Raw genomic sequence first — 115,343 nt, forward strand, 5'->3', positions numbered from 1 at the left:
CGAGAAGGAGGACCTTCGGCTCATTTACAATGGCCCGGGCGATGGCAATCCGCTGCTGCTGGCCGCCGCTTAAGGAATCTGGCGTACGGTCCTCGAAGCCTTCCAGATTGACAAGCTTGAGGGCATAGCGGATCTTGTCATTGATATAAGACTTGGTCTTACCTTTGATTTTCAGTCCAAAAGCGATATTTTCTGCAATCGTCATATTTGTAAAGAGGGCATATTTCTGAAAGACCGTATTCAGCTGACGCTTGTTTGGCGCAAGGTCTGTAATATCTTTCCCGTCAAAGATTACCTTTCCTGTATCAGGAGTCTCGAATCCTCCGATAATCCTCAAAAGAGTAGTCTTACCACAGCCGCTCGGGCCGAGCAGCGTTAAAAATTCGTTTTCCCTTATATAAAGGTTCAAGTCATCGAGCACAAGATTATCCCCGAAAGATTTAGAGACATTTACAATATCGATTAATTTGTTAGACATAGCTTCCTCCTGATTCGCATATTTAAAAACTAGGCGGGGTACTCACCCATATGACGGCTGCCCCTGTCGTTTTATTTCCTTCTATATAGTGTTCAGAGTGGGGCGTAAAATAAAAGGCTTCGCCTTTCCTGGCACTGTATATCTTCTTGCCGATATGAATCTTGATGCTTCCCTTGAGCACATAGCCGAACTCTTCCCCTTCATGGGGGACGTCAAGGCAAGTGGAGCCGCCCGGCTCAAGCGTCAGCCGGATCGGTTCCATCATATTCTTCTGAGCGTTCGGAATAATCCATTCCGTCTTGTTCTTAAGCCCTGTATCAATCTTCTCAAAGTAATCCTCATCGTGGAAGACGATCTGTTCCTCCGTTTCTTCGCTGAAAAAATCATTGATTGTCGTCCCCAGCACTTGCAGCAGGTCCACGAGCGTGGCGATGGAAGGTGAGGTGAGGTCTCTCTCGAGCTGTGAGATGAACCCTTTGGAAAGTTCGGCACGGTCCGCCAGCTCTTCCTGTGTCAGGTCCTTGGCGATACGCAGTTCCTTCAGTTTTTTTCCGATATCCATGAACGTCCTCCGTTAATGTATGGTTGTAAAAGTAAAAATAAACATAAAGTTTAGTATTTCTTAACTGGCGTGCAAGATCTATTATACTATATCCGTCAGAAAGTTCAACATTTTTTGAGAAATTTCTTATCAAGCATATGCAAATATTACTGCAAGCGATGTGATTGAGGCATATGTGGGAGCAAGACAGGCTGAGGACGGGGAGGAGGGAGCCCACTTTACTTCCCCCTATTGCAGTAGAAGCGCTCCAGCCATTCCATCCGTGCAGACATGTTGGCCATCAGCAGATCTGCCAGCGTGACCGCTACCATAGATTCAATGACTACGACCGCCCGGGGAACGATAACGGGATCATGACGGCCTGTGATGGTGATTTCAGTATTGCTGCCTGACCTGTCGACGGTTTCCTGTGGACGGGCGATGGAAGGGGTAGGTTTTACGGCCGCCCGCAGCAGGATAGTACTGCCGTCGCTCATGCCGCCGAGGATACCTCCCGAGTGGTTGGTTTTTTTCGTTACCTGCCCGTCTGCGGCCTGGAAGGCGTCATTGTTCGTACTGCCCGTAGCAACGGCGGCACGAAAGCCATCGCCTATTTCTACACCTTTTACGGCGCCGACGGACATGACTGCTTTGGCCAGGCCGGCGTCCAGCTTGTCAAAGACGGTCTCGCCAATGCCTGCGGGCATCCCTGTTACAGCACATTCGATGATGCCGCCGGAGGAATCCAGATTTTTGATGCACTGTTCCAGATATGCGGCCGCCTTGGCTGCATACTCGTTATTCGGCATATAGAGGTCATTTTCATGGATGCAGTCATAATTATACGCAGAACGGGGTACAGTAATAGCACCGATTGCCGCCGTATAGGCCGTGACACGTATGCCGACAGAGGCGAGCAGGCGGGAAGCGACCGCACCGGCGGCCACCCTGCCGATCGTCTCTCGTCCGGAGGAACGTCCGCCTCCCCGGTAATCCCGGATACCATATTTGCAGTCAAATGTATAATCCGCATGTCCGGGACGGTAGCAGTCCTTTATCTTACCGTAGTCCCGGGAGCGCTGGTCCTGGTTCTTTATGAGGATCGAGATGGGCGTGCCGGTCGTCCTGCCCTCAAATACGCCGGATAATATCTCTGCCTGATCGGATTCCTTCCGTGCAGTGGTATACCGGCTCTGGCCCGGCCTGCGGCGGTCCAGGTACTCCTGGATATCTGTATCGGTAAGCGGGAGCCCTGCCGGACAGCCGTCGACTACTACACCGACAGCCGGGCCGTGGGACTCTCCCCAGGTTGTGATTTTAAATAAGGTTCCGTATGTTGATCCTGCCATGCTTTGTCTCCTTTGCTGTGTGATACATAATCCTATTATACCCGTAATCACTAAATCTTCAAGAATTCTTCAGCAATTTTTCACGAATTTGCACTGTACTTTTGACAGGCATCATATTATAATAGATGCGTGTGAATATTTTAATGAGGAGTAGACGACTATGTCAGATATGCAGAAGAGACCAGAAGATATCGACAGAGAATCCGAAGAAATCATAGAAGAGACTATGAAGGAGATTTTTGACGATATCAACAACTCGGACGAATTTAAAGAAATGGATGATAGTTATGACGAATCCAAAGAGGCAGAAGAAGAATCTGGTCAGAAAGATAAAACAGAAGAGGAAAACGGCAGATCGGATAGTGAAGATACTGACACCTGTGGCATATCTTCTGATGACAGTAATATTGAAGCAGCCGGACGAATAGACGGCGTGGAAGAATCTGGCAATATCGGAGTTCCCGATGAGGACGGTCCAGGCTTTGCTATGGATGGAGATTACGCTGAGGATTCTGCCTTTGAGGAAGAAGAGTATGACTCCGAGGAAGATGATTTTGAATTCGAGGACGACGATTTTGAAACAGAGGAAGAAGATTACGAATCCGAGGACGATGACGGCGAGGAAGAGGAGACTGAGGCTGAAAAGGAGTTAAAGAGGCACAGGAGGAGAAAGAAGACAGGAGTCATCGCTGCCTCGATTCTTGGCGCGCTTATACTTATCTATCTCGGGTTCGCCTTATATTTCAACAGTCATTTTATGTTTTTTACAGAGATTAACGGACAGGACTTTTCGATGAAGAGTGTCAGCCAGGTGGAAGAGTATATGAAGAAGCAGGTTGCCGACTATGTACTTACGCTGGAAGAATCGGACGGAGGCACGGAGACGGTCAAAGGTTCAGACATTTCGCTGGAATATGTCCAAGGCAGGGAATTGAAGGAGCTTGTCAATAAACAGAAAAATCTTTTCTGGATAGAGTCGCTGTGGAAACACCCTGAGATTACTGCAGAAGTGGGCGTCAAATATGATGAGAATGCCCTGAAAAGCATAATAGAGAATTTGAATTGCCTGAAGCCGGAGAACCAGACAGCGTCTGTGGACGCGCATCCGGAGTTCAAGGATACGGAATTTGTCATCGTGCCGGAAGTGATCGGTACGCAGATTGATACGGAGAAATTCAATGAGGCTGTGGCTGCTGCGATCAACGGATTTGCGTCAACGGTGAACCTGTCGGATGCCGGATGCTATATCAGGCCCAGATTCGTCTCTGATTCCAAAGAAGTGATCGCGGCTAAGGACGCTATGAACAGCTACCTTGGCACAAGCGTTACTTATGATTTCAGCCCAAGCACAGAAGTCGTGGATGCCTCGGTAATCTCCCAGTGGGTGAAGGCAGACGGCGACATGAACGTGACCTTCGACGAAGAGGCGGTGAAAGCTTATATCCAGACGCTGGCCGATAAGTATAATACGAAAGGCAAGACGAGGACATTTACCACGGCGAGTGGCAACAGCGTCACCGTGGAAGGCGGAAGCTATGGCTGGAGGATTGACCAGGAGGCAGAATATAACGCGCTGACCGCGAACATCAAGAACGGAGAGACGGTGACGAGAGAGCCCGAGTATTCGAGCCGCGCAGCGAGCCATGATACGAATGACTTCGGTAACACGTATGCCGAAGTCGACCTTACGAACCAGCAGATGTATTTTATCCAGAACGGGCAGGTCGTTCTTCAGAGCGGAATCGTAACCGGGAATCCGAACAAAGGGCACGCGACCCCGCAGGGAACGTATTCGCTGGCTTACAAGGCGCTTGACCAGGTGCTCAGGGGAAAGAAGCTTCCGGACGGGACATATGAGTACGAATCCCCGGTCAAGTTCTGGATGCCGTTCAACGGGGGCATCGGATTCCATGATGCTACATGGCAGCCGACATTCGGAGGAGCCAGATACCAGACGAACGGCTCGCATGGCTGCGTGAACATGCCTTATGACAAAGCGTCTCAGCTGTACGATCTGATATCAGCCGGAACGCCGGTTATTCTGCATTACTGATAATTATAAAAACAAGAGGTAGAGATCATGTATAAAGTGTTGGCACGAGATGGTCTTGCCAAAAGAGGAAGGCTGCAGACAGTACACGGGGTCATCGAGACCCCTGTATTTATGAATGTAGGGACCGCTGCGGCGATTAAGGGCGCGGTTTCTACAGATGATCTGCAGGGAATAAAGACACAGGTGGAGCTTTCCAATACATATCATCTGCATGTGCGTCCTGGTGACGATGTGGTGAAAAAACTTGGCGGGCTCCATAAATTTATGGTCTGGGACAAGCCGATTCTTACCGATTCGGGCGGGTTCCAGGTCTTTTCTCTGGCAGGGCTTAGAAGAATCAAAGAAGAAGGCGTGTATTTCAATTCCCATATTGACGGCAGGAAGATATTCATGGGGCCGGAAGAGAGCATGCAGATACAGTCCAATCTGGCTTCTACCATCGCCATGGCATTTGACGAATGTCCGTCCAGCGTGGCAGACCGGCCTTATATGGAAAAGTCTGTGGAGCGCACGACAAGGTGGCTCGGAAGGTGCAAAGAGGAGATGCGGCGCCTGAACGGCCTGAAGGATACTATCAATCCGCGGCAGATGCTCTTTGGCATCAACCAGGGCGGAATCTATGAGGATATCCGCATACGGCACGCAAAAGAGATTGCGGCTATGGATTTGGACGGTTATGCGATAGGTGGCCTGGCGGTGGGAGAGTCTCATGAGGATATGTACCGCATACTGGATGCCGTCGTACCGCATCTGCCTGCTGACAGGCCGACCTACCTGATGGGAGTCGGGACACCGGCAAATATATTGGAGGCAGTAGACAGAGGGGTTGATTTCTTCGACTGCGTGTATCCGAGCAGAAACGGCCGGCACGGCCATGTGTATACGAACCACGGCAAGCTTAACCTGTTCAATGCCAGATACGAGCTGGACGGCAGGCCGATAGAGGAAGGCTGTGGCTGTCCTGCGTGCAGGACCTATACTCGGGCATATATCAGACATCTGCTGAAAGCAAAAGAAATGCTTGGGATGAGGCTCTGTGTCCTGCACAATCTCTATTTTTACAATACGATGATGGAAGAGATCAGAGAGGCGGTCGAAAGGGGCTGCTACATGGAGTATAAGGCAGAAAAACTTGCACGCATGACAGGATGTGAAGTATAAAATTTCCATGAAATATGGAAAAGCACTTGATGAAAAAAGCATTTTTGTGTATGATAGCAATAGTGTTTAAAGATATTAGGAGGAATAAGATATGTACGCATTAGCAGCACAGTCCGGGAGTAACTGGATGTTACTCATCTTAGTATATGTATTGATATTCGGAGGCTTCTGGTTTGTATTCATGAGACCGCAGAAAAAGGAGCAGAAGAGACTGCAGGCTATGATTGCAGATATGGCAGTGGGAGATACAGTACTTACGACCAGTGGATTTTACGGCGTAATCATTGATATTACTGATGATGACGTAATCGTAGAGTTCGGCAGCAACAAGAACTGCCGCATCCCTATGCAGAAGGCGGCAATCGCTCAGGTTGAAAAAGCAAGCGCAGAATAAGTACAGAAGATGAGAGGAATCCTTTAAGGGGTTCTTCTTTTTATGTTTGACAAGGTGTACATGCGAAGCAGGTTATATTTTGGAGGAAAACTGGAATACTTAAGGATAGAAAGCATCGTTGACAAATGCCGGAATACAGATTATGGTAATATATGGTTATTGGACTGCTTACGTTCAATTGCCATATGCTACCGATGCAATTTGATTGAATGAAGGAGACGGTTATGGAATTAAGCAGACTGGAAACAATAGTTAAGGAAAAATATGGCAGGGAGATGAGAGATCTGAGCGATGCAGAAGTCTATTATGCTCTGCTTGCATTTACAAAAGATATGTTGAAAGATACGCCGGACAATAAAGGCAGTAAGAAGTTATATTATATTTCGGCAGAATTTCTCATAGGGAAGCTTCTGTCTAACAACCTGATCAACCTGGGCATCTATGACGATGTGGCAGAGCTGCTTGCAAAAAACGGCAAGGATATTGCGAAGATTGAAGAGGTTGAGCCGGAACCTTCTCTCGGCAACGGAGGGCTCGGGAGGCTTGCGGCCTGTTTTCTGGATTCCGTGGCTACGCTTGGACTGGAAGGTGACGGTATCGGGCTCAATTACCATCTTGGACTGTTCCGCCAGGTATTTGAGGGCCATAAGCAGAAGGAGCTTCCGAATCCGTGGATAGGGGAGGAGAGCTGGCTTACGGACACGGGATTGAGCTTCCAGGTGCCTTTCAGGGATTTCACGCTTACTTCCCGCCTGTATGACATGGATGTATCAGGATATGGAAACGGCAAGAACAAGCTGCACCTATTTGATGTGGATGGTGTGGACGAACATATCGTCGGGGAGGGCATCTCTTTCGATAAGGATGATATCCGCCGCAACCTTACGCTGTTCCTCTACCCGGACGACAGCGACAAGGCAGGTAATCTGCTCAGGATTTACCAGCAGTATTTCATGGTGTCTTGCGGTGCCCAGCTCATTTTAAAAGAATGCGAAGATAATGGTTACGAGCTTCGCAGGCTGCATGAGCATGTTGCGATACAGATCAACGACACCCATCCGTCCATGGTCATACCTGAGCTGATCCGCCTGCTCGTACAGAAGAATATCGATTTCAACGAGGCGGTTGAGATTGTGCAGAAGACATGTGCTTACACGAACCACACGATTCTGGCGGAGGCGCTGGAAACGTGGCCGCTGGAGTATCTTGAGCAGGTCGCGCCTCAGATCGTACCTGTCATTCAAGAGCTGGATCTGCGGATCAAAGGGAAATATGCGGATGAGAAAGTGCATATCATCGACAGGCAGAACCGGGTGCATATGGCTCATATGGATATCCACTACGGGCACAGCGTCAACGGTGTTGCTGCACTCCATACCGACATACTTAAACATACAGAGCTGAAGCCGTTCTATGATATCTATCCGGAGCGGTTCAACAATAAGACGAACGGGATTACATTCCGACGCTGGCTCCTCCACTGCAACAAAGAGCTTGTCCGGTGGATCAGCGGCTATGTGGAAGAAGATTTCCGAAGAGATGCCAACAAGCTGGAGAAGCTGATGCGCCATATCGAGAGCGACATCGCACTGGAGAAGCTCCTCGATGTGAAGCATGAGAAGAAGGTGCAGCTTGCCCGTTATCTGGAAGAATCGCAGGGAATCAAGCTGAATCCGGACTCTATCTTCGATATCCAGGTGAAACGGCTTCACGAGTATAAGCGGCAGCAGATGAACGCGCTGTTTGTCATCTATAAGTATCTGGAGATAAAAGCAGGAAAGATACCGTCCACGCCGATTACGGTAATCTTTGGGGCTAAGGCGGCTCCGGCGTATAAGATAGCAAAAGATATCATCCACCTTATCCTCTGCCTGCAGGAGCTGGTCGACAATGACCCTGATGTGTCGCCGTATCTCCAGGTAGTGATGGTGGAGAATTACAATGTTACGATGGCGGAGCATCTCATACCGGCCTGCGACATATCAGAACAGATATCGCTGGCGTCCAAGGAGGCTTCCGGCACCGGAAATATGAAGTTCATGTTGAACGGGGCAGTCACCCTCGGTACGGAAGACGGGGCGAATGTAGAGATACACGAACTGGTAGGGGACGACAGCATCTATATCTTCGGGCAGTCCAGCGCCCAGGTAATCGAGCATTATGCAAAAGGAGACTACCGCGCCGTGGACTACTATATCAATGACGAACAGATACGCTCCCTCATCAATTTCATCATCAGCCCTGAGATGATGAAGATAGGAGATCCGTATCACCTGCTGCAGATACACGCAGAACTGATCTATAAGGACTGGTTCATGACACTGCTGGATCTGAAAGAATATATAGCGGCCAGGAACCGGGCATATGAAGATTATGCAGACCGCAAGGCATGGAGCAGGAAAATGCTCACAAATATTGCAAAAGCAGGTTATTTTTCAACAGACAGAACAATTGCAGAATATAATAAAGATATCTGGCATCTTCAATAATTTTGAAAGGGGTCAGCCCCCTGCAGCTGCAGGGGCTGACCCCTTTCAAATTATATATCTATTGACTTGATTTGTGGATTTTTTTTAACAGTGTGAATATTTCATTTATATCGTAAGATTCGGGGAATTTTACATACAGCTTGATTTCCAGTGTCGTACCGTCTATCCGTTTGGCATTGATGTTGGATATCTTTATCTTGCTGGATGAGAAGATGCCGCCCAGCAGATCTTTTATCTCTTCTTTTGAATCGACCTGTATCGTAATCTGCTCCATGATGGCGTTCCTGCCGTACAGGAACCTTGTGTGGAACAGAAACTGAAGGAATACGATAAACAGGGAAGAAGCGATGCTCAATGCGTACATCCCCGCGCCGAATGCCATGCCGATGCCCACGGTAGCCCATATGCCGGCGGCAGTCGTTATGCCTACCACATTCATCTTCCGGTTGAATATGACGCCTGCGCCGAGGAACCCTACTGCGGTGACGACACCGGCGGCGATACGAGACGGGTCAAGACCGATATGCTCTCTGGCCAGGATGTCATAAAAACCATATTTTGACAGGACCATCATGAGCGATGAGGCGAGGGCCACGATGGCGTGCGTCCGGATGCCGGCGGACTTCATGTGGCTTTCGCGTTCATAGCCGATAACCGCGCCGCAGGCGGCAGCTCCAAGCACACGTAGAAAATATTCCAATTGCATAAGAACGGCGGCTGACATATCCATACCTCCTTTTCCTATATATAAGTATATATGATGCACCGGGAAAAAACCATACAATTGTCAGGAAAGACTGGTTTATCAAGGGACAGAATGATATGATATAGGAAGGAAAAGAAAGGGGATGTGCACATGATCAACTATTCAGAGGACAAGGACAGACAATATCATATACAGGTTGCCAAAGGGGAAGTTGGCAGGTATGTAATCCTTCCGGGCGACCCAAAGAGGTGTGAAAAGATTGCCGCACATTTTGAAGATGCCAGGCTGGTTGCCGACAGCAGGGAATATGTCACATATACAGGCTGTCTGGACGGTGAGAAAGTTAGCGTGACTTCCACCGGTATCGGAGGGCCGTCTGCGGCGATTGCCATGGAAGAGCTCGTCAGGACAGGCGCGGATACTTTCATCCGTGTCGGTACGAGCGGAGGGATGGCAGAAGAAGTTGAAAGCGGGGATATCGTGATTGCGACAGGAGCCATACGTATGGAAGGCACGAGCAAAGAGTATGCGCCCATAGAGTATCCGGCCGTTGCGGATATCGCTGTTGTCAATGCCCTGATGGAGGCCGCCGCCAATCTGGATTTCAACTATCATACGGGGGTGGTGCAGTGCAAGGATTCCTTCTACGGGCAGCACTCGCCGGATACGAAGCCGGTCGGCTATGAGCTCATGGAGAAATGGAACGCATGGGTCAAATGTGGCTGCCTTGCCTCTGAGATGGAGTCGGCAGCGCTGTATATCGTCGGCAGCTGCCTGCGTGCCAGGGTCGGTTCTGTCATGCTCGTCATGGCGAACCAGGAGCGGGCCAGAAAAGGACTTCCGAACCCGGTAGTACACGATACGGAAGCGCCGATTCAGGCAGCAGTTGAAGCAATCCGTATTCTGATAAAAAAGGACAGACTAAAGAAGGAGAAATAAGATTGAAAATGAAAAGTAGAGGGTATCCATTCCCTTAATCGTATGACAAATAAGCCATCTTTCGGTGGCTGCTTTGAAAATTGAATATCGAGTATGTTGAGGTTATGCAGTTGCTGACTTAATCCTATAACCTTGATTCCTTGCTATGATAAGAGCCTGTTCTACCGTGATTTCTCGATCTACGGGTGGTAACTATGATTTTTGGTAAAGTTCCGCATTATAGTTTTCTCCGTTCTTCAACATGTGATATAATGCAGTCAGAAGCATTCTTGCTATGGCAATGATTGCTTTCTTGTGACCGCGACGCTTTTTGAGACGGAGATAGCGGTTACGAATTTCAGGATGCTTTTTGCTGGTAACAACCGCATTGGCACACTGCACAAGTAGTGGTTTGATATAGCATCCGGCCTTGGAAACCCGGACAGATTTTTTCTTCCCTGCACTTTCATTGTTGGTTGGTGTAAGCCCAGCCCATGAGCATAAGTGTTTCGCCGAAGGAAAGGCCTCCATGTTGGTACCGATTTCGGAAATGATTCCAATCGCAGTGAAATCACTGCTGATACCAGGAGCGGTTTGAAGAATGGCAAGTTCTTGCTGATAGGGAGTGGCGAGCGCAAGAATGAGTTCTTCAAGCTCTGCTTTCCGGGATTCCAGGTTTTCGTAATGAGCTTTAATTACCTTTAGTTTACCAGCCTGTTCCGGTGTGATATACCCATCAATAGCGTCTTCTGCAAACGATTCTTTTCGCTTGATTTAAAGCAGGTCAGTTTGAAACGGTAGCGCATAAGGTCACGGAGCTGACGGATGTCAGCGGGTGGCATAAAGCTTCCGGCAACAAGATCATGCTTGAACAGGTCAGCAATCCATTTGGCATCTTTCTTGTCAGTTTTCTTTCCACGGATAGCCTTAACATATTTAGGATGGGCAAGGACAATGGAACATTTTCTTTCCAGAATGTTATAAACAGGAATCCAATATTTACCTGTAGATTCCATACAAACGTCTTTGCAATTGTGTCCGAGCAGCCAGTGTAACAAATTTTTCAAACCTTTCGTGTAGGTTGAAAAACGTTGGCACTCATAGGTGGTCACGCCTTTGCTGTCAGTAGAAGCAATGCAGGCCACTACAAAAGTCTTGTGGACATCACGGCAAGTCGGACAGCCCACTCGCCTCCCCGTGATTTGTAGTATACCGAGTTCCCTACAAGAAGAATTATAAAGAAAAAATAAGCTCAGGAAAACATTTTCATTACGTTTTGTGCCTGAGCGAAGCGAAAGGAATGGATATAATTATGAAAATAGAGGAAATACTAAAGCACGTAGACCATACCTTGCTTGCCCAGACTGCCACGTGGGAAGAGATACGCGGCATCTGTGACGACGGCATTGCATACCATACTGCTTCCGTGTGCATACCGCCGTCCTATGTCAGGCAGGCGAAGGAATATGTGGGTGAGAAGCTGGCCGTGTGTACGGTCATCGGGTTTCCGAACGGGTATAATACGACAGCGGTCAAAGTGGCCGAGACAAAGGACGCTGTAGAAAACGGAGCCGATGAGATAGACATGGTCATCAACCTCGGATGGGTCAAGGACAAAAAGTATGACTGCGTAGAGGCAGAGATACGGCAGATAAAAAAGGCGGCGGACGGAAAGCTGCTTAAGGTGATAATCGAGACGTGCCTTCTCAGCGAAGAAGAGAAAGTGAAGATGTGCGAGATTGTCACGGCAGCAGGGGCCGATTATATCAAGACATCGACAGGGTTTTCATCAGAAGGGGCGACATTTGGCGATGTGAGGCTCTTCGCAGAGCATGTAGGTGCGGATGTGAAGATTAAGGCGGCGGGAGGTATCCGCTCCATCCAGGACGCGGAAGACTTCCTGGAGCTTGGGGCAGGAAGGCTTGGAACGAGCCGGATTGTCAAAATAGCGAAGAGCAAAGGAAAGAACATAAAGTAAGAGGGAGTGTTGGGGATGGAAAAAGAAAAAGTACCGGTGCGGCTCATGATACAGCGAGCGAAGGAAGCGCTTGGCTTTTCCTACGCGCCTTATTCTGATTTTAGGGTTGCGGCGTCGCTGCTTACAACAGGCGGTACTGTATATACCGGCTGCAATATAGAAAATGCCGCTTACTCTCCGGGCAACTGTGCGGAGCGTACGGCAATTTTCAAAGCGGTAAGCGAAGGAGAACGGGATTTTGCAGCCATCTGCATCGTAAACGAGGACCAGAAGGGCGGGCACGGCCTATGCCCCCCATGCGGCATGTGCCGCCAGGTCATGATGGAGTTCTGCCGGCCGGAAGAGTTTTTTATCATCCTTGCGGCTGATGAGGATCATTATGAGATATACACGCTTGAAGAATTGTTCCCCCTGGGCTTCGGCTCAGGCAATCTGAAGGAATGAGTCTGTTAAAAGCATGTTAATAGAAAGGGGTCTGTCATATGGAGAGATTTCACAGGATATTTGTCATAGTACTGGATTCGCTTGGTATCGGAGCGATGGAAGATGCGGCGCTGTTCGGAGATGAGGGAGCTGACACGCTCGGGCATATCGCAGAAACAGTTCCTGAACTTACACTCCCTAATCTTGCCAAGCTCGGCATATGGAATGTACATCCGTCCGCGGATGGATCTGCCCCAGAGCAGCCGGCAGGGTACTACGGGGTGCTGAAGGAGAGAAGCAGCGGAAAGGATACGATGACCGGGCACTGGGAGATGATGGGAATCTACACGACAAAGCCCTTCAAGACATTTACAGAGACAGGTTTTCCGGACGATTTGATAAAAGAGCTGGAAGAAAGAACAGGGCATAAGATTATCGGCAATAAAAGTGCAAGCGGCACGGAGATTCTCGAAGAGCTCGGGGAAGAAGAGATAGCGACCGGCCATATGATCGTCTACACTTCTGCGGATTCCGTGCTCCAGATCTGCGGCAACGAGGAGACGTTCGGTCTTGAAGAGCTGTACCGCTGCTGCGAGATTGCAAGAGAGCTGACAATGAAAGAGGAGTGGAAAGTCGGGCGGGTTATCGCAAGGCCGTATGTGGGGAGGAAGAAAGGCGAGTTCGTCCGTACGAGCAACCGGCACGACTATGCCGTAAAACCTTCCGGCCCCACGGTGCTTGACGCTTTGAAGCATGCAGGATATGACGTGATTTCTATCGGCAAGATCAAAGACATATTTGCAGGGGAAGGCATCACGAAAGCATACAAATCCCAAAGCTCTGTCCATGGCATGGAACAGGCGGCAGAAGTAGCGGAGAGAGACTTTCATGGCCTCTGCTTTGTAAATCTGGTGGACTTTGACGCGCTGTGGGGACACAGGCGGAACCCGGAAGGCTATGCGGCGGAGCTGGAACATTTTGACAAAAAGCTCGGACGGCTGCTGGATGTCCTGCGGGAAGACGATCTGCTGATGATAACGGCAGATCACGGAAATGACCCGACCTATAAGGGGACAGACCACACGAGGGAAAAAGTACCGCTGCTCGTGTACTCCCAATCCTTGGAGGGCTCAGGCAGCCTGGGAGAGCAGGATACATTTGCCGTGATAGGGGCCACGATAGCTGAGAACTTCCATGTGGAGATGCCGGAAGGTACGATAGGACATTCATTGATAAGCTTCATTGAGTAATTTAGCGAATTAAAGTCTTGAAACAAACATTAAAATAGGATATGATTAATTCTATAGATTTTTTTACTGAATTTTTATACAGGAAGGATGAGAGCATATGAACCTGAACATCGGGGTGATAAAAGGAGACGGAATCGGTCCGGAGATTGTAACCGAAGCGATGAAAGTGCTGGATAAGGTTGCAGAAGTATACGGACATACGTGTAAATATACACAGCTGTTAATGGGAGGCGCATCGATAGATGTCCATGGCGTTCCGCTTACGGATGAGACGGTAGCGGCGGCAAAGGCATGTGATGCCGTGCTCATGGGATCCATCGGAGGAGATGCCGGGACATCTCCGTGGTATCGGCTTGAGCCATCCAAACGGCCGGAGGCCGGGCTGCTTAAGATACGCAAGGAGCTGAACCTGTTTGCCAACTTAAGGCCGGCGGTGCTGTATGACGAACTGAAAGGCGCATGTCCGCTGAAGGAAGAGATTACGGAAGGCGGCTTTGACATGGTCATCATGCGGGAACTGACCGGCGGGCTGTACTTCGGAGAACGGAGTACCGGGGAGATAAACGGCGTGCTTACGGCACGTGACTCGCTTACATACAATGAGAATGAAATCAGGCGGATTGCAAAGCGCGGCTTTGACATTGCCGCGAAGAGAAGGAAGAAAGTGACGAGCGTAGACAAGGCAAATGTGCTCGATACGTCCAGGCTGTGGCGGAACGTCGTGGAAGAGGTTGCAGCAGGCTATCCGGAAGTGACACTGGAGCATATGCTGGTAGATAACTGTGCCATGCAGCTTGTAAAAGATCCGAAGCAGTTTGACGTCATCCTGACAGAGAATATGTTCGGAGATATCCTCTCCGACGAGGCAAGCATGGTGACCGGATCGATTGGCATGCTTGCAAGCGCAAGCCTGAACGAGACAAAGTTCGGCCTGTATGAGCCAAGCGGCGGTTCAGCGCCAGATATAGCAGGAAAAGGAATCGCCAATCCGATAGCGACGATACTTTCCATGGCCATGATGCTCAGATACAGCTTCGACCTTGACAAGGAAGCTGACGCGGTAGAGGCAGCAGTTGCAAAAGTATTGGAAAAGGGCTGCCGCACCATCGACATCATGTCAGAAGGAAAGACACAGATAGGAACAGAAGAAATGGGAAACCTGATAGCAGAATCCATTTAGGTACAGGGCAAAATCCATTTAGGTACACCATAAAGTTTAATTTGGGACGTAACCCTTTTCAAAAAGATCACGTCCTGAATTAGTTAGCCAGGAGGGATAATATGAGAAGTGATACAGTAACGAAGGGGATGCAGCAGGCACCCCACAGGTCTTTATTCAATGCGCTTGGATATACGAAGGAGGAGCTGGAACGGCCGCTTGTCGGTATAGTGAGCTCACATAATGAGATTGTTCCGGGTCATATGAACCTGGATAAGATTGTTGAAGCCGTTAAGATGGGCGTTGCCATGGCGGGAGGAACCCCGATCGTGTTCCCGGCCATCGCGGTATGTGACGGAATCGCCATGGGACATATCGGGATGAAGTATTCTCTTGTGACAAGAGACCTGATTGCGGATTCTACGGAAGCTATGGCGCTGGCGCACCAGTTTGACGCGCTCGTCATGGTGCCAAACTGTGACAAGAACGTGCCCGGGCTTCTGATGGCGGCTGCAAGAATCAACGTGCCGACCATATTCGTCAGCGGAGGCCCCATGCTTGCAGGTCATGTAAAGGGGAAGAAGCGGAGCCTTTCCAGCATGTTCGAGGCAGTCGGCTCTTATACGGCGGGAACGATGACGGAAGAAGATGTATGTGAGTTCGAGAATAAAGTATGTCCGACGTGCGGGTCATGCTCCGGCATGTATACCGCCAACAGCATGAACTGCCTGACAGAGGTGCTTGGCATGGGACTGTCCGGCAACGGCACGGTTCCGGCGGTGTATTCGGAGCGGATCCGTCTGGCGAAGCATGCAGGCATGCAGGTGATGGAACTGTGGAGACAGGATATCCGTCCAAGAGACATCATGACCGAAGATGCGATATTGAATGCGCTGACGGTCGATATGGCACTCGGCTGCTCGACCAACAGCATGCTCCATCTCCCGGCAATTGCCCATGAGATCGGGATGGACTTTGAGATAGACTTTGCCAACGGAATCAGCGAGAAGACGCCGAACCTGTGTCATCTGGCACCGGCTGGGCCTACATATATGGAAGATCTGAATGAAGCGGGCGGCGTGTATGCCGTCATGGCAGAGCTGAACAAGAAAGGGCTTCTGCATACGGACTGCCTGACAGTTACAGGAAAGACCGTCGGCGAAAATATAGCAGGAGCGGTCAATAAAGACCCCGAGGTTATAAGAACAATCGACAATCCATATAGTACAACAGGGGGAATCGCGGTACTGAAAGGAAATCTCGCACCGGACGGCAGCGTCGTGAAGCGTTCTGCAGTTGCAGAAGAGATGCTCGTACACGAAGGACCTGCCAGAGTATTCGACTGCGAGGAAGACGCCATTGAAGCCATCAAGGGAGGCAGGATCGCAGCCGGAGATGTCGTCGTAATCCGTTATGTAGGGCCAAAGGGCGGACCGGGTATGCCGGAGATGCTCAACCCGACCTCCGCAATAGCAGGCATGGGCCTCGGCTCCTCCGTCGCCCTTATCACGGACGGACGGTTCAGCGGAGCATCCAGAGGAGCTTCCATCGGCCACGTGTCTCCGGAAGCCGCCGTCGGCGGACCGGTTGCACTCATTGAAGAGGGGGATATCATCAAGATTGATATACCGGGGCTGAAACTCGAACTGGACGTGCCGGAGGAAGAGATGGAAAAGAGAAAGAAGGCATGGGAACCGAGACAGCCACGCATTACGACAGGATATCTGGCAAGATATGCGTCCATGGTTACATCAGGCAACAGGGGAGCCATCCTGGAAGTGCCGAAGAATAAATAGATAGGAGATACGAAGGTATGCAATTGACAGGAGCAGAAATCGTCATAGAGTGTCTGAAGGAGCAGGGGGTAGATACCGTATTCGGCTATCCCGGCGGCTCGATACTGAATGTATATGACGAATTATATAAGCACAGTGATGAGATAACACATATCCTGACATCACATGAACAGGGGGCTGCACATGCAGCCGACGGATATGCGAGAGCAACCGGAAAGGTCGGCGTGTGCTTTGCGACGAGCGGTCCGGGGGCTACAAATCTGGTAACCGGAATCGCGACAGCATGCATGGATTCCATACCGATCGTGGCGATTACGTGCAACGTCGGAGTCTCTCTGCTTGGGAAGGACAGCTTCCAGGAGATAGATATCACGGGCATCACGATGCCGATAACGAAGCATAATTATATCGTCAAAGATGTAAAAGACCTGGCTGACACGATCAGGAAGGCATTTGTGATAGCCAAAAAAGGCCGGCCCGGCCCGGTGCTGGTCGACATCCCCAAGGATGTGACAGCCAACAAGACAGAATATAAGAAACAGGAGATCGCTCCCGTGACAGTTTCGCAGGCCATCTGTGAAGAAGAGATCGAGAGCGCACTTAAGATCATCTCAAAATCAAAGAAACCATACATATTTGTTGGCGGAGGAGCGGTGCTTGCAGACGCGAGCAAGGAGCTGTATGAATTTGTGAAAAAGGTGGATGCGCCTGTCACAGATACCCTCATGGGAAAAGGCGCTTTTCCGGGGACGGATACTCTGTACACCGGAATGCTTGGCATGCATGGGACGAAGACTGCCAATTACGGGGTAAGCGAATGCGACCTGCTGATCGTAATAGGCGCAAGGTTCAGCGACCGCGTGACGGGAAATGCAAAGAAATTTGCCAGAAATGCCAGAATCCTGCAGTTTGATGTGGATGCCGCTGAAATGAATAAAAACGTACTCATTACCGACGGTGTGGTAGGTGATATCAAAGTGGCGCTCGGCATCATGAACGACAGGCTCGAGAATCAGAGCCATACTGAGTGGATAGAGAAGATCATGTCCTATAAGGAACAGTACCCGCTCAAGTACCATGAGGATACGCTGACCGGTCCCTTCGTGGTCGAAGAGATATACCGTCAGACGAAAGGAGATGCCGTCATCGTAACGGAAGTAGGGCAGCATCAGATGTGGGCCGCCCAGTTCTACAAGTTTACGAAGCCGAGAACCTTTCTTACGTCAGGAGGCCTCGGAACGATGGGCTACGGCCTCGGTGCGTCTCTTGGCGCGAAGACCGGCATGCCAGACAAGACAGTCGTCAATATAGCCGGGGACGGCTGTTTCCGCATGAACATGAATGAGATTGCGACTGCGGCCCGTTATAATATCCCGATTATCCAGGTCGTAGTAAACAACCACGTGCTCGGCATGGTGAGACAATGGCAGAACCTGTTTTACGGAGAACGCTATTCGGCCACGGTACTGAACGACAATGTGGATTTCGTAAAACTGGCGGAGGCGCTCGGCGCTGCCGGAGTCCGGGCTGAGACGAGGGAAGAGTTCAAAGAGGCATTCGCATCTGCGCTTAAGTTGGGAAGGCCGGTCGTCATCGACTGCCAGATTGATTCTGATGAAAAGGTGTGGCCGATGGTGGCGCCTGGCGCGGCAATCAGCGAAGCCTTTGACGAAAAAGACCTGGAAGAAAGAAGCAGATAATTATTACTGAATAAGAAAGTGGAGGAATGTATTGTGAGCAGAGTGTATAATTTTTCAGCAGGACCGGCTGTATTGCCGGAGGAAGTGTTAACGGAAGCGGCGGCAGAAATGCTTGACTACAACGGGAACGGCATGTCCGTGATGGAAATGAGCCACCGTTCAAAAGCGTTCCAGGAGATTATAGGCTCGGCAGAGGCAGATCTTAGAGAGCTGCTGGGCATTCCTGGCAATTATAAAGTATTGTTCCTGCAGGGAGGAGCGTCCCAGCAGTTTGCGATGATTCCGATGAACCTGATGAAGAACCGGGTCGCAGACTATATCGTCACAGGGCAGTGGTCTAAAAAGGCTTATGCTGAAGCGGCAAAATACGGGACAGCTAATAAAATCGCTTCTTCCGAAGATAAGACATATTCTTATATTCCGGACTGTACAGACCTGCCTGTGTCAGATGACGCAGACTATGTATATATCTGTGAGAACAATACGATTTACGGAACAAAATTCAAACAGCTCCCGGACACGAAGGGAAAGACGCTCGTGGCTGACGTGTCATCCTGCTTTCTGTCTGAACCCGTGGATGTGACCAAGTACGGTGTCATATATGGCGGCGTGCAGAAGAATGTGGGACCGGCCGGAGTTGTCATCGTCATTATAAGAGAAGATCTCATAACAGACGACGTACTGCCGGGAACACCGACCATGCTCCAGTATAAGACACATGCGGATGCAGGTTCCCTCTACAATACGCCCCCGGCTTATGGCATATACATATGCGGCAAGGTGTTCCGCTGGCTGAAGCGGCAGGGAGGCCTCGCCGCCATGAAGAAGCGCAATGAGAAGAAGGCGAAGATACTATACGATTATCTGGACGCAAGCAGGATGTTCAGCGGAACGGTAGAAGCAAAGGACAGGTCTCTGATGAATGTCCCGTTTATAACGGGCATCCCAGAGCTGGACGCCAAATTCGTGGAAGAGGCTAAGGCCGCCGGATTTGAGAACCTGAAAGGGCACCGCAGCGTGGGCGGCATGCGCGCCAGCATCTACAATGCCATGCCAGAAGAAGGCGTGGAAGCTCTTGTTGCGTTTATGAAAAAGTTTGAAGAGGAGAATTTGTAATCATGTATAAATATCATTGCTTAAATCCAATCTCCGGCGTAGGGTTGGAACAGTTTACAGAAGACTACGTCCCGGTAAGTGATGCAAAAGCTGCAGATGCGGTGCTCGTCAGAAGCACATCCATGCATGAGATGGAACTCGGCCCTGACCTTAAGGCAATCGGAAGGGCCGGGGCAGGCGTGAACAATATACCGCTTGAGCGCTGCTCTGAGAACGGTGTCGTAGTATTCAATACGCCTGGGGCTAACGCCAACGGCGTAAAAGAGCTTGTGATTGCGGGCATGCTCCTTGCATCCCGGGATATCATCGGCGGAATCAACTGGGTGCAGGAAAATGAGGAGGACGGCAATATAGCCAAAGACGCCGAGAAGGCCAAGAAAGCCTTCGCCGGCTGTGAACTGGACGGCAAGAAGCTGGGTGTCATCGGCCTTGGAGCCATCGGCGTGCTCGTGGCAAATGCCGCCACGCATCTCGGAATGGAAGTATACGGGTATGACCCATACGTGTCCGTGGACTCGGCATGGAGGCTTTCCAGAAGCATCCGGCATGCAAAGACCGTGGATGAGATATACAAGGATTGCGACTATATCACGATTCATGTACCTGCCCTCGACAGTACCAAAGGGATGATTGATGCCGATGCGCTCAACCTCATGAAGAAAGGGATTGTCGTGCTGAACTTTGCGAGGGATGTGCTCGTAGATGAGGAAGCTATGATCGATGCCCTGCTGTCAGGCCATGTGAAGCACTATGTCACAGACTTTCCGACGCCGGCTATGGCCGGAGTGAAGGGCGCGATCGTCATACCACATCTCGGAGCGTCCACGGAAGAGTCGGAAGATAACTGTGCCAAGATGGCCGTGAAACAGATCCGGAATTATTTGGAACACGGGAACATAACGAATGCCGTGAACTTCCCGGATTGCGACATGGGATATAAAGGTGACAATGCCAGGATCGTTCTGCTTCACCATAACATCCCGAACATGCTCGGCCAGTTTACAAGAGTGCTGGCGGAAGAAAACCTTAATATCGCGGACCTGGCCAATAAAAGCAAAGGCGAATTCGCTTACACGATGATTGATATCGATTCAGAGGTACCGGAAGGCGTGACAGACGAACTGCTGAAAATCGAAGGGGTAAGGCGTGTAAGAATCATTGAATAATAGCCGGAAAGGCTGTATACTAAAAAAGAACAGGGGAGAAGGCTGATCATTACAGGGGAGAAAAACGAATGAAAAGAAGAGTACGCATGAGAAAGAGAACAAATATAAGACATGAAGGAAGGGCCGGGATCTGTTTCAGGATCCTTGCTCTTTTTGTAGTCTGCCTCATGCCGTTCCTTTTATTCCGGACAGCGGCTGCGGCAGAACAGGAAGAGCAGATTGTCATCATGGCCACATCCGGCGAGATACTACAAGGAGAAGAGCTTCCCCAGGCCGGAGTCCGGATATATGGGGATGGCGATGGCCGGGCGGTCCTGGACAGGAAGTCCGGCTATACGGTCAGAGACCTGCTGGATGACTTGAACGGCAAAAAAGGCTATACCCTCAGATGTGAGGCGGACGCTTCAGCAGAAGGCGACTATCCGGTACAGGTAATATTGGACGAGGGGTACCAGCTTGTTACGGTGTCCGAGCTTGCCGGGGCGAAAGGGAACACGCTGCATAATGGCGGGGTGTATACGGATTTCTGACATTGTTAATAAATGCACAAAAACAACCTGCATAAATATACAAAGTTTGTTAAAAATATATCTTTACAATACTTCCTGCAAGTGTTAATCTTTTAACGGAAAGAAAAATAAGAGATTGATATAAAAGGAAGTGAGATTCGATGAAGAATTTAGTTTCTGCTTTAAAGAAATACTTTACAGAGAAGACTGCTCTTACGACATACATGGAGAAGCACTGATTATAAAGTATTGAGAGGAAAAAAGAAGCCGGACCCGAGAGGGGTCAGGCTTCTTTTTTGCTGAAGGGATTCCCGTATCCCCTACTTTTTAGAGTTGTGTCTTTCAAGCAATGCATGAATCTTGTCTGTCGGATTTAAAACAGACCCGATTGTAATGTCATGGTTCAGAGAGTCTATGATCAGCGCGATGAACTTGCTTAAGTCAGCGACGACAAAGTACGGCTTTTCGTAGGCAGCCGGCGGAAGGTACGTAAGATTCGTCGTGATGACCCTGTCGATATATCCATTTTCATAATAGTCGTCAAACTTGTCAAAACCTTCCGTGAACAGACCGAACGTAGTACATACGAATACCCGTCCCGCGCCTCGTTCCTTCAGCTGCTTCGCCACGTCCAGCATACTCTCCCCGGAAGAAATCATATCATCCACGATGATTACATTTTTCCCTTTGATGTCATCACCGAGGAACTCGTGGGCCACGATAGGATTCTTGCCGCCTACCACGGTGGAATAATCACGGCGCTTGTAGAACATGCCCATGTTTACCCCGAGTACGTTGGAGAAATATACCGCCCGGTGCATAGCACCTTCGTCGGGGCTTACTACCATCAGATGGTCTTTGTCCACCGAAAGGTCCGGTTCGGCCCGAAGCAGCGCCTTCATGAATTGATAGGGCGGGTTGAAGTTATCAAAGCCCTGGAGCGGAATCGCATTCTGGACGCGCGGGTCATGGGCATCAAAGGTGATGATATCGCTAACGCCCATCTCCATAAGCTCCTCCAGCGCAAGGGCGCAGTCAAGAGATTCCCTCTTCGTCCTTTTGTGCTGCCTGCTCTCATACAAGAATGGCATGATAACATTGATGCGGTGCGCTTTGCCGGTGGCGGCAGAGATGATTCGTTTCAGATCCTGGTAGTGGTCATCCGGGGACATATGGTTCAGGTGGCCGTTCACCGTGTAAGTGAGGCTGTAATTGCATACATCTACCATAAGGAACAGATCTTTGCCTCGTATGGATTCTCCGATAATTCCTTTCGCTTCGCCTGTGCCGAAACGCGGACATTTACATTCAATCAGATAATTTTCAAGCTGGTAGCTGGAAAAGAGGGGGGAATCGAGCGATTCTCTCAAGGTATCCTGGCGGAACCGTACGATGTAATCATTTACTTTCTGCCCAAGCTCCCTGCAGCTCTCCAGAGCCGCGATTTTAAGTGGCGCTACCGGAAGGGCTTCTTCCATAAGTTTAATATTTGGCATGATATTCTCCTGTATCTTAACAATATTTTGCACTTGCTGATTGCCAGCAGTCCAATATGTATACACATTCGTACAACTTATTTATATCACCTTTTCCATGAGATGGTCAACACCCTTTTGCCTTCGGGTAGACTAATTTCAGAAGGTGGGGTATAATAATAAGGCTAAGATAAAATAGAACTGAGGAGCTTATGTATGAGACACGAACATGTCATTAAGGAAATCGTCCCGGGAAGCATCGCGCAGGAGATGGGAATCGAGCCCGGAGACAGGCTGCTGTCCATTAATGATACTATAATAGAAGATGTATTTGACTATCATTACTGTGTAAATGAAGAGAATCTCGTCGTATTGATAGAGAAGCCGGACGGGGAGGAGTGGGAGCTTGAGATTGAAAAAGATTATGATGAAGATCTCGGAATCGAATTCGAACAGGGTCTGATGGACGAGTACCGCTCCTGCCGCAATAAGTGTATGTTCTGTTTCATCGACCAGATGCCGGCAGGAATGAGGGAGACGCTGTATTTTAAGGATGACGATTCCCGCCTGTCCTTCCTGCAGGGCAATTATATCACGCTTACAAATATGAACGACCATGATATCGAGCGCATCATAACCTACCATCTGGAGCCGATCAATATATCCTTCCATACGACGAACCCGGAGCTTCGCTGCAAGATGCTGCACAACCGGTTCGCGGGAGATGCGCTTAGGAAAGTAGACAGGCTGTACGAGGGCGACATCACGATGAACGGCCAGATTGTGCTGTGCAAGGGCATCAACGACGGAGAAGAGCTGGAGCGGAGCATCCGCGACATGTCCCGCTACCTGCCGCACCTGCAGAGCGTGTCGGTAGTGCCGGTTGGGCTGACGAGATACAGGGACGGCCTCTATCCTCTGGAACCGTTTACAAAAGAGGATGCCCGGGAAGTGCTTGAGACGATACATCGCTGGCAGGACAGGCTGTACGAAGAATACGGGCTGCACTTCATACATGCCGGGGACGAATGGTATGTCCTGGCAGGGCAGGACATGCCGGAAGAGGAGCGGTATGACGGCTATCTTCAGCTTGAGAACGGCGTCGGCATGCTGCGCCTTCTTGAAGATGAGTTTGAAGAGGCTTATGCGGAGCTTGAAGGTGATGGACAGGAGCGGGAAGTTTCTATCGCGACAGGTTATCTGGCGGAGCCGTACATCAGGAAGATGGCAGAGCGGCTTAAGGAGAAATATCCGGGCACGACGGTACGTGTATATCCGATACGGAATGATTACTTCGGGGAGCTCATCACGGTATCCGGCCTCATTACCGGACAGGATCTGATGAGCCAGCTAAAAGGGAAGGAGCTCGGCGGACGCCTTCTGCTTCCGTGCAATATGTTCCGGAGCGAAGAAGAAGTATTTCTCGACGACGTGACGCTTGACGAGCTGAAAGAGACTTTACAAGTCCAGGCAGATATTGTAAAATCAAGCGGACGAGATTTTATAGAAGCAATCATAAGACAGGAATGGACTGAATATAGAGTAGGAGTAAAAATATGAGTAAACCAGTTGTAGCTATCGTGGGGAGGCCCAATGTAGGCAAGTCCACACTTTTTAATGTACTGGCGGGCGAGATGATATCAATAGTAAAGGACACTCCGGGAGTGACAAGAGACCGGATCTATGCGGAGGTCAGCTGGCTTGACAAAGAGTTTACGCTCATCGATACAGGGGGAATCGAGCCGGAGAGCAAGGATGTTATCCTGTCCCAGATGAGAGAACAGGCACAGATTGCGATTGACACGGCAGATGTCATCGTTTTCATTACAGATGTGAGGCAGGGGCTTGTAGATTCCGATTCAAAAGTGGCGGATATGCTCCGCAGGTCCGGGAAGCCGGTAGTGCTCGTCGTAAATAAAGTCGATAGTTTTGACAAGTTCATGCCGGACGTGTATGAGTTTTACAACCTTGGAATCGGGGATCCGGTGCCGGTATCGGCGGCGTCCCGTCTCGGTATCGGGGATATGCTGGAGCGTGTGGTGGAATTCTTTCCGGAGCACAGCGCCGAAGAGGAAGAAGACGAACGCCCCAGGATCGCCATCGTGGGGAAACCGAACGTGGGCAAGTCTTCCATCGTGAACAAGCTGCTCGGAGAGCAGCGCGTCATCGTATCCGAAGTGGCTGGGACGACACGCGATGCCATAGACACGGAGATCGTACATGACGGCAGGGAATACATTTTCATCGATACGGCGGGGCTCCGCAGGAAGAGCAAGATCAAAGAAGAGCTGGAGCGGTACAGTATTATCCGTACCGTCACTGCCGTGGAGCGTGCGGATGTCGTCCTTGTCGTCATCGACGCTGAAGAGGGCGTGACAGAGCAGGATGCCAAGATTGCAGGAATCGCCCATGAGCGCGGCAAAGGCGTCATTATCGTCGTGAACAAATGGGATGCCATCGAGAAAAATGACAAGACCATGCGTGAGCATGAACATCGTGTGAGGCAGGTGCTCTCTTTCATGCCTTATGCAGAAATCATGTATGTGTCAGCGGAGACGGGACAGCGTCTGAACAAGTTGTACGATCAGATTGACATGGTCATCGAAAACCAGACGCTCCGTGTGGCGACCGGGGTGCTCAATGAGATCATGACGGAAGCAGTTGCAATGCAGCAGCCGCCTTCAGACAAAGGGAAGAGGCTGAAGCTTTATTACATTACGCAAGTATCGGTAAAGCCGCCGACCTTTGTCATCTTCGTCAATGACAAGGAGCTCATGCACTTTTCTTATACGAGGTATCTGGAAAATAAAATACGCGAGGCTTTCGGATTCAAGGGGACTTCGCTGAAATTCTTTGTGCGGGAGAGAAAGGAAAAGGAACGGTAGTTATGGAACGCTTGATATGTGTGATTATCGGATACGCATTTGGCTTGCTGCAGACAGGATATATCTATGGCAGACTCCACCATATAGACATCAGAAAGCAGGGGAGCGGCAACGCGGGGACGACGAATGCCCTGCGCACGCTCGGATTTAAGGCCGGTGCCGTGACCTTCCTGGGAGACTGCTTTAAATGTGTGTTCGCTGTCGTAGTGGTATATCTTATTTATAGGAAGACCCATGGGGACATGATACCGGTGCTGTCTATGTATGCCGGCATGGGAGCCGTGCTTGGCCATAATTATCCGTTTTATCTCGGATTCAAAGGCGGAAAGGGGATTGCGGCCACAGCCGGCCTGATTGTCAGTACGGTGAACATAACGATGGTACTTATCTGCATTGTCGTGTTCGTCGGAATCGTGGCAGGCACCCGGTACGTTTCTCTCGGCTCTCTGGCTGTCGTGATCATATATCTGGCAGAGGTAGTCGTGTACGGGCAGATGGGGGGGTTCGGCGTGTCGGGCAGCCATCTGTGGGAGATGTATGCCATAGCGGCGCTGCTCGTGCTGTCTGCCTTCTTCAAGCACAGGGCGAACATAAAGAGGTTAATGAACGGGACGGAAAATAAACTGAGTCTCGGCAGGAAATAAGGAGGATGTATTATGGCAAAAGTGGGTATTATGGGAGCAGGCAGCTGGGGAACTGCATTGGCGCTTCTGCTGTACAAGAACGGACACGAGGTGGCCGTCTGGTCTATCAGCAAGGAAGAAGTGGAGATGCTCTCCACGAAGAGGGAGCACGCGAGCAAGCTCCCGGGAGTTAAGATTCCGGAAGACATGGAATTTACGACGGACATGGAAGCGGTCATCAAAGGAAAAGACTTTCTCGTGCTGGCGGTGCCGTCTCCATTTACGAGAAGCACGGCGCGCAGCATGAAGCCTTTTGTGGCGGATGGGCAGATTATCGTGGATGTGTCAAAAGGCATTGAAGAGACGACGCTTATGACCCTTTCGCAGCAGATTGAAGAAGAGATCCCGCAGGCGGACGTGGCAGTACTGTCCGGGCCGAGCCATGCGGAGGAAGTAGGCAGGGGGCTGCCCACGAGCGTGGTGATTGGGGCGAGGACGAAGGGAACGGCAGAATATCTCCAGAAGATGTTCATGAATGAAGTGTTCCGCGTATATACGAGCCCGGATATGCTCGGCATGGAACTTGGCGGTTCTCTTAAAAATGTCATCGCTCTGGCGGCGGGCATCGCAGACGGACTCGGCTATGGTGATAATACGAAAGCAGCGCTCATCACCCGGGGTATCGCAGAAATAGCAAGGCTTGGCGTGAAGATGGGCGGAGCGGTAGAAAGCTTTACCGGGCTGACCGGAATCGGAGACCTGATCGTCACCTGTGCCAGCCAGCACAGCCGTAACCGGAAGGCAGGCTATCTCATCGGCCAGGGCATGAGCATGCAGGCGGCGATGGACGAAGTAAAGATGGTCGTGGAAGGAGTGTATTCCACAAAAGCGGCAGTGAAGCTTGGGGAGAAGTATGATGTGGCACTGCCGATTATCGGGGAAGTGAACAAAGTGCTGTTTGAAAATAAGGACCCGAGGGAGGCGGTCAACGAGCTCATGCTCAGAGACAGCAAGGCAGAACACAGTGCGCTGCCGTGGAAGGAAATGTGAGTTTAGTAAGCCAGACCGCCGATGGAGAGGTATGGGGCATCTGCCCTATACCTCCCCATCGGCTATCTACTTTACTGGCACGGGCGGGGGGGGGGCTGTGTGCCACTACTGGCTGATGGAAGTACTTTGATTGTGTCAGCATAGTGATAAAAGGCTAAGTAAGTTGGAAACCTTTGTGGAAGTAATCATAATGAAGAAGAGCCGGAATCAGGTACGGGGATGTTATGTGATATAACATCCCCTGCCTGATTCCGGCTCTTCTTGCAGCAACGGCGTGCACGCCTCGCTGCAAACGCTTGACGACGAGCATATATATCAGTCGCAGATTTATGCCGCATATATTAAGCCCGTTATATTGTTTCACTCATCTTACGCAGCCAGCGGCCATCCGCTGGCCAGTAACGCCACACAGCCGCCCTCGCCCTTGTTAAGTGAATTAGATGGCGGGCTGGGAGCCGGGTGGGAGATGCGCAGGTGCAAGCGTAAGAGGCGGAGAATCCGTCCCGGAATCCTTGGTTTGTGGGAGAGGAGCTGCTATCAGCGACTCTGCCGCAAAGTTAGGAGGCCGTGGACTAGTCGCAGCCTCGGACGCATCGGAGCAGATGCCACCCGGCTCCCTGTCCGCCGCCTAATTTACTTAAACTCACATTTACAGGTCCGCATGTTCCGCCACGTATTTCTTGAAATCTACTATGGCGGGGGCTTGGTACACGTCCTTCAGCGTCGCCATGTAGAAGAGCCGTTCCCACGCGGGGTGCAGTATCTTGATGATATGTACAGGCATATAGCCGAGTATCTCCATCTTTGGAACAACCGCTATGCCGAACCCAGCGCCTACGAGCCCCGCAACCGCCTGGTCTTCTTCCAGCGAGTAGACGATGTCAGGATGTCCCCCGCATTTTTCAAAGAGATGGTCGATGATGGGACGGAGGCCGCTTCGTCTGGAGAATACAATCTGCGGATACGCCAGCGTCTCTACCAGGTCTATCTCACGGCGGCCGGAAAGAGGGTGGCCTTCCGGCACTATGACGACGAGCTCCTGCCTGGCGATCGGCGTGAATTCTATGGATGGCTCATTTTCCATGAGGGAGCAGAACGCGACGTCGTATCTGCGCTCCTTCACGCCTTGTATGATATCCGGCGTGAGGCCGGTGGATGCATGAAAGTAAAAGTCGATGTTTTTTTCCGGGCGTGTATCCAGAAAACCACGGAGGAACTGGGGAACTACCGAGGTGCTCAGCGTGCGCAGCAGGGCCACGTCGATACGCCCTTCCCCGGTACCGGTCATCTGAAGCTTGTTGATGCTGGAATCCAGCATGCCAAGCGCCTGTTCCACATCAGTGAGGAACGCCTGCCCGCACTTGGTCAGGACGACATTGCGCCCTTCCTTCTCAAACAGCTTGACCCCGAGCTCTTTTTCCAGTGAGGAGATGGCATGGCTCAGGCTAGGCTGGGTGATGGCGAGAATCTCGGCCGCTTTCGTATAATGTTCCAGATGGGCCAGGGTAACAAAGTATCTGAGATGGTACAGATTCATATACTGCTCCTTTCGTCTTTTTTCGACATGTCCACATTCTAACATAATCTATAAACAAAATCTATGAATTCGGCTAAAATTACCAATTTGTTTTTAATTTAACGATAGAATATAATGAAACCATAGTAAAAGTAACAAGATTGAACGGCAGAAACAAAAAAATCATGTTCAATTTTAACAATGGAAGGAGAATGTATTATGTCAAAAAAATATCCAATCACTATCAGTTCCTGGACGCTGGGAGACCAATGCAGATTTGAGGATCGTGTCATCGCTGCCAAAGAGGCAGGATATGAAGGCATCGGACTCAGGGCAGAGACGTATGTAGATGCGTTGAATGAAGGGCTTTATGATGATGATATCATGGCAATCCTTAAGAAGCATGAAATGAAGGTTACGGAAGTCGAGTATATCGTGCAGTGGGCAGAAGACAACCGTTCATATGAGCAGAAATATAAAGAGCAGATGTGCTTCCATATGTGCGACTTGTTCGGCGTAAACCATATCAACTGCGGCCTTATGGAAAACTATTCCGTAGAGCATACGGCACAGAAGCTGAAAGAACTCTGCCGCAGAGCCGGAAAACGGATTATCGGGGTTGAACCGATGCCATACAGCGGGATTCCTGATCTGAAAAAAGGATGGGAAGTAGTGAAAGCAAGCGGATGTGACAATGCGATGCTCATCCTTGACACGTGGCACTGGGTACGTGCCGACCAGCCGTATGACATCCTGACAGAAGAGATTGCGAAGAAGGTCGTATCAATCCAGATCAATGACGCGTTCGACAGGCCATACGCCAAGACGATCCTGAGGGATGAGTCTATGCACGACAGGCTTGCACCAGGGACAGGAGCCAAAGATACGGCCGGATTTGTCAAGATGATAAAGGATGCAGGTATCGAACCGGCAGTAGTGGGCGTGGAAGTCATATCAGACGAAATACTTGCAAGAGGCATAAAAGAAGCAGCGGCCCATACATACGACAGCACGGTGAAGGTATTGAAAGAGACATGGCCGGAAGTGGTTGAGGCGTAGACCATTCAGAGAAAGATAAGAGAGAGGGAAAGATATGAGATTTGACAATATGTTTTCACCAATACAGATTGGTCCTATGACAGTTAAGAACCGCTTCGTGGTACCGCCTATGGGCAACAACTTCGCCAATACGGACGGCACGTGGAGCGGACAGTCTGCAGCATATTATGCAGAACGGGCAAAGGGACAGTTCGGCCTTATCACGATAGAAGCGACGGTAGTCCACGAGGGGGCAAAAGGCGGTCCGAGAAAGCCCTGCCTTTACAATGACAGCAGTATAGAGAGCCTGAAGAAGATCGTGGACGCCTGCCATGCGGAAGGGGCAAAAGTGTCCGTACAGCTTCAGAACGCAGGACCAGAAGGAAATGCAAAAAATGCGGGTGCTGCGATACAGGCGGCTACGGCTATCCCTTCAACGGTCGGGAGAGACACGCCGGAGGAAGTGCCCACGGCCCAGGTGTATGAACTTGTAAAAGGATACGGAGCGGCTGCCAGACGCGCGATGCAGGCAGGGGTTGACGCGGTGGAAATCCATATGGCGCATGGCTATCTTGTGAATACGTTCATCTCCCAGCGGTCCAATAAAAGAGTAGATGAGTTTGGCGGCAGCTTTGAAAACAGAATGAGATTTCCGCGCCTGATTATTGAAGAAGTGAAGAAGAATGTGGGGGACAAGGTGGCTATACTGGCCCGCATCAACAGTGCGGATGAAGTTCCCGGCGGCGTGGATGTGCACGACAGCGCGGCGATAGCGGCTTATCTGGAAGCGTGCGGGGTACAATGCCTCCATGTTTCCCGTGCGGTACATATCAAAGATGAATACATGTGGGCTCCGACGACGGTCCATGCAGGATTCTCTGCAGAACTGGTGACAGAGATTAAAAAGGCGGTTGCCATCCCTGTTATCACGGTAGGTCGGTTTACGGAACCTCAGTACGCGGAACTGCTCGTGAAGGAAGGGCGCGCAGACCTGGTTGCGTTCGGACGGCAGTCGCTGGCGGATCCGCATATGCCTGAGAAGGCGATGCAGGAGCGCCTGGAGGACATGATACCATGTATCGCCTGTCTTCAGGGCTGTGTCGCCAACATGTATAAAGGGGAGCCTATCTGCTGTCTGACGAACCCGTTCCTCGGACATGAGGCGGAAGGATATCCAAAAGCGGAAAAGGCGAAGAAAGTCATGGTTATCGGTGGCGGAGTTGCGGGACTGTGTGCGGCATTTGTCTGTGCAGAGAGAGGACACGAGGTTACCCTGTATGAAAGCACCGGCAAACTGGGCGGCAATATGAGGCTGGCGGCCTATCCTCCGGGCAAAGGCGATATTACAGGCATGATCCGCAGCTACATCGTAAGATGCGAAAAAGCCGGAGTGAAGGTGCGGATGAATACGGCGGCGGACATGGATACGGTGAAGGCAGAGAAGCCGGATGCAGTCATAGTCGCAACCGGATCCAAGACATTGATTCTTCCGATCGAAGGTATCCGCAATCCGGCCATCATACATGGCTCCGACCTGCTGGACGGCAGACGAAAGGCGGGAGAGAAGGTGCTTGTCGTGGGCGGCGGAATGGTTGGATGCGAGATAGCCGCGTTCCTTGGAGAACAGCAGCACAAGGTAAGCATCATCGAATTCCGGGATACGATGGGGGCCGATATGATATCCGAGCACAGAAAATATGTGATGAAGGACTTTGAGGAATATAAAGTAGAACAGATTGTCAATGCAAAAGTATGCAAGTTCTATGACGATGGGGTGGAATACGAATCACCGGATGGCGAAAGGCATGAAGCACGAGGCTTCGACTCCGTTATCCTTTCCATGGGATTCAGAAATTACAATCCATTTGCGGAACAGCTCGAGGAACTCGGACAGGAAGTATACGTAGTAGGGGACGCCACAAGGGCACGCAGGGCGCTGGATGCGACAAAAGAAGCATATGCGGCTGCGATGCAGGTCTAGGCAGAATATTTTGGAGGGAAATAAGATGGAAAAGAGAATATCAGGACATACAGGTTTGATGGCATTGTTTGGGACTCCGGTAGGGCATTCAGGCTCCCCGGCCATGTATAACTTCAGCTTCCAGCACGACGGTCTGGACTATGCCTATATGGCATTTGATGTAAATGTTGAGCAGATGCCCAAGGTGTTTGAAGCTATCCGCCTGCTGAACATGAGAGGCGGAAACTTCACGATGCCGTGTAAGAATGTGGCGGCAGAACTTGTAGATAAATTGTCTCCGGCGGCAGAAATCATCGGTGCATGCAACGTATTTGTCAATGATGGCGGCGTGATTACAGGCCATGTGACGGACGGCGTCGGCTTTGTGAAGAATCTTGAGGTGAACGGCGTCTCTGTGAAGGGAAAGAAAACAGTCATACTCGGAGCCGGCGGAGCTGCAACGGCTATCCAGGTGCAGCTTGCCCTGGACGGTGCAGAAGAAGTGAAAATCTTCAATCCAAAGGATGACTTCTTTGTGAGGGCAGAGGGGACGAAGGCAAAACTTGCAAAGAGGTGTCCGGAATGCTCTGTTACGGTGGAGGACCTGGACGACAAGGAGAAACTGGCAGAGGCGGTGAACAGCTGTGATATCGTCATTAACGCAACCATCATGGGTATGGAGCCGTATGACGATGTGTCGCTCATCGACAAGTCCTTATACCGTAAAGACCTGGTTGTGGCGGATACGGTGTACAGCCCTGAAAAGACGAAGATGATTCTTGAAGCGGAAGAGGCCGGCTGTAAGGCAGTCGGTGGAAAAGGTATGCTGGAGCAGCAGGGGGCAGTGAATTACGAGCTGTTCGTAGGTAAGAAGATGCCTCTTAAGGAGTACCAGAGGTTCCAGGAGGAAAATAAGTAATCGTCTGTTTTTATAGAAGAAAAGAATAGGAGAATTAGGATGAAAGCAAAGAAGTATATTCTATCATTGGTGACAGTCTATATGTGTTACTTTACACATGGAATCCAGGCTATAATTCTGTCACAGAACAAAGTAAACTTCTTCACGCAGTGGGGGTACACGGATGAAGTGGCCGGGGCGGCGGCTGTGTCGCTTGCAATCACGGCGACCGGATTCGGCAAGTTCCTGACCGTATGGCTCGGCGGTGAAGTATCGGATAAGATTGGGCGGAAGAAGATGGCGGTCGCCGGAGGCATACTGTATATCATCTGCTTTGCGGGCCTGCTGTTCTCTACGAACTTCACGGTGGCATGTGTATGTGCCTTCCTTGCAGGCGTGGCCACTTCCGGATTCTGGGACGCATCCCTGTACCCGGCAGTGCAGGAGGCAGCCCCGAAGTATGCAGGTTCCGCGCTTATCGGAATCAAAGCATTCGTATCCGTGTCAGGCATCATCTATCCATTGATGGCGGTACATTTTTCTTCCTCCGGCAACTGGAAGATAAATGTGTGGATTCCGTTGATTCTGTCTGTGGTATGCGTTATCCTTGCGGTAATTGCACCTTTTGTGTATGACGACCAGATAAAGGAGACGGTAAAGACCGCAGACGGAAAGACGACGAATGCGGCAGAGGCTGAAATAGATGCCGCAAAGGCGCGGATGAAGACGAAGCCGAGTGGTCTGGTGAACTTTGTCACGATGTTTTACGGTTTCCTCTGCATGTTCATCATGTACGGCGCGCAGCAGTATACGAAAGCATTCGGCATGACCAACTGCGGATTGACAGAGATGCAGGCGGCAGGCATGACTTCCATCTATACGGCAGGCTCTATCATCGCCGTCATATTCTGGGCTATCATGATGGGCAAGCTGAAGTGGAATCCGCTGAAGGTCGTGCTAATTGATTCGGCATTTACGGCGGCAGCGCTTGCTATCGTACTCCTCGTCAAGAACGTAGGCGTCGTGTACGTGGCGATTGCCCTGCTTGGCTTCTTCGCAGCAGGCGGTGCCCTCCAGACAGGGCTTGGCGTCCGCCAGGAGATGTGTCCGGGTCCGAAGGGAAGGAATACCGGCATCTATTATACGTGGATGGGGCTGGCAAGCTGCTTCCTTCCGTACATCGTATCCGCGATGACGAAATCTATCGGTGAGACATCTGCAATCTATACGATGATGGCATTACTTCTTGTGGCAGCCGTCGTGGCTGTAGTAATGATGGCTTATCTGACAATACAGTATAAGAAGATCTTTGGCAGCAACCCATTAGGCAGGCAGGAGGCATAAAGCATAAAGATACTTCTTGGAGCTCTGCTCTTAAAACAAGAGCAGAGTTTCTTGCAGGCAGATATTGTTTGTCTTTTAACGAACGATATCTGCTATAGAATGATGAATGAGGAGGCTGCACATATGAGTGCAAGAAGAGAAAGAAATCCGAAAGAACTCCCTTATATCCCGCTGGGGCCGTTCCAGTGGAGGATTCCGGGGCTGCATTTCCGTATAGAATATGTAGAGTTTTTCCAGGGCTTGATTCTGGGCGCCACCGCGCTCAGTTCAATTCCATATCTGACTGATTATCTCGGCATACCGTATGAACTGGCATGGAGCTGTGTCATCATAGAGGTGTTCATGTATATGCTCCACGGGTGGCTTGGCGACCCTGTCGTACCGGGCTGGATTACGCCGACCCTGCCGTTTACGCTGGCATTTATCAGCGGGTTTGACAAAGGGCCGGAGAGGATACAGGCGATGATTGCGGTGCAGCTGCTGGTGGCATTTGTATTTATCTTCATGGGCGTGACCAAGCTGGCAGACAAGTTTGTGCACAGCGTCCCTACATCCATCAAGGGAGGAATCCTTCTGGCCGCTCCGATTACGGTCATACAGGGACAGCTTGAGAAGGGGAGCCAGCTCCTGACCGCTCCTGTCGCTACGCTGGCAGGAACGCTGCTGCTTGCTTTCCTGAGCTTTTCGCCGTTCTGTGAGAAAAAGAGAGGGAAGATAAAGCTGCTGGATATCATGGCCAAGTACGGCAACCTGTTTCCTTATCTCATAGCGATGCTGCTCGGCGTACTGCTCGGGGAGCTTGCCAAACCGACGCTGGAGCTGGGGAGCATAATCCGCATTCCTGATTTTGGCAAGATTTTTGAGACGGTCAGCATATTTTCCGTCGGATTTCCACCGCTGTCTATGTTCATACAGGCGATGCCTCTTGCACTGATCTGCTATGTGCTGGCGTTCGGTGATTTCGTGACGTCTGAGACGCTAGTCAAGGAAGCACAGGAGAGCAGAGATGACGAGCATATAGATTTCAATTCGAGCCGTTCTAACCTGATTAGCGGCCTGCGTAACCTTATCCTTGCTATATTTGCACCCTTCCCTCCGCTGGCCGGGCCCCTCTGGGTCGGCATGACGGTGTCCGTAGCGGTGCGGTATAAGGAAGGGAAGAAGGCGATGAAGTCGTTGATCGGAGGGATGAGCTCCTTCCGTATGGCGACATTCCTCAGTGTCATCCTAGTACCGGTCGTGTCATTCATGAAGCCGATCATGGGAGTAGGCTCCGCCATTACGCTGCTGTTCCAGGCATATGTATGTGCAAGGATCGGTATGGAATACTGCAAGTCGAACATGGACAGGAGCATTGCCGGTATCATGGCCGCGGTGCTGGCGTTCAAAGGTTCTGCGTGGGCACTGCTCGCAGGCTTTGCTCTGAACTTCCTGCTGTCTAACATGGAGTTCCAGAAGAAGAAGCTCGGAGTGCCGACGACGGCCGAGCTGGAAGCGATAGAGAAATCGAAGGAAGAAGAGATAAAAGCACTCGCGGCGCAGAAATACATAGAAAATTAATCGGAATAATACCCCCTTGCAAAGCATACACTTGTATCAGCATAACAAGGGGGTATTCACAATGAACACGTTTCAGCTGTACAAAGATATACAAGCCAGGACAAACGGGGAAATATACATAGGAGTCGTAGGGCCGGTGCGTACCGGAAAGTCTACATTTATCAAACGTTTCATGGATGTGCTGGTACTCCCGCATATGGAGGATGAGCATGGGAAGTCACGGACGAAGGATGAGCTGCCCCAGTCGGCTTCGGGCAGGACGATTATGACGACGGAGCCGAAGTTCGTACCGAAAGAAGCGGCGGAGATAAAGCTGTCGGACGACGTGTCTGTCAAAGTACGTCTCATAGACTGCGTGGGCTATATGGTAGAAGGTGCATCCGGACATATCGAGGGCGGAGAGGAACGGCAGGTAAAGACGCCATGGTTTGATTATGAGATACCATTTACCAAGGCGGCAACCATCGGAACGAGAAAAGTCATCCATGACCATGCAACCATCGGGATTGTCGTGACGACAGACGGCAGCATCGGGGATATCGAGCGGCAGGGATACCGGGAAGCAGAGGAAAAGACGATCCGGGAACTGCAGAGCATCGGGAAACCGTTTATCGTGCTGGTGAATTCCAAGAAGCCATATGGGGACGAGGCGAGAGAGACTGCACAGGAGCTGGAGCAGCAGTATGGCGTGAAAGCCATGCCGGTGAACTGCGAACAGCTCAAAGAAGATGACATCTACCAGATCATGGAGGCGGTGCTGTTTGAATTTCCGGTATCGGAAGTACAGTTCTATATACCGAAGTGGGTGGAGATGCTTCCGAGAGACCACCGTATCAAGCAGGATATGCTGGAACATATCCGGGCAGTTATGAACGGTTTCGGAGAAATCAAAGACGCGGCGGCCGGGCTTGAAAAGCCGGAAAGCCCTTACATAAATGACATGAAGGTAGACCATATCGAGATGGATACCGGATGCGTGAAGGTGAGAATAGATATCGCCGATAAATTCTACTACGAGATGCTAAGCGAGCTGACAGGCACGCCGATCGCCGGCCAGTATGAGCTCATCACGGCAATGAAGAACCTGTCGGAACTCAAGGATGAATACGAAGGGGTGAAGGATGCATTTGCCGCAGTCCGCATGAAAGGCTATGGCGTCGTCAGCCCGAAGAAAGAAGAGATAACACTGGAAGAGCCGGTCATCATCAAACAGGGCAACAAGTTCGGCGTCAAGATCCACTCAGAGGCTCCGTCCATCCACCTGATACGGGCCAATATCGAGACGGAGATCGCCCCGATTGTCGGAAGCGAACAGCAGGCGGAAGACCTCGTACGCTACATCAAGGAAGCCGGAGATACAGAAGGCGGAATCTGGAGCACGAACATCTTCGGCAAATCCATCGAAGATCTCGTGATGGACGGCATGCAGAATAAGATGGCTGTCATTAATGACGAGAGCCAGGGAAAACTGCAGGATACGATGCAGAAAATCGTAAATGACAGCAACGGAGGACTCGTCTGCATCATCATATAAATAGTCAGATAATCTGAAGAATTTTGAAAGGGGTCAGAACCCTTTCAAAAAATACAGTCAAGGGTGGAACTTGACTGTATTTTTATGTTATACTCTTCTGGAGACTGCGTGTAGCGCAATCCATTTTTGATGATGGGAGTTTTGTATATGAATATGAAGATACTGAGGCAGCTTGGGATCATTCTGGCAATCTGCCTGGCAGCCGAGTTTATCGTATCTCTGCTGCCGATTGCCTTCCCGAGCAGCGTGACAGCGATTCTGATATTGGCCGCTCTGCTCGGCCTCAAGCTGTTGAAGGAGGGGCATATCCAGGAAACGGCGGACTTTATGCTGTCTAACATGGCAATCGTGTTCGTGCCGGTTTCTATCGGTATGGTGGAGGATATCGGACTTCTCAAAGGACAGCTGAAAGGCTTCCTCCTCGTCGTATGTGCCTCGCTTGTGCTGACGTTTCTCGGTACATACGTTACGGTAAGGATAGTTCAGATATGTATGGATAAGCTGGCGGGACAAGGGGGTGCGTCCGATGGATAATCTGTGGGCGAATCCTCTGTTTGGAATCTTTCTTACGGTCATTACTTTCTATATAGGAGACCGGATGGCGAAGAAGATAAAGTCACCGCTGGCGAATCCGCTGCTTATCGCCATGGTGCTCTGTGTGGCGGTGCTCAAGCTTCTTAACATTCCATATAAGGATTATATGGAGGGAGGACAGTTCATCTCTTTGTTCCTCGTTCCGGCAACGGCGATGATCGGCCTGTCCATCTATCGGCAGAGGAAGGTTCTGAAGCAGCAGTTTTTTCCAATCGTCATCGGCTGTCTTGCCGGCAGCCTGATATCCATGGGAAGTACGATACTGCTCTGCCGGCTGCTTGCGCTTCACCAGGATATGCTGGCGTCGCTGCTTCCGAAGTCCGTGACTACGGCGATAGCGCTGGATCTGTCCGACCAGCTCGGCGGCCTGCGCTCTGTCACTATGATGGCGGTAATCATATGCGGAACGGGTGGAGCAATCATACATCCGTTCATCATTCGGCTTCTGAAGCTAAAGGATCCGGTCGCCACTGGAGTGTCATTCGGCACTGCAAGCCACGCCATCGGCACTGCAAAGGCGATAGAGATGGGAGAGGTGGAAGGAGCTGTGAGCGGCGTGTCCATGGGGATTGCAGGAATATGCACCGTAATCATTGCATTATTTTTGTAAAAGCGTTAATATTTTACTATATGACTACGTTAAGAGAAATTATGGAGGTACAGTATGAAAGTTGCAATCATTACAGCGAGTACAGAGATATACAAAGGGCTAAAAGAAGATGCGGGCGGACAGGTCGTCAAGAAGATTATGGAAGACGCCGGACACAGCATTGTGTTTATGAAAGCGCTTCCAAGCGACCACAAGGTGATATCCACTGTCATGCAGAGGATGGCGGATGCCCATCTGACCGACTTGATACTCACCACCGGCGGATCCGGCTGCGCACAGCATGATTGTACGCCGGAGGCGACGATGGATGTCGTGGACAGGCCCATCCTTGGAATACCGGAAGCCATGCGCGCATTCACGATGCAGGTGACAAAGCGGTCTATGCTGAACCGAAGTGCGGCCGGAATAAGAGGAGACGTGCTCATCGTCAATCTGCCCGGCAATGCGAAAGCGGTAAAGCAGTGCCTGGATTATCTGCTGCCGGAGATTACCCATGCGGTAGAAGTCATAAAAGGAGAATAGCACGAGCATATGAAAATAACCTACATGAATCACAGCGGATTTGTCCTCGAGCTGGAAAATGCTGTCCTTGTCTTTGATTATTACAGGGGAGAGCTCCCGCCTCTTCCAAAAGAGAAAAGCATATATGTATTTTCCAGCCACGCCCATCCGGACCACTTCCAGAAGAAAATATTTACGTGGGCCAACACGTACCATAGCATAACATATATCCTGTCAGATGATATCAAGGCGGACGGACAGGCGGAGCGTATCATCTATGCAGGCCCCAGGCAGGAGTTCCAGGTGGATGGCTTGTGCATCAGCACCTTGCGTTCGACAGATGCAGGCATCGCCTTCCTCGTCCGTGCGGAAGGGAAGTCGATATATCATGCGGGAGATCTGAACTGGTGGCACTGGGAAGAAGAAGGTCCTGCGTATAATAAGATGATGCAAAGGAACTACCAGCACGAGATCGGCAAGCTGGAGGGTGAAGACATAGATGTGGCATTCGTCCCTTTGGATCCCAGGCAGGAAGAGCAGTATTACTGGGGACTTGACTATTTAATGAAACATACGCATACGAACTGTGTATTTCCTATGCATATGTGGGACAGATACGACGTATACGAGCGTCTGATGGAGAATGAGGCTGCCGCAGGCTATAAAGCCAAAGTCATGCATATTACAGAAGATGGACAGACATTTGAAATATAGGAGAGAGATGATATGCACGTAAAAATATATACCGACGGAGCCGCAAGGGGAAACCCGGACGGGCCGGGAGGGTATGGCACGGTCCTGGAATATACGGATTCCAGAGGCATGCTGCACACGAAAGAACTCTCACAGGGGTATAAGAAGACGACAAACAACCGGATGGAGCTCATGGCTGCCATCGCCGGTCTGGAAGCGCTGAACCGGCCCTGTGAGATAGAACTGTACTCTGATTCAAAATATGTGGTGGACGCGTTCAACCAGCACTGGATAGACGGGTGGCTGAAAAAAGGATGGAAGCGCGGCAAGAATGAACCGGTAAAGAACGTGGATCTGTGGCAGCGGCTGCTGAAGGCAAAAGAGCCTCACAAAGTCACGTTCATCTGGGTAAAAGGACATGACGGGCATCCGCAGAATGAACGGTGCGATACGCTTGCAACCACCGCGGCGGACGGAGATGGACTCATAGAGGATGAGGGAATCTGACAGACGTGTACCTTTACAATGAGGATAGAGTATGGTAAAGTATGAGATGCAAGTAAGACAGGTAATCGCAGCTGCGAAGGCCGAAAGGCTGCAGGTGAGGAAAGTCCGGGCTTCACAGGGCAGGATGCCGGATAACGTCCGGTGGAGGCGACTCCAAGGCCAGTGCAACAGAAATGTACCGCCCGGTTCATCCGGGTAAGGTTGGAAGGGCAGTGTAAGAGACTACCGCCTCCCTGGTAACAGGGAGGGCACATGTAAACCCCATCCGAAGCAAGACCGGATAAAGGCATTGTGGCGGCCCGCCACGCCTTAGGTAGGTTGCTGGAACCTGCTGGCGACAGCAGGTCTAGATAGATGATTACCCAACGACATAACCCGGCTTATCGTCTTGCTTGCTTATGGACGTGGTATTACGGTATCATGTCTTTTTGTAATTTATTCCCGTGAGCAACGCGCCAAAGCCAAGCTGGCTTGACGTTGGCTGATGATATAGATAAAAAGGCCGAACCTGGAGGAACGCTTATGGCAGCAGATCGAGTGGTCAAATTATTGGAACGGCAGTCGTTTACATATGAGATACGTGACTGTGAGAGAGATTTTGCAAGTACGGAAGATTCTATGAAGCTGCTCGGCATTCCGGCAGAGAAGATAGCCAAGACGCTTGTATTTGCCGCGCCTATTGGCGCCAATGTAATCATACTGTCAGGAGATGCGAAGATTGATGCTGTCAAGTACGAAAAGCAGTTCAAAGTGAAAAGGGTCGTCCTTGATGAAGAAGACCTGATGGATTGCACAGGCTGCAGGCCAGGGGCGGTAAGCCCCATCGCCCTCCCCGGGAAAAGGGCCAAGGTATATATGGACATATCCATTAAGCGCTTCATGGAGGATTACGTGTATACGTCCGGCGGCATGGGCAACAGTGCGGTCGGCATTACCGGCCGGGACTTATATGAGGTGACCGGGTGCAGGCAGTGGATAGATATCTGCAGCGGATGGAAGAGAGAGGAGGAAAGCCGATGAAGAATATCGTAGTGATAACAGGAAGCCCCCGAAAGAACGGCAACAGTGAAAAGATGGCCAATGCGTTCATCAGAGGCGCGGGTAGAAAAGGACACAAGCTTACGACAATCAGTGCCGCAGAGCTTGACATCCAGGGATGCCATGCATGCGAAGGGTGTTATAAGACCGGAAACCCATGCGTGTATGCAGACGATTTCAACCATATCGCACCGGTCCTGCTGGAGGCAGATGTCATCGTATTCGCAACCCCACTCTACTGGTTTACCTTTCCGGAGCAGATAAAGGCCGTCATAGACCGGTTCTATGCGCTTCTGAGAGGGGAATTTCTCTTCAAAGGGACGAAGGAATGCATGCTGCTCGTCTGTGGTGCAGATAAGAAAGAAGCATTTGCCGGTATCGTGAAGACATATGAGATTATGGCCGACTATCTGGAGTGGAACGACAGAGGGCACGTGATAGCAGAAAATGCAAGCGAAAAAGGAGATGTCGACAAGACAGGAATCCTGGAAGAAATCCAGCGCCTCGGAGAGGAAATCTAAATGTGGGTTTAAGTAAAGTGGCTGCGGACTGGGAGCCGGGTGGCATCTGCTCCGATGCGTACGAGGCTCTGACTATTTCACGTATCCCTAACCCTACGGAATGCGCGCCGATAGCGGCTTACATCCCGCAGGATAAGGGCTACGGAAAGGATTCTCCGCCTCTTCCGCTTACACCTGCGCATCTCCCACCCGGCTCCCCGCCCGCTATCTACTTCACTTAACAAGGGCGAGTGCGGTTGTGTGACGTTACTGGCCATCGGATGACCGCTGGCTGCGTGAGATGAATGATAAAATATAACAAGCATAATATATGCAACCTGTATGTATATGGCTGTTATTAAGCACTTCCATCAGCCAGTAGTGTTACACTGCCGCCTTCGCCCGTGCCAGTAAAGTAGATAGCCGATGGGGAGGTATGGGGCAGATGCGCAGGTGTAAGCGGAAGGGACGGAGAATCCTCACCAGATTCCTTGGCCCGTGGGATGAGAGCCGCTATCGGCGAACAGTCCACAGGCTTAGGAATCTGTGTGATAGTCGCAGTTCCCGGACGCATCGGAGCAGATGCCCCATACCTCCCCATCGGCGTCTACATTACTTAAACTCCCATTTCTAACGCTCGTCGTACTTCTCTTCGCAGTATTTGCAGCGGTAGATTTCCTTTTCCGGGTCTGTCAGGACAAAGATGTGGTCCAGCTCCTGCTCGATGGAAGTGATACAGCGCGGATTCTTGCATCGGATGACGTTTGTAATCTCTTTCGGAAGCTTTAATGCTTTCTTGTCCACGATCTTCTGATCCTTGATGATATTGATCGTGATATTGTGGTCTATAAAGCCGAGGATATCCAGATCTATGAAATCTATCGGGCATTCGATCTTGATGATATCTTTCCTCCCCATCTTGCTGCTGCGCGCATTCTTGATGATAGCCACACAGCAGTCCAGCTTATCCAGCTTCAGGTGCTTATAGATATCCATGCTTCTTCCCGCCTGGATATGGTCCAGTACGAAACCTTCCGATATGCTGCCTACATTTAATGTATTTTCAACCATGACAATTCCTCCTAAACTTCAATTTCCAGTAATGTAAGTATGAGAGCCATCCGCACGTAGACGCCATACTGCATCTGTCTGAAATAAGCGGCCCTTGGGTCGCTGTCTACTTCTACAGAGATTTCGTTCACTCTCGGAAGCGGATGGAGGACGAACATATTGTCCGGAGCCAGCTCCATCTTCTTCGCATCCAGGATGTAGAAATCCTTCATACGGACATAGTCTTCCTCATTGAAGAAGCGCTCCTTTTGTACACGTGTCATGTACAGGATATCCAGTTTGGGCAGAGCATCTTCAAGACGGACCACTTCTTCATAAGGTACATCCTTGGCATCCAGGACATCGTTGCGTATGTAGCCAGGCAGCCTCAGCTCCTCAGGGGATATCAGTATAAATCTGATTCCCGTATATCGGACAAGTGCATGGATAAGCGAGTGGACGGTGCGCCCAAACTTCAGATCCCCGCAGAGTCCGATGGTCATGCCGGAGAGATGCCCCTTTAAAGAGCGGATGGTGAGCAGGTCTGTCAGTGTCTGGGTCGGGTGCTGGTGCCCTCCGTCTCCTGCGTTGATTACAGGGATGGAAGAGTGGCGGCACGCTACCATAGGCGCACCTTCCTTCGGATGGCGCATGGCGCATATATCAGCGTAACATGATATGGTACGGATCGTATCTGACACGCTTTCCCCCTTAGCGGCAGAACTGGAATCGGCGGTAGAGAATCCCAGGATGCTGCCGCCCAGATTCAGCATGGCAGCCTCATGGCTCAGCCTTGTTCTTGTGCTTGGCTCATAGAACAAAGTGGCAAGCTTCTTCCCCTCGCATGCATGTGCATATTTTTCCGGATTGACCTCTATATCATTAGCCACATCCATCAGTTTATCCAACTCTTCCACTGAGAAATCTAGTGGACTCATCAAATGTCTCATAAAAACCTCCTTATATATATGTCAATAATTCTTCCACAGATTTTCTTCTGGGTACAGCCGGTTCGATGTCAGGCCAGCCGACGGCTATTAAGGCGGCAAGCTCCTCATCCTGGGGTATATGCAGCAGTCCGTTGATACCGTGCCCGTCCCAGATTCCCATAATCACCGTACCAAGCCCTGCCTCATGAGCGGCAAGACAGAACGACTGGCATGCGATACCTGCATCGAACATCTGCCAGCGGTCTTCCTTTTCTGTCGTAAAGGAACCGTCCCGCTCAAAACCACAGATACCTTTTACAAAAGTAACTGCAATAAGCAGTGGTGCCTGCTTTACGATCTTGGAATTAAATTCCGGGGTAAAATGAGTAGCGATAGTATCAAGAATTGAAGGATCTTCGACTGCGATATAACGGGTAATCTGACTATTCTTCCAGGATGGCGAATAGGAAGCGGTAGATATAAGAGATTCTAACAGAGAATGTTCCACACGTTCCGGCTTGAACCTGCGGATGCTTCTTCGTGTCATGATGCATTCCTTGGTATTCATATCATAATCCTCCCATATTGAAAATCTTTCATATATCATATAATAAATACGAAAGATTTTCAACTTCTGGACAGGATTTTTTCAAACAGCAGTCCGGCGCCGAACCAGAGGGGTGCATAATCAAGGCGGACGAGGCCGTTAATGTTCATAGGAGCTTTGCTGTAATCCCACGGACAGGCATCGATCCTGCGCAAAACAGACCCGGTGATATATTCTCCGATAAAAATGCAGCATGTGTATACACCTCCTCTAAGGACCGGGCTTTTGCCTTTCAGGACTTTGCAGACGGGCGAGAGGAAACTGGCCATCCCGTATATCGGGAACATCCAGATCGACGTGCTTCCCATCAGCGTGGGATTCTTTTCTTTATAGGAATGGAGGCCGGTGAATAGGATCTCCATACACCAGCCCGCCGTTCCACAGGAGAGAAAATTATGTTTCATACGTTGTAAGTATGCCAAAGGGCAGTAGATTTTATGCACAAAATGTATTATAATACAGATTAGTTTGCAAGAAGGAGATAGATGGATATGGCAGAGTTGACAGAACTGAGGGAACAGCTGGATGAGATAGACGCACAGATTGTGGAACTGTATGAAAGACGCATGAACATATGCGAACAGGTCGGCGAGTACAAGATTGAGAAAGGGAAGAAGGTATTCGACCGCCAGAGGGAAAAGAACAAGCTAACAGACGTAGCCTCCAAGGTCAGCAGCGACTTCAACAAGAAAGGGATACAGGAGCTCTATCAGCAGCTCATGTCCATAAGCAGGAAGCTGCAGTACCAGCAGCTTGTGAAGGCAGGCGCACTTGGCCGCCTGCCGTTCATAGAGGTGGATTCTCTTGACAAGGGCACGGCACGGGTCGTCTTCCAGGGCGTGGAGGGGGCGTACGGCCAGGCAGCCATGCAGCAGTATTTTGGGGAAGGCTGCAACTGCTTTCATGTGAGGACGTTCCGGGATGCCATGGAGGCGATTGAAGAAGGATCTGCCGACTACGCCGTGCTTCCGATTGAGAACTCTTCGGCTGGTGCGGTGAACGAGATGTATGATCTGCTCGTGGAATTTGAGAATTATATCGTAGGTGAGACGATCCTTCCGGTAACACACACGCTGGCGGGGCTGCCAGGGACGGAGCTTGCGGATATACAGCGTGTCTATTCCAAGGCAGAGGCGCTCATGCAGACGTCCCGTTTCCTGGATGACCATGCCGACTGGCAGCAGATCAGTGTCGTGAATACGGCAATCGCGGCCAAAAAGATTCTGGAGGACGCGGACCGGACGCAGGCTGCGGTTTGCAGCGCGTATGCGGCTAAGGTACACGGCCTTTCTGTCCTGGTGGACGGGATCAATGACGAGAAAAATAACTTTACAAGATTCATCGTCGTTACGAACCAGAAGATATTCCGCAAAGATGCGGATAAGATCAGCATCTGCTTCGAGGTTGCGCATGAGAGCGGTTCCTTGTATCATCTGCTGTCTCATTTTATCTATAATGACCTGAATATGACGAAGATCGAGTCAAGACCGGTAGAGGGACGTTCGTGGGAATACCGCTTTTTTGTGGATTTTGAGGGCAGCTTAAGCGACGGAGCGGTTAAGAATGCAATCCGCGGACTGAGGGAAGAAAGCCGGAGCCTCAAGATTCTCGGCAATTATTAGGCAAGGAGCAGGAAACAGATGAGAACAAATGAATTGATCCTCTACAAACATATGGAACAGCAGCAGATTCTTGATGATATGACGTTCCTTATGGAAAATTATGACAATGAATACTATAACAAAGAAGATATGCGAAGCCTTCTGTACGATGTGGTGAATGCGCTCCTGGAGCTGGCTGCCAGCCATGGCTTCGAGGGCAACCTGTGGCATGATTATCTCACGTATCTGCTTGCCAGCGATGAAAACGCGTACAGCACGTCCTGTGAGATCGTTGGCGAAGTAGAAGGCAGCATCAACGATGCGGCCCTGCATGACTTTGAGATATTCAAAGAGCTGTTCGATTATGACTTCACATTGCTGGAAAAGGAACTGGGAGCAGGCTGCCTGGCATTTGTCCGGGATTACAGAGGGCTTGGCGAAGAACATGGCAATGTGTTCAACACGAGAATCAGCAGCCGTATATGCGGTCTGGGAAAAGCGCTGGCCGATGTCTCCGGCAGCCGGGAATTCAAACATACGGTAACCCAGTTCTACAAGGAGTTCGGCGTAGGCAAGCTTGGCCTCCACAAGGCGTTCCGCGTAGAACATACGGCGGAAGGCGCCGAGATAGTGCCGATAACAAAGATAGCCCATGTCTATCTGGATGACCTTGTCGGGTATGATATCGCTAAGAAGAAGCTGACAGCCAATACGCAGGCGTTCGTGGAAGGACGGCGTGCCAACAACTGCCTGCTATATGGAGATGCAGGCACCGGAAAGTCCTCATCCGTCAAGGCCATCCTCAATCAGTATTATGACCAGGGCCTGAGGATGATAGAGATATACAAGCATCAGTTTCAGGACCTGAATGACGTAATCGCACAGATAAAGAACCGCAATTATAAGTTCATCATCTATATGGACGATCTCTCCTTTGAAGAATTTGAGATAGAGTATAAGTATCTGAAAGCCGTCATCGAAGGAGGTCTGGAGCGCAAGCCGGACAACGTGCTCATATACGCCACCTCAAACCGGAGGCATCTGATCCGTGAGACATTCAAGGATAAGGCGGACCGGGATGAAGAGCTGCACACGAACGATACGGTACAGGAGAAGCTGTCTCTGGTGGCCAGATTCGGAGTGACAATCTACTTCGGCCGTCCGGAGAAAAAGGAATTCCAGGAGATCGTAAGGCAGATTGCACTTAGAAATGGCATCGATATGCCGGAGGATGAGCTGCTGCTTGAAGCAAACAGGTGGGAGCTGAGCCACGGCGGACTGTCGGGAAGGACTGCGCAGCAGTTCGTGGACTACCTGCTCGGGATGAAACGGTAAAGGCTGGCTGATAGACAGCAGCATATGACACAGGAGGATCAAAAGCTTGTGGAAGAGGATTCAGGCTGAGACGGCACCGCATGTTATTGAGCGTCTGTAAAAAGAAGCAAAATAAGATGGATGCGTAGCTGATTATAATATTATGATGGATGAATCATGCGTTAAATGCTATAATATGTAAAAGTGCACAGGCGGTATTAGTATGAAATGGTACAGGTTTCGACAATATAAGAGGGTAAAAAATGTCACAGGACTTCGAGTTCTGTGGCTTTTTTTATATTAGAGGACAAAACTCGACATTCTGCGGACGATAAAGGAGGAGAAAGATGAAGAACACATTGTATGTAATCAAGCTGAAGAAGAATGCGGATAACAAGAAAGGGGCTGCTGCGATTCTGAATAAAGCAGAGGAAAGCTATGAAAGAGAAAGGGAAAATGAATATACGCTGTATGGGCTGAACTACGAGAATTTTAAAGATAAGTACGATGGGGAAAGGGATGGTACGGAAGGGATCGTGGCTATGATCTGCTACGAGGAAGAGAACGGGAGATTCTATAATCAGGAGCTGTATGCGGGCTACTGCGAGGTGGATTCCAAAGAGGAAAGCATGACGATAAATTATAAGATGCTTCTGCATCTTGAGGATCCGAACATGATTCATAACCTTTTGGACAAATTAGACCTGGATCTGAAAGCTGACTATGAAAGCTGCAGTTATGTAATGATCAACCATTTTACAGAATTGATCAGGTCTTTTGAAGATCTGCTGATAAACAGTGGAAAGGCAAAGGGAGAGAAGGAAGAGGAAGAATTTGTACAGGACGGTACCGGTACAGAAGAGGAGATACCTTATGAGCTGCATGAGCTGGCCTGCCATCAGAACGAATGTGTCAGAAGGTATCGCATTAAGGCGGACAGAGACCGGGCGGCATTCCAGAGGGACAGAGAACGGATCGTCAACAGCAAGGCGTTCCGCAGGCTGGTGGACAAAGCGCAGATATTCGGTGCCCAAAAAGGTGACCACTACCGCACACGGATGACACATACGCTGGAGGTAAACCAGATTGCCAAAGCCATTGCGTATGCGCTTGGTCTGAATCTGGACCTGACGGAGGCGATAGCGCTCGGGCACGACCTCGGGCATACGCCGTTCGGACATCAGGGAGAGAGGACGCTGCAGGCAATCTTATCCGGAACGCTTCCGTGCATCGAGTTCCCGGACGATGGAAAAGCATGCAGGACAGGCTGTTTCGGCGGATTCAAGCATAATTACCAGGGGTTGCGTGTCTTAAACAAACTGGAAGAGAAATATGTGGCCCATGAAGGATTGAACATCAGCTGCCAGGTGATGGAAGGGGTATTGAAGCATACGAAGCTGAAAGAAGAGATAAGTATCAGCGACTTTGCTGATAAAGAGACTGTTGCGCACCTGAAACTGGAAGAGCGCTTCACAAGCAGGAAGAAAGGATATTATATCTGTTCCACCCTCGAAGGACAGGCGGTAGCACTGGCGGACGAGATAGCCCAGAGAGGACATGACGTTGACGATGCAATCTCCTCAGGGCTGATTACGGTGGAAGAGCTGATAGCTCATCTGGATCTGGATAAGTATCATGCGATACGGGAAGAGCTGCGGGAAGAGAAGTCCATGTTCGATACATACGAGCGTACGTACATATCAGACAGAGAATTGATGGCAGGAAGGATGGTGTCGGCGATAGTCCACTACTTTATCAATGGTGCGATCTGCTACAGCAGGGATAGGATGGAGGAGTATGAGAGGCCGGCCGACGGCAGCATCGATAAAGAGATAGTCACGCTGTCAAAAGCCGACTGGGACGTGTGCAGATATCTGGAACAGATTATCAACAGGAGGGTGATATCCAGCGCGGAAGTTGCAAGATTCGACCACACAGGAAACAAGATTATCTATGCGCTATTCCAGGACTACTATCGGAACCCGCGGCTGCTCCACAAGGGGACGCTGCAGAGGATATACAGCCATATGCTGCAGCATGAGGATGCCTCGGTCAGAGAGAGTGCCATCCATCTTGGGACTGGCAATATGGGCATCGTGAAGGAGGAGATACGATCGATTGTTGAAGGTGAGATAGGGCTGGAAGAGGAGATAGACCTGCCTATAGACGAATTCGTACGGTTTGAGAAGAGAAAGATACTCATACGCAATATAACGGACTTTATAGCCGGGATGACGGACAGCTATGCATTACAGGAATACAAACGACTGCATCCATAACATGGCGGTGTGAGGGGATGTACCATGAACATGAATAAGAAAAAAATATGTATTACAGCAGGATTACTGCTCTGGAGCGTGGGAAACCACTGCGTGGCCTATGGCCTGCTGCGCCGGATAGCAGACAGCGTGTCTGCTCTGTCTTCCAGCTTAATCGTCGTCTGCCTGTATCTGGCAGGACCCGGACTCTCAGGCCGGAAGTGTATACGGATTCGCAATGACAGAGGACGGCAAGGTAGCTCCAAACCTGACTGGCAGACAGGGAACGAATATGTTATCTTATAACTATGATGTATATGGCGAGGCATCGGCAAGCGCAGGGACGGACAACCCATTTACATTTGACGGAGAGTACACAGACGCCCTGACCGGAAATCAGTATCTCAGGAGTGGTGAAGATAGGCACGTTTTGGCGAATTCCCATAGCAGCAAAAAGCCGCAAGATTGACGCTATAGGCAACGGTAAGGCGGAAAGGAGTGATTTACTATGGCGAATATATTGATTGTTGAAGATGAAAAGAATATGCGGGACATCATTGCCACGTATATGCAGCGGGGCGGACACACCTGCTTCACCGCGGACGATGGTGTGGACGCCTTAATGGTTTTGAAAAACAATCCGATGGATCTTATGATACTGGACGTAATGATGCCCCATCTGGACGGCTTTTCCGTCTGCAAAATGGCACGGGAAATGAGCAATATGCCTATTATCATGCTGACGGCCAAAAGTGGTGAAAACGATAAGCTGAAAGGCTATGAACATGGGGTCGACGACTACATGACAAAACCTTTCAGCCCTAAAGTATTGCTTGCAAAGACAAATGCCCTGCTCCGCCGCTCTTCCTCTGTCCCTCTTGACGCATTGAACTTGGGAAAGATAACGGTAGTGCCGTCCTCCCACAAAGTATTCATAGACGGAAAGGAAATCACTCTAACCCACAAGGAATATGAACTGCTGTATCTCTTCATGGCAAACCCGGGACAGATATTCACCCGTGACCAGCTGCTGAACAGGATCTGGGGATATGACTTCGGAGGAACCACCCGGACGGTAGACACCCATATCAAAACCTTGCGGCAGAAATTAGGCGACGAGGGGAGACATATCGTTACCCTCATCCGATCCGGCTATAAATTCGAGGTAACAGTATGAAATTAAATGATAATTTTTCACTGCGGACAGTCCGTAAAAAGATGCTGATGGTATCAAAGCTGGCCGGTATTCTGCTTATCCTTTCATACATCCTTGCAACGAGGCTGGATATGGATACTGATGTCTCATTTGCCGCCTGGTTCCTTTTTGTGCTTATCATTGTTCTTGCTGTCGATTTCCTAATGGGACGATTTATTTCAAAGCCCATTTCTAAACTCAATCAAACGGCCCGGAAGATGGCGGAGCTGGATTTTTCCGTCCCTTGCGCTATTACCTCCGATGACGAATTTGGGGAATTGGCTTTAAGCATCAATACGATGGCGGATAATCTGCAACAGACCCTTGCACGACTGGAAGCAGCTAACATGCGACTTGAACAAGATGTTAAGCATGAGCGGCAGCTGCTGGCCGAGCGCAAAGAATTGGCAGACCAGCTTTCCCATGAGATGAAAACACCGATGGGCGTTATCCGTGCCTACGCCGAGGTCTTACAGGACGAACCTGACGAGGCCAAAAAGCAGAAGTATTCGGAGATAATCATAAAGGAAACAGAACGAATGAGCGGGCTGATTACAACACTTTTAGATTTATCCGCGTTGGAAACCGGGACTTTGCGGCTTAACCCGGAGCGGTTTGACTTCGTGGAATTTCTGGAGACCGTCGCCGGGCGGCTGCTGATCGACGTGCCGGATGCTCACTATGAATTGCATTACGAACTGCCAGAACACAAGGTCTATGTCTATACGGATAAGGCCCGTATGGAGGAGGTGTTAGACAACCTGATTGTCAACGCAAAAAAGAACGTCATTGCGGACGGTATTTTGAAGCTGACCTTGATGGAGCAGGCGGGGACACTATATTTTTCCATCTATAATCAGAGTCCGCCCATCCCCCAGGAGAACCTGCCAAAACTGTGGACAAAATTTTACCGGGACAACAATTCCAAATACAGCGGCTCCGGGCTGGGGCTTGCCATCGTCGCGCAAATTCTGTCTATGCAGAAATTTGATTTCGGCGTGGAAAATTGTTCTGATGGCGTCCAATTTTATTTTTTCATTCCATCCGTCAGTTAAAAATGTGTTCTATAAACGGCTCTGCTTTTACTTAAAAGGCAGGGCCATTTTTGTTTTTTCGATTTCACGCCAGCTTCACACCGGGTTCACACCGACTTCACCGAATTTTTGTAAATTCATCTCAATAAGAGAGCATTCGGCTCTCGCAGACAAAGGAGGGGATTCTATGAGATTTTTAGGTTTGGAGTGGTACTGGTGCCTGGTGATTGTAGCGGTGCTGGCAATCTCTGTCCCGTTAAAGATTAAGTTCGTGAAGTGGTGGAACAAGCGGGAGCAGGAGAAGAAAAAGGAACAGCACGGAAAATGGGGTGAGGATGAATGATTGAAGTAAAAGATTTGACGTACTCCTACGGCAAAGACAAACAGGTGCTGCACGGCCTGAACTTCTCTGTGGAAGATGGAGAAATCTTTGGCTTTCTGGGACCGAACGGCTCCGGGAAGTCAACGACCCAAAAAATCCTGACCGGAATCTTGAAAGGGCACGCTGGCAAGGTATCCCTGTTCGGGCAGGACATTTCTGCGGCACATACGCAGGAATTTTTTTGGAAAATTGGAGTATTGTTTGAGTTTCCTTATCTGTATGCCAATTTAAGCGCCGTTGACAATCTCAAATATTTTTCTTCTTTTTATCCGAAAGAGCAGGTGCGCAGCATCGAGGAAGTATTGGATGAATTGGAATTTAAGCCGGATTTCTTGAAAAAGCCTGTTTCGTCCTACTCAAAGGGTATGCGGCAGCGGGCAAGCATGGCGCGGGCGCTGATCAGCAATCCCAAGCTGCTGTTTCTGGACGAACCGACCAGTGGGCTTGACCCGTCCGGTGCTGTTTTATTCCGCAAAATCATTGAGGAAGAACGCAGGAAAGGAACAACGGTATTTTTGACTACCCACAATATGCTGGATGCCGATCTGCTGTGTGACAGGGTGGCCTTTATATCTGATGGCAATATCATGGCGCTGGATACTCCCAAAAGCCTGAAAGAGCAGAACAGCAATCACCGCGTGGTAATTGACTATCTGTATCAGGAAAGGAGAGAAGAACAGACGATTGAGACCTCGGAATTAGAGGAGGGTATTCCCTTTGCGCATGACGAGATTATCAGCGTCCATTCACAGGAGCCGACGCTGGAGGATATGTTTATCAAATATACGGGAAGGGGGCTGTCTTGATGTGGAAGAGTCTCTGTTCCCTGTTCCAAAAAGATTGCCGGATGATGGCTTCTGGGAAATTTTTCCTCATGTCGTTGGGATTTTTGGCCCTTTACACCCTGTACGTGAACTTTGGATATATCAAATTTATGGACGCTGAAGCTTACAATGTGTACCTGTATGACCCGGTTGGAACGCAGACAACAGTATCTACGCTGGTTCAGCGAGTCTCTTCAAAAGAAGAGCTTGACACGATCTTACTCGAAGATACCAATGGCGTGGGCATAGATGCCAGCGCCGGTGAGCCACAGCTTATATTCTATGAGGCGGCAGAAAATGCAGACCGTCACCGTATCGACTACGCGCTTTCTCTCCTGCAGCCGTCAGGGAATTACAGCGCCGAGGTGATTGGCTCTAATACGCCGGAACAAAAGGCGAGGAGAGAGATTACCTGTGAACTGCTGTTTTTTGAAATTGCCGCTGTTGGATTTTTAGGAATTGCCGCTGTGCTGTTCAAGGAAAAAGGCATGGGAGTTATCCGTGTACATGCTATTGTGCCCTTGCGTAAATATCTGTTTATCCTGTCTAAGCTGACAATCTTCCTGCTGTCCGATCTTGTCTTTGCGGTACTTCTCACTGTGCTGAATGTTGGACTATTGGAGACCGTAACCATATTGCCGGCGGTACTGCTCCAAACGGCGCTCCTGTCCTTGGTCATGGCCTTGACAGGGCTGGCCTGCGCCCTGCTTCTAAAGGACTTCCGACAGTTTACATTGACCTATCTCCTGATTGCGATTTTTGTGGCATCCCCGGTGTTTTTGTCTGCTAATACGGCGGTAAAGCTGGATTGGATACAATATCATCCGTTCTATCACATGTATATGGGCCTGAAAAATGCTTACTTTGGAACTCCCACGGATAGCGTTGCCTACTATCTGGGGTGTCTGGCTGCAATCGCGGTATTATTCGCAGGCGTACAATGCACATTCCGTAGGGAAATGGGAAAGGAGAGCTGAATATGAAAGGTTTACACTACCAACTGAAAAGCGTGCTGCGTGACAAGTTTTGCCTGATGACCTTTCTATTGCCCATTGTCGTTGCGGCCGCTTTGAACTTTGTCGGCGCAATCGACTTTACTACGTTGGGCGAGCTGCATTTTGGGGTTCTGAAAGGCGGTTTGCCGACGCAAACAGTTTCATGGCTGGAACGGTATGGCCCGGTGACGGTATATCAAACGATGGAAGAACTGACCGAGGCAGTCATAGAGCCATCTACAAATCTAATCGGTGTAGAAGCGGATGGAAACGGCATCAAAACGATGTTGTCCGGCGACGAGCTGGATATATTCCGCCAAACGGCGGATACACTCCCCGACCTATACGAACAGCGACATGCCACTGGGCAGACAGAGGTCCGCATATTAGAACGTCCCGATGTGATGGCTGGATTTCAAGATATGTTTATTGCTGTTACATTGATTGTCGCTATGTTTATGGGATGCACCTTTAACGCAATGAACATGATTTCTGAAAAGGAGGACGGCGTTGCATTTATCAACGAAATATTGCCAATGACCCATAGTCAATATATCATGCAGAAGCTCTTTGTCGGTTTTATCTGCGGGTGCCTGTCCTCCGTTATTACGGTTTGTATCTGCTTCCGGCTATCTTTAAAAAATGCGGCTCTTATGCTGGTGCTTATTGTCCTTTCCGCATTTGTGGCCGCACTGATAGGCTTATTCATCGGAAGAACCTCCAGCGGGCTGATGGTTGGTGTGGTTTATATCAAGATCATTATGATACTATTTATGGCTGCACCAATCTTACGTTTTCTTGTGGGAATCCGTCAGCCGCTTCTTTCTGCAGTCTGCTACCTTGTCCCCTCGCAGGCGACATTCGAGGGCATAATGGACTTATCGACCGGCAGCGGGGCGGTGGCAGTAAAAGATATTTTTATTCTTTTAGCTCATTGTATCGGATGGTTCCTGTTATATATCGGCCTTTCCGTACATCGGAGAAAAAATGCATAAATATTCTTCCGTTATTTAATCCACTTCCTCAATTGCAGAGATATCGGAATCTATCACAAGGGAATAGTTCGTGTAATATATTACGAAGCCCGGCTTTGCTCCATTTGGCTTTTTGACATGTTTCTTTTCTATATAATCGATCTCCACCTTGTCGCTTCCGCGGCTTTTGGAGTAATACGCAGCCAGCCTGCCTGCCTCTTCAAAAGTAGTGTCGGGAAGCTCATTCCCCCCGCTTTTCACGATGACATGGGAGCCTGGGGAGCCCTTGGCGTGGAACCACCAGTCGTTTCCGTCCGCAAAGTGGAAGGTCAGCTCATCGTTCTGAAGGTTGTTTTTCCCTACATACATGTGGAAGCCGTCGCTTGAGATGTAGTGCAGGGGCCTGCTTGTCAGCCTGATTTTCTTTTTCGTATATTTTCTGCGTATATAACCGGACTGGGTCAGCTCTTCCTTGATCTGCAGCAGGTCGTCCTCATTTTGCGCGATATCGAGGGAATTGCTGATGGATTCCAGGTAACTTATGTCATCGGCGGTATCCTTTATGAGTCCGCTCAAAGCTTCAAACGTACGCTTCTGCTTATTGTACTTGTTAAAATACTTCTGGGCATTTTCCTGAGGGGTCAGATTCTTGTCCAACGGGATTGTCACATCTTCGTTCGTGTAGTAATTGAGGGCGGTAAGCTCAGAAGCGTCCTCCGGCAGATGATAACCGTACGTGTTGATCAGCTCGCCGTATACTTTGAACTTATCCCGGTTTTCCGTGTCTCTTAACTGCCGCTGCTGCAGATCATACTTTTTGCGGCTGCGCTCCAGCGCGGTCTGGACGACGTGGCGCAGATCCGCTGACTTCTGCCGGATGCGGGTCATCGTATTTTTGGCTGCATAAAAGGTACCAAGCAGCTCAGAGACAGAGGAATATTCCTGCCGCCGGTATGCTCCGTAATGGCTGAGCGGAAGGGCGGAGAAGTCCTTCGGGTCACTGCCGCTGTAATAGATGGCCGGTGCAAAGGTTTTGTTCTGCACTTGCTCGAAATAATAGCTGAACTGCCTGTACAGATGTGTCATCATATCATCCGACAAGTCTCTGGCAGTCATGGACGAGTCCAGCCCGGCCAGGTGGCACACTTCTTCCGCCGCAACGGGGCTGATACCGGTAAAGCATAGATAGAGCGCCTTTCCGATTGGCGCCGGCCTGCTCTTTAATAAGGAGGCAAAGGAGGTCTTATCCGTATCCAGAGGATCCTGCTTTTCCATCGTGTCCGGTATAAAATACCGGCGTCCCGGCAATACTTCACGCACGGAACTCATCTGTGCGGATACATGCTTGATGCTGTCTATTATCATGCCTTTGTCGTCGCAGAAGATGATGTTGCTGTGCTTTCCCATGATTTCTACTATGAGCGTCTTTTTACACAGGTCGCCGAGTTCATCCAGATGCTCGATATCAATATGGATAATACGCTCCAGCTTTGGCTGCGATATAGCGGTTATCCTCCCGCCTCCGATATGTTTTCTGAGCAGCATGCAGAAGCCGGGTGCGGTCATAGGGCTCGGTTTGTTCTCGGCCGTAAGATATATGAGTGGAAGAGAGGCGCTGGCAGAGATGTAAAGCCTACGCTGTCCTGCCGGCGTCTTTACCGTGAGCAGCAGTTCGTCGCTTTCCGGCTGGGCTATCTTGGCTATGCGTCCGTCTGTCAGGTTCTCATCCAGTTCTTTTACTAAAGCGGCAATCGTTATTCCGTCAAAAGCCATGTCAATCCTTCCTTTCCTTCATCGGTTATGTTTCCACGGTACGGGGATTCGCTGCCCCGCAGGCAGACACTAAGATGATTATACAGGACTTGGCAAATACAGGCAAGGAAACAATTGACGTAATTTTGCAAATAGATTATAATAAACGGTGATTGTTACGAGGTTCTAGCAGAGTACAATACGACGAATATATAAAAAGAGGTTTATATCATGATTAAGAGTATGACAGGTTTCGGGCGCTGTGAGATTATGGAAGGTGAGCGCAGATTCGCCGTCGAGATGAAAGGTGTGAACCACCGCTATCTGGACATGAATATCCGGATGCCGAAGAAACTGAATTTTTTTGAGACTTCCATACGCAGCCTACTCAAGAAATCGATACTGAGGGGCAAGGTAGACCTGTTTATCACATATGAAGATTCTTCGGAGAGCCAGGTTGCCCTGAAGTATAATGAGACGCTGGCAGGCGAATACCTCACATATTTCAAGCAGATGGAGGAGGCTTTTTCGCTGGAGAATGACATCCGCGTATCTACATTATCACGTTATCCTGAAGTGCTTTCCATGGAGGAGCAGGCTGTCGATGAAGAGGAATTGTGGTATGGGCTTAGGCAGGCGCTTAACGGTGCCATAAGGCAGTTCGTAGAGACCCGCACGCTGGAAGGGGAGAATCTGAAGCAAGATATCGTAAGCAAGCTGGACGGGATGCTTGGGCTTGTCGCATACATAGAAGAACGCTCTCCTGAGATCGTAGCTGCATACCGGCAGAAGCTGGAAGAGAAGGTTAAGGAGCTGCTGGAGGACGCCCAGATGGACGAAGGCCGTATCGCTGCTGAAGTCGTTATATTTGCGGATAAGATATGTACGGACGAAGAAATAGTCAGATTGAAAAGCCATATCGAACACATGAAGGAGACACTTAAGTCAGAAGAGGCGGGGATAGGGCGCAAGCTGGACTTCATCGCCCAGGAGATGAACCGTGAGGCGAATACGATCCTCTCGAAAGCGAATGACCTGGAGGTCTCCAACCGTGCCATCGATTTGAAGACAGAGATAGAAAAAGTCCGTGAGCAGATTCAGAATATCGAGTAGAGAGGTAGTAATCTATGAATAAGAAAGGAATCCTCACCGTGGTGTCCGGTTTTTCCGGTGCCGGCAAGGGGACGATCATGAAAGAGCTGCTGAAGAAGTATGGCTGCTATGCCCTGTCTGTTTCAGCGACTACGAGAGCCCCGCGTCCGGGCGAAGCCGACGGGCGGGAATATTTCTTCAAAACAAAAGAAGAATTTGAAAAAATGATTGCACAAGACGAGTTGATAGAGTATGCTAGTTACGTAAATAACTATTACGGAACACCGAAGGCATATGTAGAAGAACAGCTTAAGGCCGGGAAAGACGTGATACTCGAAATCGAGATACAAGGAGCGCTCAAGGTGAAGGCGAAGATGCCGGACACCTTGCTTCTGTTTGTCACGCCGCCGTCTGTAGAGGAGCTTAGGAGGCGTCTCGTCGGAAGGGGTACAGAGACGATGGAGGTCATCGAATCCCGTCTGAAACGTGCCGCTGAAGAGGCGGAAGGCATGGATAAGTATGATTATCTTATCGTGAACGACAAGCTGGGCATATGCGTGGAAGATGTACATGAGATTATCAGAGGGGAACATATGAGAAGTTCCCGTAATGCAGCATTTATAGAGCATATGAAGGAAGAGTTGAAAGGAGAATAGTGTATGTTGCATCCATCTTACACAGATTTAATGAAAGTGGTCAACAAAGATGTAGAAGAAGGCGAGACAAAGATCGTCAACAGCCGTTATTCTATCGTCATGGCTACGGCTAAGCGGGCAAGAGAGATAATCGACGGCTCCATGCCGCTTGTAAGTATGAAGAATGGAGAGAAACCCCTCTCTGTCGCGATTGACGAGCTGAACTGCGGCAAGATCACCGTAGTCGGCGAAGAGGAAGACAACTAAGGAAAGATAAAGATGAGGCAGGTGCCCGGGCGGTATCTGCCTTTCTGACTATAAATGAGGAGACCTTACCTATGAACATATTGTTTATTTCCCTCGGCTGTGATAAGAACCTCGTAGATTCAGAAGTGATGCTGGGGCTTCTTGACAGGGAGGGCTATCAGATTGTGGACGATGAGGCGGAGGCAGATGTCATCGTCGTGAATACGTGCTGCTTCATCCATGACGCAAAAGAGGAGAGCATCCAGGCGATTCTTGAAGCGGCGGAGTATAAGGAGACGGGAAGGCTGAAGGCGCTTATCGTCACCGGCTGTCTGGCGCAGCGTTATCAGAAGGAGATTGCAGAAGAGATACCGGAAGTAGACGCTGTACTAGGTACAGCATCTTATGATAAGATAGCAGAAGCCGTGAAGGAAGCGCTTGCAGGGCATCCGTGCATGGAGATGGAAGACATAGACGCCCTTCCGCTTGTAGACGCAAAGCGTCTCGTTACGACCGGCGGGCATTACGCTTACCTTAAGATAGCCGAAGGGTGCGACAAGCACTGCACCTACTGCATCATCCCGAAGATAAGGGGCAATTTCCGCAGCGTGCCGATGGAACGTCTGGTGAAAGAGGCGGAAGCACTGGCCGGACAGGGGGTGAAAGAGCTTATTCTCGTAGCCCAGGAGACGACGCTTTACGGAAAGGACATATACGGCGAAAAGTCTCTCCACCGCCTGCTCAGGGAACTGTGCACGATTAAGGGGCTGCGGTGGATCCGGATCCTGTACTGCTATCCGGAAGAAATCTATGATGAGCTCATACAGGTTATAAAGGAAGAAAAGAAAATCTGCCATTATCTGGATCTTCCTATCCAGCATGCCAACGACGAGATATTAAGACGGATGGGAAGGAGCACGAGCAAGCAGCAGCTTACGGAGGTCATCCATAAGCTGAGGGAGGAAATCCCTGATATCACGCTTAGGACGACGCTCATCACAGGCTTTCCCGGAGAGACGGATGCACAGCATGAGGAATTGATGGAATTCATAGATGAGATGGAATTTGAACGGCTCGGCGTATTTACCTATTCGCCGGAAGAAGATACGCCCGCTGCCGTGATGCCGGACCAGATTCCGGAAGAGAGGAAGGCGGACCGCCAGGCCGAACTGATGGAGCTTCAGCAGGATATCGTCTTTGAACAGGCGGACGCGATGGTCGGCAGAAAGGTGCTCGTCATGATTGAGGGCAAGGTTGCCGACGAGGATGCATACGTCGGAAGGACGTATAAGGATGCCCCGGGGGTTGACGGGCTTATATTTATCAATACGGAAGAAGAACTGATGTCCGGAGACTTTGCCATGGCGGAAGTGACCGGGGCCTTAGAATATGATTTGATAGGAGAGTTGATATCATGAATTTACCAAATAAGCTGACTGTACTCAGAATAATTATGGTTCCGTTTTTTGTCCTGTTTATGCTGACAGACATAGGTGGGGCTGCCAACAAGTGGATCGCGCTTGTACTTTTCTGCGTCGCAAGCCTCACTGACTTGCTGGACGGAAAGATCGCGAGGGCGAGGAACCTTGTGACAAACTTCGGAAAATTTATGGATCCCCTGGCAGACAAGCTGCTTGTCTGCTCTGCGATGATATGCCTCATCCCGCTCGGCAAGCTGGACGCGTGGATCGTCATCGTAATCATCTCCCGTGAGTTCATCATCAGCGGCTTCCGGCTTGTCGCGTCCGACAGCGGCATCGTCATTGCCGCAAGCTACTGGGGGAAGTTCAAGACCGTGTCCCAGATGTTTATGATCATCCTGCTCATCGCGGATCTCGGAGGAGTGTTTGACATGATTGGAACTGTGCTTATATGGGTATCCTTAGTATTGACAGTTGTGTCACTGGTCGATTATGTTGCAAAGAACAAGGAAGTATTAACACAGGGAGGCATGTAAACATGACAGTAGAACTGATATCGGTAGGGACGGAAATCCTGCTTGGCAATATCGTAAATACAAACGCGGCGTATCTTGCGGAAAAATGTGCGCTGCTCGGGCTGTCCTGCTACCATCAGAGTGCGGTCGGGGATAATGAAGAGAGGCTTAACGAGGCAATCAGGCTTGCACTTTCCCGCTCGGATATCGTCATCTTAAGCGGAGGCCTTGGACCGACGAAAGATGACATTACAAAGGAGGTAGCTGCCAAGGTATTTGGACGGGAGATAAAAGAGGACGCACATACGAAAGAACGGATACAAGAATATTTCCGTCAGGTACACAGCGGCCAGATAACATCGAACAACTGGAAACAGGCAATGGTTCCGGAAGGAGCCATCGTGGTGGACAACCATAACGGCACGGCACCCGGACTGATTATTGAAGAAGACGGTAAGGCCGCCATACTGCTGCCGGGACCTCCAAATGAAATAAAGCCTATGTTCGAGCAGGACATTGCTTCCTATCTCAACAAGCTCCAGCCGGAGGGCATCTATTCCAAGATGGTCAAGATCTGTTCCATCGGAGAGAGCAAGGCGGAGACGATGGTCTCTGACCTGATGGATACGCAGACGAACCCTACGCTGGCCCCATACGCCAAGACAGGGGAAGTCCACTTCCGTGTGACGGCGCGGGCTAAGAGCGAGGAAGAGGCAGAAGAGCTGATGAAGCCGATGGTTGATGAACTGTACAAACGGTTTGGAGATAAGATATATACGACGGAAGAGGAGGTGACATTGGAAGAGGCTATTGTCGAGCTTCTGAAAGAGAAGAACCTTCTCGTGACGACGGCAGAGTCCTGTACCGGAGGCCTGCTGGCCGGCCGGCTTCTGAACGTGGCAGGGGCGTCCGCCGTCTACAAAGAGGGATATATCACCTATTCCAATGACGCCAAAGAACGGATTCTCGATGTGAAGAAGGAGACGCTGATGGAGTACGGTGCCGTGAGCCCGCAGACAGCATATGAGATGGCAGCGGGAGCGGCAAAGGCCGCAGGCGCGGATGCGGCGCTCAGCGTAACCGGTATCGCGGGACCCGGAGGCGGAACGAAAGAGAAGCCGGTAGGCCTTGTCTATGTAGGATGCTGCGTAAAGGGGAATGTACGTGTGGAGGAATTCTATTTTACAGGCAGCCGTGATAAGAACCGGGATTATTCTGTCGTCCGGGCGCTGACGCTGCTGCGGGAGGAACTGCTTAGATACCATTCATAAGGAGGCATAGCATATGGATACCAGGATTCTTAAGGAGCAGGAGCTTCTGCCGGCGCTTCATCTCGTATGGGAAGTGTTCGCAGAAGAAGTGGCGCCGTCATATTCTCCGGAAGGTGTGGAAAAGTTCCGGAATTTTATCAAATACGATAACATATGTCCGATGTTCCGAAGAGGAGAGATCCTCTTCTTCGGCGCGTTCGAGGATAACGAGCTGAAAGGGACCATGGCTTTCCGACGGGACGGCCATATCAGCCTGTTCTTTGTAAGCCGGGACAGCCAGGGAAGAGGTATCGGGCGAAGCCTCTGTGAGGCAGCTGCGGCATACTGCGCACAGGTGCTTAGAGTAGACAAAGCGACAGTGAACGCAGCTCCCGGTGCAGTCGCGCATTACGAAAGCTTGGGCTTTCAGGCGGCAGGGGAAGAGCAGGTCGTCAACGGCATACGGTTCCTCCCTATGGAGCTTGCGATTGACAGAGCGGCATATCCATCCGCGGGAAAGAGCAGGACTCCTCTGATTGTGGGGATTGCCATAGGGAGCGTGCTGCTCCTGGCCATTCTCATATTCGGCATATCTATCGCTGTAAGAGGAATCGGCAGCTATATGCGGGAACGCCATTCCGACGTGTATGAAGAGCCCTATGGCGACAGGGATAGACATGATTATGGGGATGACTTTGGCGGCCATAACCGGGGAGAGCATAACTGGGATGATTATGATGGCAGCTATGGCGATGGAGGAGCGCTGTCCGGGCTGGAGTCCGTCCCGGCATACGAGGCCGGCGATTTGGAATACGAGACAGAGGAACAGGTGTATGCGTATACAGACGATGAGAAGACATCCATGGTAGTAGATTTCCAGGTCAAATATCCCCAGATCAACGGTCTTGATGAAGAACTCGGTACAAAGGTCAACGGTGCGCTGAAAGAATGTGCCATGGAGACGGTGGATAAGATCTATACGAATCCGTCGGAGAGTGTGAAAGAAGGCGTTCTGGCCTCTGAATATCCGGCGCTCGTCAGTTATGTAGAGTACAAGATCAGCTATATCAACAATGAGTTCGTCAGCGTCATATTCCAGGATTACAGCTACCAGGGGGACAGCAGTACATATTATGTGGATCTGAGGGCCAGGAACATAAGCCTCCGGGACGGCACGGTATATAAAGTGAAGGATATCGTGAATACGGACGGGGCCTTTATGGACGAATGGATGGAAGGGATGAAGGATGAGGCGGATGACGGTTCGTTTCTTTCTGAACTGAGCCGGGAGCAGATGGAGAACGCGCTCAAAGGCGACAGCCAAGGCGGCGTGTATGTGGCTAACTTTTTTGCCGATGCGGACGGAATCGAGATAGGGTTCGATTTCAACTACGAAGCAGATGATCCGGACGACCACGGTTATGCTTGGGTGACGGCGCCATTTGATTTCAGCGACATTAGGGAATATAAGACAAATAGCGCCTTCTGGGACGAGATTGATTAGGCAATTTGTTAATTGACGAATGTCGAAAATTATGAGAAAATAAACCCAGTATGGTGTTAAAGATATAACGATGCATATTTGAAAGGAGTTTTATAATGATTTATTCACATGAAGTAGAAATGATGTGTCCAGTGGCTCAAGGTGCGAATCACGGACCAGCTCCGATTCCGGAAGAAGCAAAATGGGTACAGGCAAAAGAAGTGAAAGATATCTCTGGTCTGACACACGGCGTAGGCTGGTGTGCTCCTCAGCAGGGGACATGCAAGCTGACATTGAATGTAAAGGAAGGCATTATCCAGGAAGCGCTCGTAGAGACTATCGGATGTTCAGGCATGACGCATTCTGCTGCTATGGCGTCTGAAATCCTTCCGGGCAAGACTATTTTAGAAGCGTTGAACACGGACCTTGTCTGTGATGCAATCAATACAGCTATGAGAGAATTGTTCCTGCAGATCGTATACGGAAGGACACAGAGCGCCTTCTCAGAGGACGGGCTTCCGGTCGGCGCAGGCCTTGAAGACCTTGGAAAAGGACTCCGTTCCCAGGTCGGCACGATGTATGGTACATTGGCAAAAGGTCCTCGTTACCTTGAAATGGCAGAAGGATATGTAACTGGAATCGCGTTGGACGACAACGATGAAATTATCGGCTACCAGTTCGTAAGCCTTGGCAAGCTTACTGACTTTATCAAAGCCGGCGACACCCCGAACGATGCATGGGAAAAAGCAAAAGGCCAGTATGGACGAGTAGCAGAAGCAGCCAAGATCATAGACCCACGTAAGGAGTGATAACCGCTTATCACTAGTACATATAGGTAACAGAGATGAAATCAGGAGGACAAGTAAATGGCTTTATTTGAATCATATGAAAGAAGAATTGATAAAATCAATGAAGTATTAAACGGCTATGGCATTGCTTCAATTGAAGAAGCGGAAAAGATTACAAAAGATGCCGGGCTTGATATATATAACCAGGTGAAGGGGATCCAGCCAATCTGTTTTGAAAATGCATGCTGGGCGTATATCACAGGCGCTGCAATCGCAATCAAGAAAGGCTGTAAGACAGCGGCAGAGGCGGCTGCGGCAATCGGAGAAGGACTTCAGGCATTCTGTATTCCAGGTTCGGTAGCTGACCAGCGTAAGGTTGGTCTCGGACACGGCAACTTAGGAAAGATGCTCCTGGAAGAGGACACGGACTGCTTCGCATTCCTTGCAGGCCATGAATCATTTGCGGCTGCAGAAGGTGCGATCGGCATCGCTGAGAAGGCCAACAAGGTCCGCCAGAAACCGCTTCGTGTCATCTTGAACGGACTTGGAAAAGACGCGGCTAAGATTATCTCCAGGATCAACGGATTTACATATGTGCAGACCGATTATGACTACAGCACAGGTGAGCTGAAAGAGGTACAGCGGATTGCATATTCTGACGGACTTCGTTCCAAAGTGAACTGCTATGGAGCCAATGACGTGCGGGAAGGTGTCGCAATCATGCACAAAGAGGGTGTTGACGTATCTATCACAGGCAATTCCACAAACCCGACACGTTTCCAGCATCCGGTTGCAGGTACATACAAGAAAGAATGTATCGAGCAGGGCAAGAAATACTTCTCAGTCGCATCCGGCGGCGGTACAGGACGTACGCTTCATCCGGATAACATGGCTGCCGGCCCGGCTTCTTACGGTATGACAGATACGCTTGGCAGAATGCATTCTGACGCACAGTTTGCAGGATCTTCTTCCGTACCGGCCCATGTAGAGATGATGGGGCTTATCGGGGCAGGCAACAATCCGATGGTCGGAATGACAGTAGCCGTTGCGGTCGGAATCGAGGAGAGCGCGAAAGCAGGTAAGTTCTAAGGAAAACTATTTAGTAAATAATGAAGCAAGAGCCGCACTGACCCTTATGGTTGGTGCGGTTTTCCAAACTGTATTCCAGTCCATATATTTACCCCTATTAAATATCCATATCAGATCTGAAATCTTCACTTAACGTATTTATTGATAAAGCGACCTTAAGATTACTAAACTTTTGAAGTAAATCTATATCTCGAAGGATAAGACTGGATTTTGTTGAAATTGTGATTTGTTCATCTGCCTCTATAAGTTGCTCTAATATTAACCTAGTAACGCCATATTTTTCTTCATATAAATTATAGCAATCTGCTACAGAAGATAAAAAGACTGATTTCCCCTTTATCTTTTGCAGATCAATAGGCTTTTTGACTCATGTATTTTTTCGTTTACATAAAAAATTTCCTCATACCCCTGAAACCATACAAATTCACCATCTATCTTACAGTGATAGTGGTATAGCTTCTTCCCCGCTAAATTTTTCTCCACCTAAAAAGGTATCATAATATTTATATGGATTTTCTTCTTAGCTAAAATCTGTTGATTTTATTCGTGTTGGTTGCACTTTACTTGTGCCAGCGGGGTAAGTGCTTTTTTGACGCAGATTAAGAATGAAATAGCCTTGCTAATGTCAATATCGATATTTTTACGTAACAGAACATTACATTCGTCATCATCTTTGACGATAGTCTGTCTGGCTATTCCTATTTTATCAGATAGTTGTTCCTGTGAATAACCCTTCCCTTTCCTTAATAATTGCAGCTTTTCTTCCAACCTCATACATTATCACCTCACAAATACTATTATATATTCTTATATAGATGAATACTACCATGAAGAATAGGCAAAAATGTCATCTCTAATAAGCAAAGGGACTTGTAAAGCAGGCGGCAGAGACAAAACGTTGCAAGAAATGTCAGGAATGGCGTCTCTTCCTGTGCTATAATGAATATGAAATGCATAATTAAGGCCAAAGGAGAAGATTACGGTATTTACCGGGGTATCCGGCTCCGGAAAATCCAGTATCGTATTTGACACTATCGCGGCAGAGTCGCAGCGGCTCAAGCTCGTGCGGCACATGGGCAGCAGCCTGACCGGGATGACCTATATCTTTGATGAGCCGAGTGCGGGGATGCACCCCCGTGATGTCTACCGCATGAACAACCTGCTGAGGCAGCTTCGTGATAAAGGCAATACCGTCCTTGTGGCAGAACACGACAAGGACGTCATATCTATCGCAGACCATGTGATTGACGTAGGGCCTCTGGCGGGACAAGACGGCGGGCAGATCGTTTTTCAAGGCAGCTATCAGGACCTGCTCAAGTCAGACACTTTGACAGGACGGGCAATGCGGCAGTCTCTTCCAGTCAGGCAGAGCCCGCTCGACCGGTCGGAACTCTGCCGGTCCGTGGTGCGAGCCTTCATAACCTGAAAGGTGTGGATGTAGATATACCACTCGGTATCATGACCGTTGTAACCGGCGCGGTCGGTGACGTATTGGGCAATCCGGCAGAGACATTAGGCAAGCTGAAAAAGGTCGTCCAGACCAACGGCTATATCCTGATAGACGAGGCTTTCCTGGAGGGCGAACAGAAAGATGTGAGATATCAGAATTATGAGTATCTCACAAAGGCGCAGTGGAAGGACATATTCCAGGAGGCAGGCGTCGAGCTGGTTGCTGAATTGACGTGCCAGGATTGTGCTGAGGCCGATGAGACTAATGATTATTACAACAGGATGATTAGAAGAAGGGCAGAGGAACTATCCGTATTATATCCGGATAAAAGGCCGATGTTTGAAGAATATGTTAAGAGCCAGGAAGAAGAATGCGATGACCTTAACGGCGTCATATCGGGTGTCACCTGGCCTCTGAAGCTTCTGTAAGAGAGCGGCAGTTTCATAACGGAACACAAAAGCCCCGCGGCACGGTGAATACCGGGCTGCGGGGCTTTTTGCGTACGGAAAACATATCTTGATCCTCATTACTTCCACAGGTCATTATTGTGCGTCTTCTGCATGATTCCCATCAGCTTCATACATAGGAAGAACTCGGTCTCTCCGCCCTGATGCTTATGCTTTGCAGTAACGGCGACGAGTTCATCAAGAACCTGTTCGGTGCGGATCAGCATCCTCCCGTCAAGAAGGCAGGAGATAGGATCGACATTGAGCCTGAGCTCGTATAACCGGTAATACGGGTTGGCCGCCATATACAGGAAGGTGTCATAGCTCAGCCGGCACTTTGTAATCTCCAGCGGTATCTCGTCCGGCTGTACCTGATAGTAGTGATATGTCCCAAGTACCATGAGCAGGCCTCTCTGGACAGGGTATTCCCTTGTATTTATTATGATCTTACCCTGTCCGCCTCTGACATACAGAAGGGTGATGCCACTGTTGTTCTTAAGGACGCTAGTATTAGCCACTGTTTTGTTCACCGCTGTTATCGGAAACTGGAATTCTTTTTTAGAATAATAAGGTGAACTGGCGAACAGCGGCAGGTAGTTGATATTATTTTTCTTTCCCATTTTGATTTCTCCCTCCACGGTTCCTTTCCCTGTATTCGCTGGGGGCCATGCCGTATATTCTTTTGAACGTTCTTGTAAAGGAGCGGCTGCAGTTAAAGCCGACATTCACCGCGATATCCACGATAGGCAGGTCTGTCGTAAGAAGGAGGGCCTCCGCATGCCTGATACGCGTCAGTATGGCCAGGTCTTTGTAATGGGAACTGAAATTCTCATATACAAGGTCCCGTATTACGCTTTCCGATATGAATAGCTTTTTGGAGGTCTCCTTAATATCTACCGGTTCGGAGTAGCTTGAATAAGAGTAGTTGAGCACTTCCATCAGCGTAGTGCTCATAATCATTCCACGATACACGCCCTGCCCGTCATTGAGCAGCAGCTTCCTGTATTCGATAGGTGTCGTCCCCATATATTTTTTAAAGATCCGGTAGAAAGCCACATCGGATGGAAAGCCGCTGTGGGCGGCCACATAGGAGAGCGACATGCCTTCATAGAGCAGCGCGATAGAGGCAATATTCACCCTCACCCGGTTGAGGAACTGGGAGAAGCTGTATCCGCTGATCGTCCGCAGCTCCCGGTTCAGCGCTGCTGCGGTCGAGCCGAAGTGGGAGGCGACACCCTGGGCGGTTATGTCCTCTGCGAAATGTGCGCTTATGTATAGGGCGGCTTTCCAGCCAAGCGGACGCTCCGGCGGGGAATCTGGGCGGTGCTGCTTCAGGCTGTGGTGGATAAAAAAGTTGGCAAACTGTCCGAGTATCGCCACTTTAATCAGAGAGCTTCCGGGGTCGAAGCAGGAATCTTCCTCCTCAAATTCATCAAATAATCCCTCGATCTTTTCCAGGCGGTTCCCGTCCAGAGTGATGATAGGGGGTGCATCTATGATTGCGTCTACCGTGTCAGATGCAGGTTCATGAAAAGTCAGGAAAGAGGACAGCGGATAATCATATACACATACGTTGAGCTTCAGGGGCTGGATAGAGTACGCCTTGATAGTAAAGGTGTGATATGACTGCAGCCAGACGAAAGAACCACGCTTCATAGGGAAAGTGACGCCATTGATGGTTATCGTCCCGCCACCGTCCGTGACTAATATGAAAGTAGATTCATTCTCCGATATAGGGGGTGTAATATCGCTGATGCAGTGCTTCTGGAGACGCAGATATTTGTCCTTCCCTGTAAAAAAAGAATGGACAGGCCTGCCGCAGATTGCTTTCGGTTTTATGGCTTCATTCATCGGTTTCTCTCCTTTTTTAGTATATTTTACTGATAGATGCCGCATAATTGGAGATTAATTGCGAATTTAATAGTATTATAACATGGTTTGTCCGCAGTTGAGTTAGATTTTATTGGCAAAAGTGAATCTCTGAGGTTGTAATTCGTCACGCTATTATCCAATGTCATGCAGTATGAAAATGTTAAAGTTATATCAAAGGAGGGGCAAGGATTTAAGAGGATATAGATAATGAAATAAGAAGGGGTTAAATATATAGAGACATAATCAACAAAACCTTGCTCTAAAGGAGAGAGAAATATGAACTTGATGGGTGATTTTTTTAACAAGTTTAATCTGGGGACATCGGATTTTGTCACACCCGGGAAGCAGCTTCAGTATATCTCAAAGCACAAGGCTTATACAACTGCCATTATCTACATAGACAAAGACCAGTCTGTCTCGGAGATTACATGGAAGCAGCTACATACCCGTTCCAACCAGCTTGCCTGGATGCTGAAGGAACATGGCATTAATGAAGGCTCTGTCGTAATGGTGGCCTTTCCTAACACAATCGAGCATATCATAGCCGCGTACGCTATCTGGAAAGCCGGAGCCTGTTATATGCCCATCTCGAGCAAGACGGCAGAATCAGAGCTTGCAGAGATATGTGAAGTCATATCCCTGTCCGGAGCCTTCGCTGACTTCGACGTACCTGATGCAAAGTTCTGCGTAGGCTCCAAGGAGATGTACCAAGTGATGGAACCGTATCCGGAGAAGACGCTTCCCGATGTGAAGGCTGATCCGAATATGATATCCCTGTCCGGGGGGACGAGCGGAAAGCTGAAGTTCATCCGGCAGAATATGCCAAGCGGAATGACAGACGGCATGCTCCAGAACTTCTTTGCTATGTCAGGTATGGACTTTGAGATGCGGCAGCTGCTTGTGGGGCCGCTGTTCCACGGTGCTCCCCACTCGACTGCATTCAACGGACTCTTTGCAGGAAACACGCTCGTGATAACGCGCAACCTCTGTCCGGACAACATCGTAAAGCTGATCAAAGAATACAAGATTGAATACATACAGATGGTTCCGACGCTTATGAACCGGATCAGCAAGCTTCCCGGCATAAGGAAAGACGATTTTGAATCGATCAAAGTATTGAACCATACAGGAGGGTACTGCGCGCCCTATCTGAAACGGAAATGGATAGAACTGCTGGCGCCGGAAAAGGTTTACGAGATGTACTCCATGACGGAAGTGATCGGGATGACGTGCATCCGGGGAGATGACTGGCTTAAGCATCCGGGAAGCGTCGGCCTTCCGGTGGGAGGCGGGCAGATATCTATCCGGGACGAAAGCGGAAAGGAACTGCCGCCTTATGAACTGGGGGATATATATATGACTTCACCTGGGGAATGCTTCGTCACGGAATATATGAACCATGAGCCGCTCGAGGTGAGCGAAGAAGGATTCCGGAGCGTAGGAGATATCGGATATGTGGACGAAGACGGGTATCTGTACTTCTCCGACCGCCGCAGCGACATGCTTGTAATCGGCGGGGAAAATGTATATGCGGCGGAAGTGGAAGCCGCACTCGTAAGACACGGCAAAGTCATAGATGCGGTTGTTATCGGAATCCCAGATGAAGAATGGGGCAGACGGCTGCACGCCGTGATAGAAGCGGCTGATGAGATACCGGCGGAGGAGCTCCGGTCATTTCTTGGCCAGTATCTGTCTCCGTATAAGATTCCAGGGACATTCCAGTATGTCAAGACAATCAGAAGAGGGGACAATGGCAAGGCGGACCGGAAGAGGATACTGAGTGAATGTCTGGAAAGGGAACAGTGCCTCTGCGGGAATGAAATGGGTTGCTCAAAAAATTTACATATATCAGGAGGTTTAAAAATGGGTTACGAAGCACTATTTTCACCGTTCAAGGTCAGAGGGCTGGAACTAAAGAACAGAATCATCCTGCCTGGCATGAACACGAAGATGACAAAAAACAAGCACGATGTAGGGGATGACATGATTGCCTACCACGTCGCGAGGGCAAATGCCGGATGTGCGCTCAACATATTTGAATGCGTCTCTCTATGTCCCGCGCCCCATGCCTACATGTACATGGGACTCTATAACGACCATCATGTCAGCCAGCTTAAGAAGCTGACCGACGCGGTACATGAAGTGGGCGGAAAGATGGGAGTCCAGCTGTGGCACGGAGGATTCAGCCCTCAGATGTTCTTTGACGAGACGAATACATTAGAGTCTCCGGATACGCTCACGGTAGAGCGCATCCATGAAATCGTGAAAGAATTTGGACGCGGGGCAAGGCTTGCCGTGCAGGCAGGATTTGACGCGGTGGAGTTCCATGCGGCCCACAGCTATCTGCCCCATGAATTCCTGAGCCCGGGAATGAACAAACGGACCGACGAGTATGGCGGAAGCTTTGAGAACCGCTGCAGGTTCTGTTTTGAAGTCATCAAGGAGATTCGTGAGAATATACCGGATGATATGCCGTTCTTCATGCGTGTCGGCTGTATCGATGAGCTGATGGAACAAGTCATGACAGAGGAAGAGATTGTCGAGTTCATCAACAGGAGTGCGGATCTTGGTGTAGACGTGGCAGATATTTCGCGTGGAAACGCCATGTCCTTTGCAACCGTATATGAGGTCCCTCCATTCAATCTGCCTCATGGCTTCAATATAGAGAATATCTACAATATAAAGAAGCAGATCAAGATCCCTGTAGTCGGCGTCGGGCGTATCAATACCGGAGCGATGGCTAATAAAGTGATCGAGGAAGGCAAGTTTGACCTTGTAGCCATCGGGCGTGCGCAGCTCGTTGACCCCGAGTGGGTGACAAAAGTACGAGAAGGGAGGGAAGAACTGATACGACACTGTATCGGCTGCGACCAGGGATGCTACGATGCCGTTATCAATCCGAAGATGAGGCACATCACATGTACGAGGAATCCGATGCTCTGCCTGGAGTATAAGGGGCTTCCGAAGACGGATACGCCGAAGAAGGTTATGATTGCAGGAGGAGGGATGGCAGGACTCCTTGCCGCAGAGGTCCTCAAGAAACGGGGCCATGAGCCGGTTATCTTTGAAGCTTCAGGTGCGCTTGCAGGGCAGTTCACGCTGGCAGGCGTCTCACCGATGAAACAGGACTGGGCTGCCGCTGCAAAATGGGAAGCAGAGGAGATTGGACGTCTTGGCATCGAGTTCCACCTGAATACGGCTGTGACTCCGGAACTGATAGAGGAATTTGCGCCGGACCATGTCATCATCGCAACTGGTTCAGAGTATGTAGCGCCTGCCATACCTGGCATCGACGGTCCGAACGTATACACCCAGTATGAAGTGCTCAAAGGGGAAGCGAAGCCTTCCGGCCATGTGGCGGTAATCGGATGCGGGCTCGTAGGAGTGGAAGTTGCAGAGCTGCTTGCGTCCAGAGGGGTCCAGGTCACTGCCATGGAGAAGAAGGGCGTCGGAACCGGACTGAATATGCTCAGAAGGATGCTCATGAACCCGGAATTCAAACATTACAAGATTGCCAAGATGTCAGGAGCGCTTGTGACAAGCCTGGAGGCGGGAAAGGTAAATTACGAGATTACCGACAGGAAGACGAAGGAAGTAAGCCAGGGGACGCTGGAATGCGACGCAGTGGTCATCTGCACGGGAATCACGTCCCGTCCATGCGAGGAACTGAAAGCGAAGTGCGAGGCGTCCGGAATCCCGGTACAGGTCATCGGAGATGCCGCGGCGGCCAGAGACGCAAGAGAAGCGACCTTCGAGGGATATGAAGCGGCAATGTCACTGTAACTGTAACGGCCAAAGCCATAGCAAGAATGAAAAAAGAAAGGATGACAGATATGAGTATAGAACAAAGATTAGAAGCATTGGAAAAAGAGATACAGAGATTAAAAGATATTGAAGAGATTAGAAAATTGAAAGGCCAGTATTTCCGCTGCCTTGACGGCAAATTTTGGGATGAATTGGAGACGACACTGTCACCAAACATCGTGACCTCTTACTCCGATGGCAAGCTCGTGTTTCACGGGCCCAAGGAGGTCACGGATTATTTCAAGAAGACGATGCCGAAAGAGGAGATCAGCATGCACATGGGGCATACGCCGGAAATTACAATAGACAGCGATACTACCGCGACCGGCAAATGGTATCTGGAAGATAAGCTTATCTTTACCGAAGGAAGCAAATACGCAGGAGCAGGAGTCAACGGCGGAGCGTTCTATACGGATAAGTATGAGAAGGTAGACGGCAAGTGGTATATTCTTGAGACGGGATATCTGCGCGTATACGAAGAGCACTTTTTCCGTGATCCGAAGATCAATATAACGATGAACATGCATAAAACGAAATAATCAAAGAGAAAAGGAGAAATGAAAAGATGGCTGGATTAAAAGATTTTCCTAAATTTGGTGCCCTTGCAGGGCTGAAAATACTCGATAGCGGATCTAACATAGCTGGACCTCTGGGCGGAGGGCTCCTCGCTGAATGCGGTGCCACCGTCATCCACTTTGAAGGGCCGAAGAAACCTGACAATCAGCGTGGCTGGTATGGGTATCCTCAGAACCACAGGAATCAGCTTTCTATGGTAGCTGATATCAAATCCGAGGAAGGCCGCGACATATTCCTGAAGCTGATCCAATGGGCGGATATATGGGTAGAATCTTCCAAAGGCGGACAGTATGACAGGCTTGGACTTTCCGATGAAGAAATCTGGAAGGTGAATCCTAAGATTGCTATCGTGCATGTATCAGGATATGGACAGACAGGCGATCCAAGCTATGTCTCACGTGCTTCTTATGACGCGGTGGGGCAGGCGTTCAGCGGATACATGTCTCTGAACGGGACGACAGAGGCGCTGAAGATCAACCCGTACCTGAGCGACTTTGCGTGTGGCCTGACCACGTGCTGGGCGATGCTGGCATGCTATGTGAGCACGATCCTGACCGGAAAAGGAGAATCCGTAGATGTCGCCCAGTATGAGGCGCTTGCCCGCATAATGGACGGACGGGTGATGCAGTTTGCAACGGATGGCGTCAAAGTACCAAGGACCGGCAATAAAGACGGGCAGGCAGCGCTCTTCAGCTTCTATACGTGCAAGGACAAGAGGACGATATTCATCGGCATGACAGGAGCCGAAGTGTGTAAGCGGGGCTTTCCGATTATCGGGCTGCCGGTGCCAGGTTCAGGGGATCCGGATTTTCCGGAGGGATTCACGGGATGGCTGATCGATTCTCCGGTAGGACGCCGTATGGAAGCAGCGATGGAAGCCTATGTCGCAGAGCACACGATGGAAGAGGTCGAGGCCGTCATGCAGGAGAACCAGATTCCATGCCAGAGAGTGTATGAGCTGGAGGACTGCATCAGCGACCCGCACTGGAAGGCGCGCGAGACGATTACGGAATGGGATGACCCGATGCTCGGGCATGTGACCGGACTCGGGCTTATCAATAAGTTCAAGAACAATCCTTCAAAAATATGGAGAGGGGCTCCGCTGTTCGGCATGGATAACAGAGACATCCTGAGAGATCTGGGATATACGGATGAGGAGATTGACGGATTGTATGCAAAAGGCATCACGAACGAATTCGACAGGGACACAACGATAAAGCGCTACCGTCTGAAGGAAGTGATTCCTCATATGAAGGATGAATAGCACCGGTCCCCAGTGGTACTACATACTGGTCATATATGCTAAAGGAGAGAGATTATGAATACTGCAACCAAATCAAACTATAAGAAGGGTTTTGTTCCATATGCGGTAGCCGCACTTCTTGTCAGCCTTATCGGTGGATTTACAGCCGTTCTGGGCCCGGCATTTGTCGCGGATATCGGGATTGATTACAGTAATACGACATGGATTTCACTGGCACTGGCAATGTCCACCGCAGCCTGCGCGCCTATCCTGGGCAAGCTTGGCGACGTGCTCGGACGGCGCACGACGCTGCTGCTCGGCATCCTGATCTTCACGGCAGGAAATGCTCTGACCGCGGTTGCCACTTCGCTGGCCTTCATGCTGGCGGCCCGGTTTATCGTAGGTATCGGAACCGCCGCAATCTCGCCGGTAGTCATGGCATACATCGTCACAGAGTATCCGCCGGAGGAGACGGGAAAAGGTTTTGCGGTCTATATGCTCATATCAAGCGGCGCTGTCGTCATCGGACCAACGTGCGGCGGCCTCATCATGAATGCGGCTGGCTGGCGTGTGATGATGTGGGTATGCGTGACGCTCTGTGCAGCCGTATTTTTTATCTGCATGTTTATGATTAAGAAGACTGCGTTCCAGAAGAGGAAGCTCACAGACTTTGACCGTATCGGCTCTGTCCTCGTCCTCATATTCTTCAGTCTGCTTCTGTGCGTACCGTCCTTTGGACAGAATATCGGATGGGGCTCCGTTCAGTTCATCTCCGTTGCGGCTGTTGCAGCGGTATCTCTGCTCTGCCTTATCTTTGTGGAGAGGAAAGCGGGCAACCCTATATTCAATGGAACGTTCATGGCACGCAAGGCATTTATCCTGCCGGTGATCATACTTTTCCTGACCCAGGGCCTTATGCAGGCAAACATGACGAACGTCATCGTATTTGTACGCTATACGCAGCCGGATAATGTCATCATATCCAGCTTTGCAATCTCTATCATGTACATCGGCATGTCGCTCGGCTCCGTAATCATAGGACCGATGGCAGACAAGAAGGAGCCAAGGACCGTACTTACCTTCTCCCTGCTGCTGACAGGTATCGGCTGCGGCATCATGTATTTCTTTACAGAAGGTTCTTCGGTTGCCATCTTTGCGGCGGCGCTGGGTATTCTTGGTGTCGGACTGGGAGGCAATGCGACTATCTTTATGAAAGTGGCCCTGTCGGGGCTGTCGAACGAGGTGGCCGGCTCAGGCACAGGTACATATGGATTGTTCCGTGACATATCGGCGCCGTTCGGCGTAGCCGTATTCGTGCCGCTGTTCACGAACGGCGTGACAAGCCGCATGGCGGAAGCCGTGGCGGGAGGAGCGAGCGAGGGGGCTGCCACTTTGCTGGCGGCGGTATCATCGATCAAGACGCTGACCATCTTCGAGCTTGGCTGCGTAGCAGCCGGTATTGTCGCAGTTCGGATGCTGCCGAGAATACATCAGAAGAATTAAAGAAAAGAGGTAATTTTACATGGATATGAAAGATTCCAAACTATTTTCCCCGCTTAAGGTCGGTTCCCTGACGCTTAAGAACCGGGTAGGCATGGCTCCTATGAGCATGGATTATGAGGCGGAAGACGGTACGGTGCCGAAGAAGCTGGCGGACATATTTGTCCGCCGGGCGGAAGGCGGAACGGGTTATGTCGTCATAGACGCTGTTACGATAGACCGTAATTACCAGTACATCGGTAATACGACATGCCTTGATTCAGACAGCCTTGTGCCTCAGTTTAAGGAATTTGCAGACAGGGTAAGCGCTGCCGGCAGTACGCTCATTCCGCAGATTATCCATCCAGGTCCGGAATCCATCTGCGGGTTCCGGAAGATACCGCCGCTTGGGCCGTCTGTGAACACGAATGCCAACTGTCATGTGAGCCGTTCCATAAGCATTGAAGAGATACATACGGTCATACGGCAGTTCGGAGCGGCCGCACGGCGCGCGGAAGAAGCCGGATGCGGGGGCATCTCCCTGCACTGTGCACATGCATATATGCTTCCCGGGGCTTTCCTGTCTCCGCTTCGCAACAAACGTATGGATGAGTACGGCGGCTGTCTTGACAACCGGGCACGGTTCATCATCGAAGTGATAGAAGAAGTAAGAAGAAATGTCAGCCCGGATTTCCCGGTATTCTTAAGGATATCAGGAGATGAACGGGCAGAGGGAGGGAACTCCCTGGAGGATATGCTCTATCTGGCACCGAAGTTCGAGGAGGCTGGCGTGAACCTGCTGGAAGTGTCCGGAGGGACGCAGTATGAAGGGCTGGAATACATCATACCAAGCCAGAGCAAACGCATCGGCATGAACATCTATGAGGCGGCTGAGATCAAGAAAGTGGTCGGCATTCCCGTCTATGCGGTAGGGAAGATCAACGATATCAGGTACGCGGCAGATATCGTAGAGAGGGGAATCGTGGACGGCGTATCCATAGGACGGCCGCTGCTTGCGGATCCAGATCTGTGCAACAAGGCTTATGAAAACCGTTTTGATGATATCACCCCATGCGGAAGCTGCGGCGGGAGCTGTATCACCAGGTCGGCCCAGAGCCCGCAGTGCCGCTGCCATATCAATCCCCTCGTGGGGCGGGAGTACGATTTTCCGGCCGTACCGGCCCAGAAGCCGAAGAAGACGCTGATCATCGGGGCAGGCCCTGGAGGAATGTATGCGGCCGTAACCGCTGCGGAGAGGGGACATCAAGTCACTGTCTGGGAAGCTGACGATACAATCGGGGGCCAGCTTAACATGGCAGTCGTGTCACCCGGCAAGCAGGAGATGACCAAATGGCTCGTCCACCTGAATCACAGGGCTAAAAAGGCGGGTGTCGAGTTCGTGTTCGGCAAGGATGCTACGGCGGAAGATGTGAAGGGGTTTGCCCCGGATGCTGTCATCGTCGCAACCGGCGCCAGACCTCTCGTACCTCCGATCAAAGGGACGAAAGAATATCCGGTGCTCACGGCCCATGATTTCCTGCGCGGCAGATTCGTCATTCCGAAGGGGCGTGTCTGCGTCCTCGGTGGCGGCGCCGTGGCGTGCGAGACTGCCGAGACGATACTTGCGAATGCCCGGCCGACTGCTTTTACGAGGGGCTATGAAGCCAGCATCGGGGATGTAGAAGTGACGCTTGTCGAGATGCTGCCCCAGCTGCTGACCGGCGTATGCGAGCCGAATCGTGCGCCGATGCTGCGTAAGCTTAAAAAAGGCGGGGTACAGATCAATGTGAATACGAAGATCCTGGAAGTTACGGACCATGACGTGAAAGTCCAGCGCAGCGACGGAACGGAAGAATGGCTGAAAGGCTTCGACTATATCCTCTTCGGGCTTGGGTCGAGGAACTATGACCCGCTTTCCGGCAGCCTGAAAGAATTTGTCCCGGAAGTACACGTCATCGGCGATGCCGTGCGGGCGCGCCAGGCAAGCTATGCCATGTGGGAAGGATTTGAAGCTGCCTATGGTCTGTAGCGGGCGCTATGAACGGTCGGCTTTCGGGCCGCGGCACATGTTTCGGCTAAAAGGAGGCGGAGAAAATGGCGGTTAAGATCATGTCCAGAGAGCAGAAAGATGACGCTTTGATCATGGAAGTCATCAGGAATGCCCGGAAACAGGACTATACGCCGGATTTATTATGTGAGCTTCAGAAAGTGGTTGAGACGAAATACTACTACTGGTGGCTCATGGATATGAAAAAAGAGGAATGTGCAAGAGAGCTGTTTGCAAAGGACTTCTCCTATTATTATAATGGCTATCTCGTGACGGAAGACGGAGCGGAACAGGCAAGGACATCCAAGTGGACCAATTCGGCACTCGTGACGATGCACATGGGCCATCAGCCTATGGTATGGCTTATAGATCAGACCCATGCCCGCGGCATATTCCAGTATGAAGACCATCATGTATCCATAGAAGACGGCAGCGAGATAGAGACATGGATGGTATATTGCGATGATTTTAAGAAGTATGAGGATGGCAGCTGGCACATCAGCACGATGCGCATGTATCCGAAGCAGTCCGACGGCCGGTACCGGAATCCCTTCCCGCCGGACGGCTGGATACCTGAGGGATGGGAGTAAGGTCAAGGCCGTATCCCGTCCACTGTTATATATCTGATGCCAATGACACGCTTAAGACCCAATACCACAGTGTCTTCATAACGAAGAGAAGGAGTAAGCACGAGGATTTCCCCGACATCACCGGGAATCCGGCGGCTTACTCTTTTTCTGCCTATGAGGCGCTCCGCCGCTTTCCTGTCAGCAAACCTTGCTGTTATCTCAGGTACGCCCGTTCACGAATTTGGAGAATAGGCCTCCACAAGTATCGTCTCCAGCTTCTTCTTAATCATATAGTCGACGAGGGGTCTTTCATAGAGCACCTTCATATGAGATCTCCATTCTGCCATGTCAGCCATGCCACCTGCAAAGGCCGACGGTCTGGTTCACATATATTGTACCATGAATGCGGGAAGTGTGATAGAAAAACTGCGGCAAGGGTATAATATGAGCAGAAAAACGGCTGGGAATAGGACACGTTCGCAGCGATAGAAAGGGAAAATTATGAGATTTGATGCAGTTTATTATGAACCGGGCAGCTTGGATTATCCCCTTGGGAAGAAGCTCAAGGAGCAGTTTGGCAGCCTGCCATGGATTCCTATCGAGAGCCATAATGCCATCCAGGAGATGAGGGAAAAGCCGAATGCTGAGTTTGGCCGTATGAAGAGGAACCTCATCATCGGCATACGGAAAACGCACAAGTACGTGGAGAACCATAAAGTCTCAGATTATCTTGTTCCTTATACATCTTCCGGCTGCACGGCCATGTGCCTGTACTGCTATCTCGTGTGTAATTACAACAAATGCGCTTATCTGCGGCTTTTTGTTAACCGGGAGCAGATGCTGGACCGTCTCGTCAGACAGGGGGAGAAAAGCAGCAGCCCGCTGACATTTGAGATAGGGAGCAACAGCGACCTTGTCCTGGAGAATACGATTACCGGCAATCTGGAGTACACGATACCCAGATTCGTGCGCGAAGGAAGGGGAAAGCTTACTTTTCCGACAAAATTCGATATGGTGGAGCCGCTTCTTGATCTGGAGCACAGGGGAAAGATTATCTTCCGCATGAGCGTGAATCCACAGCCTCTGATTCAAAACTTTAAAATGTCCGATGGTCCGTCCGGCTGACTGCTTTATGTCTTTTCTATCAGCTTTTCAATTGCCTGGCGCATGGATTCTATCTCTTCAGGAGATACGTCATAAGAAGTAAAACGCGCCTCCTGCTCAATCCGAGCGGCTTCTGCGTCAAATTCTCTTCTGATTATATGTTCAAGGCCATCTTCTTCGCAGCTATCGATGTCGGTGAGCCTGTCGATTGCCAGCTGCGCCCTTTCTTCGATGTGTCCGATCAGCTTCCTGCTTATGTTCCTGACCTCTGATAATGTCCTGCATTCATCCAAAGCTTTCAAATCAATATATTCTTTCATAAAAATGATACCTCCAATGTCATCATATAATAAAAATGGTGTCGATGGATATGGTAAAATATGTAAAATCTTGTGCGTCAGCCATAGTTTTTAATATGATATGCTTAAAACTTCCTGATTGTGTTATGATATATAGAAAGATTTATCAAGGCATAGGAGGTGTCAGGATGCGGTATCGGCTGGACGGCAGCATAGTGCCGATGGGGGAGGATGATGATATCAGGGACGGCGAGGCGCTCGTTGATATCATAACATCTGAGCAGTACGAAGATGAATATAAAAAGAAATTCCAGAAGAAGATGCTTTTGAACATATACCATACCCATTACTGCAGGGCAGATCTGCTGAAGGACTGTGTCATCGGGACCTTCGTCATTCCACGCAAGGATGACCTGCTCGGGACATATACGACATTTGGATTCTATATGACGGTGGAAAAGCTGGTTCTTGTAGATGATTCCGGCATAATTGAAACGCTCGTCAGGCATATGGCAGAAGCGCTTAGCGTGGAAAAGACGTACACGGCACATTTTTTCTTTGAGCTCATGGAATATCTTGTCAAGGAAGACGTCATCTTCCTCCAGAATTACGAGAAGAAGCTGGCCGAACTGGAAGCTGCGCTGCTTGACGGGGCTATTACGGATTTTGACAAGAAGATGCTTACCATCAGGAAAGAACTGCTTGCACTGCAGTCATATTACCAGCAGCTTACGGATGTGAGCGAGACGCTGGAAGAAAATCAGAACCATATGTTTGAGGAGGATGACTGCACGATATTCGATCTGTATTCCAAGAGGGCGGACCGGCTGTTCGACAATACGAGACGGCTGCAGGAGTATTCGCTCCAGCTGCGCGAGATGTATGAGTCGCAGATAGATATCAGGCAGAACCAGATAATGAAGTTTTTAACCGTTGTCACAACCATATTTTTGCCGCTTACACTGATTGCAGGGTGGTACGGCATGAATTTTGTCGGCATGCCGGAGCTTACGAGTCCATATGGCTATCTTGTAGTTATCATTGTAAGTATTGCAATTATTATCGTGGAAATATGGTTATTTAAGATAAAGAAATGGTTCGATTAGAAGGAGTATACCAGCTGTCCCGAAAGAGAGGTCTTGCGGTTACGGTGGACGACGTACATTTTAATTCCCGTTCGGCGAGGATGCTTGCGGCAGCGGTTGAGCGGGCGCTCGGTAAGAGAAGACGCCCGCCCGGCAGCAAAGACTATGCCCGCTGTCTCCCGGAATCTGTTATTGTGCTGTTATATGTTTTCTGACTGTGAGAAGAACAATCAGGAGTCCTGCGGCAGAAATAGCAACAGTCAACAGAAAGATGTTGTTGACGCCGGTCTGCACAGAGTCCGGACTCATGCCGTAGATGACACTGTAAATGGCAGCGGAAAATAAGCTGGCCAGTGAGTTGACGAAGGTAACCAGAGCGGTACCGACGCCCAGATCCTCAGGTCTCAGCGTGGCCTGTGCGGCTGGTGTAACGGATACAGAACGGAAGCTTTCCGCAATTCCCGTCAATGAGATGGCTACAAAATAAGTCAAGACCGAGGTAGAAGCGCTTGTGAAGCCGAGAGGCACAAATGCAGCGGCAATGATGCCGGTTGCAAATGCCATTGCAAGCCACAGGTTATCTTTTTTCTTCCCGACCCAGACACCAACAATGGTCGGCAGGACCATTGTCAAGACGGAACGCGGGAACTGCAGAGAACCAGATATGGCGGCAGAAGCGCCAATGACCTTCTGAACTGCGAGCGGTGCGTAAGCATTCATGGCCGTCTGGTAGAAGTAGCATATAAATCCAACGATTAAAAGGGCTGTATACTGTTTGTTCTTAAACAGATACATTGGAACAATTGCTTCAGATGTTTTATTCTCTATTTTGACAAAGACGATAAGTGCGATGACTGTAAGAATCAGACCAAAGACAATTTTCATATCGCCCCAGCCGATACTCGGACCGTAATTCATAGAGAGGCAGAAAGCGCTTAATAAGACAGCCAGGCATATAATTCCTGGTATATCAATGGCGGTTTTTGCGTCTTTTTTCTTATTGGGAAGATTGACTGCAATCAATACGATACCGATGACAAGCGGAATAACCGGAATCATAATCGCAATGCCAAGCTGTCCGGCATCTGCCATAGCGCCGAGCAGGATGCTTCCGCCAAATCCGCCGACGGCAATAGCGCTGGCCAGGATTCCCATGGATTTCGGTACATGCTTCGGCTCGTTGATCTCACGCATCAGAATATACGGAGCTGCTGTAAAAGCACCCTGTGCAGCGCCCAGAATCAGGCGGAGCAGGATGAACGGGAGAACGGAGCGGATCAGGCCCATTCCGATGCCGCAGACTGCACAAACGGAGCCGGAAATGATGATGACATTCCGGCGGCCGAACAGGTCGCCGAGTTTACCGCCGATCGGTGTCATGACAGCAAGCCCAAGTGAAGCAAAAATGGTAAGCAGAGAATAATAGCCGGAAGCATTCATTTCATCCAGAATCGGTCCCTGGATAACGAAGAAACCAACGCCAAACATGGCGATAGAGAGCATCAGGCAGACGCTGCCGAGTATGACAGCGTTTTTCTTTCCCTTTGACAAAGGAATCAATACAGTGGAAACATTCTTTTCATTCGTCATTTGTATATCCCCCTCAGTGATTGATATTTCTCAGCCATTCAGATGAACAGTAAGCGTAACAAGCAGCGCCAAACGGCATTACTTCTTCATTAAACCGTACTTTCGGAGAGTGGCTGGTTCCAGGTTCCTCGCCCGGAAAACCTGCGGCCAGGAACATATAGGCGCTTGGAACCCGGGAAGAGATCTCCGCATAGTCATCGGAGCCTCCGCTTTTAATGTCAGGAACGGAATATTTATTTGGTGTTGAAAGCTGTGACATATATTCCAGAATCTCATTGGTGAATTCTGTGTCACAGTTTAGAGGCGGAACTTCAGACAGCATCTCGATCTCTGCCTCCCCGCGGAAGGTTTCGGCGGTGAGTTTCGCTACTTCCTGCATTCTGGATACGAGCAGGTCTCTCGTCTCACACGAAACGGTTCGGATGCTGCCTTCCAGAACTGCCGTATCCGGTATAATGTTAAATGCAGTGCCGCCTTCGAGACGGCCGACGGTAAGTATTGAAGATTCGGCGGGATCGCATTCTCTGGAAACGAGCTCCTGCAGTGCGGTATGAATATGTACGGCAATGTTGAGCGGATCCACTGAAAAATGCGGGTATGCGCCATGGGCGCCCCTTCCCCTGACCGTAATCCGGAATCCGTCGCAGGAGGCCATCATGGCAGAATCATTATTGTAGAAATATCCGCCCGGAGGACCTCCTGGCCCTACGTGATAGGACAGAGAAGCGTCAACCTTCGGATTCTCCAGAATACCGTCTGCGACCATTTCCTTAGCGCCTTCAAAAGTTTCTTCCGCAGTCTGGAACATGAGCTTGACCGTTCCCTCCAGTTCGTCTTCACATTCCTTCAACATTCTGGCAGCCGTCAGAAGCATGGCAGCATGCAGATCATGTCCGCACGTATGTGCTTTTGTTCCGGTCGGGCATGCGAAGTCAAGGCCGCTTTCCTCCGGCATCGGCAGGGCATCCATATCTGCCCGCAATAGGATTACTCTGCCGCCGTGCCCGATGGTTGCGGTGACTCCATGTCCGCAGATATGCGGCTCAATTCCATATTCAGAAAGTCTGTCCATGACATATTTCTGTGTTTTAGGCATATTGAGCCCTGTCTCAGCATTCGTGTGCAAATACCTGCGGTTTGCAATGGTTTCCGGCTGCAGTTCTTTAGCGCGTTCGAAAAAATCCATACTCATTCCTCCTTGAATATTAATGATTCAATGTTGTTATTCCATATATTAAAGAATATATAAAGTATATTTAAAGAATATATATGGAATAGTCCCTTTGAAAAATTGTATCAGTATTTAGTGAGAATGTCAATTAGGATATACAAGTAATTTGCAGCATATATGAAACTGAAAAAGCAACTTGAATTGTGCAGGGCAATCTTGTAGAATGAAGCAAAGAGAGGTAAGACATGCAGACTAAAATTGTTGTAATCACAAGTCAGTTTTTATATCATTTTGCGGAGGAGACATTGAACAGCATATCTCCTGACTGCATCATAGAGGTTGTTGCCTATACGGATTTCGGCCATATTTCCAGACTGTACGAAGAGAAAGAAGAAGAGGCGGACGGTTTTATGGTCAGCGGCAGTACGGCACAGGCGGCAATTGAAAAGGCCATCCCGAATCATAAGAAACCCATTATTGCGTTCCAGGCAGATGAAGCGAATCTTTATCGCATTCTTCTGGAACGGTTTGTAGAAAAGAGAGATCTGGATACCCGGAGGGTGATTTTAGATTTCCTGCTGCCGATCCATGAGAGTGCGACTGTGGAATATTTCCTTCATGACATAGAACTGCCGATGATCGGAACAGAGATTGACGAGTGGCTGGAGCAGATTTCTATCGATGATATCAGGGCTGTGGAGGCGCAGATGGCTCAGAAAGCAGTTCAGTTGTGGAAAGAGAATCAGATTGACCTGGTGATCTGCCAGTACAGTTCTCTTATTCCGGTTCTGGAGAAGCACGGCATCCCATATTGTTATCCTTATCCTGCAAAAGAGAACATCCAGTATCTGATCGAGAATCTGATGGCGCGGATAGAAATCAATCGTCTGCGCGAGAACCTTCCGGCCGTTATCGCTGTGGCGGATACAACTGCTGAAAAGACGGAACAGACCGGAAAGGCGCTGAAGGAAGCGCTGCTTGAGTTAAAAGGGGATATGGCGTTAGACATTATTCTTCAGGAGGAGAAAGACAGCTACCATATGTTCACTAGCCTGAAGGTGGTCAACTTTCTGACAGAGGAGCTTCGTATCTGTCATCTGAGTATGGATTTGAAGGAAAAATATGGCGTTGACGCCGCGGTTGGCTATGGTATCGGGAACAATATTTCCGATGCCAGGGGGAATGCCAGAGAAGCTTTAAAAGAAGCGCTTGTTGTCAGAGGTAGCTTTGTCGTAGATGAGACGCACAGTCTGATCGGACCTCTGAACACAGAACAGTACATGGAAGTGCAGAAGCATATCTCTGAGGATATCTGCAGAGTTGCGGAACGGTGTAAACTGTCTACGCTTACGATTCAGAAGATGATTTCCATTATTAAAATGACCGGGACAAATAAAATGACAACCCAGGATCTGGCAGAGCGCCTGGGAGTCACTGTGCGGAATGCAAACCGGATTCTGAATAATCTGGAGAAGGGCGGCGCGGCTGTAATCGTCTATACCCAGTCCGTGACTTCAAAAGGGCGGCCTGTGAAAGTCTATGAGCTGAATTTTAAAGGCGGAGGTGAGTAATATAAGTAAGGAAGGTATGTGCGTATTGCGTGCCGTAAAAGTTTCCGATTTGGAAACTTTTTTTCTTTTTGTTGCGTCTTAATCCGTTGATTGTGCGGATAATAATACTATAATGGGTTTATAGGAAGGAGGTAAGTTAAATGGCTGCCATGAATATAGGCAAAAATATTATGAAATGCAGGCGGGAGTCGGGAATCACCCAGGAACAGCTTGCAGAGTAAATGGGAGTATCCAAATCATCGGTGTCAAAGTGGGAGACCGGAGTTTCCCAAACAAAAGGATATTAAGAAATAACCTGTGTTTACCTGCTTGCATGATTGTAAAATTCATGATGTATATTGAGAAAAGAATGGTAAATGTAGTACAGAAATGTTATAATAGATTGGAATTTAAAGTTACACATGGTATAGATTGTTGTTTAAATTTGTGTTAATATAATCCTTTGAAATTTATTCAGAAAGGTAGGCGTTTTATATGAATCCAGTTTTGAAATACCGTGGTGGTAAATCAAGAGAAATCCCTCGTTTTCTTCAATATATTCCAGATGATTTTAACCGATATATAGAGCCGTTTTTTGGTGGGGGTGCAGTTTATTTTTATCTCGAGCCAGATAATGCAATTATTAACGATTTGAACACTCGTTTAATGACCTTCTATCAAGAACTTAGGGACAATTATCCAGAAATGAGAAAACAACTTGATGAATTGCAATCATTATATGAAAAAAATCAAACAGAATACAAGCGTTTAAAAACACTTTCGCCTGATGAGAGGGTTCCTAATGCCAATGAAGAATTATATTATAAAATAAGAGAATTATTTAATTATCCCGACGGAGAGTTTTTAGATGGAGTTTTGTATTTTTTTATAAATAAAACGGCTTATTCAGGTATGATTCGTTATAACAATAGTGGAGAATATAACGTTCCTTTTGGACGTTATCCTAATTTGAATACACGTTTAATTACAGAACAGCATAGCGAATTACTCCAAAGGACTGAATTATATAATTTAGACTATAAGAAGATTTTTGATATGGCACAAGAGGACGACTTTATTTTTCTTGATCCGCCATATGATTGTGTTTTTAACGATTATGGAAATATAGACATGATGAATGGTTTTGATGAAGAACAACATAGAAGGCTGGCTGAAGAATTTAAAAAATTGCCTTGTAGGGCATTGATGATTATCGGTAAGACACCTTTAACAGAAGAACTTTATAAAGACTATATTTTTGATGAATATTACAAAAATTATTCAGTAAATATAAAGAATCGTTTTAACAATGATAAAATGCATATAGTTGTTAAGAATTATTAGAGGTATATTATCATGGCTACAATTAAAAACAGATTATTATTTTTTACTACTTCACCAAGAACACCATCAAAAATGATACCAGAAATCAAATTATTGAATGATAGTTTTGAAGATGAGATATGGAATGTAAGTACACAAAGAAAGTTTATGGATAAACTTTCAAAAAGTGATTTTTTTGAGGGAAAAGGTTCAAGTTCAAATAAGGATTTTAGTGCACGTGATAGAATTACACGTGCTCCAAAATCGTTAGGTTTTGTTGATTTAAAGCCAGTCATTAAATTGACAGAAGCAGGAAACGCTTTAGTATATGGGAATAGACCGAAAGAAATTTTTTTGAGACAACTTTTAAAATTTCAATTACCTTCACCTTACCATGTAGAGCATAAAAGTATACAAGATACATTTTATATTAAACCATATCTAGAAATTTTACGACTTATTAGAGAGTTAGAATATATATCATTTGATGAATTTAAAATATTTGCTGTCCAAATGACAGACTATAGAAAGCTTGATAAAATTAAGAATAAAATTCTTCAATTTCGAGATGATAAGAAGAATAATATAGGAAGATACAAACAGTTTGTTGGAATAACATGGGAAAATGCTATTTTAGAAATTTATGAAGATAGAATTGTTAAGGGACAGACAAAGACAAGAGAGACTCAAGACGCAAGTTTACAAAAATTCATCAAAACCCAAAAAGGAAATATGAGAGATTATGCAGACGCATGTTTTCGTTACTTGAGATATACTGAGTTAGTTGCAATTTCTCAAAAAAATCGTTCGATTTCTATTTTTAAAGATAAACTCATTGAAGTGGATTACATTTTAAAAAATATAGAAAGAAATCCCGTTTTTGTTAATGATTTAAAGAGATATAAAGAATATTTATTTTCTTCATCAAATCCAGTATTATATACTGACAATAAAGACAACCTTATAGATATTTTAATGAGAATTGGTTCATTCACAAAAAGAGAGTTAATTGACAAAGAAATTGAAGAATTAAAAGACTTGAGAGATGTGATAGTAAAACAACATAAAGAAAATGTAATACATAATCAAGTTACAGAACTAAAATCGTATGCTTTATATTCGGAAATTATAGATACGTTTAACGAGATAGTTTCGGATGAATACTATGATGCTCCGTTAATGTTGGAATATAATACTTGGAGAGCAATGACAATGCTTAATGGAGGAAATATTAAAGGTAATTTTAATTTTGATGATTTAGGGCAACCACTTTCTACTGCTGGAGGCAATATGCCAGATATCGAATGCGATTATGAAGATTTTTCATTATCTGTAGAGGTTACTATGCAATCTGGACAACGTCAGTATGAAGCAGAAGGAGAGTCGGTGGCTCGACATTATGGACAATTAAAAAAACGCTCTGGAAAAGAAACATATTGTTTATTTATTGCTCCAACCATAAATCCAGCGACATTAGCACATTTTTATGGATTAAATCATCTTCGAATTGCTTTATATGGTGGAAAATCACAGATTATACCTTTAGAATTAGATTGGTTTATGAAACTTGTTGAAAATTCTTATAACTATAAAACACGACCAGTTCCCAATGATATACGTTCTTTTTTAGATGAGGTTTTGAAAGAATGTGAAACTGCAACTGATGAAAGTAATTGGTATCAATGTATTCAACAATGTGTTGATAAGTGGCTGGTTGCTTAACTTAATATTATAAAATCATGGCATTTATTAGAGTGATTCAGACGTGGTGGCGGTCGCAGACATCAAGCCATGACAGCGAAGCTGTCAAACGTCTGGTTCACTTTGGTTGTGAGCGAGCCTGTGGCGAGCGATTATAAAGCCCCCGTTATCTAACAAGGGGGGCACAAAAAACAAGAGGCTACTGAATGAACCGAAGCTTCTCATATGCGACGAGCCGACATCGGCGCTGGATCCCATGGGACGTAAAGAGATACTTGACATACTGGAACAGGTAAAGGAGAAGACGACTGTCATCTTTTCCACTCATATTCTGTCCGATGTAGAGCGTATCTGCGACTCTGTTGCCATACTTCACAACGGAACTATCATTCAGGACGGGAAACTGGAGGAGCTGAAGACGCGGCACATGGTAGATGCACTGTTTCTGGAACTCCGCCGCCCGGAGGATATGCAGGGGTTGCTCGGGGAGCTTAAGGGGCTGCAGGTAACACAGCAGGATAACGTGTCGCTTGTCATTCATGCGCAGAACATCGATGAAGTACAGCACCGGCTGATGAGGAGCCTGGCCAGGAGCCGTACAGCGGTGGAAAAGCTGGAGATTCAGGAGCCGTCGCTGGAAAATCTATTTATGGAGGCAGTTAAATGAGAGGATTTATGGCATTTACAAAAAAGGAATTTACGGAGTATATACGGTCCTACAAACTGCTCATCATTCTTATGGTATTCCTCATGCTCGGCTTTGTGAATCCCGTCTCCGCGAAATATCTTCCGAAGCTGGTGGAAAATTTCATGCCTGCAGGGATGAAGATGGAGATTCCGGAGCCGGTAATTGCGGATGCATGGGTGCAGTTTTTTAAGAACGTACCTCAGATTGGACTCGTCGTCATGGTAATCATCACAAGCGGAACAGTATCACAGGAACAAAGCAGAGGGACGCTCCTGCCTGTGCTGACGAAAGGACTTAAGAGAAAGACTGTCTGGCTGTCCAAATTCACAGGCGCGGCCGTGCTCTGGAGCGCGGGCTATTACCTCGCGTTTGCGGTTACGGGAGGCCTGCTGCTTGCCGGAATGCTGATGTCGATGCTGCACAGCATAAGCAGGTACAGCCCGGTCAGGCTGGCATCGGAGAACATGTCCCTCATCGACGGAACGCTCAAGGCCTTGGATTTTCTGCCGGCGGCAGCAGTGGCCGCGGCGCTGACGGTAGCAGCGGTACTGGCGGGAATTGTACTGTTTGACAAGAAACAACTGTAAAAAAGAACAGGTTCTGTGATATAATAGGCTGACGGCTCTGCTGTCAGCCTATTATAAGCTTAAAAGGAAGAAAAAGACGATGTTTGGATATGTTACGATTTATGAGCCTGAGCTGAAGGTCAGGGATTTCAGGAAGTATAAGTCCTATTACTGCGGACTCTGCCATACGCTCAAAGAGCGTTACGGCTTTCTCGGACAGATGACGCTTACATATGATATGACATTTGCGGTAGTGCTGCTGACCTCGCTATACGAGGCGGAGACAGAGCACATGACGTGCCCGTGCAAGGTACATCCGGTAAAGAAGCAGGATATGCTGGTGAATGAATATACGGCGTATGCGGCGGACATGAATATGATACTTGCTTATTTCCATATGAAGGATGACTGGATAGATGAGAAGAAGATCAGCGGATTTGCCGGAACCTATGCGCTTCACCGCAAGGTCAGGCAGATCATAAAGAAGTATCCGAGGCAGAGCAGGGCAATCTGCCGTTCCCTGAAAGAGCTGTCGGCGTGTGAGAAAGAGGGCGTCACGGATATCGATATACCGGCAGGGTGCTTTGGCAGGCTCATGTCGGAGCTTCTTGTGTACAGGAAGGACCACTGGGAAGACCGGCTCAGGACCCTGGGGTTCTTTCTCGGCAAATTCATCTACATCATGGACGCATACGAAGACCTGGACAAAGACAGGCGGGAAGGATGCTATAATCCGCTGAAAGGAGCCGCAGGGCACGAAGATTATGAAGAGAGATGCCTTCAGATGCTCCAGATGATGATTGCGGAGTGCTGTGCCGGATTTGAGCAGCTGCCGTGCCTATTAGATATAGACATTTTGCGCAATATATTATATGATGGAGTTTGGAACCGTTATAAAAAGGTTCAGCAACAAAAGAAGGAAGCGAAGGAATAAAGCGATATGACGAAGAATCCATATGAAGTATTAGGGGTATCCCAAAATGCGTCAGACGATGAGATAAAGAGTGCATACCGGGAGCTGACGAGAAAATACCATCCGGATGCCAATGTGAACAACCCGCTGGCCGATCTGGCGGAAGAGAGGTTCAAGGAAGTCCAGGAAGCCTACGATACGATTATGAAAGAAAGGGAGCAAGGCGGCGGCTACCGTTACGGCTACGGCGGAAGCAGCGGATATGGCAGCGCCGGAGGCGGCCAGCAGGGCGGCTTCGACAGCTCCCAGCAGAATGTCGAGATGCAGGCGGTGTATAACTTCATCAACAGCAGACGTTTCCAGGAGGCGCTCAACCTTCTGAACCGTATGCCGGAGCGGACTTCACAGTGGTATTATGCGAGCGCGTATGCCAACGCAGGCATGGGGAACAATGTACTGGCCAGGGACCACGCGGCCCAGGCAGTCAATATGGAACCAAACAATGTGCAGTACCGGCAGCTTCTGAGCCAGCTCGAATGGAACAGCCAGAGGTACCAGAATAACCCGTACGGCGGATACGGTGCCGGCGGACAGACATGCGGTACCGGCAATATGTGCTGCGACTTGTGTATTGCAGACCAGCTCTGCGAATGTATGGGAGGAGATCTTTGCACATGCATGTAAAGGCAAAATCTATGGCAGTGTGCGGCCTGATGCTGGCGTTGTCGGTCGTATTCATGGCCCTTGGCAGCGTGATAGAGACGAGCACCTTGTTCCTGCTGGCGGCGGCGTCCTATTTAACCGGAATCGTCATCCGGGAATTTGGCCTTGGAATGGGGACGGCATTCTGGCTTGCGGCGGTCCTGCTCGGACTTCTGCTGGCTCCGAACAAATTCTATGTGATTACATTTGCGGCGATGGGATCCTATATCGTGGCTGTCGAGGCGGTCCACCGCAGGCTCGTGGCTTCACGGATTCAGAACCGCAGGGCGGCATTCTGGATAATAAAATACATCATATTCAACATTCTGTATATTCCCGCGGTGTTACTGCTGCAGGAGCTGCTGTTCGGACGCAGGATGTCAGGCATGATGCTCGTCGGTATCATAGCAGCGGGACAGATAGGCATATGGTTATACGACAGGGCGTATGAATACGTACAGAGACACATATGGAGCCGGATGCGGGGGCATCTGATGAATTGAGAATATTGCGATTTGCGAATAAGGATGGCAGAGCAGCCGTGACGACTGTTTGGCCATCCTTATTTTAAGACACCGGCAAGATCCAGGGCATACAGGATACCGCACAATGTATCTGTCCCGGAGGAGTGTCCCACAGCCTCAAAGCTTTGGAGAATCTCATCTGCCGGAGGGAGGTCCCACAGCCTGCAGACAGCCTGGCTGAACTGGTTCTGAAGCGCACAGCGCAGGAACGTTCCGCTGATGTCATTCGTATCGGACAGATGGCCCTCCAGCTGTGCGGCCAGGCAGCGCGCGAAAGGATGATCGGTAAGCCGGCAGAGCGTGAGCGAAGCGAGCACGCCGCACAGAAAGTCATCGCCGCTTGGCGTAAGCCCGATGCCAAGTCCGATGAGCCGTGCCAGAGTGCGGGCCGCTTCCATGTATGCATTGGTCCGGAGCAGGAGGCGGCAGCGCGACATATGTTCCATGGCGGCGGAAAGAACCAGGCTTTCATCGCCTGCCTTCCCGGCACTGGACGAAAACAGCTGGCGGAAACCGCTGCTTTCAGATCTGCTGACAGCCATCTGTACCCGGCTTTTCAATATGTCAGGAGAAGACCACGCGGAGAACCCAGACAGCTCTGAACGATAGATAAGGCTGGGGCTGTAACGGAAGATGGACGAGTTTCCTAAAGATATGATCTCTATAGAATCTCTGGAAAAGCGTACAGCCTGCCCCGGATCGATATGGAGCGATTCCAGCTGCCCGGCTGTCAGATTCGTCATAAGGCTGACAGGGGACAGCGGGGAGGCGGCGGACTGCAGGGCAAGAAGCTGCCCTTGTGCCTGAATATTTATCGTTTTGCTATATACAGAATGGACGGTGCCGGAAGAGCATTGACGCACGAAATCGTCTGCATATGTGGATGTATCGGTTATCATAGAAATCATAGCTTAGCAGCTCCTTAGCCGGGTGTGGTGGACGGAGTGCCGATGACAGACTCCAATCTAATAATAAATTCTATCAAATAATAGAATAAATTACAAAAAATAAATCGAATGATAATTATTTTTATACATATCAGACAAAAAAACGCTATTTTTTCCCGATTTCATGTCATTGTTTTTCTGGATTGTATCTAATAAAATACATGTTATGTAATAAATGGTTAACCAGAGTATGATAAAAAAAAGACAATTGGTACCTTTGACAAGGAGGAAAGCGATGTATGATTTAGTAGTGAAAAACGGAAAGCTTGTAACCCCGGACAGGATTTACGAGGCGGATATTGCAGTGAAGGACGGCGTGTATTCTGCTTTTCTTGCAAAAGGAACAGTGGCGGAAGCAAAAGAAGTTATCGATGCGAAGGGGAACTATGTGTTTCCGGGCATCATCGACTGCCATGCGCATCTTAACGAGCCGGGATTCGAGCACCGGGAGGATTTCGAGACCGGTTCCAGAGCGGCCGCCGTGGCAGGCTGTACGTGCCTGATCGACATGCCTCTGAACAATGATCCTTCTCTAATGAACAAAGAGATTTTTGACCTGAAGATGGGACGTATCAGCAAGCACTCGGTGATTGATTATGCACTTTGGGGCGGCATCGTAGGAGACTATGACAACCAGCCGGGTTCTGTAAAGAACAATATGAATGACCTGGTCGACCTGCATAACTGCGGCGTGGCGGCTTTCAAAGGCTTTACATGTCCAAATGGGGACCTGTTCCCTACTGTCAATATGGGAAATGTAAGAAAGGCGCTGGAGATACTGAAGCCATACAATGCACTTTGCGGATTCCACTGTGAAGAATTCGGCCAGGTACTGGAACGTGAAAAAGAGGCGAAGGCAAGAGAAGGCAGAAGCGATGAAGAGAAGATCAGGGATTTCCTCGACTCTCATGACGTATGGACGGAATATGTAGCCACGAAGAACGTGATCGATATGGCCCGGGCGACCGGCGGCCGTGTACATATCTGCCATGTGAGCCATCCGATGGTTGCACAGGTGGTAAAAGATGCCATCCATGAAGGGCTTCCGGTCACGGCCGAGACATGCCCGCACTATCTTGGATTTACGGAAGACTTTGTATTTGAAAAAGGTGCTCCGGCAAAATGCACCCCTCCGATGCGTACAAAAGAAGACATGGAGAAGCTGTGGGACTATGTGCTTGACGGGACATTATCCTGTGTGGGCAGCGACCATTCTCCGGCGGCAGATGAAGAAAAGGACAATGCGACAAAGGATATATGGCATGCTTGGGGCGGCTTGAATGCAATCCAGTTCTTCCTTCCGATGATGTTTGACATGGTTGTCAACAAGAAAGGCTTAAGCCCGACCCTGATTGCAGAAGTGATGGATTACAATCCCGCAAAAGTGTTCGGACTGTACGGTAAGAAAGGCGCGTTCGAGCTTGGATTCGACGGAGATATCGTTATCGTGGATCCGGACAAAGAATGGAAATGCAGGCAGGAAGAGCTGCTGACGAAAGGGCACGTATCCTGCTTTGACGGGCTGGAAGGAAAAGGTGCCCCGGTATATACGATCATCCGTGGCAAAGTCGTGGCCGCCGACGGCAGCTACAACGAGGACGCCGTGGGATATGGGATGTATGTGACTCCGGCAGACGCCAGATAACAAAAGAAGGAATGAAGGAGAGAGATTATGAGTGATGTAAATAATGAAGTAAAAAAAGAATCCGGCTCATTGGCGCCGATTCAGGAGAAAGACCGAATTATGGGATGGGGATCATACCTGATGCTCTGGCTTGGCGGATGTATCTCTATCGGTACGCTGACGATGGGTTCCGCACAGCTTGACAAAGGGCTTAACCTTATGCAGGTGTTCCTTGCCGTGCTGATTGGTTCGACCATCCTCGTTATCGGCATCTGCGCGAATGACCGTTTCAGCTATAAGTCAGGAGCTCCATATGCGATTCAGCTGAAGAGCGCATACGGTACAAAGGGGAACATCGTACCTGTCATGATCAGAGGCCTGCCTGCAATCGTGTGGTATGGATTCCAGACATGGCTTGGGGGATCTGCAATCAACCAGATATCCATAGCGATCTTCGGATATGACAATGTCGTATTGTTCTTCATCTTGTTCCAGGTGCTCCAGATCATCCTGTCGGTAAAGGGCTTCCATGGAATCAAATGGGTAGAGAATGTTGGAGGCGTCGTCATCGTATGCGCGATGCTCTACATGCTCTATGTATGTGTTACCCAGTACTGGGGCGTTATCGGCGATAAGCTCATCAGCAGGGAAGGTTCCTGGGGGATGCCGTTTATTGCGGCCATCATAGCATTCTTCGGAAACAGTACGACCGTCATGCTCAATGCAGGTGACTACTCCAGGGAGCTGAAAGGCGGCTTCTCCGTAGGAAAGCGCGGTGTCGCCTACTTTATCGCCATGGTGCCTACGACAGTGCTGCTTGGCCTGATTGGCGCGATGGCTTCTACTGCTACAGGTATCGCGAACCCGATCAATGCATTCTCGCAGATGGTCAATAACAAAGTCCTCTTAGTAGCGACACTCGGATTCATCTTATTTGCGCAGATGACGACAAACCTCGCCAGCAATGTCGTGCCGCCGGCTTATGCATTTATGGACGCGTTCAAGATGAAGCACAGGACAGCGGTCATCCTTGTCGGTGTCCTGGCTGTCTGCACTTGTCCGTGGATTCTGACAAATGACAGCTCGGCTGCGGGATTAGACCTGTTCGTCAAGATCTATACCGCGTTCTTCGGGCCGATATTCGCAGTCCTGATTACCGATTACTATATTCTGCACAGAGGCAAGATCGATGGCGAAAAGCTGGATGACTTGTATGATGATAAAGGAAACCACGCCGGCATCAACTGGGCAGCCATCATAGCGACGGCCGTAGGCGCGGTCATCGGGCTGATCAATGTAGACATATCCTTCTTTACAGCCACGATACCGACAGGGCTGGTATACTATTTCTGTATGAAGAAGATGCCGTCATGCGGACGTTTCAGGAAAGGAACTTCTCTTGAGAAGTGATAGGAGGCAATACATATGTATGATATTTTAGTGAAAAATGGAATAATTGTAACGGCAGATGCTGTCTCGGAAGGGAACATAGCCATAAAAGACGGTAAAATAGCAGCCGTGCTGGCAGCAGGTATCGAGCCTGAGGCTTCAAAAGTCATAGACGCGAAGGGGAACTATGTGTTCCCCGGAGCGATCGATACGCACGCACATCTGAATGACCCTGGCTATGAGTGGCGGGAAGACTATGAGCATGGTACGGCCGCGGCCGCGGTCGGCGGCTATACGACGGTCATCGATATGCCGCTGCAGAATGAGCCGGCGATGACGAATGCAGACCTGTTTGACCGTAAGGTGGAAAAAGTGGACAGCAATGCCTACTCGGACTATTGCTTCTGGGGAGGCCTCGTACCGGATAACCTCGAGGATTTGAAAGGGATGCATGACAAAGGTTGCGTAGCATTCAAATCATTCATCGGCCCCGTATCCCCGGATTACAGCTCCTTAAATTACGGGCAGGCATATGAGGCGATGCAGCGCATCAGAGAATTTGGCGGTCGGGCAGGCTTCCACTGCGAAGACTTTTCCATGATCAAATGGCAGGAGGCCAGGATGAAAAAGGAAGGCCGTCTTGACTGGCAGGGCTTTCTGGATTCCAGACCGGTCATCGCCGAGATGGTAGCGACGGTAGATATGATCGAGATTGCCAAGGCAACGGGATGCAAGGTACATATCTGTCATGTGAGCAGCCCGGATGTGGCGCAGAAGATCAAGGAAGCACAGCAGGAAGGCTATGATATAACAGCAGAAACATGTTCACATTACTTAAGCCTCACAGACAGGGACGTCATAGAAAACGGACCGATGTTCAAGTGTGCGCCTCCGCTCCGTTCCCAGGACGAAGTAGACAGACTGTGGACATACGTAGAAGACGGTACGTTCAGCGGAATTGCAAGCGACCATTCCCCGTGTTCCTATGATGAGAAGTTCAAAGAAATTCTTGGCAGCAAGATAGAGAATGTATTCGACGTATGGGGAGGCATCAGCGGAATTCAGAGCGGTTTCCAGGTGGCATTCAACGAAGGGTGCGTTAAGAGGGGCGTAAGCCCTGCCGTGCTTGCCAATTCTATGGCAAAGCTTCCGGCCAGGGCGTTTGGAATCTACGGCAGAAAAGGAGATATCAAGCCGGGATTTGACGCGGATCTGGTAATCGTTGACCCGCAGAAAGAATGGGAGATAACAAGTGATTCTCTCCTGTATGTTAATAAAATATCTGCATTTGTCGGCATGAAGGGCAAGGGACAGCCGGTATGTACGCTGATTCGCGGGAATGTCGTTGCCGAAGACGGAAAGATTACAGCAGAAAAAGGCGTGGGCGAATTGATCAGAAGATTAAGCTGAGCCTGTGCATATCGAAAGGAGAGAGAAGATGAGTAATATCATTGATAATTTGGAGTTAAACCCGGAGCTCGTCAAGAATGTGGACCCGGATCTTCAGCCGACCAGGAAACGTATCATGGGGTCCTTATCCTATGCGGCAAGCTTTATGGGAGGGTGCGTATCTATCGGTACGTTCTCCATGGGCGCGGGGCTGATAGGTGTGCTGACGGTGGGGCAGGCGATTCTTGCCATGATCATTGGATGCCTCGTTATCGCCATTGCGCTCGTCGTAATCGGCAACTGCGGACATAAGTATGGGATACCTTATACGGTACAGCTCAGAAGCAGCTTTGGAACGGCAGGCGTCAAGATACCGGGACTGCTCAGAGGCGTGCCTGCGATTATCTGGTTCGGATTCCAGAGCTGGGTAGGAGCCGGGGCCATCAACAGCTGTTTCAAGATCTTGTTCGGATTTGACAATCTGCCGGTCGTCTATGCATTGTTCACGCTTCTGCAGGTAGCGCTTGCGATCAAAGGGTTTGAAGGAATCAAATGGCTTGAGAACATATCCTGTGTCTTTATCATTGCAATCCTGGCTTACATGCTGTACGTGGTTAAGACGCAGTTTGCCACAGAGATTGATGACGTGTTCTCAGGAATAAAAGGAACGTGGGGCATGCCGTTCTGGGCAGCGACCACATCCTTCCTTGGCATCTATTCGACCATGATCATCAACGCATCAGACTATTCACGTAACCTGAAGGAAAATGTAAAGTCTGTCCGCACGGCAAGCATATACACGGTGGCAATCCTGCCGGTAACGCTGTTCATGGGGCTCATAGGCCTTCTTGTTACGGCAGCGACAGGCAACAGCGATCCGGTCGTCGTGTTCTCTACGACGATGGGAAGCAAGTTCCTTACGATCGTGACGCTTCTGTTCATCGCCTTTGCCCAGGTAACGACGAACGTGTTGAACAATATCGTGCCTCCGTCTTACGTATTGATGGAATCCTTCCACATGAAATGGTCGCACGCCACAGTCGTCGTCGGTATCCTCTCCGCGTGCTGTATGCCATGGAAGCTGGTTACCGATCAGTCGGCGGCAGGACTCAGCCTGTTTACCCAGTTCTACTCTGCGTTCCTCGGACCGATCTTCGCGGTTATGGCGGTAGACTACTATATCCTTCGCAAGAAGAAGCTGGATATCAACAACATGTACGACAAGCAGGGAATATACAAAGGCGTCAACTGGGCGGCCATCATCGCGATAGTCGTGGGCTCCCTCTGCTCCCTGCTCATCGTGGAGCTGTCATGGTACATAAGCCTCATACCGACAGGTCTTGTGTACTACTTCCTGATGAAGACGATGAAGAGCTCGGCGCCATTCCGCAAAGGGACGATATTCGGTGAATAAAGACTAAAAATAGAGATTATAAGTGTACGACAAAGGGAAGGTGTGGAATGATTCCACACCTTCCCTTCATCTGACATATATCCCGCCAGCGTATGTTTTACGTATCCATGGCTTCGTCGAGGAACTTCAGCGTCTCTTGGAGAAGGCTCTTCGTAAACGGATCGTCCTCGACCCGGTCGAAATCGTGGGTGCTGCCGGCCGCGATAAACTGTTTTGCGGCATAGCGGCCCGTAAGCGCCAGGAATTCTTCATATGGTACATCCGGGTCGTTCGTGCTGTGGGCACAGAACAGCGGACAGGGCAGAGAGGTGCATGTACGCAGGGTATAGTCCAGATAGAAGTATTTCTCGCGCCCTTCGTACAGCAGCGTCCGCCACCGGCCGGTCTGCCTTGCATAGACATAGATGCTGTAATGCGTGTCCATGCCTCCAAAAGCCTGGAGCCCTGCCCCCGCGTTGTCCAGGCAGGAGGCTTCCACCAGAGGGAGAGAGCAATAGAAGCTGCTTGGCGCCTCGAACCAGCCGTCGCAGAGAAAGCCGTATCCATAGTAGGAAAGGATACCCTTCGGGGCGGTGGGAAGGTCCCCCTGAGCGGCGGCCAGAAGACAGAGATATGCGCCCGCGGAACGCCCCCAGAGGAAGAAAGGAAGTTCGCTGCCACCGTACATGTCAGAGCATTCTACATAGTGTGAGATGGAGGAAGATACGTCATCCAGGATCGTATTCAGCTTTGCCGCCGGGGCAAGGGGATAGTCATATGAGATGATGATATATCCTGCGCCTGTCAGCGTGTCGATATGGAGCTTGGGAAGGTCATCCCTTTCCCCGTACAGAAGGCCGCCTCCGTGGAAATACAGGATACAGGCTCTGGGCGTGGCGCTGCTGTCTGCATAGACGGTGGCATGCTTCTTGTATAATGCATTGCTTATTTCTATAACTTTCTTCTCTAGCATTTTGTAAGTCTCCTTTCAATCCCCATTTTAGCGGGCCATATGGATGAAGCATATAGATAACACAAATAACGTGCAGCGAGGTGCATATATTTTTGTCTGCTGCGGATAAATATCTACAAAATAATATCCTGGTAAAAAAGGCATGTCGGCAGTCGCTGCAATAAAAGTATTATAACATAAAACCGATATAGGCAGACATGTGAAAAAAATGACAATGGGGTATAAAGTTGATAAAAATTCTGTTCGGTTTTCTCAATAATAATAATTGAAAAATCAGATGGCAGTTGTCATAATTATGGTATAAAAACTGGTTGACCACTAGAGCAAATAATATGTTAAGAAAGAGAGGAATTAAAAATGAGTTATTTAAACGATCAGGTAGGATACCGCGAGGAGCTTTTGATGACACGTTCCGTAATCAAGAAAGAGAATTATGTGCTTCTCGAGCCAGACGGGCTTGTGAAGAACAGCATTCCGGGCTACGAGAACTGTGACGTGACGATCCTTGGCTCACCGGCGATGGGAGCATCCTTTGCCGATTATCTCGTAACGGCAAGAGAAGGCGGCAAGAACAGCGGAATCGGCGGAGAAGGGCTGGAGACATTCCTGTATGTGATATCAGGCGAAGTTACGGTTAAAAATGCGGATAAAGAAGAAGCGCTCACGGCAGGTGGATACATCTTCTCACCGGAAAGCAACGTAGTATCTTTTGAGAACAAGGGCAAAGAAGAGGCTAAGCTTTTTGTATACAAACGCAGATACGAAAGAGTGGAAGGCTACAGTGCATACACGGTTGTCGGCAATGCCAACGACCTGCCATGGATTGAATATGAAGGGATGGAGAACTGCCATATCAAGGATTTCCTTCCGGCTGCAGGCGACTTTGGATTTGATATGAACATGCACATCCTCAAATTTAAGCTTGGCGCGTCCCATGGCTATATCGAGACGCATGTACAGGAGCACGGAATGTATTTCCTGCAGGGCAAGGGCATGTACCGTGTAGATGACGAATGGGTACCGGTCAAAGCAGGCGACTATATGTTCCTGGATGCATACTGCCCACAGGCTTGTTACGCAGTAGGACGCGAGGAGGACTTCGCTTACATCTACTCGAAAGACTGTAACAGAGACGTGGTATTATAAACCGGGGAAAGAGAAATAGCGAAGAGGAGCGGAAAATATGAAACTATCTCGAGATGAATTAAAAAACCTGATGAAAAACAAGCTGATAAAAGCAGGCTTAAGTGAAGAGCACGCCGATATGACGGCGGAGATACTCACATGGTCGGACGAAAGGGGGTACCATTCCCATGGCGCTGTCCGGGTAGAGTATTACAGCGAGCGGATTGCCAAAGGCGGCATTACGACAGACCCTGTGTTTGAATGGAAAGAGACGGGACCGTGCTCTGCGATATATGAAGGTGACAACGGCTGCGGCTACGTGGCTTCCACCCTTGCCATGGAAAAGACGATAGAGATGGCTAAAAAGTCAGGCATCGCTGTGACTGGTATCCGCAACATATCACACAGCGGTTCTATCGGATACTATACAGAGATGGCTGCAAAGCAGGATCTTGTGGCAATCGCGTTCTGCCAGTCTGACCCGATGGCAGTGCCGTTCGGAGGAACGGAGCCTTACTATGGCACGAACCCCATCTCGTTCGCGGCGCCTACCGCGGACGACAGGACAGTCGTGTTCGATATGGCGACGACGGTCCAGGCATGGGGCAAGATTCTGGACAAGCGTTCCAGACATGAAGCGATACCGGATTCCTGGGCGGTGGATGAAAAAGGGCAGCCTGTGACAGATTCAAGGCTGGTCAACGCGCTGCTTCCGATTGCAGGCGCAAAAGGATACGGGCTGATGATGATGGTCGACGTATTTGCCGGAGTGCTGCTCGGCGTCCCGTTCGGAAAACATGTCAGTTCCATGTATCATGACCTTTCCAAGGGAAGAGATCTGGGACAGATGTTCATCGTTATGGATCCGTCCAGGTTCGTCGGTCTGGATGCATTTAAGAAATCGATGTCCCAGGTGCTCGATGAGCTGGGAGAGATGCCTGCGGCCGAAGGGTACGGAAAAGTATACTATCCGGGAGAGCGCGCGGTTATGCGGCGTGATAAGGCATATGAGACAGGCGGCGTGGAGATTGTAGATGAGATCTATAACTATCTCGTGAGTGAGGATGTACATTACGACAGATACGACCACAAAAACAGATTTGCCGAATAGGAGAAGGAGAACGTATGTTAAAGACAATTGTGAAGAAGGGAAGCTATCATGATTCCGTTGTTCTCATGCTTTTGACGAACCAGATTTCAACAATCAAAGGTGTGAAGAAAGTTTCGATCATGATGGCCACACCCGCCAATAAAGATATATACAGACAGAGCGGACTGAGCACGGAAGAACTGGAGAGCGCGTCGGCAAATGACATGGTTGTCGTTGCGGATGTGGATGATGAGAGCCTTCTCGATACGATCATGCAGGAGACGGAAGCGTTTTTCAAGAAGCAGTCTACCAAAGAAGGTGACAAAAAGGGAGCCGAGGCGGTAAAGTCCTGGGATAAGGCGCTTGAGAAGCTGCCGGAGGCAAACCTTGCAGTCGTCTCGATACCGGGAGCGTATGCGGCGCTGGAAGCGGACCGTGCGCTGGACGAGGGCATGAATGTGTTCATGTTCAGTGATAATGTGACGCTGGAAGACGAGATCAAGCTGAAAAAGAAAGCACATGGCAAAGGGCTGGCAGTCATGGGGCCGGACTGTGGCACTGGAATCATCCAGGGTGTGCCGGTTGCATTTACGAACAATGTAACGCCGGGCCCTATCGGCATTATCGGAGCTTCGGGAACAGGCATCCAGGAGCTGACAACGATTATCGACCGTCTCGGGGAGGGCGTAAAGAACGCCATCGGAACCGGCGGACGCGACTTGTCTTCGGAAGTGGGCGGTACTACGATGATGGATATGATCGAGGCGATGGAGAGCGACACGAGCGTCAAAGTACTCATCATCATATCCAAGCCGCCGGCTAAGGACGTAAGGGATAGGATTTCTGACCGCTTAAGCAACTTTAAGAAGCCGGTAATCACGCTGTTCCTCGGTGAAAAGCCGGAATACCATGAGGAGAACTTCTACCACGCGTATACGCTTGATGAAGCGGCACGCCTGGCGGTCGGACTCGTAAGAGGTGAAGAGGTGAAAGAGGCGGAAGTGAAAGTCGATTCTGCTGATTTCTTCCAGCCGGAAGAGAAGAAGACGATCAAGGCATATTATTCCGGAGGGACACTTGCAGGTGAGGCTGCAATGCTCATCAAAGACGCGCTAGATATGAAAGTGCCGCCACAGAAGGCAGAAGGATTTATGCTCAAGACCGGCGGACACATCGTGGTGGACCTCGGAGATGATGTATATACCCAGGGCAAGCCTCATCCGATGATCGATCCGGCCAAGCGTATCGAGTGCATGCAGGAAGCAATCGACGATGCATCTACAGGAGTCATCCTTCTGGATATCATGCTTGGATACGGCTCCCACGAAGACATGGCAGGAGCGCTGCTCCCCTCTATCATAGAACTGAGGGACAAGGCAGAGGCAGAAGGAAGGAAATTGTTCTTTGTTGCCACAGTATGCGGCACGAGAAGGGATTTCCAGAATTATGACGAAGCAGTCGGCAAGTTAAAAGACGCAGGCGTCATCGTATGTGAGAACAACAAGCTGGCAGTCCGCACGGCTATCCGGGCTATCGGCATGGACTTTGAAGAACCGTCAAAAGAGATACGTCCGAAGAAAGTGGCAGAGATTGAGAGAACAGAAGCATCAGAGAAGCTGATACAGCTTCTTTCTGAAAAGCCGAAGATTATCAATATTGGCCTGAAGAGCTTCGCGCAAGTCGTGGAATCCTTTGGCTGTGATGTCGTACAGTATGACTGGATGCCACCGGCAGGCGGGGATGTGAAGCTCATCAAGACACTTTCCTTCCTGCGCGGCTATGAAGGCTTTGATATAGATGAGGCAAACCGCTCCGTGATTGCCAAGATCGTAGCGAGCCAGCCGGTCATCAAGGATGTCGTGCCTGCAAAGTCTGTAATCAAAGAGCTGAATGAAGGGAAGGTGCTCCTTCACGCAGGCCCTCCCATCCAGTATAAAGATATGCCGGATCCGGTTCAGGGTTCCTGCGTGGGAGCCTCCTTGTTCGAGGGATGGGCTGCAACAGAAGAAGAGGCGAGAAAGCTCCTGGAGGCTGGAGAAGTTACGTTCATTCCGTGCCACCACGTCAAGGCAGTGGGACCGATGGGCGGAATCACTTCCGCGAACATGCCAGTCTTCGTGGTGGAGAATAGGACGGACGGCAACGAGGCGTACTGTACGATGAATGAAGGTATCGGCAAGGTGCTCCGGTTCGGCGCTTATTCACAGGAAGTCGTAGACCGTCTGCTGTGGATGAAGGAAGTGCTCGGTCCGACACTTGGCAGGGCAATCCGCTCCATCGACGGTGGCCTTAATGTCAACCCGCTCGTGGCAAAAGCGATTGCCATGGGAGATGAGTTCCACCAGCGGAATATCGCGGCATCGCTGGCCTTCTTAAAAGAGGTAAGCCCTATCATAACGAAGATGGATATGGAGGAAAAGGACCGCTATGATGTCATCAAGTTCCTGGCAGATACAGACCAGTTCTTCCTCAATATCATGATGGCCACAGGAAAGGCCGTCATGGACGGGGCCAGGCTCGTCACAGAAGGTACGGTCGTAACGGCTATGTGCAGAAACGGCGTCGAATTTGGTATCCGTATAAGCGGTATGGGAGACGAATGGTTCACGGCACCGGTCAATACGCCTCAGGGTCTCTATTTTACAGGTTATGACGGAGAAGACGCGTGTCCGGACATGGGAGACAGCGCGATTACGGAGACGCTTGGCGTAGGCGGCATGGCTATGATTGCGGCTCCTGCGGTAACACGGTTCGTAGGTGCGGGCGGATATGAAGATGCCCTGCGTACAAGTACCGAGATGACCGAGATTACGATAGACAGGAACCCGAACTTCATCATTCCGAACTGGAATTTCCAGGGTACATGCCTTGGAATAGACGCACGGCTCGTAGTAGAAAAAGGTATCACGCCGGTTATCAATACAGGCATCGCGCATAAAATTGCCGGATATGGACAGATAGGGGCAGGTACGGTACACCCGCCGGTCGAATGCTTTGAAAAGGCAATCACAGCGTATGCCAGGAAGCTTGGATTCGATTCAGAAGAATAGGTAACAGAGCTTTCAAGCTGGGAGGACAGCCATATGAAAAAGAAAAGAGTTGTTATTGCATTAGGAGGAAATGCTCTTGGCAAGAATTACGAAGAGCAGAAAGAAGCGGTTGCAAAGACCGCGAAGGTTATCGTGGATCTCGTGCAGCAGGATATGGAAATCATCATTACCCATGGCAATGGCCCTCAGGTAGGGATGATACAGAATGCCATGGACCAGCTGGCGTGCACGTCAGAAGACTACAAGGAGACGCCGCTGCCGACCTGCGTGGCTATGAGCCAGGGATATATCGGGATAGACTTGCAGAATGCAATCAAATATGAGCTTTACAGCCGTGAAATGGATGTGAAAGTGTCAACTATCCTGTCTCAGGTAGAAGTGGATAAGGAAGACGAGGCGTTCAGGAGCCCGACAAAGCCGATCGGCCGGTTCCTGACGAAAGAAGAGGCGGAGAAAAATGAGGAGAACGGGATTCCGTGCATGGAAGATGCAGGAAGAGGCTACCGCATCGTGGTGGCCTCCCCGATGCCGAAAAGGATCCGGGAGCTTCAGACGATAAAGACGCTCGTGGATGCCGGACATATCGTCATTACATGTGGCGGAGGCGGGATACCGGTCGTGAACGACGGCGGGAAGCTCTCCGGCGTCAGTGCCGTGATTGACAAAGATAATGTGAGCAGCCTTCTCGCGGCAGAACTTGACGCGGACTATCTGATCATACTCACTGCCGTCGAAAAGGTGGCAGTCAATTTCGGCAAAGAGAACCAGAGATGGCTCAGCGACCTGACGGTAGACGAAGCGAGGGAATACATAGCACAGGACCAGTTCGCCAAGGGCTCCATGCTTCCGAAGATCGAAGCTGCCATCCGTTTTGCGGAGTCCGCAGAAGGGCGCCATACGCTCATCACTCTGCTTGATAAGGCAGCCGATGGAATTGCCGGCAAGACGGGTACCGTAATACACAAGTAATTAGGAGATAGAATATGAACGTACCAACAAATCTGTTTATGTGGATAATGGCATGTCTGCCAATCATAGTTTTATTACTGCTGATGATCAAGTTCCAGTGGGGAGCTACGGAAGCTGCCCCGGTGGGGCTCGTGATAACGATTGTCACGGGAATCTTGTTTTACAAAGCGGATATCAGGCTTCTGGCAAGTGAAAGTGCCAAGGGCATATGGAGCGCGTTGATCATCCTTCTGATTGTTTGGACGGCGATACTGCTTTACCAGGTTGCCGATGAGGCGAAGGCTTTCCTTGTCATCAGGAACGGGATGAGAAAACTGCTCCCAAATGAGCTCCTTATCGTACTGGCACTTGGCTGGATCTTGGAGAGCTTCCTCCAGGGTATCACCGGATTCGGCGTGCCGGTAGCGGTAGGCGCGCCGCTGCTGATTGGCATAGGGGTGGCCCCTCTGTACGCGGTCATCATCCCGCTGCTTGGCCAGGCGTGGGGCAATACGTTCGGAACGCTGGCCGCTGCATGGGATGCGCTCGTGATGTCTACCGGCCTTCAGCCGGGAAGCCCTGATTATCTGGCGGCGGCATTCTGGGCAGGCTTCTTCATCTTGCTGTGGAATGTCGTTACCGGGCTCGTGATATGCTGGTTCTACGGCAAGGGCAGGGCGGTGAAGAAAGGGCTTCCGGCAGTGCTTATACTGGCCGTTATCCAGGGCGGAGGAGAATTGCTGCTGACACAGGTGAATACGACGATATCCTGTTTCGTCCCATCTTGTATCGCGCTGGTCGTTCTGTTCCTGATTGGAAGAATGAAGATGTACAGAGAGGAATGGAGCCTTTCCGACAGCCCGATCATGAACCGTCATTCATCTGCGGATGAGACCGCCGACGAAGCCCCGGCAGACATGTCCCTGCTGCAGGCGTTCGTGCCATATATCCTGCTGACGGCCCTTACGATGATCGTACTCGTCGTGACACCGGTGAACAAGTACCTGGGACAGCTGTCCCTTGGATTCTCCTTCCCTGAGACTTCGACGGGATATGGATTTGTGAACAAGGCTGAAGCATGCTTCTCGCCCCTGGCGCCGTTCACCCATGCCAGCATGTTCCTGTTCCTTGCCTCTATTGCAGGCATCCTGTACTTTAAAAGGCATGGCTGGATCAAGGCGGGCGGCACGAAGAGAGTATTTGCCAGATCGGTTGCCATGACGATGCCTTCCGGCATAGCTGTAATCGGCCTCGTCATCATGTCGAAGATAATGGGCGGGACCGGGCAGACCATGGTCCTGGCGGATGGTATCGCCAGAATCCTCGGCAAAGCTTATGTCATACTGGCGCCGGTAGTAGGTATGATCGGATCATTTATGACAGGAAGCAATATGTCCTCTAACATCCTGTTCGGCGATTTCCAGGTGACGACGGCGAACCTGCTTCATCTGGATAAGGCGGCATTCCTCGGAGCGCAGACCGCCGGGGGAGCTATCGGGAGTGCGATAAGCCCGAGCAAGATCATACTCGGGACGACCACGGCAGGCATTCTCGGAAGCGAAGGGCAGGTACTGAAAAAGATTATACCAATTACGCTGACGACCACGCTAATAATCGGAATCATCGTATTTGTGTCAGTGATATTGTAGAACCGGGAGATGTGGCACTATGGAAAAGAAAAGTTTTTTTAAGACAAAAGAAGGCGGGCTTACGATTGCATTCGTAGTCATACTGATAGCGTTTGTCCTTATCCTGACAGGCCTTAAGATGCAGGGAGACGGGATGTGCGCGGCAGGATTTGTACTCATCGCCGCGGCAATGCTGTACTCGCCGCTGAAGGTATACGTGTTTGACCGCATAAGGAAAAGATAGATGAGATTCGCCGGCTAGGGCGAGAAAGGGTATATATATGGTTATTGAGGAGATTACAGGCAGAATCGCAAGAGATTTGGAGCATTTGAAACAGTATACGGCGACACCTGGGAATGGCTGCACGAGACTGCCGTTCACGAAGGAAGCAAGAAAAGCAGTAGATTATCTGAAAGAGCTGATGCACGAGATTGACCTGGAAGTATCAGAGGACGCGGCAGGCAATGTGTTCGGGGTATTGAAGGGAGAAGATCTGGATGCTCCCTGCGTGATGATGGGATCCCATTATGATTCTGTAACGAACGGCGGAGACTACGATGGAATCGCAGGCGTCATCTGCGCGATAGAAGTGGCCCGCCTGCTCAGGGAAAAAGGTCTGAAGCCAAAGAGGAGCTTTGTAGCTGCCGGATTTAACGATGAAGAGGGCATGAGATTCGGAACCGGATACTTTGGTTCCGGAGCGATGCTCGGACACCGCGATGTAGAGTATACGAAGAAGTTCTGTGACAAAGACGGAATCTCTATCTACGATGCGATGAAAGAGTATGGCCTAGTGCCGGAACATATAAGCGACGCGGCATGGGAAGACGGTAAGATCGGCTCCTTTCTGGAAGTACATATCGAACAGGGGCCGGTTCTCGACACGGAAGGCATTGAACTTGGGCTTGTAGACTGTATCGTCGGAATACAGAGATATATGGTGACAGTTAACGGACGTGCCGACCATGCAGGGACCACGCCTATGGATATGAGGATGGACGCGGTGGACGCGGCGACCAAAGTAATCTCGAAGATTGCGGACTGGGCGAGAGAAAAAGCAGACGGTACGGTTGCCACGGTCGGTTACATCAATACGGTTCCGGGAGGGATGAACATCGTCGCGGAGAAAGTTGAATTCACGGTAGACATCCGTTCCAGGAATAACGATAACATCAACGACATCGCGGCCAGAATCAAGAAAGCGCTCGAGCGGGAAACAGCCGAGTACGGCGGCAGCTATGAGATTGAAAACAAGCTGACGATCACGCCGGTCGAACTATCAGCCGAGATGCTGGATATCATGGAAGAAGAGTGCAAAGAGCTTGGCTACAGCTATAAGAGGATGCTCAGCGGAGCGGGGCATGATGCTCTGGAAATCGGGCAGAACCTGCCGACAGTCATGCTGTTCCTTCCGAGCAAAGACGGCAGAAGCCATTGTCCGGTCGAGTTTACGAAGTACAGCGACTTTGCCAAGGGAACGGTTATCATGCAGAAGCTGGCGGAAGAGCTGCTTGTCAAATAAAGGAACGGACTGGGGCGCAGAATCGTATGAACAGCCAGATGTTGAACCCGATATATAAAAAGGAAAATCTCCGCCAATTGAGGAGATATCTTGGAATGACCCAGAAAGAGTTCATCTGCCGGTTCCTTCCTGATTCGGAAGGAACGCCGTCTATGAGCGCGGCTACTTATTCTAATGTAGAGTCCAGGGGAGGGAGACGGCTTGACGAAGTGGTTCTGTCGGCCGCGGCTGCCCTACAGATAGACTCTATGATGTTCTCCATGAAGCCGGAGGAATTTGCACGGAAGATAGACATGCTTCTGCCTGCGACGAAAGCGGCGGAAGATTTGTGCGGAAACAATGCCAAAAAGGGAAAGATAGATGAACTGCTGTTCAGGCTCACCATGTATTTTGCCGAGAAGCTGATGGATAAGGAGCTCAAAAAAGGGGACCAGATAGAATCCGACCGGGAACTTGCAAGGAAGATGAACGTCGGCCGTTCGGTTATCCGGGAAGCCCTTAAGGTGCTGGACGTTCTCGGGATGATTGACATCCGTCCCGGACAGGGTACTTATATCAGCAGCGCGGAAGCTGATTTCTTCATCATTCCTCTGTCATGGTCCCTCTTTCTGAACGGCAGCCAGGTGGAAGACATCCTTATGGTCAGGAACGTATTGGAAGTGAAAGCGGCAGAACTGGCAGCCGGCTTCATAGAAGAGGCAGATATCCATAAGCTGGAAGAGATTTCAGAGCTTGTACGCAGGGCTTACGTAGAACAGAACGAAAAGGATCTGCTGGAGCATGACATAGAATTTCACACGTGTATTGCACAATGTTCCGGAAGCCAGGTCATCTACAGCATGATACAGACCATCAGCAATCTTATGAAGCACATAAGCGGTACGGGGATGGCAGGGCATGGACAGATGAAAGCTATCTGCGAGGAACATGAGGAAGTGCAGCGGTCCATTCTGGCCCATGACAGGGACGGGGCCGCCCGGGCGATGGAAGAGCATCTGGAACAGTCTGTCACGAGATATAATTACAGATAATGCGACGAAAAAGACACAGGTATGACAAATTACGTTATGCGGCTGTGTCTTTTTGTGTTATACTGAAGATATTCTCAGCTTAAGATGTTGTAAATGTCCGGCTGAGGCTGATATCAATGATGGCGGTGAGGTTGAAGATGGGATTTAGTGTAGAAGAGCTGCTGCAGGCAGAAGGGTTAAAGGATGTTAAAGTAATAAGCGGAGAGAGGGGGCTTGACAGGGAGATCAAAGGGGTGACGATTATCGAAGCTCCTGATATCGTCAAGTTCATAGATGGCGGCGAAGTGCTTCTGACAGGGCTGTATGCGTTCCGGTCATGTACGGTTGATGAGTTCAAAGGGTATCTCAACGAGCTCACGAGAAAGAGCGTCAGCGCGCTCGTCTTGAAGCGGGGCCGGAAAGTGGAGAACGCGGATACGAAGATTGGCCTTCTGCTTGAGTTTTCGGAGACTCATGCCATACCAATCCTGGAAGTGCCTTTTGAATTTTCATTCAGGGATATCATGAGCCTTATCATGGAGCGCCTGTTCAATGAGGAAGTGACTAGGCTGAAGTATTTTAAGACTACATATGATAATTTCGTGGCACTTGCTCTGGCGCCGGATTCAAAAGGGAAAGGGATCGACAATATCCTGGATGTGCTTGCCAAGCTGATTCGTAATCCGGTTGCGGTTTTCAACCAGAATATGTCCTGCCTCGCCTGTACGGAGGGGGCAGGCACGGAACTTAAGATCAGGAAAGATGCAGCGCCCTTTGCGCCTGGTACATATTCTAATTACAATTACCTGAAGCAAGAAGGTGAAGTGCCCCAGTGTATCATCCAGGTTAAGATGAGCTTCCGGGAGAAGATATATCTCGTTGTCACCGAACTTAACCAGGCGTTCAACACGATGGACTGTATTGCGGCTGAGAGCGCGATTACGGCGCTCCGATTTGAATTCTCCAGGCAGCATGCGGTGACAGAGCTGGAAAAGAAGTTCCAGAATGATATCATGCACAATATCCTGAACGGCAAGGTGCATTCAATCGGAGAACTCCAAAAGAATACGAGCCTGCTCGGAGTAGAGATAGATGGCTGCTACCGGGTCATCGTGTTCGGGATGACGAATGAAGGCAGGGCGAAAGGCGATTTCAAGGCTAAGGTCAAGGATACGAACGTGCTGAGCACTGCAATATCTGCCCATATATCAGAGGCACGGATACATAATGATCTGGACAAGATCGTCGTGATACAGAAGGTGGACAGGGAGCAGACGCAGGAAGAATACCGCCGGGAGATAAAAGAAGAGGCAGAACGGGTGCAGGCGGACGTATCATCCTATGACAAGCATCTGAAAGTAAAAGCGGGAGTCGGGCGGATGGTAGAAGGGATTATAAATCTTCCGGAAAGCTTCAAGGAGGCGAAAGAGGCCTTCATGTTTGTCGATGTGGCCGGAGAGATATCAGAAGATGGGAATTCCCAGGCGATGCTGTTCTCGGATCTGGGGATCTTCAAGCTGCTATGCCAGCTGGATGATTCGTCTAAGATGCTTGAATACGTGCCGGAAGGGCTTCAGAAGCTCTATAATTACAAGAAGCCGCAGAGGGACGATCTGATCGTCACTTTAAAGACGTATCTCGACAGGAACCAGAATCTGTCGAAGACCGCGCAGGACCTGTATGTACACTATAAGACCGCGGCCTACAGGATTGAAAAGATCACAAAGATCACAGGCATAGATTTTGACAATGCTAATGAGGTGCTGGCAGTCCGTATCGGGCTTGTGGTATATAAGATGATAGAGAACTACAATAGGGATTTTATATAAATTCCGGAGAGAAATGCGAAGAGAGAGATAGTTTATCCAGACTAGATAAATTATCTCTCTTTTTTTATCTTTATGCTCCGATGCATTTTGTTAAAAAATTATCTATAATGTGCAATATAGATAAAAAATATCTAATGAGCAACAGCTATGTATACTTATTGAATGATTGGTATTGGGCCGCTTGTGCATAATTACCAAGTCAGAAAGCAGTATGGAGGGATTTTATGGACATTAACTTGGAAAGGGTCCTTTCCCGTCTGGAAGATCTGTATCAGTGTGGTGCGCAGGATGACGGAACGTATACGAGGATGGCATATTCGCCCGAAGATGTAAAAGGGAGAGAGAGATTCAAGGGATATTTCCGTAAGCTTGGACTAAAGCCTCGCATGGATGAGGCCGGCAATCTGATTGTCAGGCTGGAAGGAGAGCATCCAAATCTTCCGGCTATCGTGACCGGTTCCCATCTGGATACGGTTCCGGACGGCGGGAAGTATGACGGGGTGCTCGGCTGCGTGGCAGGCCTGGAAGTGTGCGAGACGCTCATCGAGAGCGGCAGGAGGCTGAAACATCCGCTAGAAGTCGTCGTATTTACAGATGAGGAAGGATTCCGTTTTGGAAGCGGGCTTCTCGGAAGCGGCGCCATGTGCGGCGAGGAGCTTCCTATCAGCGAAGCAGACGAGGATATGTATGGGATGACCAGGGGAGAAGTGATGAAGGCCTATGGCCTCGATGTCGCAACGGTGCCCGGGGCAGAGCGTAAGAAGGACAGCATGCACTGCTTTCTGGAGCTTCACGTTGAGCAGGGGGCCTCGTTATATAAGAGCCGGACACCTATAGGCGTCGTATCGTCCATCGCCGGCGTGAGCCGTTATGAAATCGTCATAAAAGGAGAGGCCAACCACGCAGGAAGCACTGTGATGGCCGACCGCAGGGACGCGCTCGTGGCGGCATCCAGATTCATAGCCGCCGTGCCGCAGATTGTGAAGGAGCACGGCAATGCATATACGGTGGCGACGGTCGGCACGATGAAAGTAGTTCCCAATTCTGTCAATGTAATTCCGGGGACGTGTACCTTTCACCTGGAAATCAGGGACCAGGACGGAAAGATGATAGAGCGTATCGAAAAGAAATTAAAAGCGCAGCTGGAACATATCTGCAAAGAGATGGCGGAAGAGTGTTCCTTTGAACGATTCTCTTATCATGAACCCGCGCCTATGGCCGAGTGGGTCAGAGACAGCATCGAGGCATCCGTACAGGAACTGGGCATCGGCTATCGTGTGCTGCCAAGCGGCGCGTTCCACGACTCCCTTATCATGACCTCCAGATTTCCGACGGGAATGATATTTGTGCCAAGCGTGGATGGCATCAGCCATTCGAGATATGAATTTACAGAGGGAGAAGATATCGGGCAGGGATGCAGGGTGCTTCTGGAAACGATTCTCAAGGTAGATAACATGGATGCCCCATGTTAAATAATAAAAAGATAAAAAAAGAAAGGTAGGTAATGTTATGGACAAGAAAAAAATCGGTATTATTGGCGGAGGTATTTCAGGAACCTGTCTCGGATATCATCTGAGCCTTTATGATAATGCAGAGGTGGTCGTATTTGAAAAAGACACCATCGGTGGAGCTTCCACTGCGAAATCGGCTGGAACGGTATGCCTTTTTGACGATTCGTTGAAAAACAGATACTGGGATGTAAGGCTGTATGGATTTGAATCCTATCTCAAGATGGAAGAGGAAGAGAAAGGTTCTGCAGGCTTTGACAAGACAGGAACACTTGTAGTAGCTACAGACGAGAAAGTGGAAGCGACCATCAAGACAGGTATCGCTCTTGCCAAAGCTGCAGGCTATACAGGAGAATATATTACAGACAAGGACAAGATCAAAGAGATTCTTCCAGACATTTCAACGGAGAACATACTTGGTGCAGGATATACGCAGGATGACGGCTACTTTGACGGAACGATGATTTCCAATACATATGCTAAGAAAATGCAGAAGAACGGCGGGGCAGTCAAGACCGGCGTAAAAGTGACAGAAGTCAAGGTTGAGGACAAGAAGATCAAAGGTCTCAAGACGAGTGACGGAGAAGACTATGAGTTCGACTATGTAGTAGACTGTACAGGACCGTGGAGCAAATTCACAGGTGAGATGGTAGGCATGGATGTGCCAATCTGGCATACGAAGGCAGAAGCATTCTTCTTATGCCCTCCTGGAAAGAAATTAGGATACACCTTCCCTGTATTGAAATATCCCGCTTTCTATGCACTTAGGGCAGGTGACAACATCTTTATCTGCAAGTCCCATCTCTCTATGGATCTGAGCAATCCTATGCATGCAGGCCAGTGGGATCCAGACAAGCTTCCGGCTACAGGCGGGACAGATGACTATTTCATCGACTTCCTGTTAGACCAGCTCGAGTGCAGGGTGCCTGGCATCGTGGACAGCGGCCTCGTATCTTCCTGGCTGTCATACCGGGCAGAGCCGAAGGACTTCCTTCCAATCCTTGGAGAGACGCCGGTAGAAGGCTATATACTTGCGACCGGATACGGCGGAAACGGTGTCATCGAGGCACCGGCGGCCAGCAGAGACCTTGCCAAGTTCATCATGCGGGGAGAGAAGACGCCATTACTGGAAGACTGGGCATTTGAACGTCTGTTGAAGTAAGTATGCCTGATTGGACATCAGCGGTTCGATAAGGATATATGACAGAGAGGAGAAGTTATGAATATAGCAGTTCTTATAAAGCAGGTACCTGTTTCCAATGACGTTTCCGTAGATCCGGAAACCCACGCGCTTGTCCGTGCAACCTCTGAGGGGATGATCAATCCTGCAGACTTGAATGCGATTGAAGCGGCCATGGTATTAAAAGAGCAGACGGAAGGCAAGGTCGTGGTGTTCACGATGGGGCCTCCGGATGCAGAGAAGGCACTTAGAGATGCGATGGCGATGGGCTGTGACGAGAGCTGTCTCATTACGGACAGATGCCTTGCCGGAGGAGATACGATTGCGACAGCCAAGGTGCTTGCAGAAAGCATTGGCAGATATGGAACATTTGACCTGATATTGAGCGGAGCGCTGTCGGCAGACGGCGCTACCGGACAAGTAGGAGCGATGGTGGCAGAGTATATGGGAATTCCGCATGTGGCAGAGATACAGGGGTTTGCCTATGATGAGAGTGCGGCCGGCAGTATTCTGGCAGTGAAAAAGTTCCAGGGGATGGAATTCAAGATCAAAGCTGCGCTTCCTGCACTCATGAGCGTGTGCTTTGGCTGCAATGAGCCGCGTCTGGCGACACTCCGCACGAAGCGGGCGGCAAAGAGCAAGCCGCTGGAAGTGTATACGAATGCCGAACTCGGCATGGCGGCCGATGAAATCGGACTGGAAGGTTCCCCTACTGACGTGACGGACTCTTTTGAACCGGAAAGTACGAGAAAAGCGCAGATGCTTAGCGGTACGCCGGATGAGCTGGCACGTAAACTGAAAGAGTTGATCGAGATTGAGAAAGGAAAAGAATAGATGGCTGATGGAATATGTGTTTTCGCAGAGAATTATAATGGAAATATAGAACCTGTCGTGGCAGAACTGGTCAGCGCGGCACATGTCATTAAAGAGATGACCGGTGAGAAGATCCAGGCGGTTGTTGCGGCCAGCGACTGTGAGAATCTCGTGAGACAGCTTAACGGTTCCGGCGTGGATGAAATATATGCGGTCAAGACAGACCGTGACTGTATGTTCCAGGATGATGCTCTCAGCCAGGTGATTGCAGAGATG

105 protein-coding genes, 1 other RNA gene and 4 pseudogenes (2 of these 110 cut by a window edge) are annotated in these 115,343 nt (G+C 49.6%); 89 read left to right on the forward strand and 21 right to left on the reverse strand.

Features of this window, described 5'->3' with window-relative positions; translation table 11 throughout:
• From E1963_RS02375 to aroC, 3 genes are all read right to left on the reverse strand, one after another.
• Positions 1–478, reverse strand: the beginning of a protein-coding gene (locus E1963_RS02375) for an ABC transporter ATP-binding protein (protein ID WP_132274814.1). It extends 596 nt beyond the left edge of the window; only the first 478 of its 1,074 coding nucleotides appear in the window; the start codon lies at positions 476–478; the stop codon falls past the left edge of the window.
• Positions 479–500: 22 nt separating this feature from the next.
• Positions 501–1,040: a helix-turn-helix domain-containing protein gene (locus tag E1963_RS02380; protein ID WP_132274816.1), complete on the reverse strand. Its 540-nt coding sequence runs from the start codon at positions 1,038–1,040 to the stop codon at positions 501–503.
• 218 nt (positions 1,041–1,258) lie between these two features.
• Positions 1,259–2,368 (reverse strand): chorismate synthase, encoded by a 1,110-nt coding sequence (gene aroC, locus E1963_RS02385; protein ID WP_132274819.1) that lies wholly within the window; start codon positions 2,366–2,368, stop codon positions 1,259–1,261.
• 160 nt (positions 2,369–2,528) lie between these two features.
• On the opposite strand from aroC, the gene E1963_RS02390 reads away from it, so the two are divergent.
• The 4 genes from E1963_RS02390 (at position 2,529) to E1963_RS02405 (ending at position 8,465) form a co-directional block, all read left to right on the forward strand.
• Positions 2,529–4,421, forward strand: coding sequence for a L,D-transpeptidase family protein (locus E1963_RS02390; protein ID WP_132274821.1), 1,893 nt, complete (start codon positions 2,529–2,531; stop codon positions 4,419–4,421).
• A gap of 27 nt (positions 4,422–4,448) precedes the next feature.
• Entirely contained in the window at positions 4,449–5,582 is a 1,134-nt protein-coding gene (gene tgt, locus E1963_RS02395; RefSeq protein ID WP_132274824.1) for a tRNA guanosine(34) transglycosylase Tgt, read from the forward strand.
• 91 nt (positions 5,583–5,673) lie between these two features.
• The gene (gene yajC, locus E1963_RS02400; protein ID WP_066575211.1) at positions 5,674–5,976 is read left to right on the forward strand and encodes a preprotein translocase subunit YajC; all 303 of its coding nucleotides are present in this window, start codon (positions 5,674–5,676) and stop codon (positions 5,974–5,976) included.
• Between the two features lie 224 nt (positions 5,977–6,200).
• Positions 6,201–8,465 (forward strand): glycogen/starch/alpha-glucan phosphorylase, encoded by a 2,265-nt coding sequence (locus tag E1963_RS02405; RefSeq protein WP_132274826.1) that lies wholly within the window; start codon positions 6,201–6,203, stop codon positions 8,463–8,465.
• 58 nt (positions 8,466–8,523) lie between these two features.
• Here E1963_RS02405 and E1963_RS02410 read toward each other — a convergent pair whose 3' ends face one another.
• Positions 8,524–9,189: an MgtC/SapB family protein gene (locus tag E1963_RS02410; protein ID WP_243117534.1), complete on the reverse strand. Its 666-nt coding sequence runs from the start codon at positions 9,187–9,189 to the stop codon at positions 8,524–8,526.
• A 132-nt stretch (positions 9,190–9,321) separates the two neighbouring features.
• Here E1963_RS02410 and udp point away from each other — a divergent pair, with 132 nt between their 5' ends.
• Entirely contained in the window at positions 9,322–10,110 is a 789-nt protein-coding gene (gene udp / locus E1963_RS02415; protein WP_132274829.1) for a uridine phosphorylase, read from the forward strand.
• A gap of 102 nt (positions 10,111–10,212) precedes the next feature.
• On the opposite strand, the pseudogene E1963_RS22475 reads toward udp, so the two are convergent.
• Positions 10,213–11,291, reverse strand: a pseudogene (locus E1963_RS22475) (IS110 family RNA-guided transposase).
• 110 nt (positions 11,292–11,401) lie between these two features.
• Between E1963_RS22475 and deoC the strand changes: the two are divergent.
• The 9 genes from deoC to E1963_RS02465 all read left to right on the forward strand — a co-directional run bounded on the left by deoC (position 11,402) and on the right by E1963_RS02465 (position 21,207).
• Positions 11,402–12,067, forward strand: a complete 666-nt coding sequence (deoC, locus tag E1963_RS02425; RefSeq protein WP_132274831.1) for a deoxyribose-phosphate aldolase — start codon at positions 11,402–11,404, stop codon at positions 12,065–12,067.
• Positions 12,068–12,082: 15 nt separating this feature from the next.
• Positions 12,083–12,511: a cytidine deaminase gene (gene cdd / locus E1963_RS02430; RefSeq protein ID WP_132274834.1), complete on the forward strand. Its 429-nt coding sequence runs from the start codon at positions 12,083–12,085 to the stop codon at positions 12,509–12,511.
• Positions 12,512–12,549: 38 nt separating this feature from the next.
• Complete coding sequence (locus E1963_RS02435; RefSeq protein ID WP_132274836.1) at positions 12,550–13,740, forward strand: phosphopentomutase; 1,191 nt, start codon at positions 12,550–12,552, stop codon at positions 13,738–13,740.
• Positions 13,741–13,837: 97 nt separating this feature from the next.
• Entirely contained in the window at positions 13,838–14,920 is a 1,083-nt protein-coding gene (leuB, locus tag E1963_RS02440) for a 3-isopropylmalate dehydrogenase (RefSeq protein ID WP_132274839.1), read from the forward strand.
• 101 nt (positions 14,921–15,021) lie between these two features.
• Positions 15,022–16,695 carry a dihydroxy-acid dehydratase gene (gene ilvD, locus E1963_RS02445; RefSeq protein ID WP_132274841.1) on the forward strand — a complete coding sequence of 558 codons (1,674 nt, stop codon included), beginning with the start codon at positions 15,022–15,024 and terminating at the stop codon, positions 16,693–16,695.
• A 17-nt stretch (positions 16,696–16,712) separates the two neighbouring features.
• Complete coding sequence (gene ilvB, locus E1963_RS02450; protein ID WP_132274844.1) at positions 16,713–18,395, forward strand: biosynthetic-type acetolactate synthase large subunit; 1,683 nt, start codon at positions 16,713–16,715, stop codon at positions 18,393–18,395.
• Between the two features lie 33 nt (positions 18,396–18,428).
• A complete protein-coding gene (gene serC / locus E1963_RS02455) occupies positions 18,429–19,511 on the forward strand; it encodes a 3-phosphoserine/phosphohydroxythreonine transaminase (protein ID WP_132274847.1) in 1,083 nt (360 codons plus the stop codon).
• 2 nt (positions 19,512–19,513) lie between these two features.
• Positions 19,514–20,677 (forward strand): phosphoglycerate dehydrogenase, encoded by a 1,164-nt coding sequence (locus E1963_RS02460; protein ID WP_132274849.1) that lies wholly within the window; start codon positions 19,514–19,516, stop codon positions 20,675–20,677.
• Positions 20,678–20,745: 68 nt separating this feature from the next.
• Complete coding sequence (locus E1963_RS02465; protein WP_132274852.1) at positions 20,746–21,207, forward strand: hypothetical protein; 462 nt, start codon at positions 20,746–20,748, stop codon at positions 21,205–21,207.
• A 299-nt stretch (positions 21,208–21,506) separates the two neighbouring features.
• On the opposite strand, the gene E1963_RS02470 is transcribed toward E1963_RS02465, so the two are convergent.
• A complete protein-coding gene (locus E1963_RS02470) occupies positions 21,507–22,682 on the reverse strand; it encodes a ribose-phosphate pyrophosphokinase (protein WP_132274855.1) in 1,176 nt (391 codons plus the stop codon).
• Between the two features lie 195 nt (positions 22,683–22,877).
• On the opposite strand from E1963_RS02470, the gene E1963_RS02475 reads away from it, so the two are divergent.
• From E1963_RS02475 to E1963_RS02495, 5 genes are all read left to right on the forward strand, one after another.
• The gene (locus tag E1963_RS02475) at positions 22,878–24,221 is read left to right on the forward strand and encodes a DUF512 domain-containing protein (protein ID WP_132274858.1); all 1,344 of its coding nucleotides are present in this window, start codon (positions 22,878–22,880) and stop codon (positions 24,219–24,221) included.
• Entirely contained in the window at positions 24,218–25,546 is a 1,329-nt protein-coding gene (gene der, locus E1963_RS02480) for a ribosome biogenesis GTPase Der (RefSeq protein ID WP_132274860.1), read from the forward strand. Before E1963_RS02475 ends, der begins: the two co-directional genes overlap by 4 nt.
• Before the next feature lie 2 nt (positions 25,547–25,548).
• Positions 25,549–26,190 (forward strand): glycerol-3-phosphate 1-O-acyltransferase PlsY, encoded by a 642-nt coding sequence (gene plsY, locus E1963_RS02485; protein ID WP_132274863.1) that lies wholly within the window; start codon positions 25,549–25,551, stop codon positions 26,188–26,190.
• A 12-nt stretch (positions 26,191–26,202) separates the two neighbouring features.
• Positions 26,203–27,219, forward strand: a complete 1,017-nt coding sequence (locus E1963_RS02490; RefSeq protein ID WP_132274865.1) for an NAD(P)H-dependent glycerol-3-phosphate dehydrogenase — start codon at positions 26,203–26,205, stop codon at positions 27,217–27,219.
• A 440-nt stretch (positions 27,220–27,659) separates the two neighbouring features.
• Positions 27,660–27,851, forward strand: coding sequence for a hypothetical protein (locus tag E1963_RS02495; protein WP_132274867.1), 192 nt, complete (start codon positions 27,660–27,662; stop codon positions 27,849–27,851).
• Positions 27,852–27,868: 17 nt separating this feature from the next.
• On the opposite strand, the gene E1963_RS02500 is transcribed toward E1963_RS02495, so the two are convergent.
• Complete coding sequence (locus E1963_RS02500) at positions 27,869–28,756, reverse strand: LysR family transcriptional regulator (protein WP_132274869.1); 888 nt, start codon at positions 28,754–28,756, stop codon at positions 27,869–27,871.
• Between the two features lie 198 nt (positions 28,757–28,954).
• On the opposite strand from E1963_RS02500, the gene E1963_RS02505 reads away from it, so the two are divergent.
• From E1963_RS02505 to E1963_RS02575, 15 genes are all read left to right on the forward strand, one after another.
• Complete coding sequence (locus E1963_RS02505) at positions 28,955–29,794, forward strand: sugar phosphate isomerase/epimerase family protein (RefSeq protein WP_132274872.1); 840 nt, start codon at positions 28,955–28,957, stop codon at positions 29,792–29,794.
• 34 nt (positions 29,795–29,828) lie between these two features.
• Entirely contained in the window at positions 29,829–31,754 is a 1,926-nt protein-coding gene (locus tag E1963_RS02510) for an oxidoreductase (RefSeq protein ID WP_132274874.1), read from the forward strand.
• Positions 31,755–31,779: 25 nt separating this feature from the next.
• Entirely contained in the window at positions 31,780–32,652 is an 873-nt protein-coding gene (locus tag E1963_RS02515) for a shikimate dehydrogenase (RefSeq protein ID WP_132274876.1), read from the forward strand.
• Between the two features lie 39 nt (positions 32,653–32,691).
• Positions 32,692–33,975 (forward strand): MFS transporter, encoded by a 1,284-nt coding sequence (locus tag E1963_RS02520; RefSeq protein ID WP_132274879.1) that lies wholly within the window; start codon positions 32,692–32,694, stop codon positions 33,973–33,975.
• Between the two features lie 123 nt (positions 33,976–34,098).
• Positions 34,099–35,535 carry a hypothetical protein gene (locus E1963_RS02525; RefSeq protein ID WP_132274882.1) on the forward strand — a complete coding sequence of 479 codons (1,437 nt, stop codon included), beginning with the start codon at positions 34,099–34,101 and terminating at the stop codon, positions 35,533–35,535.
• A gap of 61 nt (positions 35,536–35,596) precedes the next feature.
• Entirely contained in the window at positions 35,597–37,069 is a 1,473-nt protein-coding gene (gene spoIVA, locus E1963_RS02530) for a stage IV sporulation protein A (RefSeq protein ID WP_132274884.1), read from the forward strand.
• 147 nt (positions 37,070–37,216) lie between these two features.
• The gene (locus E1963_RS02535) at positions 37,217–37,603 is read left to right on the forward strand and encodes a CidA/LrgA family protein (RefSeq protein ID WP_132274887.1); all 387 of its coding nucleotides are present in this window, start codon (positions 37,217–37,219) and stop codon (positions 37,601–37,603) included.
• Complete coding sequence (locus E1963_RS02540) at positions 37,596–38,273, forward strand: LrgB family protein (protein ID WP_132274890.1); 678 nt, start codon at positions 37,596–37,598, stop codon at positions 38,271–38,273. Before E1963_RS02535 ends, E1963_RS02540 begins: the two co-directional genes overlap by 8 nt.
• Before the next feature lie 54 nt (positions 38,274–38,327).
• Positions 38,328–38,795, forward strand: coding sequence for a MogA/MoaB family molybdenum cofactor biosynthesis protein (locus tag E1963_RS02545; RefSeq protein WP_132274892.1), 468 nt, complete (start codon positions 38,328–38,330; stop codon positions 38,793–38,795).
• 9 nt (positions 38,796–38,804) lie between these two features.
• A complete protein-coding gene (locus E1963_RS02550; RefSeq protein ID WP_132274895.1) occupies positions 38,805–39,488 on the forward strand; it encodes an MBL fold metallo-hydrolase in 684 nt (227 codons plus the stop codon).
• Positions 39,489–39,500: 12 nt separating this feature from the next.
• A complete protein-coding gene (gene rnhA, locus E1963_RS02555) occupies positions 39,501–39,974 on the forward strand; it encodes a ribonuclease HI (protein WP_066575313.1) in 474 nt (157 codons plus the stop codon).
• A gap of 49 nt (positions 39,975–40,023) precedes the next feature.
• Positions 40,024–40,373, forward strand: an RNA gene (gene rnpB / locus E1963_RS02560) — RNase P RNA component class A.
• 123 nt (positions 40,374–40,496) lie between these two features.
• Positions 40,497–40,994 carry an aminoacyl-tRNA deacylase gene (locus E1963_RS02565; RefSeq protein WP_132274897.1) on the forward strand — a complete coding sequence of 166 codons (498 nt, stop codon included), beginning with the start codon at positions 40,497–40,499 and terminating at the stop codon, positions 40,992–40,994.
• Complete coding sequence (locus E1963_RS02570; RefSeq protein WP_132274900.1) at positions 40,991–41,533, forward strand: flavodoxin family protein; 543 nt, start codon at positions 40,991–40,993, stop codon at positions 41,531–41,533. The genes E1963_RS02565 and E1963_RS02570 overlap by 4 nt, the downstream gene beginning before the upstream one ends.
• Before the next feature lie 2 nt (positions 41,534–41,535).
• Positions 41,536–41,754, forward strand: coding sequence for a hypothetical protein (locus tag E1963_RS02575; protein ID WP_132274902.1), 219 nt, complete (start codon positions 41,536–41,538; stop codon positions 41,752–41,754).
• Between the two features lie 116 nt (positions 41,755–41,870).
• Here E1963_RS02575 and E1963_RS02580 read toward each other — a convergent pair whose 3' ends face one another.
• The 5 genes from E1963_RS02580 to E1963_RS02600 are packed head-to-tail and all read right to left on the reverse strand — an operon-like array spanning position 41,871 to position 44,502.
• Positions 41,871–42,086: a hypothetical protein gene (locus E1963_RS02580; protein WP_132274905.1), complete on the reverse strand. Its 216-nt coding sequence runs from the start codon at positions 42,084–42,086 to the stop codon at positions 41,871–41,873.
• Between the two features lie 56 nt (positions 42,087–42,142).
• The gene (locus E1963_RS02585) at positions 42,143–42,583 is read right to left on the reverse strand and encodes an aspartate carbamoyltransferase regulatory subunit (RefSeq protein WP_066575319.1); all 441 of its coding nucleotides are present in this window, start codon (positions 42,581–42,583) and stop codon (positions 42,143–42,145) included.
• An 11-nt stretch (positions 42,584–42,594) separates the two neighbouring features.
• A complete protein-coding gene (gene pyrB, locus E1963_RS02590) occupies positions 42,595–43,512 on the reverse strand; it encodes an aspartate carbamoyltransferase (protein ID WP_132274908.1) in 918 nt (305 codons plus the stop codon).
• Positions 43,513–43,522: 10 nt separating this feature from the next.
• Positions 43,523–44,059 carry a nitroreductase family protein gene (locus tag E1963_RS02595; RefSeq protein WP_132274910.1) on the reverse strand — a complete coding sequence of 179 codons (537 nt, stop codon included), beginning with the start codon at positions 44,057–44,059 and terminating at the stop codon, positions 43,523–43,525.
• 59 nt (positions 44,060–44,118) lie between these two features.
• Positions 44,119–44,502, reverse strand: a complete 384-nt coding sequence (locus E1963_RS02600) for a putative ABC transporter permease (protein ID WP_132274913.1) — start codon at positions 44,500–44,502, stop codon at positions 44,119–44,121.
• Between the two features lie 87 nt (positions 44,503–44,589).
• On the opposite strand from E1963_RS02600, the gene E1963_RS02605 reads away from it, so the two are divergent.
• From E1963_RS02605 to E1963_RS02645, 10 genes are all read left to right on the forward strand, one after another.
• On the forward strand, positions 44,590–45,720 hold the full coding sequence (locus tag E1963_RS02605) for a bifunctional chorismate mutase/prephenate dehydratase (RefSeq protein WP_132274916.1): 1,131 nt from the start codon (positions 44,590–44,592) through the stop codon (positions 45,718–45,720).
• An 18-nt stretch (positions 45,721–45,738) separates the two neighbouring features.
• The gene (locus E1963_RS02610) at positions 45,739–47,034 is read left to right on the forward strand and encodes an ATP-binding protein (RefSeq protein WP_132274919.1); all 1,296 of its coding nucleotides are present in this window, start codon (positions 45,739–45,741) and stop codon (positions 47,032–47,034) included.
• Between the two features lie 326 nt (positions 47,035–47,360).
• Positions 47,361–49,292, forward strand: a complete 1,932-nt coding sequence (locus E1963_RS02615; RefSeq protein ID WP_132274921.1) for a deoxyguanosinetriphosphate triphosphohydrolase family protein — start codon at positions 47,361–47,363, stop codon at positions 49,290–49,292.
• Positions 49,293–49,322: 30 nt separating this feature from the next.
• A complete protein-coding gene (locus E1963_RS02620; RefSeq protein WP_132274924.1) occupies positions 49,323–49,577 on the forward strand; it encodes a hypothetical protein in 255 nt (84 codons plus the stop codon).
• 202 nt (positions 49,578–49,779) lie between these two features.
• Positions 49,780–50,448 (forward strand): response regulator transcription factor, encoded by a 669-nt coding sequence (locus E1963_RS02625; protein ID WP_132274927.1) that lies wholly within the window; start codon positions 49,780–49,782, stop codon positions 50,446–50,448.
• Positions 50,445–51,521, forward strand: a complete 1,077-nt coding sequence (locus E1963_RS02630; protein ID WP_132274929.1) for a sensor histidine kinase — start codon at positions 50,445–50,447, stop codon at positions 51,519–51,521. Before E1963_RS02625 ends, E1963_RS02630 begins: the two co-directional genes overlap by 4 nt.
• 166 nt (positions 51,522–51,687) lie before the next feature.
• Complete coding sequence (locus tag E1963_RS19545) at positions 51,688–51,843, forward strand: hypothetical protein (protein WP_167482091.1); 156 nt, start codon at positions 51,688–51,690, stop codon at positions 51,841–51,843.
• Entirely contained in the window at positions 51,840–52,688 is an 849-nt protein-coding gene (locus tag E1963_RS02635; protein ID WP_132274932.1) for an ABC transporter ATP-binding protein, read from the forward strand. Before E1963_RS19545 ends, E1963_RS02635 begins: the two co-directional genes overlap by 4 nt.
• Positions 52,688–53,683, forward strand: a complete 996-nt coding sequence (locus E1963_RS02640) for an ABC transporter permease (RefSeq protein WP_132275330.1) — start codon at positions 52,688–52,690, stop codon at positions 53,681–53,683. The genes E1963_RS02635 and E1963_RS02640 overlap by 1 nt, the downstream gene beginning before the upstream one ends.
• Positions 53,684–53,685: 2 nt before the next feature.
• Positions 53,686–54,696 (forward strand): ABC transporter permease, encoded by a 1,011-nt coding sequence (locus E1963_RS02645; protein ID WP_132274935.1) that lies wholly within the window; start codon positions 53,686–53,688, stop codon positions 54,694–54,696.
• 15 nt (positions 54,697–54,711) lie between these two features.
• Here E1963_RS02645 and E1963_RS02650 read toward each other — a convergent pair whose 3' ends face one another.
• A complete protein-coding gene (locus E1963_RS02650) occupies positions 54,712–56,448 on the reverse strand; it encodes an Rqc2 family fibronectin-binding protein (RefSeq protein ID WP_132274937.1) in 1,737 nt (578 codons plus the stop codon).
• Positions 56,449–56,658: 210 nt separating this feature from the next.
• Between E1963_RS02650 and E1963_RS02655 the strand changes: the two genes are divergently transcribed.
• The 9 genes from E1963_RS02655 (at position 56,659) to E1963_RS02695 (ending at position 64,946) form a co-directional block, all read left to right on the forward strand.
• Positions 56,659–57,540, forward strand: coding sequence for a YicC/YloC family endoribonuclease (locus E1963_RS02655; RefSeq protein WP_132274940.1), 882 nt, complete (start codon positions 56,659–56,661; stop codon positions 57,538–57,540).
• A 14-nt stretch (positions 57,541–57,554) separates the two neighbouring features.
• Positions 57,555–58,175 carry a guanylate kinase gene (gene gmk, locus E1963_RS02660; RefSeq protein ID WP_132274943.1) on the forward strand — a complete coding sequence of 207 codons (621 nt, stop codon included), beginning with the start codon at positions 57,555–57,557 and terminating at the stop codon, positions 58,173–58,175.
• 3 nt (positions 58,176–58,178) lie between these two features.
• Positions 58,179–58,421 carry a DNA-directed RNA polymerase subunit omega gene (gene rpoZ, locus E1963_RS02665; RefSeq protein WP_132274945.1) on the forward strand — a complete coding sequence of 81 codons (243 nt, stop codon included), beginning with the start codon at positions 58,179–58,181 and terminating at the stop codon, positions 58,419–58,421.
• 71 nt (positions 58,422–58,492) lie between these two features.
• The gene (gene rimO / locus E1963_RS02670; protein ID WP_132274948.1) at positions 58,493–59,818 is read left to right on the forward strand and encodes a 30S ribosomal protein S12 methylthiotransferase RimO; all 1,326 of its coding nucleotides are present in this window, start codon (positions 58,493–58,495) and stop codon (positions 59,816–59,818) included.
• On the forward strand, positions 59,815–60,357 hold the full coding sequence (gene pgsA, locus E1963_RS02675; RefSeq protein ID WP_132274951.1) for a CDP-diacylglycerol--glycerol-3-phosphate 3-phosphatidyltransferase: 543 nt from the start codon (positions 59,815–59,817) through the stop codon (positions 60,355–60,357). The genes rimO and pgsA overlap by 4 nt, the downstream gene beginning before the upstream one ends.
• A gap of 2 nt (positions 60,358–60,359) precedes the next feature.
• On the forward strand, positions 60,360–61,607 hold the full coding sequence (locus E1963_RS02680; protein ID WP_132274954.1) for a competence/damage-inducible protein A: 1,248 nt from the start codon (positions 60,360–60,362) through the stop codon (positions 61,605–61,607).
• A 13-nt stretch (positions 61,608–61,620) separates the two neighbouring features.
• Complete coding sequence (locus E1963_RS02685) at positions 61,621–63,090, forward strand: GNAT family N-acetyltransferase (RefSeq protein WP_132274956.1); 1,470 nt, start codon at positions 61,621–61,623, stop codon at positions 63,088–63,090.
• Positions 63,091–63,185: 95 nt separating this feature from the next.
• On the forward strand, positions 63,186–63,878 hold the full coding sequence (locus E1963_RS02690) for an iron-sulfur cluster assembly scaffold protein (RefSeq protein ID WP_049728234.1): 693 nt from the start codon (positions 63,186–63,188) through the stop codon (positions 63,876–63,878).
• 57 nt (positions 63,879–63,935) lie between these two features.
• Positions 63,936–64,946: a GGGtGRT protein gene (locus E1963_RS02695; protein ID WP_132274957.1), complete on the forward strand. Its 1,011-nt coding sequence runs from the start codon at positions 63,936–63,938 to the stop codon at positions 64,944–64,946.
• A 540-nt stretch (positions 64,947–65,486) separates the two neighbouring features.
• Here E1963_RS02695 and E1963_RS20360 read toward each other — a convergent pair.
• Positions 65,487–65,720: a helix-turn-helix transcriptional regulator gene (locus E1963_RS20360; protein ID WP_243117535.1), complete on the reverse strand. Its 234-nt coding sequence runs from the start codon at positions 65,718–65,720 to the stop codon at positions 65,487–65,489.
• 268 nt (positions 65,721–65,988) lie between these two features.
• Here E1963_RS20360 and E1963_RS02710 point away from each other — a divergent pair.
• Positions 65,989–66,431, forward strand: a pseudogene (locus E1963_RS02710) (excinuclease ABC subunit UvrA); the annotation flags it as partial.
• A 491-nt stretch (positions 66,432–66,922) separates the two neighbouring features.
• On the opposite strand, the gene E1963_RS02715 reads toward E1963_RS02710, so the two are convergent.
• Entirely contained in the window at positions 66,923–67,462 is a 540-nt protein-coding gene (locus E1963_RS02715; RefSeq protein ID WP_132274960.1) for a hypothetical protein, read from the reverse strand.
• On the reverse strand, positions 67,446–68,693 hold the full coding sequence (locus E1963_RS02720; RefSeq protein WP_132274963.1) for a helix-turn-helix transcriptional regulator: 1,248 nt from the start codon (positions 68,691–68,693) through the stop codon (positions 67,446–67,448). The genes E1963_RS02715 and E1963_RS02720 overlap by 17 nt, the downstream gene beginning before the upstream one ends.
• A gap of 306 nt (positions 68,694–68,999) precedes the next feature.
• Here E1963_RS02720 and baiB point away from each other — a divergent pair.
• From baiB to E1963_RS02760, 8 genes and pseudogenes are all read left to right on the forward strand, one after another.
• Positions 69,000–70,499, forward strand: a pseudogene (gene baiB, locus E1963_RS22480) (bile acid--CoA ligase BaiB); the annotation flags it as partial.
• 78 nt (positions 70,500–70,577) lie between these two features.
• On the forward strand, positions 70,578–72,497 hold the full coding sequence (gene baiCD / locus E1963_RS22485; protein WP_132275333.1) for a bile acid Fe-S flavoenzyme BaiCD: 1,920 nt from the start codon (positions 70,578–70,580) through the stop codon (positions 72,495–72,497).
• A gap of 50 nt (positions 72,498–72,547) precedes the next feature.
• Positions 72,548–73,057 carry a bile acid 7alpha-dehydratase gene (gene baiE, locus E1963_RS02735; protein WP_132274965.1) on the forward strand — a complete coding sequence of 170 codons (510 nt, stop codon included), beginning with the start codon at positions 72,548–72,550 and terminating at the stop codon, positions 73,055–73,057.
• 26 nt (positions 73,058–73,083) lie between these two features.
• Positions 73,084–74,358 (forward strand): bile acid CoA-transferase BaiF, encoded by a 1,275-nt coding sequence (gene baiF / locus E1963_RS02740; RefSeq protein WP_132274968.1) that lies wholly within the window; start codon positions 73,084–73,086, stop codon positions 74,356–74,358.
• A gap of 54 nt (positions 74,359–74,412) precedes the next feature.
• Positions 74,413–75,840, forward strand: a complete 1,428-nt coding sequence (locus tag E1963_RS02745) for an MFS transporter (RefSeq protein ID WP_132274971.1) — start codon at positions 74,413–74,415, stop codon at positions 75,838–75,840.
• Positions 75,841–75,859: 19 nt separating this feature from the next.
• The gene (locus E1963_RS02750; protein WP_132274974.1) at positions 75,860–77,845 is read left to right on the forward strand and encodes an NAD(P)/FAD-dependent oxidoreductase; all 1,986 of its coding nucleotides are present in this window, start codon (positions 75,860–75,862) and stop codon (positions 77,843–77,845) included.
• 65 nt (positions 77,846–77,910) lie between these two features.
• On the forward strand, positions 77,911–78,453 hold the full coding sequence (locus E1963_RS02755; RefSeq protein ID WP_132274977.1) for a nuclear transport factor 2 family protein: 543 nt from the start codon (positions 77,911–77,913) through the stop codon (positions 78,451–78,453).
• Positions 78,454–78,933: 480 nt separating this feature from the next.
• A pseudogene (locus E1963_RS02760) lies at positions 78,934–79,536 on the forward strand (spore photoproduct lyase family protein); the annotation flags it as partial.
• A 26-nt stretch (positions 79,537–79,562) separates the two neighbouring features.
• On the opposite strand, the gene E1963_RS02765 reads toward E1963_RS02760, so the two are convergent.
• On the reverse strand, positions 79,563–79,856 hold the full coding sequence (locus tag E1963_RS02765; protein ID WP_132274980.1) for a hypothetical protein: 294 nt from the start codon (positions 79,854–79,856) through the stop codon (positions 79,563–79,565).
• A 167-nt stretch (positions 79,857–80,023) separates the two neighbouring features.
• Between E1963_RS02765 and E1963_RS02770 the strand changes: the two genes are divergently transcribed.
• Together E1963_RS02770 and E1963_RS02775 are read left to right on the forward strand one after the other, a co-directional pair.
• Complete coding sequence (locus E1963_RS02770) at positions 80,024–80,941, forward strand: magnesium transporter CorA family protein (RefSeq protein WP_167482092.1); 918 nt, start codon at positions 80,024–80,026, stop codon at positions 80,939–80,941.
• Positions 80,929–81,135, forward strand: coding sequence for a hypothetical protein (locus E1963_RS02775; protein WP_132274985.1), 207 nt, complete (start codon positions 80,929–80,931; stop codon positions 81,133–81,135). Before E1963_RS02770 ends, E1963_RS02775 begins: the two co-directional genes overlap by 13 nt.
• On the opposite strand, the gene E1963_RS02780 is transcribed toward E1963_RS02775, so the two are convergent.
• Together E1963_RS02780 and E1963_RS02785 are read right to left on the reverse strand one after the other, a co-directional pair.
• Positions 81,110–82,510, reverse strand: coding sequence for an MFS transporter (locus tag E1963_RS02780; RefSeq protein ID WP_132274988.1), 1,401 nt, complete (start codon positions 82,508–82,510; stop codon positions 81,110–81,112). The genes E1963_RS02775 and E1963_RS02780 overlap by 26 nt on opposite strands.
• 13 nt (positions 82,511–82,523) lie before the next feature.
• The gene (locus E1963_RS02785; protein WP_132274991.1) at positions 82,524–83,696 is read right to left on the reverse strand and encodes a M20 family metallopeptidase; all 1,173 of its coding nucleotides are present in this window, start codon (positions 83,694–83,696) and stop codon (positions 82,524–82,526) included.
• Positions 83,697–83,926: 230 nt separating this feature from the next.
• Between E1963_RS02785 and E1963_RS02790 the strand changes: the two genes are divergently transcribed.
• The 8 genes from E1963_RS02790 (at position 83,927) to E1963_RS02830 (ending at position 91,627) form a co-directional block, all read left to right on the forward strand.
• Positions 83,927–85,252, forward strand: a complete 1,326-nt coding sequence (locus E1963_RS02790) for a helix-turn-helix domain-containing protein (protein WP_132274993.1) — start codon at positions 83,927–83,929, stop codon at positions 85,250–85,252.
• A gap of 474 nt (positions 85,253–85,726) precedes the next feature.
• Positions 85,727–86,575, forward strand: a complete 849-nt coding sequence (locus E1963_RS02800) for a DNA adenine methylase (protein ID WP_132274996.1) — start codon at positions 85,727–85,729, stop codon at positions 86,573–86,575.
• Between the two features lie 12 nt (positions 86,576–86,587).
• Positions 86,588–88,276 (forward strand): AlwI family type II restriction endonuclease, encoded by a 1,689-nt coding sequence (locus tag E1963_RS02805; RefSeq protein ID WP_132274998.1) that lies wholly within the window; start codon positions 86,588–86,590, stop codon positions 88,274–88,276.
• A gap of 235 nt (positions 88,277–88,511) precedes the next feature.
• The gene (locus E1963_RS02810) at positions 88,512–88,922 is read left to right on the forward strand and encodes an ATP-binding protein DrrA1-3 family domain-containing protein (protein ID WP_243117536.1); all 411 of its coding nucleotides are present in this window, start codon (positions 88,512–88,514) and stop codon (positions 88,920–88,922) included.
• Positions 88,919–89,530 carry an ABC transporter permease gene (locus tag E1963_RS02815; RefSeq protein ID WP_132275001.1) on the forward strand — a complete coding sequence of 204 codons (612 nt, stop codon included), beginning with the start codon at positions 88,919–88,921 and terminating at the stop codon, positions 89,528–89,530. Before E1963_RS02810 ends, E1963_RS02815 begins: the two co-directional genes overlap by 4 nt.
• 79 nt (positions 89,531–89,609) lie before the next feature.
• Positions 89,610–90,443, forward strand: a complete 834-nt coding sequence (locus E1963_RS02820) for a DUF5685 family protein (RefSeq protein ID WP_132275004.1) — start codon at positions 89,610–89,612, stop codon at positions 90,441–90,443.
• Positions 90,444–90,449: 6 nt separating this feature from the next.
• Complete coding sequence (locus tag E1963_RS02825; protein ID WP_132275006.1) at positions 90,450–91,106, forward strand: DnaJ domain-containing protein; 657 nt, start codon at positions 90,450–90,452, stop codon at positions 91,104–91,106.
• Positions 91,097–91,627, forward strand: a complete 531-nt coding sequence (locus tag E1963_RS02830) for a hypothetical protein (RefSeq protein ID WP_132275009.1) — start codon at positions 91,097–91,099, stop codon at positions 91,625–91,627. Before E1963_RS02825 ends, E1963_RS02830 begins: the two co-directional genes overlap by 10 nt.
• A 59-nt stretch (positions 91,628–91,686) precedes the next feature.
• Here E1963_RS02830 and E1963_RS02835 read toward each other — a convergent pair whose 3' ends face one another.
• A complete protein-coding gene (locus E1963_RS02835; RefSeq protein WP_132275012.1) occupies positions 91,687–92,556 on the reverse strand; it encodes an oxamate carbamoyltransferase subunit AllH family protein in 870 nt (289 codons plus the stop codon).
• A gap of 274 nt (positions 92,557–92,830) precedes the next feature.
• On the opposite strand from E1963_RS02835, the gene allB (E1963_RS02840) reads away from it, so the two are divergent.
• The 4 genes from allB (E1963_RS02840) to E1963_RS02855 are packed head-to-tail and all read left to right on the forward strand — an operon-like array spanning position 92,831 to position 98,411.
• Positions 92,831–94,240, forward strand: coding sequence for an allantoinase AllB (gene allB, locus E1963_RS02840; protein WP_132275015.1), 1,410 nt, complete (start codon positions 92,831–92,833; stop codon positions 94,238–94,240).
• Between the two features lie 27 nt (positions 94,241–94,267).
• The gene (locus E1963_RS02845; protein ID WP_132275018.1) at positions 94,268–95,629 is read left to right on the forward strand and encodes an NCS1 family transporter; all 1,362 of its coding nucleotides are present in this window, start codon (positions 94,268–94,270) and stop codon (positions 95,627–95,629) included.
• Between the two features lie 15 nt (positions 95,630–95,644).
• On the forward strand, positions 95,645–97,018 hold the full coding sequence (allB, locus tag E1963_RS02850; protein ID WP_132275020.1) for an allantoinase AllB: 1,374 nt from the start codon (positions 95,645–95,647) through the stop codon (positions 97,016–97,018).
• A 28-nt stretch (positions 97,019–97,046) separates the two neighbouring features.
• On the forward strand, positions 97,047–98,411 hold the full coding sequence (locus E1963_RS02855; RefSeq protein WP_132275023.1) for an NCS1 family transporter: 1,365 nt from the start codon (positions 97,047–97,049) through the stop codon (positions 98,409–98,411).
• Positions 98,412–98,508: 97 nt separating this feature from the next.
• On the opposite strand, the gene E1963_RS02860 is transcribed toward E1963_RS02855, so the two are convergent.
• Positions 98,509–99,363, reverse strand: coding sequence for an alpha/beta hydrolase (locus E1963_RS02860; RefSeq protein ID WP_132275026.1), 855 nt, complete (start codon positions 99,361–99,363; stop codon positions 98,509–98,511).
• Positions 99,364–99,720: 357 nt separating this feature from the next.
• Between E1963_RS02860 and allE the strand changes: the two genes are divergently transcribed.
• The 13 genes from allE to E1963_RS02925 form a co-directional block, all read left to right on the forward strand.
• Positions 99,721–100,509, forward strand: coding sequence for a (S)-ureidoglycine aminohydrolase (gene allE / locus E1963_RS02865; RefSeq protein ID WP_049728203.1), 789 nt, complete (start codon positions 99,721–99,723; stop codon positions 100,507–100,509).
• Between the two features lie 37 nt (positions 100,510–100,546).
• The gene (gene allD / locus E1963_RS02870) at positions 100,547–101,599 is read left to right on the forward strand and encodes an ureidoglycolate dehydrogenase (protein WP_132275028.1); all 1,053 of its coding nucleotides are present in this window, start codon (positions 100,547–100,549) and stop codon (positions 101,597–101,599) included.
• A 14-nt stretch (positions 101,600–101,613) separates the two neighbouring features.
• Positions 101,614–104,628, forward strand: a complete 3,015-nt coding sequence (locus E1963_RS02875; RefSeq protein WP_132275041.1) for a bifunctional FdrA/YlbE family protein — start codon at positions 101,614–101,616, stop codon at positions 104,626–104,628.
• 33 nt (positions 104,629–104,661) lie between these two features.
• Positions 104,662–105,597: a carbamate kinase gene (gene arcC, locus E1963_RS02880; protein ID WP_132275044.1), complete on the forward strand. Its 936-nt coding sequence runs from the start codon at positions 104,662–104,664 to the stop codon at positions 105,595–105,597.
• 14 nt (positions 105,598–105,611) lie between these two features.
• Positions 105,612–107,225, forward strand: a complete 1,614-nt coding sequence (locus tag E1963_RS02885) for an L-lactate permease (protein WP_132275047.1) — start codon at positions 105,612–105,614, stop codon at positions 107,223–107,225.
• A 19-nt stretch (positions 107,226–107,244) separates the two neighbouring features.
• A complete protein-coding gene (locus tag E1963_RS02890; RefSeq protein WP_132275049.1) occupies positions 107,245–107,448 on the forward strand; it encodes a hypothetical protein in 204 nt (67 codons plus the stop codon).
• A 37-nt stretch (positions 107,449–107,485) separates the two neighbouring features.
• A complete protein-coding gene (locus E1963_RS02895) occupies positions 107,486–108,727 on the forward strand; it encodes a M20 family metallo-hydrolase (protein WP_132275052.1) in 1,242 nt (413 codons plus the stop codon).
• Positions 108,728–108,822: 95 nt separating this feature from the next.
• The gene (locus E1963_RS02900; RefSeq protein ID WP_243117537.1) at positions 108,823–109,758 is read left to right on the forward strand and encodes a FadR/GntR family transcriptional regulator; all 936 of its coding nucleotides are present in this window, start codon (positions 108,823–108,825) and stop codon (positions 109,756–109,758) included.
• 119 nt (positions 109,759–109,877) lie between these two features.
• Positions 109,878–111,566, forward strand: a complete 1,689-nt coding sequence (locus E1963_RS02905) for a PucR family transcriptional regulator (RefSeq protein ID WP_132275336.1) — start codon at positions 109,878–109,880, stop codon at positions 111,564–111,566.
• A gap of 224 nt (positions 111,567–111,790) precedes the next feature.
• On the forward strand, positions 111,791–113,038 hold the full coding sequence (locus E1963_RS02910) for a Zn-dependent hydrolase (RefSeq protein WP_132275056.1): 1,248 nt from the start codon (positions 111,791–111,793) through the stop codon (positions 113,036–113,038).
• Positions 113,039–113,075: 37 nt separating this feature from the next.
• Complete coding sequence (locus E1963_RS02915) at positions 113,076–114,236, forward strand: NAD(P)/FAD-dependent oxidoreductase (protein ID WP_132275058.1); 1,161 nt, start codon at positions 113,076–113,078, stop codon at positions 114,234–114,236.
• A gap of 57 nt (positions 114,237–114,293) precedes the next feature.
• The gene (locus tag E1963_RS02920; RefSeq protein WP_132275060.1) at positions 114,294–115,088 is read left to right on the forward strand and encodes an electron transfer flavoprotein subunit beta/FixA family protein; all 795 of its coding nucleotides are present in this window, start codon (positions 114,294–114,296) and stop codon (positions 115,086–115,088) included.
• Positions 115,089–115,343, forward strand: the 5' end (the start) of a protein-coding gene (locus E1963_RS02925; RefSeq protein WP_132275063.1) for an electron transfer flavoprotein subunit alpha/FixB family protein. The gene runs 729 nt beyond the window's last position; only the first 255 of its 984 coding nucleotides appear in the window; its start codon is at positions 115,089–115,091; its stop codon lies beyond the right edge, outside the window. It begins immediately after the preceding gene.

The organism is Extibacter muris, assembly GCF_004345005.1.
Lineage (GTDB): Bacteria > Bacillota > Clostridia > Lachnospirales > Lachnospiraceae > Extibacter > Extibacter muris.

Bases quoted from the DNA above. Each gene is read 5' to 3' on its own strand.
- E1963_RS02380 (WP_132274816.1), bottom strand. From the start codon at position 1,040: ATGGATATCGGAAAAAAACTGAAGGAACTGCGTATCGCCAAGGACCTG.
- aroC (WP_132274819.1), bottom strand. From the start codon at position 2,368: ATGGCAGGATCAACATACGGAACCTTATTTAAAATCACAACCTGGGGA.
- E1963_RS02390 (WP_132274821.1), top strand. From the start codon at position 2,529: ATGTCAGATATGCAGAAGAGACCAGAAGATATCGACAGAGAATCCGAA.
- tgt (WP_132274824.1), top strand. From the start codon at position 4,449: ATGTATAAAGTGTTGGCACGAGATGGTCTTGCCAAAAGAGGAAGGCTG.
- yajC (WP_066575211.1), top strand. From the start codon at position 5,674: ATGTACGCATTAGCAGCACAGTCCGGGAGTAACTGGATGTTACTCATC.
- E1963_RS02405 (WP_132274826.1), top strand. From the start codon at position 6,201: ATGGAATTAAGCAGACTGGAAACAATAGTTAAGGAAAAATATGGCAGG.
- E1963_RS02410 (WP_243117534.1), bottom strand. From the start codon at position 9,189: ATGTCAGCCGCCGTTCTTATGCAATTGGAATATTTTCTACGTGTGCTT.
- udp (WP_132274829.1), top strand. From the start codon at position 9,322: ATGATCAACTATTCAGAGGACAAGGACAGACAATATCATATACAGGTT.
- deoC (WP_132274831.1), top strand. From the start codon at position 11,402: ATGAAAATAGAGGAAATACTAAAGCACGTAGACCATACCTTGCTTGCC.
- cdd (WP_132274834.1), top strand. From the start codon at position 12,083: ATGGAAAAAGAAAAAGTACCGGTGCGGCTCATGATACAGCGAGCGAAG.
- E1963_RS02435 (WP_132274836.1), top strand. From the start codon at position 12,550: ATGGAGAGATTTCACAGGATATTTGTCATAGTACTGGATTCGCTTGGT.
- leuB (WP_132274839.1), top strand. From the start codon at position 13,838: ATGAACCTGAACATCGGGGTGATAAAAGGAGACGGAATCGGTCCGGAG.
- ilvD (WP_132274841.1), top strand. From the start codon at position 15,022: ATGAGAAGTGATACAGTAACGAAGGGGATGCAGCAGGCACCCCACAGG.
- ilvB (WP_132274844.1), top strand. From the start codon at position 16,713: ATGCAATTGACAGGAGCAGAAATCGTCATAGAGTGTCTGAAGGAGCAG.
- E1963_RS02460 (WP_132274849.1), top strand. From the start codon at position 19,514: ATGTATAAATATCATTGCTTAAATCCAATCTCCGGCGTAGGGTTGGAA.
- E1963_RS02465 (WP_132274852.1), top strand. From the start codon at position 20,746: ATGAAAAGAAGAGTACGCATGAGAAAGAGAACAAATATAAGACATGAA.
- E1963_RS02470 (WP_132274855.1), bottom strand. From the start codon at position 22,682: ATGCCAAATATTAAACTTATGGAAGAAGCCCTTCCGGTAGCGCCACTT.
- E1963_RS02475 (WP_132274858.1), top strand. From the start codon at position 22,878: ATGAGACACGAACATGTCATTAAGGAAATCGTCCCGGGAAGCATCGCG.
- der (WP_132274860.1), top strand. From the start codon at position 24,218: ATGAGTAAACCAGTTGTAGCTATCGTGGGGAGGCCCAATGTAGGCAAG.
- plsY (WP_132274863.1), top strand. From the start codon at position 25,549: ATGGAACGCTTGATATGTGTGATTATCGGATACGCATTTGGCTTGCTG.
- E1963_RS02490 (WP_132274865.1), top strand. From the start codon at position 26,203: ATGGCAAAAGTGGGTATTATGGGAGCAGGCAGCTGGGGAACTGCATTG.
- E1963_RS02495 (WP_132274867.1), top strand. From the start codon at position 27,660: ATGGCGGGCTGGGAGCCGGGTGGGAGATGCGCAGGTGCAAGCGTAAGA.
- E1963_RS02500 (WP_132274869.1), bottom strand. From the start codon at position 28,756: ATGAATCTGTACCATCTCAGATACTTTGTTACCCTGGCCCATCTGGAA.
- E1963_RS02505 (WP_132274872.1), top strand. From the start codon at position 28,955: ATGTCAAAAAAATATCCAATCACTATCAGTTCCTGGACGCTGGGAGAC.
- E1963_RS02510 (WP_132274874.1), top strand. From the start codon at position 29,829: ATGAGATTTGACAATATGTTTTCACCAATACAGATTGGTCCTATGACA.
- E1963_RS02515 (WP_132274876.1), top strand. From the start codon at position 31,780: ATGGAAAAGAGAATATCAGGACATACAGGTTTGATGGCATTGTTTGGG.
- E1963_RS02520 (WP_132274879.1), top strand. From the start codon at position 32,692: ATGAAAGCAAAGAAGTATATTCTATCATTGGTGACAGTCTATATGTGT.
- E1963_RS02525 (WP_132274882.1), top strand. From the start codon at position 34,099: ATGAGTGCAAGAAGAGAAAGAAATCCGAAAGAACTCCCTTATATCCCG.
- spoIVA (WP_132274884.1), top strand. From the start codon at position 35,597: ATGAACACGTTTCAGCTGTACAAAGATATACAAGCCAGGACAAACGGG.
- E1963_RS02535 (WP_132274887.1), top strand. From the start codon at position 37,217: ATGAATATGAAGATACTGAGGCAGCTTGGGATCATTCTGGCAATCTGC.
- E1963_RS02540 (WP_132274890.1), top strand. From the start codon at position 37,596: ATGGATAATCTGTGGGCGAATCCTCTGTTTGGAATCTTTCTTACGGTC.
- E1963_RS02545 (WP_132274892.1), top strand. From the start codon at position 38,328: ATGAAAGTTGCAATCATTACAGCGAGTACAGAGATATACAAAGGGCTA.
- E1963_RS02550 (WP_132274895.1), top strand. From the start codon at position 38,805: ATGAAAATAACCTACATGAATCACAGCGGATTTGTCCTCGAGCTGGAA.
- rnhA (WP_066575313.1), top strand. From the start codon at position 39,501: ATGCACGTAAAAATATATACCGACGGAGCCGCAAGGGGAAACCCGGAC.
- E1963_RS02565 (WP_132274897.1), top strand. From the start codon at position 40,497: ATGGCAGCAGATCGAGTGGTCAAATTATTGGAACGGCAGTCGTTTACA.
- E1963_RS02570 (WP_132274900.1), top strand. From the start codon at position 40,991: ATGAAGAATATCGTAGTGATAACAGGAAGCCCCCGAAAGAACGGCAAC.
- E1963_RS02580 (WP_132274905.1), bottom strand. From the start codon at position 42,086: ATGCGTCCGGGAACTGCGACTATCACACAGATTCCTAAGCCTGTGGAC.
- E1963_RS02585 (WP_066575319.1), bottom strand. From the start codon at position 42,583: ATGGTTGAAAATACATTAAATGTAGGCAGCATATCGGAAGGTTTCGTA.
- pyrB (WP_132274908.1), bottom strand. From the start codon at position 43,512: ATGAGACATTTGATGAGTCCACTAGATTTCTCAGTGGAAGAGTTGGAT.
- E1963_RS02595 (WP_132274910.1), bottom strand. From the start codon at position 44,059: ATGAATACCAAGGAATGCATCATGACACGAAGAAGCATCCGCAGGTTC.
- E1963_RS02600 (WP_132274913.1), bottom strand. From the start codon at position 44,502: ATGAAACATAATTTTCTCTCCTGTGGAACGGCGGGCTGGTGTATGGAG.
- E1963_RS02605 (WP_132274916.1), top strand. From the start codon at position 44,590: ATGGCAGAGTTGACAGAACTGAGGGAACAGCTGGATGAGATAGACGCA.
- E1963_RS02610 (WP_132274919.1), top strand. From the start codon at position 45,739: ATGAGAACAAATGAATTGATCCTCTACAAACATATGGAACAGCAGCAG.
- E1963_RS02615 (WP_132274921.1), top strand. From the start codon at position 47,361: ATGAAGAACACATTGTATGTAATCAAGCTGAAGAAGAATGCGGATAAC.
- E1963_RS02620 (WP_132274924.1), top strand. From the start codon at position 49,323: ATGAATAAGAAAAAAATATGTATTACAGCAGGATTACTGCTCTGGAGC.
- E1963_RS02625 (WP_132274927.1), top strand. From the start codon at position 49,780: ATGGCGAATATATTGATTGTTGAAGATGAAAAGAATATGCGGGACATC.
- E1963_RS02630 (WP_132274929.1), top strand. From the start codon at position 50,445: ATGAAATTAAATGATAATTTTTCACTGCGGACAGTCCGTAAAAAGATG.
- E1963_RS19545 (WP_167482091.1), top strand. From the start codon at position 51,688: ATGAGATTTTTAGGTTTGGAGTGGTACTGGTGCCTGGTGATTGTAGCG.
- E1963_RS02635 (WP_132274932.1), top strand. From the start codon at position 51,840: ATGATTGAAGTAAAAGATTTGACGTACTCCTACGGCAAAGACAAACAG.
- E1963_RS02640 (WP_132275330.1), top strand. From the start codon at position 52,688: ATGTGGAAGAGTCTCTGTTCCCTGTTCCAAAAAGATTGCCGGATGATG.
- E1963_RS02645 (WP_132274935.1), top strand. From the start codon at position 53,686: ATGAAAGGTTTACACTACCAACTGAAAAGCGTGCTGCGTGACAAGTTT.
- E1963_RS02650 (WP_132274937.1), bottom strand. From the start codon at position 56,448: ATGGCTTTTGACGGAATAACGATTGCCGCTTTAGTAAAAGAACTGGAT.
- E1963_RS02655 (WP_132274940.1), top strand. From the start codon at position 56,659: ATGATTAAGAGTATGACAGGTTTCGGGCGCTGTGAGATTATGGAAGGT.
- gmk (WP_132274943.1), top strand. From the start codon at position 57,555: ATGAATAAGAAAGGAATCCTCACCGTGGTGTCCGGTTTTTCCGGTGCC.
- rpoZ (WP_132274945.1), top strand. From the start codon at position 58,179: ATGTTGCATCCATCTTACACAGATTTAATGAAAGTGGTCAACAAAGAT.
- rimO (WP_132274948.1), top strand. From the start codon at position 58,493: ATGAACATATTGTTTATTTCCCTCGGCTGTGATAAGAACCTCGTAGAT.
- pgsA (WP_132274951.1), top strand. From the start codon at position 59,815: ATGAATTTACCAAATAAGCTGACTGTACTCAGAATAATTATGGTTCCG.
- E1963_RS02680 (WP_132274954.1), top strand. From the start codon at position 60,360: ATGACAGTAGAACTGATATCGGTAGGGACGGAAATCCTGCTTGGCAAT.
- E1963_RS02685 (WP_132274956.1), top strand. From the start codon at position 61,621: ATGGATACCAGGATTCTTAAGGAGCAGGAGCTTCTGCCGGCGCTTCAT.
- E1963_RS02690 (WP_049728234.1), top strand. From the start codon at position 63,186: ATGATTTATTCACATGAAGTAGAAATGATGTGTCCAGTGGCTCAAGGT.
- E1963_RS02695 (WP_132274957.1), top strand. From the start codon at position 63,936: ATGGCTTTATTTGAATCATATGAAAGAAGAATTGATAAAATCAATGAA.
- E1963_RS20360 (WP_243117535.1), bottom strand. From the start codon at position 65,720: ATGAGGTTGGAAGAAAAGCTGCAATTATTAAGGAAAGGGAAGGGTTAT.
- E1963_RS02715 (WP_132274960.1), bottom strand. From the start codon at position 67,462: ATGGGAAAGAAAAATAATATCAACTACCTGCCGCTGTTCGCCAGTTCA.
- E1963_RS02720 (WP_132274963.1), bottom strand. From the start codon at position 68,693: ATGAATGAAGCCATAAAACCGAAAGCAATCTGCGGCAGGCCTGTCCAT.
- baiCD (WP_132275333.1), top strand. From the start codon at position 70,578: ATGGGTTACGAAGCACTATTTTCACCGTTCAAGGTCAGAGGGCTGGAA.
- baiE (WP_132274965.1), top strand. From the start codon at position 72,548: ATGAGTATAGAACAAAGATTAGAAGCATTGGAAAAAGAGATACAGAGA.
- baiF (WP_132274968.1), top strand. From the start codon at position 73,084: ATGGCTGGATTAAAAGATTTTCCTAAATTTGGTGCCCTTGCAGGGCTG.
- E1963_RS02745 (WP_132274971.1), top strand. From the start codon at position 74,413: ATGAATACTGCAACCAAATCAAACTATAAGAAGGGTTTTGTTCCATAT.
- E1963_RS02750 (WP_132274974.1), top strand. From the start codon at position 75,860: ATGGATATGAAAGATTCCAAACTATTTTCCCCGCTTAAGGTCGGTTCC.
- E1963_RS02755 (WP_132274977.1), top strand. From the start codon at position 77,911: ATGGCGGTTAAGATCATGTCCAGAGAGCAGAAAGATGACGCTTTGATC.
- E1963_RS02765 (WP_132274980.1), bottom strand. From the start codon at position 79,856: ATGAAAGAATATATTGATTTGAAAGCTTTGGATGAATGCAGGACATTA.
- E1963_RS02770 (WP_167482092.1), top strand. From the start codon at position 80,024: ATGCGGTATCGGCTGGACGGCAGCATAGTGCCGATGGGGGAGGATGAT.
- E1963_RS02775 (WP_132274985.1), top strand. From the start codon at position 80,929: ATGGTTCGATTAGAAGGAGTATACCAGCTGTCCCGAAAGAGAGGTCTT.
- E1963_RS02780 (WP_132274988.1), bottom strand. From the start codon at position 82,510: ATGACGAATGAAAAGAATGTTTCCACTGTATTGATTCCTTTGTCAAAG.
- E1963_RS02785 (WP_132274991.1), bottom strand. From the start codon at position 83,696: ATGGATTTTTTCGAACGCGCTAAAGAACTGCAGCCGGAAACCATTGCA.
- E1963_RS02790 (WP_132274993.1), top strand. From the start codon at position 83,927: ATGCAGACTAAAATTGTTGTAATCACAAGTCAGTTTTTATATCATTTT.
- E1963_RS02800 (WP_132274996.1), top strand. From the start codon at position 85,727: ATGAATCCAGTTTTGAAATACCGTGGTGGTAAATCAAGAGAAATCCCT.
- E1963_RS02805 (WP_132274998.1), top strand. From the start codon at position 86,588: ATGGCTACAATTAAAAACAGATTATTATTTTTTACTACTTCACCAAGA.
- E1963_RS02810 (WP_243117536.1), top strand. From the start codon at position 88,512: ATGGGACGTAAAGAGATACTTGACATACTGGAACAGGTAAAGGAGAAG.
- E1963_RS02815 (WP_132275001.1), top strand. From the start codon at position 88,919: ATGAGAGGATTTATGGCATTTACAAAAAAGGAATTTACGGAGTATATA.
- E1963_RS02820 (WP_132275004.1), top strand. From the start codon at position 89,610: ATGTTTGGATATGTTACGATTTATGAGCCTGAGCTGAAGGTCAGGGAT.
- E1963_RS02825 (WP_132275006.1), top strand. From the start codon at position 90,450: ATGACGAAGAATCCATATGAAGTATTAGGGGTATCCCAAAATGCGTCA.
- E1963_RS02830 (WP_132275009.1), top strand. From the start codon at position 91,097: ATGCATGTAAAGGCAAAATCTATGGCAGTGTGCGGCCTGATGCTGGCG.
- E1963_RS02835 (WP_132275012.1), bottom strand. From the start codon at position 92,556: ATGATTTCTATGATAACCGATACATCCACATATGCAGACGATTTCGTG.
- allB (WP_132275015.1), top strand. From the start codon at position 92,831: ATGTATGATTTAGTAGTGAAAAACGGAAAGCTTGTAACCCCGGACAGG.
- E1963_RS02845 (WP_132275018.1), top strand. From the start codon at position 94,268: ATGAGTGATGTAAATAATGAAGTAAAAAAAGAATCCGGCTCATTGGCG.
- allB (WP_132275020.1), top strand. From the start codon at position 95,645: ATGTATGATATTTTAGTGAAAAATGGAATAATTGTAACGGCAGATGCT.
- E1963_RS02855 (WP_132275023.1), top strand. From the start codon at position 97,047: ATGAGTAATATCATTGATAATTTGGAGTTAAACCCGGAGCTCGTCAAG.
- E1963_RS02860 (WP_132275026.1), bottom strand. From the start codon at position 99,363: ATGCTAGAGAAGAAAGTTATAGAAATAAGCAATGCATTATACAAGAAG.
- allE (WP_049728203.1), top strand. From the start codon at position 99,721: ATGAGTTATTTAAACGATCAGGTAGGATACCGCGAGGAGCTTTTGATG.
- allD (WP_132275028.1), top strand. From the start codon at position 100,547: ATGAAACTATCTCGAGATGAATTAAAAAACCTGATGAAAAACAAGCTG.
- E1963_RS02875 (WP_132275041.1), top strand. From the start codon at position 101,614: ATGTTAAAGACAATTGTGAAGAAGGGAAGCTATCATGATTCCGTTGTT.
- arcC (WP_132275044.1), top strand. From the start codon at position 104,662: ATGAAAAAGAAAAGAGTTGTTATTGCATTAGGAGGAAATGCTCTTGGC.
- E1963_RS02885 (WP_132275047.1), top strand. From the start codon at position 105,612: ATGAACGTACCAACAAATCTGTTTATGTGGATAATGGCATGTCTGCCA.
- E1963_RS02890 (WP_132275049.1), top strand. From the start codon at position 107,245: ATGGAAAAGAAAAGTTTTTTTAAGACAAAAGAAGGCGGGCTTACGATT.
- E1963_RS02895 (WP_132275052.1), top strand. From the start codon at position 107,486: ATGGTTATTGAGGAGATTACAGGCAGAATCGCAAGAGATTTGGAGCAT.
- E1963_RS02900 (WP_243117537.1), top strand. From the start codon at position 108,823: ATGACCCAGAAAGAGTTCATCTGCCGGTTCCTTCCTGATTCGGAAGGA.
- E1963_RS02905 (WP_132275336.1), top strand. From the start codon at position 109,878: ATGGCGGTGAGGTTGAAGATGGGATTTAGTGTAGAAGAGCTGCTGCAG.
- E1963_RS02910 (WP_132275056.1), top strand. From the start codon at position 111,791: ATGGACATTAACTTGGAAAGGGTCCTTTCCCGTCTGGAAGATCTGTAT.
- E1963_RS02915 (WP_132275058.1), top strand. From the start codon at position 113,076: ATGGACAAGAAAAAAATCGGTATTATTGGCGGAGGTATTTCAGGAACC.
- E1963_RS02920 (WP_132275060.1), top strand. From the start codon at position 114,294: ATGAATATAGCAGTTCTTATAAAGCAGGTACCTGTTTCCAATGACGTT.